This is a genomic window from Sulfurimonas lithotrophica (assembly GCF_009258225.1).
GTDB lineage: Bacteria > Campylobacterota > Campylobacteria > Campylobacterales > Sulfurimonadaceae > Sulfurimonas > Sulfurimonas lithotrophica.
Genome location: NZ_CP043617.1, coordinates 686,430 through 801,772 on the forward strand (window position 1 = coordinate 686,430; position 115,343 = coordinate 801,772).

Annotated in this window: 102 protein-coding genes and 1 tRNA gene (2 of these 103 cut by a window edge); 74 read left to right on the plus strand and 29 right to left on the minus strand. The window is 31.9% G+C overall.

The features are described from left to right. The 8 genes from FJR48_RS03570 to gyrA all read right to left on the minus strand — a co-directional run. On the minus strand, window positions 1–144 hold the 5' end (the start) of the coding sequence (locus tag FJR48_RS03570) for a radical SAM protein (protein WP_347402087.1). Its footprint begins 801 nt before the window's first position; only the first 144 of its 945 coding nucleotides appear in the window; the start codon lies at window positions 142–144; its stop codon lies beyond the left edge, outside the window. Further along, window positions 131–1,174, minus strand: coding sequence for a uroporphyrinogen decarboxylase (gene hemE / locus FJR48_RS03575; protein ID WP_152306789.1), 1,044 nt, complete (start codon window positions 1,172–1,174; stop codon window positions 131–133). Before hemE ends, FJR48_RS03570 begins: the two co-directional genes overlap by 14 nt. 102 nt (window positions 1,175–1,276) lie before the next feature. After that, a complete protein-coding gene (locus FJR48_RS03580) occupies window positions 1,277–1,792 on the minus strand; it encodes a YqhA family protein (protein ID WP_152306790.1) in 516 nt (171 codons plus the stop codon). Between the two features lies 1 nt (window position 1,793). Continuing rightward, the gene (locus tag FJR48_RS03585; RefSeq protein WP_152306791.1) at window positions 1,794–2,834 is read right to left on the minus strand and encodes an aspartate-semialdehyde dehydrogenase; all 1,041 of its coding nucleotides are present in this window, start codon (window positions 2,832–2,834) and stop codon (window positions 1,794–1,796) included. A gap of 17 nt (window positions 2,835–2,851) precedes the next feature. Further along, window positions 2,852–4,000 (minus strand): sigma-54-dependent transcriptional regulator, encoded by a 1,149-nt coding sequence (locus FJR48_RS03590; protein ID WP_152306792.1) that lies wholly within the window; start codon window positions 3,998–4,000, stop codon window positions 2,852–2,854. Window positions 4,001–4,019: 19 nt separating this feature from the next. Further along, window positions 4,020–4,433: a hypothetical protein gene (locus FJR48_RS03595; protein WP_188108615.1), complete on the minus strand. Its 414-nt coding sequence runs from the start codon at window positions 4,431–4,433 to the stop codon at window positions 4,020–4,022. Further along, window positions 4,382–4,900: an LPP20 family lipoprotein gene (locus tag FJR48_RS03600; RefSeq protein WP_152306793.1), complete on the minus strand. Its 519-nt coding sequence runs from the start codon at window positions 4,898–4,900 to the stop codon at window positions 4,382–4,384. Before FJR48_RS03600 ends, FJR48_RS03595 begins: the two co-directional genes overlap by 52 nt. A 49-nt stretch (window positions 4,901–4,949) precedes the next feature. Continuing rightward, window positions 4,950–7,436 carry a DNA gyrase subunit A gene (gene gyrA / locus FJR48_RS03605; protein ID WP_152306794.1) on the minus strand — a complete coding sequence of 829 codons (2,487 nt, stop codon included), beginning with the start codon at window positions 7,434–7,436 and terminating at the stop codon, window positions 4,950–4,952. 189 nt (window positions 7,437–7,625) lie between these two features. On the opposite strand from gyrA, the gene FJR48_RS03610 reads away from it, so the two are divergent. The 5 genes from FJR48_RS03610 (at window position 7,626) to FJR48_RS03630 (ending at window position 13,424) form a co-directional block, all read left to right on the plus strand. Then, complete coding sequence (locus FJR48_RS03610; protein WP_152306795.1) at window positions 7,626–8,930, plus strand: ammonium transporter; 1,305 nt, start codon at window positions 7,626–7,628, stop codon at window positions 8,928–8,930. Between the two features lie 94 nt (window positions 8,931–9,024). Next, window positions 9,025–9,363 carry a P-II family nitrogen regulator gene (locus tag FJR48_RS03615; RefSeq protein WP_152306796.1) on the plus strand — a complete coding sequence of 113 codons (339 nt, stop codon included), beginning with the start codon at window positions 9,025–9,027 and terminating at the stop codon, window positions 9,361–9,363. 142 nt (window positions 9,364–9,505) lie between these two features. Then, on the plus strand, window positions 9,506–10,684 hold the full coding sequence (locus FJR48_RS03620; RefSeq protein WP_152306797.1) for an ammonium transporter: 1,179 nt from the start codon (window positions 9,506–9,508) through the stop codon (window positions 10,682–10,684). 139 nt (window positions 10,685–10,823) lie between these two features. Further along, window positions 10,824–12,200, plus strand: a complete 1,377-nt coding sequence (gene thiC, locus FJR48_RS03625) for a phosphomethylpyrimidine synthase ThiC (protein WP_152306798.1) — start codon at window positions 10,824–10,826, stop codon at window positions 12,198–12,200. Between the two features lie 117 nt (window positions 12,201–12,317). Continuing rightward, entirely contained in the window at window positions 12,318–13,424 is a 1,107-nt protein-coding gene (locus FJR48_RS03630; protein ID WP_152306799.1) for an Mrp/NBP35 family ATP-binding protein, read from the plus strand. A 157-nt stretch (window positions 13,425–13,581) separates the two neighbouring features. On the opposite strand, the gene FJR48_RS03635 is transcribed toward FJR48_RS03630, so the two are convergent. From FJR48_RS03635 to FJR48_RS03645, 3 genes are all read right to left on the minus strand, one after another. Further along, on the minus strand, window positions 13,582–15,432 hold the full coding sequence (locus FJR48_RS03635) for a GGDEF domain-containing protein (protein WP_152306800.1): 1,851 nt from the start codon (window positions 15,430–15,432) through the stop codon (window positions 13,582–13,584). A gap of 90 nt (window positions 15,433–15,522) precedes the next feature. After that, a complete protein-coding gene (gene glmS, locus FJR48_RS03640) occupies window positions 15,523–17,337 on the minus strand; it encodes a glutamine--fructose-6-phosphate transaminase (isomerizing) (RefSeq protein ID WP_152306801.1) in 1,815 nt (604 codons plus the stop codon). Window positions 17,338–17,346: 9 nt separating this feature from the next. Further along, window positions 17,347–19,857, minus strand: coding sequence for a [protein-PII] uridylyltransferase family protein (locus tag FJR48_RS03645; RefSeq protein ID WP_430739321.1), 2,511 nt, complete (start codon window positions 19,855–19,857; stop codon window positions 17,347–17,349). Between the two features lie 95 nt (window positions 19,858–19,952). On the opposite strand from FJR48_RS03645, the gene FJR48_RS03650 reads away from it, so the two are divergent. From FJR48_RS03650 to FJR48_RS03830, 38 genes are all read left to right on the plus strand, one after another. Next, window positions 19,953–20,246: a putative quinol monooxygenase gene (locus FJR48_RS03650; RefSeq protein ID WP_152306803.1), complete on the plus strand. Its 294-nt coding sequence runs from the start codon at window positions 19,953–19,955 to the stop codon at window positions 20,244–20,246. A gap of 15 nt (window positions 20,247–20,261) precedes the next feature. Then, a complete protein-coding gene (gene mtnK / locus FJR48_RS03655) occupies window positions 20,262–21,494 on the plus strand; it encodes an S-methyl-5-thioribose kinase (protein WP_152306804.1) in 1,233 nt (410 codons plus the stop codon). Further along, entirely contained in the window at window positions 21,484–22,548 is a 1,065-nt protein-coding gene (gene mtnA, locus FJR48_RS03660) for an S-methyl-5-thioribose-1-phosphate isomerase (protein WP_152306805.1), read from the plus strand. Before mtnK ends, mtnA begins: the two co-directional genes overlap by 11 nt. Further along, window positions 22,549–24,510 carry a bifunctional aldolase/short-chain dehydrogenase gene (locus FJR48_RS03665; protein ID WP_152306806.1) on the plus strand — a complete coding sequence of 654 codons (1,962 nt, stop codon included), beginning with the start codon at window positions 22,549–22,551 and terminating at the stop codon, window positions 24,508–24,510. Next, the gene (gene lsrK / locus FJR48_RS03670; protein WP_152306807.1) at window positions 24,510–26,072 is read left to right on the plus strand and encodes an autoinducer-2 kinase; all 1,563 of its coding nucleotides are present in this window, start codon (window positions 24,510–24,512) and stop codon (window positions 26,070–26,072) included. The genes FJR48_RS03665 and lsrK overlap by 1 nt, the downstream gene beginning before the upstream one ends. Continuing rightward, entirely contained in the window at window positions 26,073–27,107 is a 1,035-nt protein-coding gene (mqnE, locus tag FJR48_RS03675; protein WP_152306808.1) for an aminofutalosine synthase MqnE, read from the plus strand. Between the two features lie 86 nt (window positions 27,108–27,193). After that, window positions 27,194–27,445, plus strand: coding sequence for a ComEA family DNA-binding protein (locus FJR48_RS03680; RefSeq protein WP_152306809.1), 252 nt, complete (start codon window positions 27,194–27,196; stop codon window positions 27,443–27,445). Between the two features lie 36 nt (window positions 27,446–27,481). Then, a complete protein-coding gene (locus FJR48_RS03685; protein ID WP_241856175.1) occupies window positions 27,482–28,276 on the plus strand; it encodes a glycosyltransferase family 2 protein in 795 nt (264 codons plus the stop codon). Further along, entirely contained in the window at window positions 28,263–30,431 is a 2,169-nt protein-coding gene (locus FJR48_RS03690) for an STT3 domain-containing protein (protein ID WP_152306811.1), read from the plus strand. The genes FJR48_RS03685 and FJR48_RS03690 overlap by 14 nt, the downstream gene beginning before the upstream one ends. Continuing rightward, on the plus strand, window positions 30,432–31,232 hold the full coding sequence (locus FJR48_RS03695; protein WP_152306812.1) for a DNA ligase: 801 nt from the start codon (window positions 30,432–30,434) through the stop codon (window positions 31,230–31,232). Beyond that, a complete protein-coding gene (locus FJR48_RS03700; RefSeq protein ID WP_152306813.1) occupies window positions 31,229–32,434 on the plus strand; it encodes a glucose-6-phosphate isomerase in 1,206 nt (401 codons plus the stop codon). The genes FJR48_RS03695 and FJR48_RS03700 overlap by 4 nt, the downstream gene beginning before the upstream one ends. 95 nt (window positions 32,435–32,529) lie before the next feature. Further along, window positions 32,530–33,360: a UTP--glucose-1-phosphate uridylyltransferase GalU gene (gene galU / locus FJR48_RS03705; protein WP_152306814.1), complete on the plus strand. Its 831-nt coding sequence runs from the start codon at window positions 32,530–32,532 to the stop codon at window positions 33,358–33,360. Next, window positions 33,353–34,615, plus strand: a complete 1,263-nt coding sequence (locus FJR48_RS03710) for a nucleotide sugar dehydrogenase (RefSeq protein WP_152306815.1) — start codon at window positions 33,353–33,355, stop codon at window positions 34,613–34,615. The genes galU and FJR48_RS03710 overlap by 8 nt, the downstream gene beginning before the upstream one ends. 2 nt (window positions 34,616–34,617) lie before the next feature. Next, window positions 34,618–35,586, plus strand: coding sequence for a Gfo/Idh/MocA family protein (locus tag FJR48_RS03715; protein WP_152306816.1), 969 nt, complete (start codon window positions 34,618–34,620; stop codon window positions 35,584–35,586). Then, on the plus strand, window positions 35,587–36,156 hold the full coding sequence (locus FJR48_RS03720) for an acyltransferase (protein WP_152306817.1): 570 nt from the start codon (window positions 35,587–35,589) through the stop codon (window positions 36,154–36,156). Next, window positions 36,153–37,244 carry a DegT/DnrJ/EryC1/StrS family aminotransferase gene (locus tag FJR48_RS03725; RefSeq protein WP_152306818.1) on the plus strand — a complete coding sequence of 364 codons (1,092 nt, stop codon included), beginning with the start codon at window positions 36,153–36,155 and terminating at the stop codon, window positions 37,242–37,244. Before FJR48_RS03720 ends, FJR48_RS03725 begins: the two co-directional genes overlap by 4 nt. Beyond that, window positions 37,241–38,152, plus strand: a complete 912-nt coding sequence (cysD, locus tag FJR48_RS03730) for a sulfate adenylyltransferase subunit CysD (protein ID WP_152306819.1) — start codon at window positions 37,241–37,243, stop codon at window positions 38,150–38,152. The genes FJR48_RS03725 and cysD overlap by 4 nt, the downstream gene beginning before the upstream one ends. Beyond that, window positions 38,152–39,615, plus strand: a complete 1,464-nt coding sequence (cysN, locus tag FJR48_RS03735) for a sulfate adenylyltransferase subunit CysN (protein ID WP_152306820.1) — start codon at window positions 38,152–38,154, stop codon at window positions 39,613–39,615. The genes cysD and cysN overlap by 1 nt, the downstream gene beginning before the upstream one ends. Next, window positions 39,615–40,340, plus strand: a complete 726-nt coding sequence (gene cysC, locus FJR48_RS03740) for an adenylyl-sulfate kinase (protein ID WP_152306821.1) — start codon at window positions 39,615–39,617, stop codon at window positions 40,338–40,340. Before cysN ends, cysC (FJR48_RS03740) begins: the two co-directional genes overlap by 1 nt. Next, complete coding sequence (gene cysC, locus FJR48_RS03745; protein ID WP_152306822.1) at window positions 40,330–40,935, plus strand: adenylyl-sulfate kinase; 606 nt, start codon at window positions 40,330–40,332, stop codon at window positions 40,933–40,935. Before cysC (FJR48_RS03740) ends, cysC (FJR48_RS03745) begins: the two co-directional genes overlap by 11 nt. Then, window positions 40,928–41,683 (plus strand): 3'(2'),5'-bisphosphate nucleotidase CysQ, encoded by a 756-nt coding sequence (gene cysQ / locus FJR48_RS03750; protein ID WP_152306823.1) that lies wholly within the window; start codon window positions 40,928–40,930, stop codon window positions 41,681–41,683. The genes cysC (FJR48_RS03745) and cysQ overlap by 8 nt, the downstream gene beginning before the upstream one ends. 35 nt (window positions 41,684–41,718) lie before the next feature. Beyond that, window positions 41,719–42,108 carry an SxtJ family membrane protein gene (locus FJR48_RS03755; protein WP_152306824.1) on the plus strand — a complete coding sequence of 130 codons (390 nt, stop codon included), beginning with the start codon at window positions 41,719–41,721 and terminating at the stop codon, window positions 42,106–42,108. 10 nt (window positions 42,109–42,118) lie between these two features. Then, window positions 42,119–42,268, plus strand: coding sequence for a DUF5989 family protein (locus tag FJR48_RS12160; RefSeq protein WP_188108616.1), 150 nt, complete (start codon window positions 42,119–42,121; stop codon window positions 42,266–42,268). 9 nt (window positions 42,269–42,277) lie between these two features. Then, entirely contained in the window at window positions 42,278–44,164 is a 1,887-nt protein-coding gene (locus FJR48_RS03760) for a carbamoyltransferase family protein (protein ID WP_152306825.1), read from the plus strand. A 1-nt stretch (window position 44,165) separates the two neighbouring features. Then, window positions 44,166–45,425, plus strand: a complete 1,260-nt coding sequence (locus FJR48_RS03765) for an SGNH/GDSL hydrolase family protein (protein ID WP_188108617.1) — start codon at window positions 44,166–44,168, stop codon at window positions 45,423–45,425. Window positions 45,426–45,530: 105 nt separating this feature from the next. After that, window positions 45,531–47,006 carry a B12-binding domain-containing radical SAM protein gene (locus FJR48_RS03770; protein ID WP_152306827.1) on the plus strand — a complete coding sequence of 492 codons (1,476 nt, stop codon included), beginning with the start codon at window positions 45,531–45,533 and terminating at the stop codon, window positions 47,004–47,006. 5 nt (window positions 47,007–47,011) lie between these two features. Beyond that, window positions 47,012–48,412 (plus strand): oligosaccharide flippase family protein, encoded by a 1,401-nt coding sequence (locus tag FJR48_RS03775; RefSeq protein WP_188108618.1) that lies wholly within the window; start codon window positions 47,012–47,014, stop codon window positions 48,410–48,412. Further along, complete coding sequence (locus FJR48_RS03780; protein WP_152306829.1) at window positions 48,412–49,632, plus strand: glycoside hydrolase family 76 protein; 1,221 nt, start codon at window positions 48,412–48,414, stop codon at window positions 49,630–49,632. Before FJR48_RS03775 ends, FJR48_RS03780 begins: the two co-directional genes overlap by 1 nt. Before the next feature lie 3 nt (window positions 49,633–49,635). Continuing rightward, window positions 49,636–50,574 (plus strand): sulfotransferase, encoded by a 939-nt coding sequence (locus FJR48_RS03785; RefSeq protein ID WP_152306830.1) that lies wholly within the window; start codon window positions 49,636–49,638, stop codon window positions 50,572–50,574. Beyond that, a complete protein-coding gene (locus FJR48_RS03790; protein WP_188108619.1) occupies window positions 50,564–51,520 on the plus strand; it encodes a GNAT family N-acetyltransferase in 957 nt (318 codons plus the stop codon). Before FJR48_RS03785 ends, FJR48_RS03790 begins: the two co-directional genes overlap by 11 nt. After that, window positions 51,517–52,830 (plus strand): polysaccharide deacetylase family protein, encoded by a 1,314-nt coding sequence (locus FJR48_RS03795; protein WP_152306832.1) that lies wholly within the window; start codon window positions 51,517–51,519, stop codon window positions 52,828–52,830. Before FJR48_RS03790 ends, FJR48_RS03795 begins: the two co-directional genes overlap by 4 nt. Continuing rightward, window positions 52,827–54,149 (plus strand): O-antigen ligase family protein, encoded by a 1,323-nt coding sequence (locus FJR48_RS03800; protein WP_152306833.1) that lies wholly within the window; start codon window positions 52,827–52,829, stop codon window positions 54,147–54,149. Before FJR48_RS03795 ends, FJR48_RS03800 begins: the two co-directional genes overlap by 4 nt. Window positions 54,150–54,266: 117 nt before the next feature. Further along, window positions 54,267–55,415: a glycosyltransferase gene (locus tag FJR48_RS03805; RefSeq protein WP_223176126.1), complete on the plus strand. Its 1,149-nt coding sequence runs from the start codon at window positions 54,267–54,269 to the stop codon at window positions 55,413–55,415. Next, entirely contained in the window at window positions 55,405–56,547 is a 1,143-nt protein-coding gene (locus tag FJR48_RS03810) for an N-acetyl sugar amidotransferase (RefSeq protein ID WP_152306835.1), read from the plus strand. The genes FJR48_RS03805 and FJR48_RS03810 overlap by 11 nt, the downstream gene beginning before the upstream one ends. Window positions 56,548–56,549: 2 nt before the next feature. Beyond that, window positions 56,550–57,155 (plus strand): imidazole glycerol phosphate synthase subunit HisH, encoded by a 606-nt coding sequence (gene hisH / locus FJR48_RS03815; RefSeq protein WP_152306836.1) that lies wholly within the window; start codon window positions 56,550–56,552, stop codon window positions 57,153–57,155. Further along, the gene (locus tag FJR48_RS03820; RefSeq protein ID WP_152306837.1) at window positions 57,155–57,919 is read left to right on the plus strand and encodes an AglZ/HisF2 family acetamidino modification protein; all 765 of its coding nucleotides are present in this window, start codon (window positions 57,155–57,157) and stop codon (window positions 57,917–57,919) included. The genes hisH and FJR48_RS03820 overlap by 1 nt, the downstream gene beginning before the upstream one ends. A 41-nt stretch (window positions 57,920–57,960) precedes the next feature. Next, window positions 57,961–59,796: an asparagine synthase (glutamine-hydrolyzing) gene (gene asnB, locus FJR48_RS03825; RefSeq protein WP_152306838.1), complete on the plus strand. Its 1,836-nt coding sequence runs from the start codon at window positions 57,961–57,963 to the stop codon at window positions 59,794–59,796. Window positions 59,797–59,826: 30 nt separating this feature from the next. Further along, complete coding sequence (locus tag FJR48_RS03830) at window positions 59,827–60,894, plus strand: hypothetical protein (RefSeq protein WP_152306839.1); 1,068 nt, start codon at window positions 59,827–59,829, stop codon at window positions 60,892–60,894. A 4-nt stretch (window positions 60,895–60,898) separates the two neighbouring features. Here the strand turns inward: FJR48_RS03830 and FJR48_RS03835 are convergent, their stop codons facing one another. After that, window positions 60,899–61,984, minus strand: a complete 1,086-nt coding sequence (locus tag FJR48_RS03835) for an acyltransferase family protein (protein ID WP_152306840.1) — start codon at window positions 61,982–61,984, stop codon at window positions 60,899–60,901. A gap of 159 nt (window positions 61,985–62,143) precedes the next feature. On the opposite strand from FJR48_RS03835, the gene FJR48_RS03840 reads away from it, so the two are divergent. From FJR48_RS03840 to FJR48_RS03880, 9 genes are all read left to right on the plus strand, one after another. Continuing rightward, the gene (locus tag FJR48_RS03840) at window positions 62,144–63,151 is read left to right on the plus strand and encodes a polysaccharide biosynthesis protein (RefSeq protein WP_277872382.1); all 1,008 of its coding nucleotides are present in this window, start codon (window positions 62,144–62,146) and stop codon (window positions 63,149–63,151) included. Then, window positions 63,148–64,251 (plus strand): polysaccharide biosynthesis C-terminal domain-containing protein, encoded by a 1,104-nt coding sequence (locus FJR48_RS03845; RefSeq protein WP_152306842.1) that lies wholly within the window; start codon window positions 63,148–63,150, stop codon window positions 64,249–64,251. Before FJR48_RS03840 ends, FJR48_RS03845 begins: the two co-directional genes overlap by 4 nt. Before the next feature lies 1 nt (window position 64,252). Next, entirely contained in the window at window positions 64,253–65,380 is a 1,128-nt protein-coding gene (gene wecB / locus FJR48_RS03850) for a non-hydrolyzing UDP-N-acetylglucosamine 2-epimerase (protein WP_241856114.1), read from the plus strand. Between the two features lie 70 nt (window positions 65,381–65,450). Further along, window positions 65,451–66,575: a glycosyltransferase family 4 protein gene (locus FJR48_RS03855; protein ID WP_152306843.1), complete on the plus strand. Its 1,125-nt coding sequence runs from the start codon at window positions 65,451–65,453 to the stop codon at window positions 66,573–66,575. Beyond that, window positions 66,572–67,429 (plus strand): sulfotransferase family protein, encoded by an 858-nt coding sequence (locus tag FJR48_RS03860; RefSeq protein WP_152306844.1) that lies wholly within the window; start codon window positions 66,572–66,574, stop codon window positions 67,427–67,429. Before FJR48_RS03855 ends, FJR48_RS03860 begins: the two co-directional genes overlap by 4 nt. Further along, entirely contained in the window at window positions 67,422–68,009 is a 588-nt protein-coding gene (locus FJR48_RS03865; RefSeq protein ID WP_152306845.1) for a sugar transferase, read from the plus strand. Before FJR48_RS03860 ends, FJR48_RS03865 begins: the two co-directional genes overlap by 8 nt. 4 nt (window positions 68,010–68,013) lie before the next feature. Beyond that, a complete protein-coding gene (gene pglE / locus FJR48_RS03870) occupies window positions 68,014–69,120 on the plus strand; it encodes a UDP-N-acetylbacillosamine transaminase (protein ID WP_152306846.1) in 1,107 nt (368 codons plus the stop codon). A 7-nt stretch (window positions 69,121–69,127) separates the two neighbouring features. Further along, window positions 69,128–70,858 (plus strand): polysaccharide biosynthesis protein, encoded by a 1,731-nt coding sequence (locus tag FJR48_RS03875; RefSeq protein ID WP_152308376.1) that lies wholly within the window; start codon window positions 69,128–69,130, stop codon window positions 70,856–70,858. 9 nt (window positions 70,859–70,867) lie between these two features. Next, complete coding sequence (locus tag FJR48_RS03880; RefSeq protein ID WP_152306847.1) at window positions 70,868–71,863, plus strand: Wzz/FepE/Etk N-terminal domain-containing protein; 996 nt, start codon at window positions 70,868–70,870, stop codon at window positions 71,861–71,863. A gap of 4 nt (window positions 71,864–71,867) precedes the next feature. Here the strand turns inward: FJR48_RS03880 and FJR48_RS03885 are convergent, their stop codons facing one another. The 12 genes from FJR48_RS03885 to FJR48_RS03940 all read right to left on the minus strand — a co-directional run bounded on the left by FJR48_RS03885 (window position 71,868) and on the right by FJR48_RS03940 (window position 83,824). Beyond that, window positions 71,868–73,046 (minus strand): glutathionylspermidine synthase family protein, encoded by a 1,179-nt coding sequence (locus FJR48_RS03885; protein ID WP_152306848.1) that lies wholly within the window; start codon window positions 73,044–73,046, stop codon window positions 71,868–71,870. 5 nt (window positions 73,047–73,051) lie between these two features. Further along, the gene (locus FJR48_RS03890) at window positions 73,052–73,618 is read right to left on the minus strand and encodes a Cj0371 family chemotaxis-regulating polar lipoprotein (protein WP_152306849.1); all 567 of its coding nucleotides are present in this window, start codon (window positions 73,616–73,618) and stop codon (window positions 73,052–73,054) included. After that, the gene (locus FJR48_RS03895; protein WP_152306850.1) at window positions 73,618–74,058 is read right to left on the minus strand and encodes a hypothetical protein; all 441 of its coding nucleotides are present in this window, start codon (window positions 74,056–74,058) and stop codon (window positions 73,618–73,620) included. The genes FJR48_RS03890 and FJR48_RS03895 overlap by 1 nt, the downstream gene beginning before the upstream one ends. Continuing rightward, complete coding sequence (locus FJR48_RS03900; RefSeq protein WP_152306851.1) at window positions 74,055–74,519, minus strand: hypothetical protein; 465 nt, start codon at window positions 74,517–74,519, stop codon at window positions 74,055–74,057. The genes FJR48_RS03895 and FJR48_RS03900 overlap by 4 nt, the downstream gene beginning before the upstream one ends. Next, window positions 74,480–77,734 carry a carbamoyl-phosphate synthase large subunit gene (gene carB, locus FJR48_RS03905; RefSeq protein WP_152306852.1) on the minus strand — a complete coding sequence of 1,085 codons (3,255 nt, stop codon included), beginning with the start codon at window positions 77,732–77,734 and terminating at the stop codon, window positions 74,480–74,482. The genes FJR48_RS03900 and carB overlap by 40 nt, the downstream gene beginning before the upstream one ends. A gap of 68 nt (window positions 77,735–77,802) precedes the next feature. After that, window positions 77,803–78,564 (minus strand): rod shape-determining protein MreC, encoded by a 762-nt coding sequence (gene mreC / locus FJR48_RS03910; protein ID WP_152306853.1) that lies wholly within the window; start codon window positions 78,562–78,564, stop codon window positions 77,803–77,805. Then, window positions 78,557–79,594, minus strand: a complete 1,038-nt coding sequence (locus FJR48_RS03915; RefSeq protein WP_152306854.1) for a rod shape-determining protein — start codon at window positions 79,592–79,594, stop codon at window positions 78,557–78,559. The genes mreC and FJR48_RS03915 overlap by 8 nt, the downstream gene beginning before the upstream one ends. Window positions 79,595–79,603: 9 nt before the next feature. After that, window positions 79,604–80,839 carry an ATP-dependent Clp protease ATP-binding subunit ClpX gene (gene clpX / locus FJR48_RS03920; protein ID WP_152306855.1) on the minus strand — a complete coding sequence of 412 codons (1,236 nt, stop codon included), beginning with the start codon at window positions 80,837–80,839 and terminating at the stop codon, window positions 79,604–79,606. After that, complete coding sequence (gene lpxA, locus FJR48_RS03925; protein WP_152306856.1) at window positions 80,836–81,624, minus strand: acyl-ACP--UDP-N-acetylglucosamine O-acyltransferase; 789 nt, start codon at window positions 81,622–81,624, stop codon at window positions 80,836–80,838. The genes clpX and lpxA overlap by 4 nt, the downstream gene beginning before the upstream one ends. Before the next feature lie 11 nt (window positions 81,625–81,635). Continuing rightward, window positions 81,636–82,082 carry a 3-hydroxyacyl-ACP dehydratase FabZ gene (fabZ, locus tag FJR48_RS03930; protein WP_152306857.1) on the minus strand — a complete coding sequence of 149 codons (447 nt, stop codon included), beginning with the start codon at window positions 82,080–82,082 and terminating at the stop codon, window positions 81,636–81,638. A gap of 59 nt (window positions 82,083–82,141) precedes the next feature. Then, a complete protein-coding gene (locus FJR48_RS03935) occupies window positions 82,142–83,236 on the minus strand; it encodes an epoxyqueuosine reductase QueH (RefSeq protein WP_152306858.1) in 1,095 nt (364 codons plus the stop codon). A gap of 84 nt (window positions 83,237–83,320) precedes the next feature. Next, window positions 83,321–83,824 carry a peptidylprolyl isomerase gene (locus tag FJR48_RS03940; RefSeq protein WP_152306859.1) on the minus strand — a complete coding sequence of 168 codons (504 nt, stop codon included), beginning with the start codon at window positions 83,822–83,824 and terminating at the stop codon, window positions 83,321–83,323. Between the two features lie 113 nt (window positions 83,825–83,937). Between FJR48_RS03940 and FJR48_RS03945 the strand changes: the two genes are divergently transcribed. From FJR48_RS03945 to FJR48_RS03995, 11 genes are all read left to right on the plus strand, one after another. Then, window positions 83,938–85,182: a sensor histidine kinase gene (locus FJR48_RS03945; RefSeq protein ID WP_241856116.1), complete on the plus strand. Its 1,245-nt coding sequence runs from the start codon at window positions 83,938–83,940 to the stop codon at window positions 85,180–85,182. Between the two features lies 1 nt (window position 85,183). Continuing rightward, window positions 85,184–85,840 (plus strand): response regulator transcription factor, encoded by a 657-nt coding sequence (locus tag FJR48_RS03950; RefSeq protein ID WP_152306860.1) that lies wholly within the window; start codon window positions 85,184–85,186, stop codon window positions 85,838–85,840. A gap of 87 nt (window positions 85,841–85,927) precedes the next feature. Beyond that, window positions 85,928–87,607, plus strand: coding sequence for a methyl-accepting chemotaxis protein (locus FJR48_RS03955; RefSeq protein WP_152306861.1), 1,680 nt, complete (start codon window positions 85,928–85,930; stop codon window positions 87,605–87,607). A gap of 167 nt (window positions 87,608–87,774) precedes the next feature. Next, the gene (locus tag FJR48_RS03960; RefSeq protein ID WP_152306862.1) at window positions 87,775–89,142 is read left to right on the plus strand and encodes an OprD family outer membrane porin; all 1,368 of its coding nucleotides are present in this window, start codon (window positions 87,775–87,777) and stop codon (window positions 89,140–89,142) included. Window positions 89,143–89,250: 108 nt separating this feature from the next. Beyond that, a complete protein-coding gene (locus tag FJR48_RS03965) occupies window positions 89,251–89,565 on the plus strand; it encodes a DUF485 domain-containing protein (RefSeq protein WP_152306863.1) in 315 nt (104 codons plus the stop codon). Between the two features lies 1 nt (window position 89,566). Beyond that, a complete protein-coding gene (locus tag FJR48_RS03970; RefSeq protein WP_152306864.1) occupies window positions 89,567–91,234 on the plus strand; it encodes a cation acetate symporter in 1,668 nt (555 codons plus the stop codon). A gap of 134 nt (window positions 91,235–91,368) precedes the next feature. After that, window positions 91,369–93,093, plus strand: a complete 1,725-nt coding sequence (locus tag FJR48_RS03975) for a putative nucleotidyltransferase substrate binding domain-containing protein (RefSeq protein WP_241856118.1) — start codon at window positions 91,369–91,371, stop codon at window positions 93,091–93,093. Then, window positions 93,093–93,722 (plus strand): 3'-5' exonuclease, encoded by a 630-nt coding sequence (locus FJR48_RS03980; RefSeq protein WP_152306866.1) that lies wholly within the window; start codon window positions 93,093–93,095, stop codon window positions 93,720–93,722. Before FJR48_RS03975 ends, FJR48_RS03980 begins: the two co-directional genes overlap by 1 nt. Further along, the gene (gene acs, locus FJR48_RS03985; RefSeq protein WP_152306867.1) at window positions 93,712–95,667 is read left to right on the plus strand and encodes an acetate--CoA ligase; all 1,956 of its coding nucleotides are present in this window, start codon (window positions 93,712–93,714) and stop codon (window positions 95,665–95,667) included. The genes FJR48_RS03980 and acs overlap by 11 nt, the downstream gene beginning before the upstream one ends. 68 nt (window positions 95,668–95,735) lie before the next feature. Next, window positions 95,736–96,419, plus strand: coding sequence for an orotidine-5'-phosphate decarboxylase (pyrF, locus tag FJR48_RS03990; RefSeq protein ID WP_152306868.1), 684 nt, complete (start codon window positions 95,736–95,738; stop codon window positions 96,417–96,419). 94 nt (window positions 96,420–96,513) lie between these two features. Next, window positions 96,514–96,603: transfer RNA gene (locus FJR48_RS03995), tRNA-Ser, on the plus strand. Between the two features lie 43 nt (window positions 96,604–96,646). Here the strand turns inward: FJR48_RS03995 and FJR48_RS04000 are convergent. The 5 genes from FJR48_RS04000 to FJR48_RS04020 form a co-directional block, all read right to left on the minus strand. Then, window positions 96,647–96,895, minus strand: a complete 249-nt coding sequence (locus FJR48_RS04000) for a hypothetical protein (RefSeq protein WP_152306869.1) — start codon at window positions 96,893–96,895, stop codon at window positions 96,647–96,649. Window positions 96,896–97,211: 316 nt separating this feature from the next. Next, window positions 97,212–97,499: a hypothetical protein gene (locus FJR48_RS04005; RefSeq protein ID WP_152306870.1), complete on the minus strand. Its 288-nt coding sequence runs from the start codon at window positions 97,497–97,499 to the stop codon at window positions 97,212–97,214. Then, window positions 97,500–98,282 carry a tetratricopeptide repeat protein gene (locus FJR48_RS04010; RefSeq protein WP_152306871.1) on the minus strand — a complete coding sequence of 261 codons (783 nt, stop codon included), beginning with the start codon at window positions 98,280–98,282 and terminating at the stop codon, window positions 97,500–97,502. A 48-nt stretch (window positions 98,283–98,330) separates the two neighbouring features. Then, window positions 98,331–99,119 carry a tetratricopeptide repeat protein gene (locus FJR48_RS04015; protein ID WP_152306872.1) on the minus strand — a complete coding sequence of 263 codons (789 nt, stop codon included), beginning with the start codon at window positions 99,117–99,119 and terminating at the stop codon, window positions 98,331–98,333. Window positions 99,120–99,122: 3 nt separating this feature from the next. Then, window positions 99,123–103,076, minus strand: coding sequence for a hypothetical protein (locus FJR48_RS04020; protein WP_152306873.1), 3,954 nt, complete (start codon window positions 103,074–103,076; stop codon window positions 99,123–99,125). 175 nt (window positions 103,077–103,251) lie between these two features. Between FJR48_RS04020 and tssA the strand changes: the two genes are divergently transcribed. The 11 genes in view from tssA to tssK are tightly spaced (at most 12 nt apart) and all read left to right on the plus strand, a layout consistent with a single transcriptional unit that may run on beyond the window. Next, window positions 103,252–104,703, plus strand: a complete 1,452-nt coding sequence (tssA, locus tag FJR48_RS04025) for a type VI secretion system protein TssA (protein WP_188108620.1) — start codon at window positions 103,252–103,254, stop codon at window positions 104,701–104,703. A gap of 11 nt (window positions 104,704–104,714) precedes the next feature. Beyond that, complete coding sequence (tssB, locus tag FJR48_RS04030; protein ID WP_152306875.1) at window positions 104,715–105,197, plus strand: type VI secretion system contractile sheath small subunit; 483 nt, start codon at window positions 104,715–104,717, stop codon at window positions 105,195–105,197. Window positions 105,198–105,206: 9 nt separating this feature from the next. Beyond that, the gene (tssC, locus tag FJR48_RS04035) at window positions 105,207–106,682 is read left to right on the plus strand and encodes a type VI secretion system contractile sheath large subunit (protein ID WP_152306876.1); all 1,476 of its coding nucleotides are present in this window, start codon (window positions 105,207–105,209) and stop codon (window positions 106,680–106,682) included. Then, entirely contained in the window at window positions 106,682–107,098 is a 417-nt protein-coding gene (gene tssE, locus FJR48_RS04040; protein WP_152306877.1) for a type VI secretion system baseplate subunit TssE, read from the plus strand. The genes tssC and tssE overlap by 1 nt, the downstream gene beginning before the upstream one ends. Then, window positions 107,088–108,863, plus strand: coding sequence for a type VI secretion system baseplate subunit TssF (gene tssF / locus FJR48_RS04045; RefSeq protein WP_152306878.1), 1,776 nt, complete (start codon window positions 107,088–107,090; stop codon window positions 108,861–108,863). The genes tssE and tssF overlap by 11 nt, the downstream gene beginning before the upstream one ends. Beyond that, complete coding sequence (gene tssG / locus FJR48_RS04050; protein ID WP_188108621.1) at window positions 108,864–109,859, plus strand: type VI secretion system baseplate subunit TssG; 996 nt, start codon at window positions 108,864–108,866, stop codon at window positions 109,857–109,859. A 2-nt stretch (window positions 109,860–109,861) separates the two neighbouring features. Further along, complete coding sequence (gene tssH / locus FJR48_RS04055) at window positions 109,862–112,423, plus strand: type VI secretion system ATPase TssH (RefSeq protein WP_152306879.1); 2,562 nt, start codon at window positions 109,862–109,864, stop codon at window positions 112,421–112,423. 2 nt (window positions 112,424–112,425) lie between these two features. Beyond that, window positions 112,426–112,563, plus strand: coding sequence for a hypothetical protein (locus FJR48_RS12165; RefSeq protein ID WP_188108622.1), 138 nt, complete (start codon window positions 112,426–112,428; stop codon window positions 112,561–112,563). A gap of 3 nt (window positions 112,564–112,566) precedes the next feature. Beyond that, on the plus strand, window positions 112,567–113,775 hold the full coding sequence (gene tagH / locus FJR48_RS04060; protein WP_152306880.1) for a type VI secretion system-associated FHA domain protein TagH: 1,209 nt from the start codon (window positions 112,567–112,569) through the stop codon (window positions 113,773–113,775). A 12-nt stretch (window positions 113,776–113,787) separates the two neighbouring features. Beyond that, window positions 113,788–114,225 (plus strand): type VI secretion system lipoprotein TssJ, encoded by a 438-nt coding sequence (gene tssJ / locus FJR48_RS04065; RefSeq protein ID WP_152306881.1) that lies wholly within the window; start codon window positions 113,788–113,790, stop codon window positions 114,223–114,225. A gap of 2 nt (window positions 114,226–114,227) precedes the next feature. Further along, window positions 114,228–115,343: the 5' portion of a type VI secretion system baseplate subunit TssK gene (gene tssK / locus FJR48_RS04070; protein ID WP_152306882.1), read on the plus strand. It continues 216 nt past the right edge of the window; only the first 1,116 of its 1,332 coding nucleotides appear in the window; its start codon is at window positions 114,228–114,230; the stop codon falls past the right edge of the window.

Here is a 115,343-nt window from a genome sequence, read left to right on the forward strand (position 1 = left end):
TGCATCTACTGTAGCCGCAGGAGCAAGTTCACAGTAAAGGCAGTCAAAATTACATTGTTTAAAAGCAGGGGAGAGATCGATGCCCAAACTCATACCGAAGCGGCGTGAGTTTATCGGACCGAAGATTATATTATTTTTTTGCACTGATTCTTTGACATTCGCTAACAAAGTGTTTTGCGTTCTCAACCGGTACGTCTGGAAGGATTCCGTGACCAAGGTTAAAAATATGACGTTTACCGCCCATAGTTTCTTGGATAACCTTTATACACTCAGTCGTAGCTTCTTTTGAGTAAAGACGACATGGCTCCATATTTCCTTGAAGTACATACTTATCACCAAGTTTTTCTTTTGCAAGTGCCATAGGAGTTGACCAGTCAACACCAAACACGTCGAAGTTTCCATACACTTTATCTAAAAATGCAGGGATGCCTTTAGGGAACATAATTACAGGGATATGTGGATATTTTTCTTTTAAATACTCGGCAATCTCTACCATATATTTCCAAGAAAATTCATCATATTTACCTGGTTCAATTGCCGCTGCCCAGCTATCAAAGATTTGAACTACATCAACACCGGCTTGAATCTGTTTTTCCATATAAAGCTTAACAACTTCAGTAACTTTAGCAAGAATATTGTGTAGAAGTTCAGGGTTTGAATACATCATTTTTTTACAAATATTGTAAGTTTTTGTACCTTGACCCTCTATCATGTATGTAGCGAGTGTCCAAGGTGCTCCCGTAAAACCGATTAATGCTTTTTCGTCACCTCTTTCATCTAGCTGTTTACGTAAAAGTTCAATTGTCTCATATACGTAGGTTAATTTACTTGCAGCCTCTTCACCGCCTATTAATCTATCTACGTCTTCTTGTGAAACCAATGGATCGGAAAACTTAGGACCTTCACCTTTTACAAATGATAAATCCATACCCATCTCATCAGGTATAACTAAAATATCAGAGAATAAAATAGCTGCATCTACACCTACAATATCTAAAGGCTGAATGGTAACTTCAGCCGCTTTCTCCGGGTCATGACAAAGGTTTAAAAAGTTTCCTGCAGCTGCACGAACTTCCATATATTCAGGTAGGTAACGACCTGCCTGTCTCATCATCCATACCGGTGTGTATGGAGTTTCTTTGCCTAAACAGGCATCTACGAATATTTTACTCAAATTCTTTTCCTTAAAATAATTTTTCTTTTTTTAAAAAAGAAATCTTTAGTGACCACAGCGGTCTAAGCGACGTAAAAGGAATTATTTCCTTTTACTTACTAATTAGTGCTTTTTCCCTACCTTACTTAAAAAATATAATCCAACCGCAACAGCCGTAATAGATAGTGCCAGATATAGCATATCTAAAGCAGTTGTAAACTCTGTATGTCCGACTTTTTGAAAAAATCCGACTACTAAAACCATAACGATAACTTTACTTATCTTGTCTTTTAACTGATCTAACGAATGTATAGCAAGAAGTTGATTCTCTTCTTCTCCATTTTCTTTTGCAGCATCTATATCTGAAATAAATAACTCATATAAACCAAAAGAGAATATTAACATAACTACACCAATTAGATATAAATCGACCGCACCTATTATGCCACCTACAACTTCTTCATGAAAATGTTCGGGATGTGCATGGTTAATGTACGTACTGATAACATAAGCAGCTGTTTGAAACACATCAAAACTAGCTACTACAAAAAGTACAACTGCACCTATCAGACCAAATATAACAGCTAAGATTATTATGAATCTAGAGTTCCATAAAGTATTTTCAAATAGCTTTTCCATTTTAGTTATTCTCCTCCATAGCAATCCATTTCAGAGCTATACGTACCGCATTTGTTGCAGCTCCTACACGAACTTGGTCTGCCGAGTTAAACATATGAAGCATATTTTTAGAATATATGTCTTTTCTTATTCTTCCGACATAAGTCGTGTCGGTATCAGTTGAGATTATTGGCATCGGATATACACCGTTTTCCAAATCATCCATAACCTCTACATTCTCAAACGCAGCTAAAGCAGCTCTTACGTCATCAAGGTTTACATCTATATTGTCTTCAAATGTTACGGTAATAGACTCTGTATGACTTCTTAAAACAGGTACACGAACACATGTAGCAGCTATAGCCATTTTCTTTTTCATAATCTTTTGAGTCTCGTTTACCATTTTCATCTCTTCTTTTGTAAAGCCGTTAGGTTGAGGAGTGTCTATATGCGGTATGACATTTAATGCAATCTGATGCATAAAAGCTTCTTTTTTACTCTCATCCAGTTTAAAAGCAAAGAAGTCTTGAAGTTGTTTTACAAGTTCTTCCATACCTGCTTTACCTGCACCGCTTACAGCTTGGTATGTACTTACATCCACACGTTTGATGCCATAAAGATTATCAAGTGGTTTTAGTGCTTGAACCATTTGGATAGTCGAACAGTTTGGATTTGCAATTATTCCTGTTTCACGCCATTTAGCTATATCTTCCGGATTAACTTCAGGTACAACTAAAGGGACATTCTCATTCATTCTAAAGTGTGAAGTATTATCTATTACAACGGCACCGCTCTCAACTGCGAATTTAGCAAATTTTTCAGAGATGCTTCCACCTGCGCTAAAAAAGGCTATATCAACGTCATGTTCAGAAAATACAGTCTCGGTAAGCTCATAAACTTTATGCTCACGACCGTTAAACTCTATAGTGCTTCCTGCAGAGTTAGCACTAGCCAGCGGAAGAAGCTCCCCAATAGGAAAATCTATTTGTTCTAATACACGAAATAATTCTTCTCCGACAGCACCGGTGGCACCTACCACTGCTACATTATATTTTTTACTCATTTTTATTCCTTAAATTTTTAAAGTCCGCGAACTTCAAGGTGCAAGCTTTCTGCATCTATCGTATCATCGTCACTTAAAATAGTTGCACGTTCAACCACCGATATTAACTCACGTATGTTTCCCGGCCAAGAATATGCCAAAAGCTGTTCTTTTGCCTTCTCACTAAAAGATTTTTGTTCAAACCCGTACTTTTTACAGTTTTGCTCCAAGGTAGCTTCTGCAATCTGCATGATTTCATCTTTACGTTCTTTTAGAGGAGGTATATTTAAAGGGATTGTATTAAGTCTATAATACAAATCCTCTCTGAATTCTCCATCTTTTATTTTATCGTTTAAGTTTGCATTTGTTGCAGATACTATACGTACATCAATCTTTATAGGTTTTGATGAACCTAAACGGCGGACCTCTTTTTCCTGCAGTGCACGAAGAAGTTTAGCCTGAACACCAAAAGGCATCTCACCTATTTCATCTAAAAAGAGCGTACCACCGTTTGCAATTTCAAACTGTCCGGCTTTTGCCTCACTTGCATCCGTAAAAGCACCTTTTTCAAATCCAAATAGTTCGCTTTCTATCAGATTGTCCGGTATTGCAGCCATATTTATAGCTACAAAAGGTTTTTTAGCCCTTTGCGAGTTGTTATGTATATATGAGGCAAAGACCTCTTTTCCTACACCGCTTTGACCTAAGAGTAATATACTCGCATCCGTTTTACATGCTTTGTTTGCAATATTCAGCGCACCTTCAAGTGATTTTGACGTACCTAAAAAACCGGAATCGGATTTTTTCTTATTAGATTTATTAGCACTTTTTTTTACTTTTTGAATTTTATCTTCACGCTTTATTGCATCAACTAAAGTATCTATTTCAAAAGGTTTAAGTAAAAAGTCTTTTACTCCTAAGTGTATAGACTCTATTGCACGGCTTAGCGTTGCATTTCCCGTCATTATAATTACTTCGTATTTACCGTTTAACTCTTTTATAAACTCTATGCCGTCCATACGAGGCATATTAATATCCGTAATTATTAAATCAAATGAATCGTCAAGTTTTTTAAGTGCATCAACAGCGCTTTTAAATGTTATAACTTCGAATTCTTTAAAATCTTCAAAAGAGATTTCAAGAGATTTTCTCATATTAATATCATCTTCAACTATTGCAATTTTCACTAAAAGAAGCCTTATCCTATTATTTTAAAGGGGCTATTTTAGCAAAATTATCATTAAAATCGACTTTGAAGCATTTTGTTTTAAGTGTAAGTACCGTAGTAGAGGTATTTTGATAGTTATAATTTTTTTGTGAATGTTTTACGTTTAAACCTAGTTTATGTAGATAGTTTATAAATTCCGATGAGTTCTCAGAAAGTATTTCTCTTAAGTTTTTTGATTTATCTACTTCAAGTATTAATGGTAGATATGCATCACCGTTACACCTTTGCATAGCAGGCGATACTTGAAGCGATTCGTTATACATAACGGCATCTTTTACTACATATCTGTATGATATATAATACTCCTCAGCATTAAGCTGGGAGATTATAAAAAAAAAGATTATTGTGCAAAGTCTGAATGAAAAAGAGTTATCTCCATCTCTACTTCGCATAAGCCCTCTTTAAATACAGTTTCTACAACATTTGCATTTCTTACCATAGCATGAACGGCTGTACGTACAGTTGAACGTTTAACCATCATATTTTTGATAATGTCTTGACCGTCAACTCTAACACCTTTTACTTTTTCAGCTATAAGTCTGTATGCATCCGCAATAGCTGCACGTTTTGCAAGTGCATAAGCTTGAGCAGGCGATTGAGTATTCATAGGTGCTACACCTTGACCGACTACGCTAATTATAAGAGGCACGGACTCTTCTAATATCGGCTCATCACTCTCCTGTGCATTGCTCATAGTTTTCTTTTCTACTTCTACTACGTTTTGCTCTTCAACGGCAACTACAGTACCCATACTCTGTTTTTGTGGTTGTACATTTTGTACTTTTGTCTCTTGAGCAGTTTCAACTCCATACAGTGAAGAAATACTAAAAAGCATTGCAAAAATTAGAGAATATTTCATGTTTAATCCCTTAATGTTAATTATTCTATATGCATTGCAGGAGCAACAACTATTCCAACTCTTCTGCCGAAGGTGGAATTACTAATTCATCTTCATCTTCATCCGGTTTTTTTGGACATCTTGAAATACTTGCTACGTCATCACCTTTTACTATATATACACCTGAAGTATTACGACTTGATTTTGAGATTGTTTGCATATCTACACGAATCATTTTACCTGCTTTTGTAAGAGCCATCATGTCCATAGTCTCATCAACCATCAAACATCCAATTACGTACTTACCTGTTTTTGGCGTCATTTTCATAGCTATTACACCGCTTCCGCCACGATTTGTTAAGCGATACTCTCCGGCATCGGTACGCTTACCGATACCTTTTTCGGATACGACTAGAATTTCCTGTTCATCATCACGGATGATATTGGCATCCACGACTTTATCACCTTTATGTTTAAATTTGATACCGCGAACACCGCGTGTATTTCTACCCTGATCACGTGTTTTTTCAATTTCAAATTTAATACATTGGGACATTTTAGTCATTATAAACAGATACTGAATCTCTGGACCCGCTATCTTAGCCGTGATTAACGTATCGTCTTCATCAAGGTTAATCGCTTTTACACCGTTACTTCTAATGTTGCTGAACTCACTTAGGTTTGTACGTTTTACAACACCTGCTTCTGTAAAAAATACTAAAGATTTTTCTTCAGAGAAGTCGATTGTAGGTATTATGGATTGTATTTTTTCATCTGCCATTAAATTGATTAGGTTAACTACAGCTTTACCTTTTGCCGTACGGCTGCCCTCAGGTATGCGGTAAACTTTTAACCAGTGAAGTTGACCGCGATCGGTTACAAAAAGAAGGGTATCATGTGTATTACACGTGAAAAAACTCTCAATAAAGTCATCTTCGTACGTAGTTACGGCTGTTTTACCTTTTCCCCCACGACGTTGTTTCTCATAAGATGTAAGAGGTACACGTTTAATATATCCGCGGTGAGTAATAGTAACTACCATTGGCTCATTAGGAATTAAGTCTTCTATATCTATATCATCATAATCATCTTCAATCTCTGTTCTTCTATTACTTGAACCGTAAGTATCAAGAACCTCGTCAAACTCTTCATTTATAATTCCCTGTAGTACTTCTTCGCTTTTTAGAATAGACTCTAGGTATTCAATAAGTTTAATAAGCTCATTTAATTCATTTTCAATTTTCTCAATTTCTAAACCTGTTAAACGTCCAAGTCTCATAGCTACGATGCTGGCAGCTTGAATTTCCGAGAAGTCAAATTCGCTTACAAGGTTCTCTTTTGCCGCGTCTTCAGTTTTAGATGCACGGATAACGCGAATAACATCATCAATAATGTCGATTGCTTTTCTAAGACCTTCTAAGATGTGTGCACGAGCTTTTGCTTTTTCCAAATCAAAAATTGTACGGCGGATAATAATAGTTTTACGGTGATTTATAAAGTGTTTTAGAATATCTATTATTCCAAAGATGCGAGGTTCTTGATTTAAAATAGATAACATGATGATACCGAAAGTGGTCTGCATCTGAGTCTGTTTAAACATATTGTTTAGAACGATTTCACTCATTGCATCTTTTTTAAGTTCAATTACAACTCTAATTCCTTCACGGTCAGATTCGTCACGAATTTCAGATACGCCTTCGATTAATTTGTCTTTTACCAGATTTGCAATATTTTCTATTAGACGAGATTTATTTACTTGGTAAGGAAGCTCATCTATAACGATAATTTCTTTTTTACCTTTTTGTTCTATATGAGTTTTCGCACGAACTTTTATACGTCCACGACCTGTCTCATATGCATCCATAATACCTTTTTTCCCATAGATGATACCACCTGTCGGAAAATCAGGTGCAGGTATATGTTCCATAACTTCAGGAACCGTGATACTAGGGTTTGCCAAAAGTGCTTTTAAAGCATTTAAAACTTCTTTTGGATTGTGAGGAGGTATATTTGTAGCCATACCGACTGCGATACCTGATGAACCGTTTATAAGAAGGTTAGGTACACGAGTAGGCATAACTTCAGGTTCTTTTGTAGTAGCGTCGTAGTTATCAATCATATCTACGGTATTTTTTTCTAAATCTTTTAGAAGTTCTCCTGCATATTTTGTCATACGTGCTTCGGTGTAACGCATTGCTGCAGCATTATCACCGTCAATTGATCCAAAGTTTCCTTGACCGTCAACAAGCTCCATTCTCATAGAGAAATCTTGTGCCATACGTACAAGTGCGTCATAAACAGCCGTATCACCATGCGGGTGATATTGACCGATAACATCACCGACTATACGTGCGGATTTTTTATATTTTGCGCCGTGTGAAAGATTTAGTTTATCCATTGCATAAAGGATTCTTCTGTGAACGGGTTTTAATCCATCTCTTACATCAGGTAAGGCACGCCCTACAATTACACTCATTGAATAATCAAGATAACTGTTTTGAAGAGTCTCTTCTATATTTATAGATTCTATATCATCGTTTTTTAGCAAGTCGCTCATTTATACACCTAAATAAAAAATATTTTCATGTATTCTATCTTATACTCCCTTAAGTTAATTGTAAATGAAAAATAATTTATTTATAAATATTATAAAAAATTAACTGATGAAAAAATAGGCAATATTGTGGATAAATAGTAAAAAGAATAATGTACAATTTTCTCAGTTAAAAAATATATAGGAGATAAGATGAAGAGATGGTTAAAGATAGCGGTGCTGCTGTTACCGAGTTTGGCATTAGCTGAGGAAGCACCGACACTAGATAGCGGTGATACGGCATGGATGATGATGAGTGCGGCATTAGTATTATTAATGACACCGGCAGGTTTAGCACTGTTTTATGCAGGTATGACAAGAAGTAAGAACGTACTAAATACATATGCGATGGTATTAGGTGCATTTGCAGTAGCATTTATAGCATGGATAGCAGCCGGATATTCAATGGCATTTGGAGATGGAGGAAGCCTGCAGTCATATATAGGCGGATTTGGTAATATGTTCCTAAGCGGTATTAACTGGAACGACTTAAGCGGAACGTATCCAACATATGTATTTGTAGTATTCCAAGGTACATTTGCAGCAATCACGGTAGCAATCGCTTCTGGTTCAGTAATTGAACGTATTAAGTTCTCAACTTGGTTAGTATTTGTTGCAATCTGGACAATCGTAGTATATGCTCCAATCACTCACATGGTATGGGGTGGTGATGGTGCACTACTATTTGATGCAGGTGCATTAGACTTTGCAGGTGGTACGGTTGTACACATGAACGGTGGTTTAGCAGGTTTAGTATTAGCATACTTAGTAGGTAAACGTAACGGTTATCCAAAAACAGCAATGAAACCAATGTCTGTAATGTTAACAGCTCTTGGTGCAGCACTGTTATGGTTTGGTTGGTACGGATTCAACGGTGGATCTGCATTTGGTGCAAACGCAATCGCTGGTTTAGCTTACCTTACAACAACTCTTGCAACGGCAGTAGCAGCTATCACTTGGATAGTAATAGAGTGGTTAGTATTTAAAAAACCTACACTACTAGGTGCAGCTTCAGGTGTAGTAGCAGGTCTGGTAGCAATTACTCCGGCAGCAGGGTTTGTAGATGTAACAGGAGCAATCATAGTCGGTTCAGTAGGTTCAATAGTAGCATTTTACGGTGTAGCTGTACTTAAAAAGAAACTTGGATACGATGATTCACTAGATGCATTCGGTATTCACTTTCTAGCAGGTCTATGGGGTGCATTGGCAACCGGACTACTAGCACTAAAAGATAATGACTTACTATGGGATGGACCACTAAAAGCAAGTGGAGACAGAATGGGTCAATTCCTAGTTCAATTAGAATCGGTAGTAGTAGTCGGTATCTTTACATTAGTAGGTACAGTAGTAGTTTACTATATAGCTTCAGCATTAACAGGCGGTGCTAGAGTAGATGAAGAGACAGAACAAGTTGGTCTTGATGAAGCTACGCATGGTGAAAAAGTTATAAATTTATAGTTGATTTAAACACTAAAAGTGGTTACAATTTGAAAATTAAAAATTAAAGAGGGTTTAAGTCCCTCTTAAAATATTATTTATGGAGTTTAAAATAATGAAAAGAATAGAAGCGGTTATTAAACCATTTAAATTAGAAGATGTAAAGGATGCACTGGCTGAGATCGGTGTTACGGGTATGACTGTAAGTGAAGTAAAAGGTTACGGACGCCAGAAAGGTCACAGTGAGTTATATCGCGGGGCTGAGTATGTAGTAGATTTTTTACCGAAGATCAAGATGGAGATGATAGTAGAGGATAAAGATGTAGATCAGGTTACATCAACAATCGTTGAAGCTGCTCGTACAGGTAAAATCGGTGATGGTAAGATATTTGTTAGTGATGTAGATAAAATTATCCGTATCCGTACAGGTGAGACTGATAACGAAGCTATATAATGTGAAAAGTCTGTTTTTACAGGCTTTTTAAATCGCTTATTCCTTAGAAAAACTTTTTTGATTAAAATTTAATCAGTTTACAAATATAAAATAATTCCTTTTTAGATAAAATGCCTTGTTTTTATACAAAAAAGGAATTTATATGCTTGAATCTGATTTCAAATATATCATAGATACATTTTTTTCTTTGTTTTCTATGACTCTTATTATACTTATGGTACCCGGTTTTGCAATGCTTGAAGCTGGACTTGTTCGTGCAAAAAATGTTACGGCGGTACTAACAATCAATACATTGATTTATGCTATAGCATCTATAGCTTTTTTACTAATCGGTTACGATATAGCATTTGGAACATGGGAAAATGATTCTATGAGTAAATGGGCTGCATTTTTATTTCAAATGGCATTTGTTGGAAAAACTATAAATATAATGAGCGGTGGGGTTAGTGAGCGTGTTCGTATTATACCCGTAGCTATTTTTGCATTAATAATGGGTGGTGCAATTTACCCGTTTATTGTTAATATATCTTGGGGTGCAGACATATTCGCAGGAACAATATTTGATATAGATATGTATGATCTAGCAGGTTCAACCGTTATTCACTCGACAGGTGGATGGGCACTTTTAGCGACACTTATAATTATGGGTTCAAGGAAAGGAAGATACGGTAAAGACGGGAGTGTTCGTGTTATTCCTGCTTCTAATATACCACTTGTATTTTTAGGTGCATTTTTATTATGGATAGGCTGGTTTGGATTTAATGGCGGTAGTGTAGGTTCAATATCTTCTATTGAAAATGCAGATGCCGTTGCAAAAACTATTATGAACACAAATACGGCAGGACTTGCAGGTGCGATAATTGCAACATTAGTTATGTATGCAAGATATAAACTCTTTGATATTACCATGATTTTAAACGGTGCATTAGGTGGACTTGTTGCAGTAACTGCAGGACCTGATTTATATGATGCTTACACACCTATACTAATCGGTGCTGTGGGTGGTGCACTTGTTATTCTAGCAGTTCCTTTATTTGATAAATTTAAATTAGACGACCCTGTAGGAGCACTATCCGTTCACTTGGTTAACGGTATATGGGGGACACTGGCAGTTGGTATTTTTGTTAGTGATGTATCCTTTATGTCGCAACTAAAAGGTGTTTTAATAGTCGGTGCTATAGTGTTTCCAGTATCTTTAACAGTAGTTTATGTTATCAATAAACTTATAGCATTTACCGCAGATGCAGACGAACAGCTTCAGGGTATGGATCTTGTAGAATGTGGAGTAGAATCATATCCTGAATTTAGAAAAACTATATAACATTAACTTTAATGTGTATCTATAGGTTATGAAATGCTTATAGATATACTTAATTCTTCAACAAACTAAGAGACTTTATTTTAGATTAACTTTATTTGATTATATTTCCAATAACTATAAATAATTTTAGGGAGACCTTATGAGAACATCATGGGTAAAAAAGCGTGAAAACGATGAGTGTAAAACTCAGATGTATTACGCAAAACAAGGCATCATAACCGAGGAGATGGAGTATGTTGCAAAAATTGAAGATTTAGAGCCCGAACTTGTTAGAAGTGAGATAGCAAGAGGGCGTTTGATAATTCCTGCAAACGTTAATCATACAAACTTGGAACCGATGGCAATCGGTTTGGCATCTAAATGTAAAATAAATGCAAATATCGGTTCTTCTGCGATAGCAAGTGACGTACAAGGTGAGATTGAAAAAGTTCAGGTATCACAACATTATAAAGCCGATACGGCTATGGACTTATCTACAGGTGGAGATTTAGACGAGATTCGCTCAGCTGTAATTGAAAACTCTAAAATCCCGATAGGTACTGTACCAATTTATCAAATACTACACGATGTCGGAAACAAGATTGAAGACTTATCTATAGATGTAATGTTAGAGGTGTTAGAGCGTCAAGCAAAACAAGGTGTATCTTACTTTACGATTCATGCAGGTTTTTTACTTGAGACTATGCCAAAAGTAGCTAAACGTAAAATGGGAATCGTATCTCGCGGCGGTTCTTTGATGGCTGCTTGGATGATGCACTATCATAGAGAAAATCCTTTTTATACGGCATTTGATGATATTTTAGATATTTGTGCAAAATACGATGTATCGCTTTCTCTTGGAGATTCACTGCGTCCAGGTTGTTTGGCAGATGCAAGTGATGATGCACAGCTTGGTGAGCTTAAAGTGTTAGGTGACTTAACGCTTCGTGCTTGGGAGAAAAATGTTCAGGTTATGATTGAAGGTCCTGGACATGTACCTTTAAACCAGATTGAGCGCAATATGAAGATTCAACGTGAATATTGTCATGAAGCTCCATTTTATATTTTAGGACCTCTAGTTACCGATATAGCGGCAGGATATGATCATATATCTTCTGCAATCGGTGCAGCCGTAGGTGGATGGCACGGAGCTAGTATGCTTTGTTACGTTACGCCAAAAGAACACCTTGGTCTTCCAAATGCAGATGATGTTCGCGAAGGTATTATTGCATATAAAATAGCTGCTCATGCTGCTGATATCGCACGTGGTCGTAAGGGTGCTAGAGATATCGATGATGAGATGAGTGATGCACGTTATTCATTTGACTGGGAAAAACAGTTTGAATTAGCCCTTGATAGTGAACGTGCTCGTGAATACCATGATGAAACATTACCTCAAGATGTATTTAAAGAAGCAGAATTTTGTTCTATGTGTGGACCGAAGTTTTGTTCATACAAGATTACTCAGGAGATAATGGATAATCCTGATGCTATAGCAAAAATAGCTGAAGATGCTAAGTTGGCTGAAGCCAACTAGTTTCTTTTTGGAGAGTTTTTTCTAAAATATTTAGAAATTGATTTTAAACAAGACAAAAATTGTCTTATTTATGTTAAACTCTCAAAATTAATGAAATTAAATTATAAGGACTAGTTAATGACTGAACAAATTGTTAATGAAGCATTGTCAAAAGTTACATATCCCGGTTTTACCAAAGATATAGTAACTTTTGGTTTTGTTAAAGATATTCAAATATCAGGAAATGATGTAAGTATAACTATTGATATTACTTCATCGGCTCCCGAAGTGGCACAACAGATTACTGATGAAGCACAGGCAGAATTAAAACGTGCAGGTGCTACAAGTGCTACAATTAATATTAAAGCACCTCAGATGCCAAAAGAAAGTTCATCTAAGGGTAAAAATATTGCCCCTCAAGTTAAAAACTTCTTAATGGTAAGTTCAGGTAAAGGTGGTGTCGGAAAATCTACAACATCTGTAAATATTGCTATAAGTCTTGCAAAACAAGGTAAAAAAGTAGGTCTTTTAGATGCAGATATCTATGGTCCAAATATCCCTCGTATGATGGGTATTGCCGATATAAAACCTGAAGTTAACGGAAATAAAGTCTTACCTATAAACGCTTATGGAATTGAAGTTATGTCTATGGGTTCACTTATGGAAGAGGGACAATCACTAATCTGGCGTGGTGCTATGATTATGAAAGCTATTGAACAGTTTTTACGTGATATCTTATGGAGTGAATTAGATGTATTGGTTATCGATATGCCTCCTGGGACTGGTGATGCACAATTAACACTTGCTCAGAGCGTACCTGTAACAGCAGGACTTACTGTAAGTACACCTCAAAGTGTATCATTAGATGACTCACGTCGTTCATTAGATATGTTTAAAAAACTTAACATCCCTATAGCCGGTGTTATAGAAAACATGAGTGGATTTATCGCTCCTGATACAGGTGTAGAATATGATATTTTCGGTAAAGGTACGACTCAGCCGTTAGCAGAAGAGTTTGATACTGAGATAATTGCAGAGATTCCTATCGAGCCAAGTATTCGAACAGGTGGAGATGAAGGTAAACCTATATCTTACGTAGCACCGACTAGTGAGAGTGCAAAACGTTATGCAGCTGCAGCTGAATCTATTTGGGCTACTATTGAGAAAATCAATGCCGAGGGCGGGGTTGATAATCAGGCGGTACAGCCGACGACGCCTCCAGGTGTTAGTGCTTGTTCAATGTAGTAAAACTACAATCAACTTAAATCAAAGTATCGGCGCATTTTCAGCGTCGTTACGCTTGTCATGTACTGTTAGTACACTTCCTCGCTAAACTTCTCGATACTACACCAATCTTTTGATTTTTATAGACTATACTTTAATATATTGAAAAGTTTTTATTTTAATACTCGTCTTTATCAAACATATGATCTTCAAACTCTACTATTTTATTTCTACCAGTATTTTTTGCTTGGTATAAAGCCGTATCGGCATATTTAATACACTTCCAAATAGAATCGCCGTCTTTAGGAAATTTTGATATACCGATTGATATTGTTTTATGTAACGACTCTCCGTTGCCGACGTCAAAACGCAGTTTTCCAAAATCTTTATGAATATTGCTAGCTACTCTTAGAGCACCTTCATCCGTTGAATTATGCAGCATAACTAAAAACTCTTCCCCGCCGTAACGTATAGCCAAGTCAGCTTCACGTATATTATTTCTAAGCACGTTTGCTAAATCTACAATAACCTTATCCCCTATATCATGTCCATATGTGTCATTTACCATTTTGAAAAAATCAACATCAAGCATCATAACGTGATAAGTCTCTTCTGAGCGTTGGATTTGGCTCATAATCTTATCTATAAAGTTCTCTAAAAACCTTCTGTTATAAAGATTTGTCATACCGTCTCTCAATGATGTATCATGAAGTTTATCCATAAGTATGTTACTTTCAATAACAGGTTTTGCAGCTTCTAAATAGTTTGATATACTTGGCATATAAGATGTAAGTCTTGCAATTTCATTAGGGTCATAAGTAGTCATTGAAATAAGCAAAGATGCTTCATCGTTAATTTGAAACGGGTGACATAAATAATGTATGTTATTCGAACAACATGCATAACACAAATCATTAAAATCGGTTGAGATAACATCGGAGTTTGTTCTGCAAGCACGACATTTTTGTGAATCAGCATCTATATGTTTAGTATTACATATATCTTTTAAGTCATCATGGGTGGCATAAATAAGTTTTCTTGTAGAGTGTTTTGTGTCAATTTCATAAAATGAAAATCTTTCTATATTAAACTTACTTTTTAAAACTTCTATAATTCTTTTATAAATTATGTTTTTGTTTTCGTCAAGTTCAATAGTCTTTTTAAATTTATAAATATCGGATAGTTCATTAATAACTTGTTTGGCTTCGAAAAGAGGATCGTTACAAGAAGCTGCACGCTCAGTCACGAAGGTTGCAAGATTTACTCTTATTTCACCGAATGCTTCTTGCATCTTCATAAACAGAGTGTTTAGCTGTTCAACCGCTTTTCCTGCCTCACCTTTTATTTTTGTCGTAAAAGTATGTGTAAAATCACCGCTGTAAGCTTTTTGTATGCCTTCTTGTAAGTCTTCAAAAAGCTTCATATAAGGTGTTACATAATAGTTTATCAGCAGTAAAACTACTACTATAAATATAAGATTTATACCAAGAATTTTAAGTATTGTGATAAAACCGGTATTTCTCATATCTGTAATGTCAAATTCCATACTGATAACACCTAACGTATCACCTCTTTTAACGTCATGACATTTTAAACAGTTTGCATTTCCTGTGGTAATAGCCTTATATGGCATTGTAACTCTCAAATTTATTTTGTTTGTAGTTTCTTCGATTTTTTTTATGCTTTTTCCTGTTTTTAATACCTCTTTATCAATTGCATCTCTGGCAGTTTCAGAGTTAAATCCTTCACCGTATTGTTTAATTATATGATTACTTCTGGCAAGCCATAAGGACTTGATATTGTCGTTTTTAGAAATTTGTTCTAAAAAATACTCACGTTTATCCATTATTCCGTTAACCATATGTGCCGTTAAACCGTCTTCTACGGTTTTGGCAGCCATTTCAGCTTTCTCAAGGGCTGATTTGACACTATATTCTCTGAAATTAAGTGATACGTTTATTATTGTGGCTACGGCTAAGCCAAGAAGCATAAGAGTTACTATAAATAGGAGTTTGAGTTTTGTTCGCATTAATCATCACTTACATTAGAATTTAATAAATTTTAATTATAATATCTTAAGATTAATTAAGACTAATTTAAACTCAAAAAAAATCTTTTTTTATTCTACCGTTACACTTTTTGCAAGATTTCTTGGCATATCGACATCATTTCCTAATCGTATAGAAACTTCTAGCGATAAAAGTTGTACGACAATCATCATTTCAAAAAATTCCAACATATAGTCTTTGCATTGATTGATTTGTATAAAATCATCTGCTTTGTCAAACTCTAAAGCAGAAATAGCACATATAGTGGAGTCTCTTGCACTTAACTCCTCTACGTTGCTTTTAGACTTTTCGTATAAGAGATGTTGTGGTAACAGTGCTATCGTAAAAAGCTCGGGGTCTGCCAGTGCTATAGGACCGTGTTTCATCTCACCGCTTGGATAGCCTTCTGCGTGAAGATAGGATATCTCTTTTAGTTTTAGTGCACCTTCTAATGCCAGAGGATAAAAAATATCACGACCTATAAAGAAAAATCCGTGTCCATGTAGATAACGCTTAGATAAGCGTTTTATTCTCTCATGCATCTCATCTGTTACTTTAACGCTTAAAGGTATCTCTCTTAAAAGGTTTATTTGATGTTTTAACTCTTGCGTATTCATAGAATTTTTTAATTTAGCTACATAAAGACTTAGCATCCAAAAAACAGTAACTTGCGTGGCAAATGCTTTTGTAGATGCTACTCCTTTTTCTATTCCTGCACGGGTAAGTATAGAGGCATTGGCTTCACGAACCATAGACGAGTTATCTACATTACATATCACAAGCGTTTTTAAACCTGCTTTTTTTGCCATCTTAAGAGTCTCTAGAGTGTCTGCGGTTTCACCGCTTTGAGAAATTACTACAAAAAGAGTATCTTTATTCATTATAGGCTGACGATATCTAAACTCGCTTGCAATTTCAACCGAGCATCTGACTTTTGAGTAACGTTCAAACATATATGAGGCTGAGAGTGCTGAATGATACGACGTACCGCATGCACAAAGTTTTATTTCATTTATGCCATCAAATAGCTTAGTATCCAATTCTTCAAATATAATTTCATCATCACTTAAACGACCAAGCAGAGTATCTGAAATAACATCACTTTGCTCATAAATCTCTTTTTCCATAAAAAATCGATACCCGTCTTTTTGGGCTGAGAGTTTATCTACTTTAAGAGGGATAAAATTAACTTGCCTTTCCTTACCCTGTGCATCAAATATTTTAATTTCATTTTTTGTTACATATCCGTAATCACCGTCTTCAAAGTAGTTTACCTCTTTTGCATGACCTATTAGGGGTGAATCCGATGATGCAAAAAACTTTTCATTTTCATCATTGATTCCAACTAGCATCGGCGAGCCGTGTTTTGCAAAGAAAATAGTATCGGGCAGGGATTTTGTAACTATTAAAGTAGCATAAGCACCTTCAAGTTCGCTAATAGTTTTGGAAAATGCTTTAAATTCATCAGCCTCGGTTTTTAGATTTTTCTCAAACTGATGAATAATTACTTCCGTATCTGTTTGACTTAAAAACTTAATACCGTTACCAATTAGGTCTTCTTTTAATTTTGCATAATTCTCGATTATACCGTTATGAACTACGTATGAACTCTCGCCAAGGTGAGGGTGTGCATTTAACTCAGTCGGTTTTCCGTGTGTAGCCCAGCGTGTATGTCCTATTCCAACGGCAAATTTATCGGTTATAAAATCTTTTGTTTTTTCTTCTAGGTTTTTTAACTTTCCAACAGCTTTATAGTTTGAAAACTCGCCTTCTTGAAGCACTGCTATTCCTGCAGAGTCATAACCGCGATATTCTAACTCTTTTAAACCCTCAAGTAGAATTTCTTTAGTGTTTTTCTCACCTAAATAACCGACTATTCCACACATATATTCACCTTATTTTATTAGTAATTCATAAATTTTTTCGACATTATTACATATATTGTTTTGTTTACTTATTAAAAAGCTGTCACGTACTTTATGTTTTGTCGAATGTATTTTAGCCGTAACAATATTAATGCCAAGTTGTTCAAAACTATCCATAAGGTGTGCAAGCAGTCCAATTTGATTTTTTGTATTTACATTTAGCTCGGCATGTGTTTTTGAATGTTCACAATCTATGGTAATCTCATCTTTTTTTATAACTATATTTCTATGCTCGACCACTCTGTCCATATCAAATGCTGCTTTTATGATGTTTTGAACCTCTGTAAGCTCATCTCCGTCCACATTTTTTTTAAACTCTATTTTGAAGTATTTTATATCGTCAAATAGTGTAAATATCTCCATACTACCTACATCTAGGTGACTAAGAGTAGAGAGTAAAAAACCTATGTTAAGCGGTACACGTCTAAATATTTCAATAGTTAAAGAGTTTTCGTTGTTTACTACAAATTGATACTCTTTTGTATCTTTTGCTTTCATAACTATCTGGATAATATCTAAGGGCGTATGTTTAAAGAAAAAAAGATTGCTCTCTACACCAAGAGTTTTTTTCTGAAGTATTTTTGGTATATTTTTAAACTCTTCTAAGTTTTTTACTTTTTTTTCAATTATCAAACGTTTTTTAGCATCTGTAATACGGTCGTTATTTTGAGAAACTTCCAAAGCACTGATATATAAATCGTGCAGAAGCTTGGCATTAAATGAATTGTATATATCGCCTCCGACGCCGTTAACATCTGCATATGTAACTATATAAAGTAGTTTTAGGTTTTTCTCATCTACTATATTTGACATAAATTTGTAAAGTATTTTTTCATTATGTATATTTTGTTTAAAAGATACATTACTCATTAGTATATGATGTTTAACTAAAAGTATAGCCCGCTCTTTAATCTCTTGGCTTAAACCTATTTTGTCGATAAACGGTGCTATAAGTTTTGCACCGACTTCACTATGGTCTTGTTTTCTGCCTTTTCCGGTATCGTGAAAAAGTACGACAATTTTTACTAGAAGCTTTTCATCTGCATCCAACTCGTCAAAAAGTTGTTTTACAAACGGTTCTTTTATGTTTTCAAGTGCTTCGATACACTTTATGGAATGTATATCGACGGGATAATGATGGTATCCGTCAAACTGCGGCAGATGCATAACTTTTTTAAAGTTTGGAAACAAATGTTGTAATATACCTGCATCGTAAAAAAGTTTTAAAAAGCTGTATATATGCTGTTTTTGCAATAGTTGTTTTATAAGTTTATATGTTTTTTGTCTGAGAGGGTAAGATATGTTTACATATGTGAACTGTTTTAAAAAACCTGCATCAAAATGGTAAAATTTGTCTTCTAGATTTACAAGGATAGTTAAAAGCTCATCTATAGACAGGTTTGCAAGATTATAAGATGCATAAAGTCTGTCTTCTAAAAGATATATACCTTTTTGCAGTCGGTTGTGTTTAAAACGTTTTATAAGCGATTTATCTTCAATATATTTTCTAACCATTTTTTTAGCAAATATCTGCGTAAAGTTACTTATACGCCACTGGGCTTCAAGTACTTTAGATACCATTTTTTGCTCATTTTTAAAGCCTAGCATCCTGCTTGCTTGGGGCATATGCTGGAGTATTAATCTGTCCTCTTGTTTGCCTGTTATCAGATGCAATGCACTTCTAACACGAAACAGAAGTTCTAATGCTATACGGTATTCTCTGTATTCTTCTTCGGAAAATACATCACCGCTTAAATCTTTAAGTGAAGATATCCCGTATATAGTTTGAGCAATCCAAAAAATAAGATGCGAATCTCTTAATCCTCCTACACTCTCTTTTATGTTTGGCTCCATTGTTGTCGGATATTTTTTTCTTCTAATCTGGGCTTCTTCTATTTTTTCTAAAATAAAATCTTTTTGCTTGTCTAAACGTATTTTAGTTAACTCCCGTCCCGTAGCATGCCAAGTAAAATTAGAACCGGTAATAAATCTTGCTTCCATTAATGATGTGCGTATAGTGATATCTTCCTTGCTAGAACTGAATAAATCATTTACCTCGTGTACACGATGACCAAGCTTTAAACCTGCATCTAATGCCAAATAAAATAGTTTTTCAATGATTAGCTTGGAGTTATACCCTTCAATATCCTGATACACTATAAGGAGGTCTATATCGCTATGTACACAAAGCTGTTCGCGACCGTAAGAGCCAAGTGCTACTATAGCTATGGGTATAGAGTTTCGCATTGGAAGATAGTTTCCAAACATACGACGCAAAATCGTTTGATACATAAGAGTTATTATAGAATCTAATTTTTTTGTATGTTTTACTAAAAAATCTTTACCTTGATTTGATTCAAAAAGCTCCGGCAGGGAAGTTTTATATTCTTTTATATATTCTTTAAAAAGTTTTGAGAGTTCAAAATCACTTCCGTTTTGCTCTATAACATCTTCAATTTGCAGTTTTATGTCCACAGGCATTATCCTAAATATTTTTTATATTATATTACAGTTAATTTAATTAGATATAATCTCAAAGATTAAATATTAAACAATTTAGAAAGGTGTATAACCCTATGGAAATTACAAAAAGAGTGACGTTTATAGCAAAAGATGACGAAAAAAGCATAGCAAAGATGAAAGAACTTTTAAGTGCAATGGTTAAACCCAGTCAAGCTGAAGACGGCTGTATTTTTTATGAAATATTTCAGTATGAAAATAACCCTCGTAAATTTATGGCGTATGAAAGCTGGCGTGATGAAGCTGCACTTGATGGACACAAAGCATCTGCACACTATGCAGTTTACAAATCTTCATATGAGCCTTATTGTGAAAAAAAATATACCGATGAATTAGAAGTACTCGGCTGATTTTAAAGGTTTGGTATGGAATATAGAGAGTTAGACGTAAGCAGTATAATAGAGTATCTTTTAAGTGTTGATGAAGTTGCTAGCTACTTTGGCGGTGATGATTTAAAAGCAGATGAGATAGGTGACGGCAATTTAAACTATGTCTATCTTGTAAGTTCTGTATCTGATTCAAACAAAGCTCTTATAGTAAAACAGGCTGTTCCATATCTAAGATGTGTAGGTGAAGAGTTTGCCCTAGGGCGTGAGCGTATGACTTATGAGATAAGGGCACTATCCAAGTTTAAAGAGATAGCTCCAGATTTTGTGCCGGATATTTACCATGTAAGCGAAGATATGTCTATTGTAGTTATGCAGTATTTAGAAAACCATATCATCTTAAGAGGCGGACTTACAGATGCTAAAAAATATCCAAATTTTTCTGAACATGTTTCCAGTTATTTGGCAGATACACTTTTTAAAACTTCCTCTTTGTATCTGAACTCTACATTAAAGCGTAAACTCATTGATGAGTTTAATTCAAACACGGAACTTTGCAAACTTACTGAAGATTTTGTGTTTACATTTGCATATATGCAAAACGAGACAAACGATGCAGATAATGTAAAAGACAATCCACTTGCACAAAAGCTTTTTTCGGATATGGAGTTTAAAGAGAAGGTTTTAGACTTAAAATACAAGTTTATGACTTCTACGGATGCTCTAATCCACGGTGATCTTCATACGGGTTCTATTATGTTGAATGAGAATGAGACTTTTGTGATTGATCCTGAGTTTGCATATGTTGGTCCTTTTGGATTTGATATAGGCGCACTTTTGGCAAACCTTGCAAACAACTATGTACATCATACAATAGTTACTAAAGATGAGGAATTTAAAGAGTATCTTCTTGAGACGATTAAAGAGATAATCGAGCTTTTTGAGAGTAAGTTTTTAAAACTGTGGGAGGTTCAAAAAAACTCGGCACTTTTGATAGATGGTTATATAGATGATAAAACGGCTCAAAAATACAGAGAAAAATTTGTAAAAAGAATTCTACAGGAATCAATAGGTTTTGCAGGTTGTAAGATGGCAAGACGGGTATTTGGAGTTGCAGGGGTTGCGGAGATAAGAGGCATTGAAGATAAACAAAAACGCCATGATGCAGAGGCTTTGGTTTTAAAAATAGCAAGAGAGTTTGTAATGAAATATGAAAAAATAGACTCTGCAGAACAAGTATTAGAAATTATAAAGGTAAATAGTGCAGGGTAAATACAGAGCTTTAAGGCTAAATGAAAATGGTTTTTTGGAAGTTATAGATCAAACAAAACTTCCGTTTGTTACAGAGAGTAAAGTTTTAAAAACTACAAATGAAGTAGTTGAAGCAATCAAAGACATGACTGTTCGCGGTGCAGGTGTTATAGGAAGTGTTGCGGCTTTTGGCATCTATACTGCGTGCATGGAAGTAAATAGTTATGATGAGTTAAAAGAGAAGGCTCTTCTGATAAGGGAGTCACGCCCTACGGCTGTAAACCTTATGTGGGCTGTTGATAAGATGATGGAGCTTTTAAAGGACTCTACAGATTTAGTAGCAGATGCAAAAAAGTATGCAATAGAATTAAATGACGAAGAGGCATCAGAGAGTCAGAATATTGCAAAATACGGTGCTGACATAATTGAAGAAATATTAAAAAAGAAAAACAAAACAAGTATAAATATTCTGACTCATTGTAATGCCGGCTGGCTCGCGGTTATAGATGAAGGGACTGCTTTGGCACCTATATATGAGGCTGCAAAACGCGGGATAGACGTGCATGTCTGGGTAGATGAGACAAGACCTAGGAATCAAGGAGCATCTCTTACTGCTTGGGAGCTTACTCAAAGTAAAATTAAGCATACTATCATAGCAGACAACACCGGTGGACATTTGATGCAACACGGTATGGTAGATATGGTAATTACGGGAGCTGACCGTGTAAGTGCAAATGGTGACGTTGCAAATAAGATAGGGACATATCTAAAAGCACTCGCGGCATTCGATAATGATGTCCCTTTTTATGTAGCTATCCCGGCATCTACATTTGACTTTGAGATTAGAGATGGTGTAAAAGAGATACCAATTGAGTTAAGAAGCGAAGATGAGGTCAAATATATGCGCGGTGTGGATAGCAATGGAGAGGTGAGAGAAGTTCTTATAACTCCAAAAGATTCACCTGCAATTAACTACGGTTTTGATGTAACACCTGCAAGACTTATCAGTGGACTTATAACAGACAAAGGTGTATGCAAAGCAAATTATGAAGAGATTAAAAAGAGGTTTAATTAGATGAAAAGTTTATGGAGTGATGCCGAGGCAAAAGAGTTTAAAACAGATTTAGATTTACGTGTATATACATCAAGGTTACTTGGGCGTGACAGCTCTTTAGTTTTGCATGGAGGTGGAAATACATCTGTAAAATCGACTGCTACAAATCTTTTTGGTGAGAGTGAAGATATCCTTTACGTAAAAGGGAGCGGTTGGGATTTGGCTACCATAGAAGCAGAGGGATTTGCTCCGGTTAAGATGGAGATGCTGCTTAAGATGGCTGAGTTAAAAGAGTTGAATGATACGGATATGGTTAAGTACCAGCGTTTGGCTATGACAAATCCATCAGCTCCAAACCCTTCGGTTGAGGCTATTTTACATGCCGTTATTCCTTATAAATTTGTAGACCATACACACACGGATGCAGTTGTGACTATCACAAATACAGAGGGCGGAGAAGAGAAAATAAAAGAGCTTTACGGTGATAAAGTTCTGATTATCCCATATATTATGCCGGGTTTTGTTCTTGCGAAGTTAATTTATGACATGACAAGGGATGTAAACTGGGATGAATTAGAGGGAATGGTTCTAATGAATCACGGTCTTTTCACGTTTAACGATGACGCTAAAAAATCTTACGAGAAGACTATAGAATTAGTTGACAAGGCAGAAAAATATTTGGCATCTAAAGGTGCTGATTTAGAGATTAAAAATGAGAGCTTGGATATTGATTTAATAGAACTTGCATCTATTAGAAAAGAGGTCTCAAAACTAAAAGGTCATGCGACAATCTCAATACTAAATGATTCAAACCTGGCTTCTTACTTCTCAAAGCAAGATATTGTGAAAATTGCAACTCAGGGTCCTCTTACACCTGATCATGTTATCAGAACAAAAAGAATTCCTGCTATTGTTGGTGAAGATTTTGAAACTGATTTGGCTTCTTACGTGCAAGAATATACACAATATTTTGAAGATAATAAGACTGACGAGACACTTTTAAATCCTGCACCGAATTTTGCAATTCTTAAAGATAATGGAGTGTTGTCTTTTGGTAAAAATGCCAAAGAGGCAAATATTATCAAAGATATAAACGAACATACTTTTGAAGCTATTTTAAAAGCTGAGAAACTCGGCGGATATAAAGCCCTGAGTGCGGCAAAGATTTTTGAAGTTGAGTATTGGGAATTAGAGCAGGCTAAACTCAAAAAAAGTGGAATTTCTCCTGAGTTTAGCGGTAAAGTGGCACTTGTTACAGGCGGTGCTAGCGGTATCGGAAAAGCGATTGCAAAGATGTTAAACTCAAGAGGTGCGGCAGTTGTCGTTTTAGACATAAACCCTGATGTCGAGAATGTATTTAACAAGCCAGACGCAAAAGGCGTTTGCTGTGATTTGACTTCAAATGATGATATTAAAAAAGCTGTAGAGATTGCGGTTAAAAACTTCGGCGGAATCGATATAGTTGTTAGTAATGCAGGTATATTTACACCGAGTGAGAACTTAGATTCTCTTAGTGATGAGAACTGGGAGAAAAGTATGAATATAAATCTTACTTCCCATCAAAAGCTCATACGTGCGACGGCTCCATATTTAAAACTCGGAATCGATGCATCTATCGTGATGGTAGCATCTAAGAATTTTCCTGCACCTGGTAAAGGTGCGGCTGCTTATTCGGTTGCAAAAGCCGGACAAACTCAGCTTGCACGCATTGCGGCACTTGAACTTGGTGGTTACGGAGTAAGGGTAAATACACTGCATCCACATGCAGTGTTTGATACCGCGATCTGGACGGATGAGGTTTTGGCAAATCGTGCAAAGGCATACGGTATGAGTGTAGAAGAGTATAAGACAAATAACGTATTAAAAACAGAGATAAAATCAGATGATGTTGCAGAACTCGTTTGTGCAATGGCATCAAAACCTTTTGCTAAAACTACAGGTTCTCAAGTAGCGATTGACGGTGGAAGCGACAGGATAATCTAATGTCTTATTTGATGGCTATAGATGCGGGAACAGGGAGCATAAGAAGTGTTATATTTGATTTAAAAGGCAATCAAATATCTGTATCTCAAAAAGAGTGGGTACATCTTGAAGAAGAGGGTGTTCCTCATTCTATGAGCTTTGATTTTGAGACAAACTGGACTCTTGTATGCGATGTTATAAAAGACTCGATTTTAAAAGCCGAAATTGATGCAGATGAGATTTTAGCCCTTAGTGCTACATCTATGCGTGAAGGTATTGTCCTATATGATGATGAGGGTAATGAACTTTGGGGTGTTGCTAATGTTGATGCAAGGGCTTCCAAAGAAGTAAGGTATCTAAAAGAGCTGGAAGAAAATATTGAAGAAGAGTTTTACGCCTTAAGCGGTCAGACCTTTGCACTTGGTGCACTTCCAAGAATTCTTTGGCTTAAAAACAACAGACCTGAAGTTTATGAAAAAGTAGCGTCTATATCTATGATCGGAGACTGGGTACTGGCATCTCTTAGCGGTGAGATAGCAAGTGATCCAAGTAACGGTGGAACTACGGGTATATTTAATCTTAAAAAACGTGACTGGCAAAGTGATATGGCTAAGAGAGTCGGTTTAAAAGATGATATATTTCCGCCTTGTTATGAAGTAGGGACCATCATTGGAAATGTCGGAGATATTGTGGCTGAACAAACAGGACTCTCTATTAGTACAAAAGTGGTCACGGGCGGTGGTGATGTCCAGCTTGGAGCTGCAGGGCTTGGTGTTGTAGAGGAAAATCAGGTAGCAATACTTGGGGGTAGTTTTTGGCAGCAGGTAGTAAATATAAAAAATGATGTAACTCCGCCAAAAGATATGGGCATACGTATTAACCCGCATGTAGTAGCAGGGCTTAATCAAGCTGAGGGAATTACCTTTTTCTCAGGACTTGTTATGAGATGGTTTCGTGATGCCTTTTGTGAATTAGAAAAACTTGAAGCTAAAGATTTAGGTTTGGATGCATATGAAGTTCTTGAGAAAAAAGCTACTAATATTCCCGCAGGTTCATACGGGATACTGCCGACTTTTTCAGATGCCATGAAATACGGAAAATGGTACCATGCAAGTCCGAGTTTTTTAAACTTGGGACTTGACGAGAGTAAATATAACCGTGCGTCTATATTTAAATCTCTTCAGGAAAATGCCTGCATCGTAAGTGCAATAAATTTACAGAACATACAAAAGTTCTCAAATGTAGAATTTGATACGGTAGTTTTTGCAGGCGGAGCAAGTAAGGGAGAACTTTGGTGTCAGACTTTAGCCGATGTTTTAGGAAAAAAAGTTAAAATTCCAAAAGTTAGAGAAGCTACGGCACTCGGAGCTGCTATGAGTGCCGGTGTCGGAGCAGGAATATATGACTCTTTGGTAGCCGCGGCACAACAGTTGGTCGTATGGGAAAAAGAGTATGAACCGAATATGGATAATAACAAAATATATAATGATATAAAAGAAAAATGGCAAATTGCATACGAGGCACAACTAAAACTCGTAGATGAAAATATAACAACTTCAATGTGGAAGGCACCGGGATTATAAATGAGTAGAATAAATTTTGAAGAGGCTCTAAGCCTGTATGATAAAGACCTATTTGAGTTAGGTGAGATGGCGGATAAAATCCGTAAAGAAAAGCACGGTAAAAAGACGTATTTTAATATAAACCGTCATATTAATCCTACAAACGTTTGTGCTGATATTTGTAAGTTTTGTGCATACTCTGCAAATAGAAAAAATCCAAACCCTTATACTATGACTCATGATGAGATTTTAAATATTGTGTCTGATATTGATAAACGCGGTGCTAAAGAGGTACATATCGTATCAGCGCATAACCCCGATACCGGACTTGATTGGTATCTTAGTATATTTAAAAAAATAAAAGAATCTTTCCCTCATATACATGTAAAAGCTTTGACGGCTGCAGAGGTTGACTTTTTGGCAAGACATTATAATAAAACTTATGATGAGATACTTGATTTGATGGTTGAGTACGGAGTTGATTCGATGCCGGGTGGCGGTGCCGAGATATTTGATGAAAAGGTACGTGATTATATCTGTAAAGGTAAGGTTACAAGTGAGCAATGGTTGGAGATTCATGAGAAATGGCATAAACGCGGAAAAATGAGTAACGTTACTATGCTTTTTGGTCATGTAGAAAAACGTGAACATAGAATTGATCATATGATGCGAATACGTGAACTTCAAGACAAAACAGGCGGGTTTAATGCTTTTATTCCTCTTGTATATCAGACGGAGAATAATTACCTAAATGTAAAAGAGCCTATAACTGCAAATGAGATTTTAAAGACCATGGCGGTCTCACGTATCGTTTTAGATAATGTTCCAAACCTAAAGGCTTACTGGGTGACTTCAACAGTTAATTTAGCTTTAGTAGCTCAAGAGTTTGGTGCCAATGATTTGGACGGTACAATCGAAAAAGAATCTATCAATTCTGCAGCCGGTGCAAAAAGTGCAAATGGAGTAGATTTGGAAGAATTTGTAGGACTTATTAAAAACTCAGGTTTTGTACCTGTTGAGCGTGACAGTGTATATAATGAAATAAAGGAATGGTAAAAAATAATAAAATATGTTACTGTTAATTATTTGTTAGTGAATATAAGTGTATTATACTGTTTGATTTTATTATTAAAGGTTGATATATGAAAATTTTACTTTCATTAGTAATGTTGGTAGGTGCACTTTTTGCCAGTATAGATATAAATAATGCCGATGCAAAATCTTTGGCAAATTTAAAAGGTGTCGGAGCTAAAAAAGCTGAAGCTATAGTAGCATATAGAAATACAAACGGTTGTTTTTCTAAGCTAGAAGATTTAGCAAATGTAAAAGGCATCGGTTCTAAAACTATAGAAAAAAATAAAGCAGATTTAGTTTTAGGCGAGTGTAAAAAATAATTTCACAAGGGGATAGTTATCGATATTTCAGTTATTATCCCCACATACAACAGATATGAGCTTTTAAAAAGAGCTCTTAAGTCAGTGTTTTCCCAAAAACTTCTCCCTATTGAGGTTATTGTTATAGATGACGGGTCTAATGACAATACCTCAAAAATTCAAAATGACTTTCCACAAATAAAATATTTATATCAGCACAATAGAGGTGTTTCAAGTGCCAGAAATACAGGAATAAAAAAAGCTTCTTGTGAGTGGATAGCCTTTTTAGACTCAGATGATGAATGGCATCCTCAAAAACTACAAAAACAAGTGGAATTTCATAAAAATAATCCAAATATTTTGATGAGTTATACCGATGAATTGTGGATAAGAGACTCTAAAGAGCTAAAGGTGCCTAAAAAATTTCAAAAGCATGGTGGAGAGATTTTTGAGAAGTGTTTATCTCATTGTATTATAGCTCCTTCATCTGCTTTAGTTCATAAGAGTATGTTTGAGAGTATCGGTATATTTGATGAGAACTTGGAAGTTTGTGAAGATTATGATTTATGGCTTAGAGTTGCGTCTAAAGAAAAAATAGGTTTGGTAAATGAAAAACTGATTGTAAAATATGCAGGACATGAAAATCAGCTTAGTTTTAAACACTGGGGTATGGACAGATTTAGGGTTATTGCGTTAGAGAAGTTGTTAAATAGTGAGTTTAAAACTCAAGTGATTGAGCAACTTATAAAAAAGTATAACTTGCTGTTAAAAGGTGCTATTAAATATGATAGAATAGCAGACAAACAAATATATGAAAAAAGATTAAAAGAATTAGAAAATGAACTTAACTAAAGAAACCAAACTAACACTACTTTATATATCTATAGCTTTTTTATTCTCAGTGGGGATGAGAATGATTTGGATTTATCAGTTTAGCGGATATGAACCGTTTTTCTTTAACGATCAGTTTATGATAAATACAAATGACGGATATTATTTTGCAGAGGGTGCAAGAGATCTTATATCAGGTACATCTACAAATCATGTTGCTGAGAAGTTTTACGATAGATTTCATCAGTTAAATGATTTATCTCCTGTAAATAGTGCAGTTTCACAATTAACTGCTTTTTTTACTACTATATTACCATTTAGTTTTGAGAGCATTATTTTATATATTCCGGTATTTTTAAGCTCACTTATAGTTATACCGATTATTTTAATTGCCAAAAATCTTAAAAATTTAGAGATGGGATTTATTGGCGCACTTTTGGCATCTATAGCTTGGAGTTATTATAACCGTACTATGGTAGGGTATTATGATACAGACATGTTAAATATTGTATTGCCCACAGTATTGCTTTGGTCTATTATTTGGGCTATACAAACATATGAAAATAAATATCTTCTAATCACTGCATTAGATATTTTAGTGTATCGTTGGTGGTATCCGCAAAGCTATGCATTAGAGTTTGCATTTTTTGGACTTATCCTTTTTTATACACTTGTTTGGGATAGAAAAAATATATACAATTATAAACTATTGGCACTTATGATGTTTGCAATGTTAAATATAGATGGTTTTATAAGACTGCCAATAGTGATTTTTATGTATTATATTTTTAAAGATGAAAAATTTAATAAGTATGTTCTTTATATTTTAGGTTTATCTATAATAGCTTTTTTCATAACTGGAGGATTTAATCCTATATGGGATAGACTTCAACCTTATGTTTTTGGAAATAATGTAGATAAATTGAATGCTGGATTAGGACTTCATTTTTATGCAGTTTTGCAAACTGTTCGTGAAGCAGGTAAAATACCTTTTGAAACCTTTGCAAATCGTATTAGCGGGCATACAGTTACATTTATATTGTCATTTATAGGTTATGTATGGCTTGCATATAAACATAGAATAATGTTATTGGCTCTTCCAATGTTGGGACTTGGTTTTTTAGCATATGTAGGAGGACTTAGATTTACCGTTTACGCAGTACCTGTTTTGGCTCTAGGGATAGCATTCTTAATTACAGAAGGGTTGAGATATATAACCGATAAAAAAAGTGTACGCATATTATCTTACGTAATAATTGCTTCTGCGATTTTAATACCTAATATTAAACATATAGAATCTTATAGAGTTCCTACTGTTTTTAAAAAAGAGGAAGTAAAAGTTTTAGATAAACTAAAAACTATTGCAAGCAGAGAAGACTATGTAGTTACTTGGTGGGATTATGGATATCCTATAAGATATTATTCTGATGTTAAGACACTTGTAGATGGGGGAAAACATAGTGGTAGTGTAAATTTTCCTGTCAGTTTCATATTAACAAAACCACAAGATATATCATCAAAGATGGCAAGATTAGATGTTGAATATACTGAAAAGACTTTTAAATTCAAAAAAGAAAATTTAGAAGCTATAAAGGCTAAAAAGATAAAAGTATTTTCAAATATTGAACAAATGACAAAAGATTATGGATTTGACAATACAAATGATTTTTTATTCTCATTGGAGACCGATATAAAACTTCCTAAAAAAACTAGAGATATATATTTATATCTTCCATATAGAATGATGGATATATATCCTACCGTAAAAGTGTTTTCAAATTTGGATTTAATGAGTGGACAAAAATATAAACATCCGTTTTTTTATGTAACAAGAAATTTTAAAAAACAAAACGGTTTAATATATCTTGGAAATAATATTATTTTAAACTTAAAAGATTCTACTTTACAAATAGGGGATAATAAACAGCATATAAGAAGGTTTACTGCTACGGAATACGATAATAAACAAAAATTAAAAGTTCAAGAGAAACTTATAAATTTTGCATCTGATATAAGTGTAATATATATGAAAAACTATAATACTTTTTTAGTTATGGATGAACCTACGTATAACTCAACTTATATACAGCTTATGGTACTTGAAAAATATGATAAAAAGCTTTTTGAGGAAGTTATATTTACACCTCTAGTAAAGGTATATAAATTAAAAATTTAGATGAAGATACTATTAATACTTTTACTTTGTACATATATATGGTCAGATAAACCGAATCTTTTTTTACTTAATACTTATACTGATGATAAAAATATAAGTGGTTGGTATATGAGCGAAAAACTTGACGGTGTTAGAGCATACTGGGATGGTGAAAAATTAATATCAAGAGGCGGAAAAGTTTTTAATCCCCCTACTTTTTTTATAAAGAATTTTCCAAAACATAAGCTTGATGGTGAGCTGTGGAGCAAACGCAATGATTTTGAAAATATTAGCTCAATTGTAAAAACTAAAAAGTCAAATGAAAAATGGAAAGAGCTGACATACAATATATTTGAAGTCCCTAGTGCAAGAGGGAGTTTACTTCAGCGACTTTCAAACGTAAAAGAGACAAAATATTTAAAATTAATAAAGCAGATAAAAGTAAAAAATAAAGAGCATCTGAAAGAGTTTTTAAGCACTATAGAGAAACAGGGTGGAGAGGGTGTAGTTGTACGTGATGGAAGTTTGCCTTACTATACAGGTAGAGATAATAACTCTTTAAAAGTAAAAAGCTATCAAGATGCTGAGTGTAAAGTAGTTTCTTTTAATAATGGAAACGGTAAATATAAAAATAAACTAGGTTCATTAAACTGCAAGTTAAAGAGTGATAAAATCATAAAAATTGGATCTGGATTTAGTGATAAACAAAGAAAAAATCCTCCAAAGATTGGAAGTATAATAACTTTTAAGTATTACGGACTAACATCAAAAGGAAATCCAAAGTTTCCTGTATTTTTAAGACAAAGAGATAAGACTAAATGAACTACACAAATAATTATAATCCTACTATTTCAGATGCTGAGCTGTTTGAGAGTATTAAAAAAGAGCGTGAATATATAGGGTATTACAACTTAGTGCATCAAGATACATCAATTTTTAAAGAATATGCAAAGACCGTAAAACAAAAAGATATAGTAGTTATCGGTATTGGAGGAAGTACTCTAGGAACTTATGCAATTTACAAGTTTTTAAAACACTCTAAAACATTAGATAAAAAACTTCACTTTTTAGAGAGTACCGATCCTATTGAATTGAAGTCTAAAATAGATGCAATAGATATGAAAAATGCTTTGTTTATTGTTATTTCGAAAAGTGGTACGACGGTGGAGACAATATCGATATGGAAATATATAAACTCATTGATTAAATGCGATAAGTCAAATACGGTTGTGATAACTGAAAATGACTCAAAACTAAACGCTTATGCACAGACACACCAGATGCAGACATTTGAAATACCAAAAGATGTAGGTGGACGTTTTTCAGTTTTTTCTGCAGTCGGTTTACTTCCGTTAGCCGTAGTTGGATTGAATATAGATGTACTGATTGGCGGTGCTAAAGAGATTTATGAAGGTTTTTTTAGTGAAAATTCGTCATATGAAAGAATTTTAAAAAAAGCCAGATTCTTTGCAGAGTATAAAAACAGTTTTAATATAAATGTAGTTTTTTCTTACTCTTCCAGACTTGAAGGATTTAATAAATGGTATATTCAGTTATGGGGTGAGAGTTTAGGTAAGATAGATATAAATACAACTAAACAAGGTTTAACCCCGGTTGGAATTATAGGTCCGATAGACCAACACTCTTTTTTACAACTTATAGTAGAAGGTAAAAGAGATAAAACCGTAACGGTCGTTAAAGTAGATAATTTTGAAAACGATATGAAAATACCTGATGTAAAATTGGAAGGTTTAGAAGAACTTGCTTATCTGGAAAAGCTAGACTTTTCATATCTTATCAATGAACAAGCAGATGCAACTATACAAGCTATAAATGAGTTAGAAGATATCCCTTGCGATGTCATAACTTTGGAAACTGTTGATGAAAAAAATATAGCTGCTCTTATGTATGAATATGAACTTTTAACTTCTGTCGTAGCTAAATTCCTTCATATAAATGCTTATGACCAACCGGGTGTTGAAGCTGGAAAGATTATATTAAAAAATAAATTGAAGATAAAATAATAAAAATCAATAATTAATAAATATTTATAATTAAGCAGTAAGAAATTAATAAAAAGATATAATTTTCTACCTAAAAAAAGGACTATAAAAGTTTGATGATTAGAAAATGTTTGTTTCCTGCAGCGGGTTACGGTACACGCTTTTTACCTGCTACTAAAGCTACGCCAAAAGAGATGCTGCCCGTACTAACAAAACCACTTATTCAGTATGGTGTCGAAGAAGCACTTGAAGCAGGATTAGATACTATGGCCATTGTCACAGGTCGTGGTAAACGTGCAATAGAGGATCATTTTGACATAAGTTATGAACTAGAACATCAAATAAAAGGAACCTCAAAAGAACATTATCTGACAGAGATAAGGGATGTTATAACTAAATGTACATTTTCATACACACGTCAAGTAGAGATGAAAGGTCTGGGACACGCAATTTTAACCGGTGAAACACTAATCGGTAAAGAGAGTTTTGCGGTAATACTTGCAGATGATTTATGTGATAACGACTCTGAAGCAGGTGGTGTATTGTCTCAGATGATAAAAGTATACAATAAGTATAAATGCTCAATAGTAGCTATAGAAGAAGTTCACAAAAAAGATACAAATAAATATGGTGTTATAGACGGTGAAGAGATAGAAAACGGAGTTTTTAGAGTGTCAGATATGGTTGAAAAACCTGATCCAGAAAATGCACCTACAAACATGGCTATAATAGGCAGATATATACTAACTCAAGATATCTTTGATATATTAAAAGACACTAAACCTGGGAAAAGTGGGGAAGTGCAAATAACAGATGCACTTTTAGAACAAGCAAAACAAGGAAATGTTGTGGCATGTAAATTTAAGGGTAAGAGATTTGATTGTGGCAGCATAGATGGTTTTGTAGAAGCTACAAATTATTTTTATAATAGGGAATATAATGAATAAAATATGTGTAATAGGTTTGGGGTATGTTGGATTGCCATTAGCTCATGCATTTAGTGAAAAGTATGAAGTTGTAGGATTTGATATCGCACAGTGGCGTATAGATGAACTAAACAGTGGTTATGATAGAACTTTAGAACTCTCAAACGACCAAGTCAAGGAATCCTTAGATAATGGTATGAAGTTTTCTTTAAATATTAATGATATAAAAGATTGTAATATTTATATAATAACAGTACCTACACCTATTGATGAAAATAAAAGGCCTCTATTAACACCACTTATAAAAGCAAGTGAAACAGTTGGAAAAGTTCTTAAAAAAAATGATATCGTAATTTACGAATCAACAGTATATCCAGGTGCAACAGAAGAAGAATGTGTACCAGTTTTAGAAAGTGTTTCTGGACTTAAATTTAATGAAGATTTCTTTTGTGGTTATTCTCCAGAGCGAATTAATCCAGGTGATAAAGAACATACCGTAACAAAAATATTAAAAGTAACATCTGGAAGTACACCTGAAATCGGTAAAAAAGTGAATGAACTATATCAAAGTGTGATTACTGCTGGAACCCACCTTGCTCCAACAATGAAAGTTGCTGAAGCGGCAAAAGTTATTGAGAACACACAAAGAGATGTAAATATTGCTTTCGTTAATGAACTTGCATTGATTTTTAATAAATTAAATATAGATACAAATGATGTTCTTGAAGCTGCAGGAACAAAATGGAACTTTTTGAAATTTAAACCTGGTTTAGTCGGCGGACACTGTATAGGTGTTGATCCATATTATTTGGCACACAAAGCACAAGAAGTAGGATACAATCCGGAAATAATTTTAGCAGGACGTAGACTAAATGATAACATGGGGATTTATGTTGCCAATCAAGTTATAAAACTTATGATAAAAAATGGTTATAAAGTTGATGGTGCCAAAGTACTGGTTTTAGGAATTACTTTTAAAGAAAATTGTCCAGATATAAGAAATTCAAGAGTTATAGATATTATTAATGAACTTAAAGAATTTGGATGTGAGATTGATGTGTATGATCCATGGGCAGATAAACAAGAAGTTGAAAATGAATATGGAATTAAACTTATAGAATCATTAGATAAAAAAACATATGGAACAACGGTTGTAGCAGTTTCACATGATGAATTCAAAACCATTGATTTAGATAGTACAAAGAATGGTTCAGAAGCTATAGTATATGATTTAAAATCAATATATGATTATGATAAAGTAAACGGGAGATTATAATAATGCCAAATAGTAAAAATTTTGCACTCATAGGAGCTAGTGGATATATAGCTCCTAGACATATGAAAGCTATAAAAGAAACAGGGAATAATCTTGTAGCAGCACTTGATCCATATGATGGCATAGGGATTATGGATAGTAACTTTCCTCAGGCTAATTTTTTTACAGAATTTGAAAGATTTGATAGGTTTGTAGATAAATGGCATAGGAATGGAAATAAAAAGATAGAGTATATTGGTATAACTTCACCAAATTATTTGCATGATTCACATATACGTTTTGCACTTAAAAGTGGAGCAGATGCTATTTGTGAAAAACCACTTGTATTGAATCCTCACAATATTGATCAATTAAAAGTAATAGAGAATGAAACCGGTAAAAAAGTTTATAATATTTTACAACTTCGTTTACATCCTTCAATAATTGCACTTAAAGAAAAAGTTTCCAAAGAATTAAAAGAAAATCCAAATAAAATATATGATATTGATTTAACATATCTTACTTCTCGTGGTAAATGGTATTTTGTATCATGGAAAGGTAATGAAGATAAAAGTGGTGGTATAGCTTCAAATATTGGTGTTCACTTTTATGATATGTTATGTTGGATATTTGGCGATGTAGAAGAAAATATAGTTCATCTAAAAACACCGGATGCAAATGCAGGTAGCTTTAAACTAAAAAATGCAAATGTAAGGTGGTTTTTAAGTGTAAACTACGACTATATTCCAGAAGAAGTAAAACAAAGAGGACTTACAACTTTCCGCTCAATTACGGTTGATGGTAATGAAATAGAGTTTAGCGGAGGCTTTACGGACTTACATACTAGAAGTTATGAAGAGATTTTAGCCGGTAATGGTTTTGGTTTGGATGAAGCATATGGTTCTATCAGTACAGTAGCTACTATCAGAAATTCTGAAGCTATAGGTATGAAAGGCGATTATCATCCATTTGTTAAGAAGGTGCTTGTATAAATGTCTGAATTTTTTTCACATGAATCATCTTTTGTAGATGATAATGTAAGTATAGGAAAAGGTACTAAAATTTGGCATTTTTCACATGTTTTATCAGGAACAACTATAGGTAAAAACTGCTCATTTGGACAAAACTGTGTAGTGGGGCCTAAAGTTAATATTGGAAACGGTGTAAAAGTTCAAAACAATATTTCTATTTATGAGGGTGTAGAAGTTGAAGATGATGTATTTCTTGGACCATCTATGGTATTTACCAATGTTATAAATCCAAGAGCATTTATTGTAAGACGAGATGAATTTAAAAAAACACTTTTAAAATGTGGTTGCTCTGTAGGAGCAAATGCTACTATTGTATGTGGTACAACAATAGGAGAATATGCACTTATAGGAAGTGGAGCAGTCGTAAATAAAGATGTGAAACCATATGCACTTATGGTAGGTGTGCCTGCAAAACAGATAGGCTGGGTAGGAATATCCGGAAATACCTTAGAATTTGATAATAATCAAGCTGAAGACGAATATGCTACATATAAACTTGTTAATGATAATCTAGAGGTTATAAAAAAATGAAGATAGACTTCGCAAACTTACAATATCAACACGAATTATATAATAATGAAATTGAAGAGGCTATATTAAATGTAGCAAGAAATTGTAACTTCATTATGGGTAGTGAAGTACAAGAACTAGAAAAAAGCTTAGAAGATTTTACAGGTGCTAAATATGCTATTTCTTGTAGTAGCGGAACTGATGCGTTGATATTAGCTATGATGGCACTAGATATAAAACCTGGCGATGAGATCATAACTACACCTTTTACATTTATAGCTACTGCTGAGACTATTGCACTTTTGGGTGCGACTCCAGTATTTGTAGATATAGATGAAAAAACATACAATATTGACACATCTAAAATAGAAGAAAAGATCACGCCAAAAACCAAAGCAATCATCCCTGTAAGTCTTTACGGACAACCAGCAGATATGGAAGCTATACAAACAATAGCTGATAATCATAACTTGAAAATTATTATAGATGGTGCTCAAAGTTTTGGAAGTACATTTAACGGTAAAACTGATAGTAATTTAGGTGATATTTCTACTACATCTTTTTTCCCGGCTAAACCTTTAGGATGTTACGGTGATGGTGGTGCAGTTTTTACTAACGATGAAAAACTAGCTACTAAAATGAAACAACTTCGTGTTCATGGACAAAATGAACGATACTACCATAAATATATTGGTATAGGTGGAAGACTTGACACTATCCAAGCTGCAGTTTTAAATGTAAAGTTAAAATACTATAAAAAAGATTTATCTTTAAGACAAGAAGTCGCTGTTAAATATACTAAATCTTTAGAAAAGAAAAATGATATAGTCCTTCCATATGTAGATGATAAAGCAACATCAGCGTGGGCACAATATTCTGTTAGAGTAAAAAACCGTGATTCTCTTCAAACTAAGTTAAAAGAAGTAGGAATTCCAACTGCTGTTCATTATCCAATGCCTTTACATCTTCAAGAGTGCTTTGAATATTTAGGGTATAAAAAAGGTGATTTTCCTATATCCGAAGTTGTATCAAATGAAATAATGAGTCTACCTATGAATCCATATATTTCTAATGAAGATATTAGCTATATTTCAAAGGAACTAATATGATAGATAAAAAAAAACTAACACATTTAAAACAGCTTGAAGCAGAATCTATTCATATAATGCGTGAAGTTATAGCTGAGTTTCAAAATCCTGCTATGCTTTACAGTGTAGGTAAGGATAGTTCTGTAATGCTACATTTATTACAAAAAGCATTCTATCCTGCACCACCACCGTTACCGCTTGTACATGTTGATACAAAATGGAAATTTAAAGAGATGATAGAATTTCGTGATCGTAGAGCAAAAGAGGTTGGAATGGAACTGATAGTTTATTCAAATCCTAAAGGTGAAGAGATGGATATATCACCTTTTAAACATGGCTCAGCTCTTCATACTGATGTAATGAAAACTGAAGGACTAAAGCAGATGCTTGATATTCAAAAGTTTGATGCTGTTTTTGGCGGGGCAAGGCGTGATGAGGAAAAGTCTCGTGCAAAAGAGCGTATATACTCATTTCGTGATGAAAATCATAGATGGGATCCAAAAAACCAAAGACCAGAACTTTGGAATATTTATAATGGCAGACATACTAAAGGTGAGTCTATTCGTGTATTTCCTTTAAGTAACTGGACAGAGTTAGATATATGGCAATATATATATTTGGAGTCTATCCCTATTCCTGATTTGTATTTTTCAAAAAAACGTCCTGTAGTTGAATATATGGGCACTAAAATCCTTGTTGATGATGAACGTATGCCAAAAGAATTGGCAGATACTGCAAAGATGGAAGATGTAAGATTCCGTACTCTTGGTTGTTATCCATTAACAGGTGCAGTAAACTCTGAAGCTTCAACATTACCTGAAATTATTCAAGAAATGTTAGTATGTACGACAAGTGAGCGTCAAGGTCGTTTGATAGACAGTGATGGTGATGCTTCTATGGAGAAGAAAAAACAAGAGGGGTATTTTTAATGGCTCATCAGTCAGACTTAATAGCAACAGATATTGAAAAATATCTACATGAACATGAAAATAAAGAGATATTACGTTTTATAACTTGTGGAAGTGTAGATGATGGGAAAAGTACTTTAATCGGTAGGCTTCTTTACGATTCTAAAATGATATTTGAAGATCAACTAAGTGCAATAGAGAAAGATTCAAAAAAGAGTGGTACAACAGGTGATAAAATAGACTTGGCACTTTTAGTCGATGGGCTGGCTTCTGAGAGAGAACAAGGTATTACGATAGATGTAGCATACAGGTTTTTCTCAACCGATAAAAGAAAATTTATAATAGCGGATACTCCGGGGCATGAACAATACACTAGAAATATGGCAACAGGTGCTTCTATGGCAGATGTTGCAATCATACTTATAGATGCAAGACAAGGTGTTCTTACTCAAACAAAACGTCACTCATATATATCTTCTCTTTTGGGTATTAAAAATATTATTGTAGCTATAAACAAAATGGACTTAGTTGATTTCTCACAAGAGAGATTTGAAGAGATTAAGTCTGATTACGAAAAAGTCATACCAAATCTACCACATCATCAGGATATAGGATTTACATATATTCCTATATCTGCATTAGACGGTGATAATATTGTCAGTATATCTGAAAAATCATCTTGGTATGATGGGAAACCATTGATGGAACTTTTAGATACTATAGAAGTTAATAAAAAAGAAAGTAAACATTTTAGACTTCCGGTTCAATATGTTAATCGTCCACATCTTAATTTTAGAGGTTTTTGTGGAACAATTGCTAGTGGTGAAATAAGTGTAGGTGATAAGATAACAGTACTACCTTCAAGAAAAACTTCCAAAGTAAAATCTATAGTATCTAATGATGTTAAAGAACTCAGACCAAAAACTAAAGATGAGGAAGTTGAATCTATTGACAGAGCATTCGCGCCTATGGCAACAACTCTTACTCTTGAGGATGAGATAGATATAAGCCGTGGTGATATGATAGTGAAAACTTCAGATATTCCAGATGTATCTAATAAGTTTAGTGTTATGTTAGTTTGGATGAGTGAAAAACCTATGTTATTAAACTCAAATTATATTATAAAAAGAGCTACCTCTGTTATAAATGGATCGTTTAAATCAGTAGAGTATAAAAAAGATATAAACACATTCGATGAATTAGGTTCAGCTACTTTAGAATTAAATGATATAGCAAAATGTACATTGTCATTAGATAGAAAAATAGCAGTAGATCCATATAATGAAAATCGCTATACGGGAAGTTTTATAATTATAGACAGGTACACAAACAATACGGTCGGTGCCGGTATGATAAACTCATCAATCATAAATGATTCTATGGATGATGAAGTATCTCAAAAAGAATATACTGAAGCTGAGAAAGAGTTAAATGCTTACATTAGAAAAAACTTCCCGGAATGGGAATGTAAGGCAATATTTTAATGTATAAGGATACAAATAAACGCTCAATTGCCAAAGGGGTAAGTTGGCGTTTTTTTGCTACAACAACTACTATTATTATTGTATATGTGTTTTTTGGACGACTTGATTTAGCTATTGCTGCAGGTTTACTTGAGACAGTAGCTAAGATTGGTCTTTACTGGGCACATGAAAGAGCTTGGTTTAAAATAAAATGGGGTCGTAAAAAGATTGAACCATTCAACATTTGGTTTACTGGACTTCCACTTTCTGGAAAAACAACAATAGCTGATGCTGTTTATAAAGAGTTAGAAAAGTTAGATATTCCAATAGAGAGAATAGATTCAAAAGATATTAGAGATATTGCTCCAAATATAGGGTTTAGTAGAGAAGACAGAAATAGGCATATGCACCGTATTGGTCATCTTATAAAAACACTTCAGAATAATTCTGTTTCAACAGTTGCATCATTTGTAAGTCCATATCGAGAATCTCGTAAAGCTATCCGCGATATGGTTAAAAATAATGTTGTGGTATATGTTAAAGCAGATATTGAAACTTGTAAAGTACGTGATTATAAAGGTGTTTACAAAAAAGCAATTAGTGGTGAACTGAAAAACTTTTCAGGTGTAAACGATGTTTATGAAGAACCACAACATGCTGAAATAATAATAAATACGGACAATACAAGTGTAGAAGAAGCTACGATAATTATTGTTAAATATATAAAGAAGAACTATGTCAAGTAATGAAAATATAGTATGGCATAATCACCATGTAAGTAAAGAAGAACGAAGTCAGTTGAAAATACAAAAGCCTTGTATACTTTGGTTTACAGGACTTAGTGGAAGTGGAAAATCAACTGTTGCAAATGCAGTAGAAACTAAACTTTTAGAATTAGGAAAGCATACTTATTTACTAGATGGTGATAATATCCGCATGGGATTAAATCGTGGTCTAACTTTTTCAGATAAAGACAGAGTGGAAAATATTCGTCGTATTGGAGAGGTGGCAAAACTATTTGTAGATAGTGGTATAATAGTTTTGAGTGCTTTTATATCACCATTTTTAGATGATAGACAACAGGTTAGAAATCTTGTTCAAGACGGGGAATTTATAGAAATATTTGTAGATACTCCACTGGATATTTGTGAAAAGCGTGATCCAAAAGGACTTTACAAAAAAGCTAGAAACGGTGTGATTCGAAATTTTACAGGTATAAGCTCACCCTACGAAGCTCCAGAAAATGCTGAAATACATTTAATCAATGATAATATAAGTATAGAAGAGGCTGCTTCTAAAGTAGTTGACTACTTAAAAGAAAAAGGTTATTTAGATGCTTAACACAATAAACATAGATGAAATTAAAAAAATAGCTTTAGAGGCAGGTGAAGCTATTATGAAAATATATAATAAAGACTTTTCTGTAGAATATAAAGATGATAAATCACCACTAACTGAGGCAGATTTAAAATCAAATGACATAATATGTACCAAACTACAAGAACTTTACCCTAATATTCCTATTATGTCTGAAGAGAATAAGCAAGTAGAATATGAACTTAGAAAAAACTGGGAATATTACTGGTGCATCGATCCAATAGATGGAACTAAAGAGTTTATTAAAAAGAATGATGAGTTTACTGTTAATATAGCACTTATAGAAAAGAGTATTCCTGTTTTAGGTGTAGTATATGCTCCTGCAATTAATGAGATGTATAGCGCAAAGAAGAATCAAGGTGCTTTTAAAAATGGAGAAAAACTTCCTTTATACATAAATAAAACTCCAGAAGAAAAATTAAGTGTCGTTGCTTCAAAGTCACATCTTTCAGTTGAAACTCAAGAATTTATATACTCGTTAGAAACGAATAAAATAGAACAAGTTTCAAAGGGGAGTTCTCTTAAATTATGTATGGTGGCTGAAGGGATAGCAGATATTTATCCAAGACTTGCTCCAACAATGGAGTGGGATACAGCAGCTGCTGATGCCATAGTTAGAGAGAGTGGAAAAATGACTTATCAGTTTAATAATAAGATACCTGTAACTTATAATAAAGAAAATTTATTAAATCCTTGGTTTATAGTACAATAACAGATAGTTTTGAAAAATTATATAAATGGAACAACATGTCAAATAAAATAAAACTAAAAGATATAAAGATATTTTCTATAATTTGGATAATTATATTTAGTTCAATATTTTTTTATCAATTTGTAAAATATAATGAAGTTATAAGAACAATACTAATTACTATAATATTATTAACTTTAGTATTGCTTTTTAAACCAACGGTATTAGTAAAACCATACCTTATATGGATTAAAGTTGGTGAATTTATAGGTAATATAATATCAAAAGTAATAATGACAGTTTTATATTTTGGATTATTTACACCTGTTTCTATAATACTTAAAGTACTCGGTAAAGATTTATTAAGAAAAAAAATGAATAATGATGAATCTACATATTGGATACAAAGAGAAACTCAACCACAATCAATGAAAAATCAATTTTAGGAATAATTAAATGTCAATGTTAAAAGAACTATGGGCTTTTATGAAGGTAAGAAAAAAGTTTTGGTTAGCACCAATAATTGTGATTATGCTTGGTCTGGGTGCTTTAATCGTATTATCTCAGGGTAGTGCAGTTGCTCCTTTTATATATACTTTATTTTAGGAAGTATTTATGTATATACTAGGGATATCATCTTATTATCATGATAGCGGTGTAGCACTAATAAAAGATGAAAATATTATTGCAGCTGTCCATGAAGAACGGTTTACAAGGATAAAACAAGATGATTCTTTTCCAAAAGAGTCAATTAAGTATTGTTTAAAAGAAGCAGGAATCAACTTAGAAGATATAGATTATATAGCTTTTTATGATAAACCCTTTATAAAATTTGAAAGGTTACTTGAAACATATTTAACAGAAGCTCCAAGAGGTTTTCAATCATTTTTAATGTCTATGCCTGTATGGTTGAAAGATAAGCTGTTTTTAAAAGAAACATTAGCTCGAGAGTTTAAAGTTTTATTTGAGGAATTAAATCCAGATTGTACTGAAAAGCAATCAAAAGAGTTTAAGTCAAAAGTAATAGAAAAATTTATGTTTGGAGAACATCATCAAAGTCATGCAGCAAGTGCTTTTTATCCTAGTTCTTATGAAGATGCTGCAATTTTAACTATCGATGGAGTTGGAGAGTGGGCTACAACTTCATTAGCATATGGTAATGAAAATAAAATAGAGTTTCTAAAAGAGATTCATTTCCCACATTCATTAGGCCTTTTATACTCAGCATTTACTTATTACACTGGATTTAAAGTAAATAGTGGTGAATATAAAGTAATGGGATTGGCTCCTTATGGAGAACCAAAGTATTCTAAGCTTATTAAAGAGAATATACTTGATATTAAAGATGATGGTTCTTTTAAGCTTAATATGAGCTATTTTAATTACACAACTGGTTTAACAATGACTAGTGAAAAATTTCATAAGTTATTTGGTGCACCTCCAAGAGAAAGGGAAGGGGAACTGTCTCAAAGAGAGATGGATTTGGCAGCTTCAATTCAAGATGTTACAGAAGAGATAATGATAAAACTTGCTCGTCATGCGAAAGAAGTTACAGGAAGTAAAAATCTATGTTTGGCTGGTGGAGTAGCACTAAACTGTGTTGGAAACGGAAAAATATTAAAAGAAGGTATTTTTGATAATATTTGGATTCAACCTGCTGCAGGTGATGCAGGTGGAGCACTTGGCGGTGCATATTCTGTTTATTATCAAGAGTTAGATAATAAAAGAACTATTAATACAGAGGATATAGATAAAATGCAAGGTTCATATTTAGGACCTAAATTTTCAAATACTGAAATTAAAGTATATTTAGATAGCGTAAATGCTAAATATGAGCTAATTGAAGATGAAAATAAACTACTTGATATTGTTTCAAATGAACTTGTTAATGAGAAAGTAATTGGATGGCATTATGATAGAATGGAATATGGGCCAAGGTCATTAGGACATAGAAGTATAATAGGTGATGCAAGAAGTAAAAAAATGCAAGAGACAATGAATCTGAAAATTAAGTATAGAGAGAGTTTTAGACCTTTTGCTCCATCTGTTTTAAGAGAAAAAGTAAATGAATGGTATGAATTAGATACAGATAGTCCATATATGCTCTTAGTTGCACCTGTTAAAAAAGAGAAATGTTTTGAAATGACAGAAGAACAAAAAAAACTTTTTGGTATTGAAAAATTAAATGTTCCAAGAAGTGAAATACCTGCAGTTACACATATAGATTACAGTGCAAGAATTCAAACTGTACATAAAGAAACAAACCCTAGATATCATAAACTTATTTCTAAGTTCGAACAAAAAACAGCTTGTGCAACAATAGTAAACACATCGTTTAATGTTAGAGGTGAACCAATAGTATGTACACCGGAAGATAGTTATAGATGTTTTATGAGAACAGAAATGGACATTCTCGTTATTGATGATTTTATCCTATATAAAAATGCTCAACCGAAATTTGAAGATAAAGGAAACTGGCAAGATGAATTTGAATTGGATTAATATGTTCAAAATGCAATATTTTAAAATTATTTTTTATAATCTGTTAATATTTTTCATTCTCTATATTGCTGTTGCATACTATTTTTATAATAAATTAGATCAAAATGTAAAAGTTGTAAATAGAACTTATAACAGTAATAATATTCGAGCTTCATACCCTACATATAGTAATTTAGATAAACAAACTGCTATAAAGATATTTGATGAATATGCAGCTCCAAAATCAAGTTACGAACCGTTTATAGCATACAGACGTCAAATGTATAACGGAACAGTAGTCAATATTGATAACAATGGATTTAGAAAATCTACTAATCATAGTTTAAATGATTCTACTTGGTTTTTTGGTGGGTCTACTATGTGGGGAACGGGAGCAACAGATGAGACAACCATTCCCTCATTTTTTGCTAAATATACAGGCGAAAAAGTACTGAACCTTGGAGAAAGTGGATATACATCTTTTCAAGAATTTATTAATTTGCAGTTAATGTTATTAAGGGGGTATAAGCCAAAAAGGGTCTTTTTTTATGATGGTCAAAATGATGGATATAGATATTGTCAAAAAAACGAACCAGTACCTTCTCATGCTTATTACTCTAGATATCTACAAATGATAAATAGTTATCCAAGAATGAAAAAACAGTTAAATAATATGTCACAAAATAAAAATAGAATGCTTCAAGAAACTTCTTTTTTTAAATATGTAGATATTAAAATGAATGGACTTTTTTCAAAAATTGCCAGCTTTATGTATTCACCGTTTTCTTATTTTTTTAAAAATCAAAATCCTTCAAGAGCATACAAAAGCTTATCATTTAATTCAGATAAATCTTTTAAAGATTTTTCAAAAGAAAATGATTATTTAATATGTAGTAAAGAAGAGAATGCAAGACGAGCTGCTAAAGTAACAGTTTTTTCATGGTTAAATGCATATAAGCTTTTAAAAGATGAAGGAATACACGTAGGATTTATATTACAACCAACAGCAGTATATAATCCAAGTAGATATGAATTAGATTATATAATAAATGAAACAAAGCAAAGAATAGTAGACGAAGCTGATAACTATACAGTTTACTATGATGTCCTTAGAGATGAGTGGAATAAACAGTGTAGTGCTTATGGAATATGTGATTCTTTAATAGACTTAAGTGGTGCTTTTTTTGATAATGAAAATCCGATATTTGTAGACGCATGTCACGTCGCACCTATTGGTAATGAAATAGTTGCAAAAAAACTTATTAAATATATAAAAGAATGAGTCTAAAATTTAATTTAGTAAAGCTGTTTCCTGCTAACAAGTCAGGATTATTTATAACTAAGAATAATATGCTAGAATTCACGTTTTAAGAGAAGGATTATTTAAATGAAAATATGTATGATTATACCACCTAAATATGGGGATCAATATGTTAGAAGAGAGGCTAAAGATGCTAGTTATTCTATTGATCCGTTTATGCCATATACTCAACCTCTTCACTATGCACTTATACAAAGAGAATTAAATGATATTGAAATAAATATAATAGACGCACAACTAGATCATTTAAGCAATAAAGAAGTATTAGATAAACTTGATAGTATTAATCCAGATATAGTTATAACATATTTATCTTGGACATGTATCCCCCATGATAGAGTTTTAGCTGAAAGTAAGTATCCTACAATTGCAATTATTTTACAACAAAGAATAGACCAACTAGAAGCTTGTGAAATATATAAACTAAAAAGTAAGTATATATTGTATAAAGAGTTGGAAGCACCACTTATTGAAGCGTTAAAAGAGTTTCAGGAAAAAGGTGATATAGAAACAGCTAATGGTGTAATTGTAAATAGTAATGGTACATATAAATTGTTGGCTCCACCAAAAGCATATCATTTAAGTGATCTTCCTAAACCAGATTTTGAAGCATTTCGATTTTCTGACTATATAAAACTAAGAGAAGATATATCACCTGATATGAGAGCTAGAACAGCACACTTAAGTACTATGAAAAATTGTCCTTTTGGTTGTTCTTTTTGTGGAAGTTCAAATGATGGAAGTAAGGTTGAATATCAAACAGCTGAGCAGGTAGTAGATCAATTAAAATATTTACATGACACTTATAATATAAATGTTTTTATTTTATCTTGTAATGTATTTACGACTAATAAAAAGAGAGCTAGAAAAATAGCCCAAGGTATTATTGAATCTGGAATGAAAATAAAATACAGTATAAATGACCGTGTTGGAAACTGGGATAAAGATTTAGCAGACTTATTGGCAAAATCAGGATGTTATGAAGTAAGATGTGGTGTTGAAGCAGTTGATCCAAAGGTTCAAAAAGTTCTTAATAAACCTTGGGATGTGGAGAAGTTAAAAGAACAATTCAAGATTATTCATGATGCTGGAATTAGGGTTAGTACATGTTTTACAACAGGTGTACCTGGTGAAACAAAACAATCTTTAGATATGAATGCAAAATTTATTAGTGATATAGATGCCGATGGTTTTACAACAAGTCCTCTTTTTATTATGCCTGCTTCACCTTTATATTATAAGTTAAAATCAGAGAAGAAACTTTTAACAATGGACTGGCATAAATACCATGAACTTAAAGAACTTGTATATGTTAATGAAACTTACGACAATATGGAGGAGATACTTTCTGCAGAAAGATATATGAAAAGAAAAGTATATCTATATAATATGCAAAGGTTTGATAGAGGAATTAACTATGTTTTTAAAAATGTAGCTAAATATCTTGCGACATTTGATTCTCTTAAAAAAATTGTTATGTCCATAATCCCAAAACGTACAATAGGAGTTTTAAAAAATAAACTATATTATAAGCAGAGATAGAGGAATTGAATCAGTATATATATAATTTTGCAAATAGATTAGTTAACAGTTTTAGCTCTATTGTATTTGTCATAATTTTAGGTAATACTCTTTCTCAAGAAGAGGTTGGAATATACTCTCTCGTATTATTGGCATCTGCTTATGCAATCTCTCTTTTAACATTGAAAATAAATCCTAGTATCATTCAGAGACTGAATGATACTAAAAACAAAAACTTATTAAACCAATATTTTACTGCAGGATTAATAAGTACACTTGCTTTTTCTGTTTTAATTGTATCTATTTATTATACGTTCTCTAACATGATTATGGATGGTTTTAATTTAGAAAATAAAAATTTTATATATCTTGCTTCATTTCTTGCTTTTACACTAACTATAAGAGGATATGTAGATCATATTTTAATGTCTTTATTACAAAACAAGTATCTTTTTTTTATATCTTCAATAGCTTTTGTAGTTAATATTATCTCTTATTTTATACTAGCCAATATTTACAGTTCCAGTATTGAAGTTGCTATTTATTCTATTTATATAGCAAATATATTATATGTTGTTATGGGAATATTCAAAATATTTCAGTATTACAAATTTTTAATAGATAAAAATATTTTATTATGTATTAAATCTATTATGACATTCTCTTTCATAGTATATTTTGTATCATTAGCAGATTTTATGAATAGCAATATAGCACTTTTAATAATTAATCAGCATTTAGGCAAAGAAGATGTGGCAGTTTATAATTATGCCATTAAGATTGCAATGTTGTTCCTAATAATTGGGGCAAGTATTTCAAATGTTAATTATCCTAAAATGACAAAACTATTCAGTGAAAATAAAATTGATGAAATATCAAACCTTTTAACTGTTACATTGAAAATGAACTTTTATTTTATTTTAATATGTTCAATTATTTTTTTAAGTATATCAAATGAAATAATAGCTTTGATTTTGCCTCCTGAATATCAGAGTATGGTTGAATTGTTGTTTATTATATTGCCTGGAATAGTTCTTTTTTCTGGTTTTATGGCTATTAAGTCGTTGTTTAATGCACTTAATATGCCATCAGTCGGATTACTGATAGTATGGGGCTCATTGATACTAAATGTTATTTTTTCTCTAATACTAGTTCCAAAGTACGGACTATATGGTGGTGCAGTGAGTACAATAATTTCTTTTTTATTCAATCCATTGTGTATTATTTTTCTAATAAGAATCAAGACAGATTTTGTTATTGATTTTAGTTTTTTATATTTTATATTTCCATTCTATTTAATAAGTGTTTATTTAGTTTACCAGTTTCAGAGTGAAATAGGTATAAAGCTCGTTATAAGTATGGTTTTTATATTATTTGCCTCTCTTATAACAAACCCTATAAAAATATATAGAAGGTATAAAAAATAATGGATAAGGCAAGGATATATAGTTTACTTAAGTCAAATTTTAATTATGTTACTCAAAATGGTTATGAAGGGTATGACCCAAAAATATTTGATTATATGCCATTCTCATCCAAAACATCTTTTAAACCAACATTTAAGAATAAAGTTCTAAGAAGACTTGAAATTGAAATTTTTAGAAGAAAGTTTCCAAATTTATTAATTCCGTACTTAAATTTATGTAACATTAATGCTAAAACAACAATTCCATATGGGTTGGGTGTTTTTATGCAGTGTTATGCTCAAATGTATCGTGTAGAGAAAAACATTGAATTTTTGAATGAAGCAAAAAAAGTTGCTTCTATCGCTTCTGATATGTTAATACCAGTCAAAGGAGGATTAGGTATACCTAATCCTTCAAATGGTAAAGAAGTTAAATACGGTGATGGCATATTTAATGATTCAACTGCATTTTTACCTGGTGGAAGTGAAGTTTTTTTTGGCTTTTATAATTTATATAATATAACGAATGACAAGTCGTATTTCCAATTTTGTCAACAAATTGCAGATGGGTTTATTAATGCATTCACACTTAAACATGTTAGCGAAGAAAAATGGGTGTTTGATTATTCAAATAAGGGTGACAATTCACATGTATTAAATGCTAATGCACTAGGAATGTCATGTTTGGCATTGATGTATAAAGAAACAAAAGATGAAAAATATAAAAACATAGTGGAAAAGTTGTATAATTATTTAGAACCATATATGCATTATGAAAATATTCCTTATGCAGGAATAGAAGATAAGAAAAGTAATAAATCTTGGTTTGGTTGTGATGCATATCACACTGGCTTTACACTGAGAGGAATGTATGAAACTGCTGATATCTTGAACTATGACAAAACTCATATTATAAAACAGATAAAACAAATGATTATGGATTTTGTTATTGATGATAAGATAATAGTTTATAAAGGAATAGGACAAAAAGGTTTACATCAAGATATTCATGCTTTATCTGAATACATACGAATTTTTTCTACATTTTATGATTTTTTTGATGAATCAGAAAAAAATCTGTATAAAGACTTGGTAATGAAAAATATAAATGATTTTATATTACCTGATGAAAGTTCCTACTATTATACTGTTAATAGAAATAAGAAGTTCTATTTATATATGCCAAGATGGAGTCACGGACCGATGATGAATGCACTTAGCTTACTATATGACAAAATTTAAACTATGAAAAAATATATTAACTTTATTTTATTTAAAATTTTAAACTTTATCTCTCCAATAATAAGAATATGGGAATCAATATTAATAAAAAAATATAGTGTTTTGCCACTCAAGCATGAACCTGTATTTATAGTTGGTGCACCAAGAACTGGTAGTACAATTTTGTATCAAGTCTTGACGAATGAACTAGATAGTATCTATATTAATAATTTGACTTGTAAATTTTTTAGAAATTCTTTTTTTGGAATGTGGTTAAGTTCTAAGTTCTATAGATATAAAGCCCACAATACTTTTAATTCAAAATATGGAGATACTAATGGTCTAAACTCACCAAGTGAATGTGGACAATTTTGGTACAGATGGCTTCCAAAAGATATTTATTTTTTAAAAGCATCAGATATAAAAGATGAAATAAGAAATGAAATTAGAGATGAAGTTACTGCAATAATAAACTATCATGATAAACCATTAATAATAAAAAATTTAGGTATGGGTCAAAGACTGGACCTATTAAAGGATGTTTTTCCAAATGCAAAAATAATATATATTGATAGGAACCCAATACTTACAGCACAGTCTATTTTAAAGGCAAGATTAAAACAAGACTATCCTGAAAACAAGATATGGAGTATAAAACCAAAAAATTATCTTATATTAGAATCTTATTCTTTACATAGTCAAATAATAGGACAAATATATTATCTACAAAAGCAGATTTTAGAAGATTTAGGTAAGTTTTCTAATACATTTCAGTTAAATTATTCGGATCTAAATGATAAAATAAAATTAATCAGTTGTAAAAAATTTATTACAAGTAAGAATAGAGATAATTATGAAGATTCAGTTATAAACAATAAAGAAAAATTAACATTAAATTTAAATGAAATAAATATATTAGAATCAGAGATAAAAAAATATGATTGGACAAACTATGATAAATAAAGAACTTTATAAAAAATTTTGTGATAGTGAACCAATACCTATATTTAGCCAATATTGGTGGTTAGATAGTGTATGCGGCAGTGATGGTTGGGATGTGCTTTTAGTAGTTAAAGGTAATGATATATGGGCTTCTATGCCTTACTATAAAACTAAGAGAGGTTTTTTTGATATTATAACTATGCCTACACTAACCCAAAATATGGGAATATATGTTAAATATCCTCAAAATCAAAAAAGTCATAAAAAAATATCTTGGGAAAATGAAATGACGAAAAAGTTATTTGATAAGTTACCAAAGTTTGACAGCTATTTATGTAACTTTCATTATAATGTTTCTAATTGGATGGAATTATATTGGAATAATTTTAACTGTACAACACATTACACATATGTAATCAATGACTTAGATAATTTAGATGAAGTTTACAATAATTTTGACAAAAGCTATAGAAATAAGATTGCCAATGCAAAAAAGAAAGTAGAAGTAAAAACAGGGATGAATATATCCGACTTTTTTGATATAAATAAGATGACTTTTGAAAGGCAAAATATTGACATACCATATAGCTTAAATTTTTTAGAAAAACATGATTATGCATTAGCTAAAAATAATGCAAGAGAAATTTTTTATGCAGTTGATGAATTAAATAATATTCATTCTGCACTATATCTTACATGGGATAAAAAATCATCATATGTACATATGGTTGGTGAAGACCCTGAATTAAGGAATAGTGCAGCTGGACTACTGTTGATTTGGGAAGCTATAAAATACACAAAAGAAGTATTGGGTTTAAATATATTTGACTTTGAAGGAAGTATGCTTAAAAACGTAGAACAAGTAAGGAGAAAATTTGGTGCTACACAGACACAATATTTTTCAATAAGTAAGGTAAACTCTAAAACAATAAAATTTAAAAACTTTTTTAAAGATATCGTAAAATGATTAAAATAACAATTCCTGATGATAATTTTGCTGAAAGAAAATATATATTAGATATTATTTTTAATGAGTTCTTGGGATTAAGTTATGACCTCAAAATAGATAAGTTATGCAAATTTTGGGAAATAGAAATCGAGAATGGTTTTAAACTGATTTTTGAAGATCATTTTTTTAAAAAATATCCAAAAAACTTAGAATATTTAAAATTTGAGAATATACAGCAAAAACCAAGTTTTGTAAACAATAAGTTTATTAACAAAGACAATATACCTGTTATATATGGAAATGATAAGTTAGAAGTTACAAATAAGGAAATTATTTCCGGAATTGATATATTTGCATCATCTTTTTTTATGTTAAGCAGATGGGAAGAATATGTTAATAAGACAAGGGATGAACATAACAGATTTTCAGCATATGATAGCCTGGCTTATAAAAATGATTTTTTGGAAAGAGCAATTGTAGATGAGTATGTCGATATGCTAAAAAATATGTTATTAGAACTTGGATTAACAAGCGAAATAATTACATCTAAAAATGAACTTTTCTTAACTCATGATGTAGATGAGATTTATAAATGGCAAAACTGGAAACATGTATTAAAAGTTTTTTTAGGAGATATACTTAAAAGAAAAAATATTTTTCTGTCTTTAGAAAGAATAGCAGAATATTACCTAGTAAAACGTGGAAAAATAAAAGACCCTTTTTACACATTCGATTGGTTAATGGACCAAAGTGAAATTAAAGGATTAAAAAGTAGGTTTTACTTTATGAGTGGTGGAAATTCTAAGTTTGATAATAGGTATTCGATTAATGAGCAGAAATCTTTAGGATTGATAGAGAACATTAAAAAAAGAGACCATATCATTGGAATTCATCCATCTTATAATGCTTATAATAATTTAGAACAATTAAAAAAAGAAATAGATTTATTACATAAAGCCACAAATAAGCAAGTTGAAGAAGGTAGAGAACATTATTTAAGATTTGAAGTCCCTACAACATGGCAAATATGGGAAGATGCCGGTTTGAAACTAGATAGTACTTGCGGATATGCGGACCATATAGGTTTTCGTTGTGGAACTGGAAAGGAATTCAGTGTATTCAATATTATTACAAGAGAAAAACTAAGTCTAAAAGAAAGACCGTTAATTGTTATGGATGGAAGCTTGTTTTCATACCAAAAAATTAACTACGCAGATGCATATGAAAAAATAAAAGAAATGAGCTCTGCTAGTTCTTATACTGTTCTGTGGCATAACTCATATACTGAGCATTTTAAATTTTACAAAAAACATTTGAGTGAAATATGATAATAAATAGAAGTAAATTTGACATTCTGTTTTCATTTGTCTTTTTATTTTCATTTGTATACTATTTATTTTTAAATATTAGTCAACCTGATAAAGGTTCAGTAGCCCTTACAACTTTAGTATTTACATTTGCAATAGGAATAATATTTTTAATTTATAGAATAATATCTTCTAAAAAAATATCCATTAAGTATAGTGGACTAATAATAGGGTTATGGTTTACGTATTTTTTATTAAAGATTATATATGATTTAGGTGTAAACCATATACATGATCAAATGACTAGTACTAGTGGTGGTGTTTTATTGTTTTATTTGTTGGGTGTAGTATTTGCTACAATATTAGATACAATTTTAAAATATAAATATAGGAAAAGAAATTCACTACTTACATATTTATACATTTTATTATATATATTAATTGGAATTTTTATTGTAAGTATCTCATTAAAATTTTCCGAAATATCTGTTGTTTCCTATAGTGGTACATTAAACTACATTCCTGAATATGAAGGTCTATATCAAAGGCCGGCAGATTTTTTAGCAATATCTTTTGTTATATTATCCTTACTTTTAATAATCATTTTAGAGGATAAAAAAAAATCATTCGTTCTTTTTAATATATTTATATATATTTTTTTAATAATCTTGGGGATATATTCCTTACAGTTACTAAATTCAAACAAAATCGTTCCCTTGTTACTGATTCAATTGTTATTAATGATAATAGTATTTAATAGAAACATTTTTAATAATTTAAATATTTTATTAACAAAGAGAAGACATGTAAAGATAAAAATATTATTATTTAATAAAACAATAATAAAGAAAACTTTAAAATATTTTACTGTCAGTATAGTATTAATTGCTATGTTTTTAATACTAAGTAGCTTGGCTGATTATGATTTGTTAAAATTCAGAGTTTTTTCAATAATGGATTCAGAACAAGGTGGTTCATTAATAAATCGTTTTAAAACCTATAAATTTTTTTATGACCAGTTTAATTATTCACCTATTTTTGGAACTTTGGAGATAAAAGATATTATAGGTGGAAAAAATACACACTCTTTTGTTTTGGAAATACTTGTTAATACAGGAGTTATAGGTTTTTTATTAATCTTTTCTTATATGGGTTCTATAGTAATAGAACAAATTAATAAAAAATATGAACAGAAAGATATTTTAGTGTTAAAAAAAGATTTTTTTAGCTTTATATATTTATGGGTTGTTTTTGTCTTGGCATGTTTCTCTGTTGGTATAAATTGGCCACCAATATGGTTTATGTTTGGATTGGTATCTCCACCTTTTAAGCTCAAATGACAAGTGTTTTATATAAAGCATATATTAAAACATAATCGGATATAATCTATGTATGTTATATGAGATATGAGAAATATATTATATCAAGCATCGATACTTTTAAGGAATAATAGGAAAGTGGTATTAAACAATTTACATATATCGATGACTGATTTCAAAAATGAAAGTCGTGTTTTAAAAGAAACAAACTCTATGCTTAAACATGGCATCGTAAATAAAATTTTTATAGCTTCACTACATGAAAGTGGACTAGAAGAGGAAGTAGTTTACGATGAAAAATTGATCTTAAATAGATTCAAACTCTCCACTAGAAAATTTAGCAAAAATATTTTTTTTCAGGCAATTAAATATATTGAATTTTTACTAAGAATAATTTTTTTTTATAAGAATAAAAATATTAATATTATAAATATACATTCTGTTTCTTTATTACCTATTGGAGTTTTGTTTAAGTATATTTATGGTGCTAAACTTGTTTATGATACTCATGAGCTTGAAACAGAAGTTACTGGCAGTAGAGGAATAAGAAAAAAACTATCAAAAACTATGGAGAGATTCTTAATCAAGAAATCTGACTTGATGTTTGTTGTTAGTGAAAGTATATCTGACTGGTATTTGAAGGAATATAATATCAGAAAACCTGAAGTCGTACTTAATGTTCCCAAATTGTTTAAACAAGAAAGTACTAACCATTTTAGACAGAAATTTAATATAGATGAAGATTCAGTAATTGTTTTATATCAAGGTGCCTTGATGGAAGGTAGAGGAATTGAGCTTCTTTTAGAGTCTTTTATTTTTAGAAAAGACGATAATATAGTGATAGTATTTATGGGTTATGGACCATTAGAAGAAAAAGTTAAAAGTGCAAGTAGTGAAAATAATAATATATTTTTTCATACGGCTGTCCCTCCAGAAGTAGTTTTAGAGTATACAGCTTCAGCAGATTTTGGAATATCGTTTATTGAGAATACTTGTTTATCTTATTATTATTGCTTACCCAATAAACTCTTTGAATATGCTATGGTCGGTTTACCGGTAATTGTGTCTAAAATGAAAGAAATGGAAGATATAGTCAAGAAATACAATATGGGTATTGTTGTTGATGAAAGTAATGCAAAAGCGATTAATAATGCCATAGATAATATATTAAAAACAAATTTAACTCAGATGAAAGAAAATGCGAGAAAGTGTGCTGAAGAAAACTCTTGGGAGAAGCAGGAAGTTAAAATGATAAATGAATATAAGAGGATATTATATGGAAAGTAAAAATTATCAAATATGTACTAAATGTGTGATGGACACTACTGATCCTAAAATTACTTTTGATGAAAATGGTGTATGTAGTCACTGTCAAGAATTTGAAGAAGTAACATCAAAGAAGTGGTTTCCAAATGAAATAGGTTTAAAAAAACTTGAATCAATATATAAAGAGATAAAGAAAGAAGGTCTTAATAAAGAATATGATTGTATTTTAGGATTAAGTGGAGGTATAGATAGCTCATACTTGGCATTAAAACTATATGAAGCTGGTATCCGTCCATTGGTAGTCCATGTGGATGCTGGATGGAATAGTGAGTTGGCTGTAGGAAATATAGAAAAAATAATAAATTATTGTGGTTGGCATCTTCATACTATTGTAATAAATTGGGAAGAGATGAAAGACTTACATCTGGCATATTTAAAATCTGGTGTATCTAATCAGGACGTACCTCAAGATCATGTTTTCTTTGCTTCTTTATATAGTTTTGCTGTGAAAAATAACGTTAGACATGTTATGAGTGGAGGAAATATTGCCACTGAGTGTATCTTCCCGAAAGCATGGGAACAAGGTGCTATGGATTCAATTAATTTAAAAGCTATACATAAAAAATTTGGGAAAAGAAAACTTAAAAGTTATAAGACAGTTAGTTTTTTTGAATACTATTTTTATTATCCTTTTATAAAAAAAATGAGTGTTGTAAAACCACTTAATTATATGCCGTATATTAAAGATGAAGCTCTTGAAGAGCTGAAGTCTAAAATTGGATATGTAGATTATGGTAGGAAGCATGGAGAATCTATCTTTACAAAATTTTTTCAGAATTATTATCAGCCAACAAAGTTTGGATACGATAAAAGAAAACCTCATCTATCAAGCATGATAGTTACAGGACAAATTACGAGAAGTAGTGCATTAGAAGAACTTTCAAAGCCACTGTATGATGAAAATGAACTAAATAATGATATAGAATATTTTTGTAAAAAACTAGGTATTAGTAATGATGAGTTTAATGAGCTTATGAAAGTTCCTAACAGAGATTATAGAGATTATAAAAGTAATCAATTCATATATAAAATTATGAAAAAAGCTCAAGAATTTATTTTAAAAATAACTGGAAAAGAAGTTTCAAGGTATTAAGTATGATTGCAATTTTGGATTTTGGTATGGGTAATATACAATCTATTCGTAATATGTTTAAAAAAGCAGGTATTGAGTCGATAATTACTTCTAATATTGATGAAATAAAAGCAGCTGATAAATATTTGTTACCCGGTGTTGGCTCGTTTGATTACGGAATGATTAATTTAAAGAAGTCATCTTTCTTTAAAACTCTTAAAGAAGAAGTTTTAGAGAACAAAAAACCTATTTTAGGTATTTGTTTGGGAATGCAATTATTGACTAATTCAAGTGAAGAAGGAGTTGAAAAAGGGCTTGGTTGGATAGATGCAAAAACTATTAAATTTAATCTAGAAGATAAGAGTTTGGCAGTTCCCCATATGGGTTGGAACAAAGTAAACCCAGTTAATCAAAATAGTATTTTTAAAAATTTAGAAGAAAATAGATTTTATTTTGTACATTCATATCATGTTGTTTGCAATAATGAAGAAAATATTTTAGGAACATCTTTTTATGGAAACGAGTTTACATGTAGTATTAATAAAGAAAACATTTATGGAGTGCAATTTCATCCTGAAAAAAGTCATAAGTTTGGCATGCAACTTCTTAAAAACTTTGGGGAAATGTAATGTTACAAAAACGAGTAATACCATGTTTGCTTTTACACGATGGTGGGCTATATAAAACAGAAAAATTTAAAAAACCAAGATATATAGGTGACCCAATCAATGCCATAAAGATTTTTAACGAAAAAGAAGTAGACGAGTTAATGTTTTTAGATATTGATGCAAGTGTTAATAACAGTGAGCCGAATTACCAAATGATACAGGATATAGCTAGTGAATGTTTTATGCCTCTTTGTTATGGTGGAGGGGTTAAAAATGTTGAGCAAATGAAAAAAATATACTCACTAGGGGTTGAAAAAATATCTTTAAGTTCACATGCTATTGAGAATTTAGATTTTATAAAGACAGCAGCAAATATTTTTGGTAATCAATCTGTAATAGTTACTATAGATGTAAAAAAAGATTTTTGGGGAAAGAAAAAAATCTTTACACATAATGGCAAAAAAAATACAAAACTTGAACCTATAGATTTTATAAAAAAAGTTGAATCTATGGGTGCAGGTGAAATAGTAGTCAACTCTGTTGATCATGATGGCATAATGGAAGGTTATGATATAGAATTACTAAAAACTATTAAAAATGAAATAAAAGTACCTATAATTGCACTAGGTGGTGCAGGAAAGTTAACTCATATTAAGGATGTGTTTGAAAAAGCAAATGTAGATGCAGTTGCATGTGGTAGTATGTTCGTATATCAGGGTCATTTAAAAGGTATTTTGATTAATTATCCTCCATATCAACAAATTCAAGAATTACTAAAGAAATAGATTTCATTTAAGTATTTAACAAATAGCTAGTAAGGGAAAAAATGTGTGGTATTAGTGGAATAATAAATAAAAACAATGAAACTATAGATATAAAAAATATTAAAAAAATAAATGATTTAATAAAACATAGAGGTCCTGATGACGAAGGGTTTTATTTAGAAAAAAATTTCGCGTTTGGCCACAGAAGATTATCTATTCTTGACCTCAGTAGCGATGGTCATCAACCTATGCATTACCAAAATAAGTACGTTATAACTTACAATGGCGAAATATATAATTATCTTGAAATAAAAGAAGAACTTTTAGCATTTGGTTATGAATTTAATTCACATACTGATACTGAAATTATATTGGCTAGTTATGATAAATGGGGAGAAAAATGCGTTGATAAATTTAACGGTATGTGGGCTTTTGCTCTATATGATAAAGAAAAAAATAAAATCTTTTGCAGTCGCGACCGCTTTGGTATAAAACCATTTTACTACACTGAGATAGATGGAAAATTTGTATTTGGTTCAGAGATAAAGCAGCTATTAGATTTTTATGAAAATAAAGTTGTAAATCAAAATATACTTATTGACTATCTTGTCACCGGCATGATAGAACACAATAATGAAACATTCTTTAAGAATATTTATAAACTGGAACAATCACACAACCTAGTTTACAATCTTGAGAATAATCAGTATAAAAGTTATAGATACTATGATATTTACTTTGACAAAGAGGCAAGTAATTTAAACTGTACAGATTCAGTACTAAAGTATAAAGATCAATTTTTAAGGTCTATATCATTTAGATTAAGATCAGATGTTAAAGTTGGAACTTGTTTAAGTGGTGGTCTTGATAGTTCAAGTGTAGCAGCATGTGCAGCAAATATATATAATAGAAATACAGTTAATAAATTTACCGCTATTCATGCTAAATCTATTGAAAAATCTAGTGACGAATCTTATTATGCTAAGAGAGTTGCAGAGCACTCAAATTTAGATTTAAATATTATAGAACCAGAAGTAGATGATTTTAAAAAAATTATCGATGAAGTTATTTATACACAAGAAGAGCCATTTGGAGGTCCTTCCATATTTATGCAATATTTTGTTATGAAAAAAGCAAAAGAATTGAATTGTAAGGTAATGTTAGATGGACAAGGTGGTGATGAAACACTTCTCGGTTATGAAAAATATTATCCTGCCGCATATTTAGATATATTAAAAAAAGATGGACTTTTTAAAGCAATTAAGATGATTAGATACTCAAATAAAAACAACTTTAAAATGTCATTTAAATGGATTTTGAAATATACAATCGGTGGTCTTCTTGGAAGGTTAAGAAAATTCGAGTATAAAAGAAAAACAAGCTTTATAAAAAAGAAATATTTGAAGGAGTTTAGTTTTATTGACAAATTGTCAAAAAGTTTTTTACAAATAAATGAATTACAAAGATATGAAATTTATCATACAAACCTGCCTGTATTATTAAGGTATGAAGATAAAAACTCAATGCGTCATTCTATCGAAACAAGACTTCCTTTTATTGATTATAAAACTTTAGAAACAGCTTTTAGTACAAATATGGAATATAAAATTAATGATGGATGGACTAAATATCTTCTTAGAAAAGTTGTGGATGATATTTTACCTGAAGATGTTGTTTGGAGAAAGAATAAATTAGGTTTTGCAGCACCCGAAAAAACTTGGTTAGAAAGTATAGATGCAGATATGAAAGAAAAAATCTTTTCTTCTAATATTATAAAAACTGTGAGTAATTTAAATAAACTGTCAATAAACTACAATAAACTGTCTTACAGAATAAAATGGCGTCTTTATAATATAGCTGTTTGGGAAAATATTTATGATGTTAAAATTAAAACATAATCTTAGTATTAAGTTAATATAGGTTTTCAAATGAATAAAGTTATATATATATTTACAAAAACAAACTGGAGTGAACCTCCAAGAATTCGGCATCAAGTTACAAATATGCTAATAAAAAGAGGTTATGAAGTTTATTTTTTTCAAAAACCAACAATTAGAATAAAAAACTTGAAAGAAAGGAAAGAAAACTTAGTACTATTAAGTACTTTTGAGTTAATACATCATCAATTGCGTTTCATTTCCCCTCTTATATGGTTAAACAAACTACTAGTTAAATGGAATATAAAAAATATATCAAAAGATGAACCAAAGCCGGATGTGATAATAAACTTTAATTATGATTATTACTTTTTAAAGGAGTTGTATCCAAACGTAAAAATAGTAAATATAATAAATGATGATTTTATAGAAATGGCAAAGCCATGGATGAAAAAACTAGCAAAAGAACAATTACACAAAACTTGTCTAAATGGTGATGAAACACTTACAGTATCATATCCTCTTGAAAAACAATTACTTAAGTTTACAGACAATGTTCATTTGTTCTTTCCATGGGCTGGTCAAAGATATCAGAATCATGGAGCAGAAAAAGTCAAGGATACTGTACTCTGGTGGGGGTATATAAGACATAACATTGATTGGGATACGATAGAATATCTTTTAAAGAAAGGTGTAAAGATTCGTATGGTTGGACCTATAATGAAAGCTAAAAATATAGATCAGTATATTGAACAACTACAGAAATACGATAATTTTGAATTACAAGCTAGTACAAGTTTAGATAAATTGAATTTTGATGATATATGCTGTTCTTTATTGAGTTACCGTAAAGATGTTGAAATTAAAAAAGGAATAACAATTAGTAATAGGGGATTTAACTTGCTTTCTAATGGTATACCTCTGGTCTATGTTAATTTGCCTGAGCTTATAGAAGCACCAGTACAAGTTATAACTAAGTGTGATAGTAAAGAGGATTATTTAAATGCAGTTAAATACTTTCAAAATAATTGGAATGAAGCCCAACCATATATAAAAGACTTTTTGGAAGGGCACTATGAAGAAGATAGATACGAAAAGTTAAAGAGTTTCATTAATTAATAAATTATTTTATTTTATGTATTGATTCTTTTTTACTTTTTAAAATAGGTTTTTCTATTATTAGCCATGAAAGAATTCCTGACAGTATTGTAAGAAAAATAACCATAAATACAAATGATATTTCATTTGTATATCCATAAAAAACAAATAAGTTAACAAAAAGCATATGGTATATATAAACTCCATATGAGATGTCATTTTTATTTAATAACTTATCGCTTAAATTATAAAATGAGTAAGCTATAGTGAACACTAGTATACTTAATAATATAAAATTAAAAGGGTTGATTGTGTTACCTGTTGAAAACCCCAGAATGTGTTTTGAAAAATATGTTACAATAATGTATAATGGTAAAAGATATATTGCTTTATTAGTAAAGTATGTTTGGAGTTTGGAGAAATTTTTTTGGAAAAACACACCAGTTAAAAACATATAAAACCATGGTAAAAATGACACACCTATTAATTTTAAAATAAAAATATTTTCATATACACTTCTATAATGATGATAAACTATGTTAATAATCATAAATAATAATATTAGTATTATCAACAGAGTATTTGAATTTAATAATCTGCCAAATATTGAAAAAAGAAAGTACAATATTGGAGTAAGTACATAAAATTGTAGTTCAACTGAAATTGTCCATAAGCTGCCATTTAATACACCAACACCGAAATCACGCATAAATTCTGGATTGTAAAATTGAACTATCGAACTTTGCCCTGCAAACCATATTAAAAATTCATTCCAAGTAAACGTTATAGTGTTAAAGTAACCTGTCATATATACAAAGCTTATACCCACTATATTACATATAAGTAAGGCAGGAAAAATTCTAAATGTTCTATTTTTAGTATATTCTTTTAAATTTGATGAATGCTCAAATGATTTACTTATAAGGTATCCACTAACAAAGAAAAAAATTGGTACTCCGGGAAATAAATCAAGTACGAAAACTATTATATTAAATAAAGTAGAAGAATTATCGATGTCCAGATGTGTTTTAGTATGTATAAATGCAACTTGTAAAGCAGCAAAAAATCGAATTAAATCAAAATTATTTATTTTAAAATTAGGTTTTGGCATTTAAAAATTACTCTTTCAAGTTTAAAGTTTTACGTCGAAACGTATTATATTCATTTAAGCTTAAAAACTAAACTTTCAGCACATCATTAAAAAAATAAGATATAATCTGAATCATTATGATTGTAACGGGGTATATGAATGTTTAAAAATAAAATTTTATTGATTACTGGAGGAACAGGTTCTTTTGGTAATGCTGTTCTAAGAAGATTTTTAAATACAGATATAAAAGAGATTAGAATTTTTTCTAGAGATGAAAAAAAACAAGATGATATGCGTAAGCAGTATAATAATGAAAAATTAAAATTTTATCTTGGTGATGTTAGAGATGTAAACTCTATCGTAGATGCAATGAGAGGTGTAGATTATGTTTTTCATGCAGCAGCATTAAAGCAGGTACCTTCTTGTGAATTTTATCCTATGCAAGCAGTTGAGACAAATATAGTTGGTACTGAAAATGTTTTAAATGTAGCTATTAATGCAAATGTTAAAAAAGTAATAGTTCTAAGTACAGATAAAGCAGTTTACCCTATAAATGCTATGGGAGTAAGTAAAGCTATGATGGAAAGAGTGGCTGTAGCAAAATCGCGTAATATTGATGATAATCAGACAATGATTGCATGTACGAGATATGGTAATGTTATGGCAAGTCGTGGCTCAGTGATTCCCTTATTCTTAGGTCAAATAAAAGATGGCAAACCTTTAACAATAACAGATCCTAATATGACAAGATTTATGATGAGTTTAGATGACGCTGTAGAACTTGTTTTATTTGCATTTGAAAATGGAAAAACCGGTGATATTTTTGTTCAAAAAGCACCAGCGGCTACAGTTGGAGTTCTTGCAGATACTTTAAAAAACATGGTAGGTAAGCCGGAACATAAAGTAAATGTTATCGGAACTAGACATAGTGAAAAACTTTATGAAACACTTTTAACAAGAGAAGAGATGGTGCATGCTATTGATATGGATGAGTATTATAGAATTCCTGCTGATACGAGAGATTTAAATTATGATAAGTTTTTTAATGATGGAGAAGAAATAATAACACAAGCTCATGAATATCATTCACATAATACTACACAGTTAAATGAAGAAAAATTAATAGAGATGCTACTTAATTTACGTGAAATTCAATCTGAATTAAAAGAGTTTGGAATTATTAAATGAAAATTTTAATAACAGGTTCTAATGGTTTCATAGCTAAAAATTTAATAACTCACTTAGAAAGAGATGAATCTCATAAGCTTTATCTCTTTTCAAAAGAAGATTCAGAATCTATTTTAGAAGCTTATATAAAAGAGGTTGATTTTATCTTTCATTTAGCTGGTGTAAATAGACCAAAAAACATAGAGGAATTTTATACTGGTAACAGCAGTTTAACTAAAAGTATTATAGATACATTAAAAAAAGAAAATAAGAACACTCCAATTTTAATTACATCTTCAACGCAAGCTTTACTTGATAATGATTATGGCAAAAGTAAATTGGAAGCGGAAAATATTCTTAAAGAATATAGCCAAAATACCGGTGCAAATATATTTATATACAGGCTACCAAATGTATTTGGAAAGTGGTCAAAACCAAATTATAATAGTGTTGTATCTACATGGTGTTATAACATTTCAAATAATTTGGATATTCAAATCAATGATAGTAGTACAGAGTTGGACCTTGTTTATGTTGATGATGTTGTAAGTGCTTTTATAGGAAATTTAACTAATAAAAGTAAAGAACAATATTTTAGTGTAGATACAGTTTATAAAAAGTCTTTGGGTGAAATAAAAGACTTATTGTATTCCTTTAAATCTAATAGAGAGAATTTATTGATTCCAAATGTTGGTTCAGAATTTGAAAGAGCCTTATATGCTACCTATTTGAGTTATTTGTCCACTGATGATTTTTCTTATGAATTAAAAGGTTATGAAGATGAAAGGGGAACTTTTTATGAAATATTAAAAACCTTAGACAGTGGGCAGTTTTCTTTATCAACGACTGCACCAGGTGTGACAAGAGGAAATCATTATCATCATACAAAAAATGAAAAATTTTTAGTTGTAAAAGGTGAAGCTGTATTGGAATATAAACATATAGTTTCAGGTGAAAAAATTTCATATAAAGTCAGTGATAAAAAAATGGAAGTAATAGAGATGATTCCCGGATATACGCATAATATTACAAATAGTGGAAAAGAAGAAATGATATTATTATTATGGGCTAATGAAGTTTTTGATAGAGATAATCCAGATACATATTTTTTAGAGGTATAAAATGATAAAAAAACTAAAAGTTATGACAATAGTCGGCACAAGACCAGAAATTATAAGGCTATCATCAGTCATAAAAAAACTGGAAGAATCAGAGGCTATTGAACACATACTCGTTCATACAGGTCAAAACTATGATTATGAGCTAAATGAAGTTTTTTTTAATGATTTTAATTTACGAAAACCAGATTACTTTTTAAATGCTGCGACTGGTGCTCCAACTGAGACCATAGGTAAAATATTTATTGCAATAGAACCTGTACTAGAGAAAGAAAATCCTGAAGCAGTTTTGATTCTTGGAGATACAAATAGTTGTCTTTGTGCGATACCTGCAAAAAAAAGAAAAATACCAATTTTCCATATGGAAGCAGGAAATAGATGTTTTGATCAAAGAGTACCGGAAGAGACAAACAGAAAGATTGTGGACCATACGGCTGATATTAATCTCACCTATAGCGATATTGCAAGAGAATATCTTTTAAAGGAAGGGTTACCAGCCGATAGAATTATAAAAACAGGTTCTCCAATGTTTGAAGTTATATCAAGTAAAATTAATGATATTGATTCATCTAATATTTTAAGTGAACTACAATTGAAACAAAATGAGTACTTTGTAGTATCCGCACATAGAGAAGAGAATATTAGTTCTGATAAAAACTTTATAGATTTAGTGAACACTTTAAATACAATAGCTGATATATACAAATTACCAATAATAGTTTCTACACATCCGCGCACTAGAAATAAAATAAATGAATTAAATATTGAATTTAATCAACTAGTTTCATTAATGAAACCATTAGGATTTAATGATTATGTGAAACTTCAAAAAGAAGCAAAAGCTGTTTTAAGTGATAGTGGTACGATAAGTGAAGAATCTTCTATATTAAAATTTCCAGCATTAAACATAAGAGAAGCTCATGAAAGACCCGAAGCTATGGAAGAAGCAAGTGTTATGATGGTAGGTCTTGAGCAGGAAAGAATTCTTCAAGGTTTGGAAATATTAAAAACTCAACGACCAGATAATCTTAGACTTGTTAAAGATTACAGTATACCTAACGTATCAGAGAAAGTTTTAAGAATAATATTGTCATATACTGACTATGTAAATAAAACAATCTGGAAAAAGTAAATTGAAGATTTTATTGATTCATAGATTTTATTATCCGGACTCCCCACCGTATGCAAAGATACTAGATGATATGCGTAATCTTTTTTTAGATAAAGGTAATGAAGTTAACGTATTGTCTTCAGTACCTTCATATAAGAAAGTTGATTATAAAAAAACGGATAAGTTAATTACGAAAATAAATGATAGTTCTGTAATTTATAGAATTCCTGTATTAAGAATAAATAATGAATCAATTAATAAGTTGTTTAACTTTATTTGGTTTCCTGTAGCTGTGTTTTTTTTCTTATTATTTTCTAAAAAATATGATATCGTTACTGTATCAAGTAACCCACCTGTTATACTCGCTTTTTTTGTAGCATGTGCTACTAAAATTAGAAAAAATAAATTAGTATATCATTGTATGGATATTCATCCAGAAATAGGAAAGATTAGTGGAGAATTTAAAAATAAATATATTTTTAATATTTTTAGATGGATGGATAACTTTACATGTAAAACAGCGTCTAATATAGTTGTTTTATCCACTGATATGAAGGAATCTCTAAGTAGTAGAGATTTGAATATAGATAGTAAGATAGATATAATCAATAACTATGACTTGTCGGACGGTGAAAAAAGTAAAGATAGGTATTTCCCAGAAGATGATAAAAAAAGAATTGTATTTACCGGAAATATTGGTAGGTTTCAAAAACTAGAAAAGTTTATAGAAGCTATAAAAAAACATGATTGTCTAGATAATGTTGAGTTGTTGTTTGTAGGTGAGGGAAAGTATTTAAATAAGTTAAAAGAGTTGTCTTTTGGACTTGAGTGTGTTAAGTTTATTCCCCACCAACAAATAAATATAGCAAGAAAAATTATAGAAGAATCTAGTATGGGGATAGTAAGTCTTGAGAATGAAGTTATTAAATACGCATTTCCTAGTAAAACAATGACCTATTTATCTGAGGGTACACCTGTCCTGGTATGTATGGAGGAAGAGTCGGAATTGTCAAAATTTATATTAAATAACAAATTGGGAAGTGTATTGAATATAAATAATATAGAGGAAATATATCAACTGTTTATATCTATACGTGATGAAAATATTTCTTACGATAGAAAGCATATAAAGAATATTTTTGAAAATAATTTTTCGAAACGTATTTATGAAGATAAATTTTTAAAACTTTTTAGTAATTTGCTGGAGAATAAATGAACTATCAATCAATAATTATAATAGGTGCACCTAGATCTGGTACTAATATGTTACGAGATATATTATGTGAATTTAATGGTGTTGGAACTTGGCCTTGTGATGAAATAAATTATATATGGAGACATGGTAATATGTCGTTGGAAACAGATCAGTTTGACAAATCTATGGTGACTCCAAAAATAAAAAAATATATTAATAAAAAATTTGATCAACTTGCCAAAAAAAATAATTTAGATTTTGTAATAGAAAAGACATGTGCAAATTCTTTAAGAGTGCCATTTGTGGATCATATAGTGTCAAATGCAAAATATATATTTATTTATAGAGATGGTATAGATGCAGCGGGATCGGCTAAAAAAAGATGGACTGCAGAACTTGATATACCATATATATTAAAAAAAGTAAGATATGTGCCTTTATCGGATTTACCGTATTATGGTATTAGATACTTTTGGCATAGGATATATAAATTGTTTTCTAAAGAAAAAAGATTGGCATTATGGGGTCCTCAATTCAATGGTTTAGATGAAGCTCTAAAAAAATATTCTCTTGAAGAAGTTGGTGCATTACAATGGAAAAAATGTGTTGATTTAAGTGAAGAAGCTTTTGGAAATATTTCAGAAGATAGGTTGGTCAGAGTTAAATATGAAGAGTTTGTAACAAATCCACAAGTAGAATTGAAAAAAATTTTGGAAAAATTTAAAATAGACTATACTGATAAAGAAATTGAGGAATATACTAAAAGTGTATCGAATAAAAGTTTAGGTAAAGGAAGAAAAGCTTTTAATCAAGATCAAACCGAAAATATTACAGAACTAATAAAAGACTCTTTAGAAAGATATGGATATGAATAATATAATCAAGCGAATATTTGATTTTGTTGTATCTTTCATTGGATTACTATTTACTTGGTGGATCATATTAATTGCATGGATTATTGCTACAATTGAGACTAAGTCCAATGGTTTTTTTATTCAAAACAGAGTTGGAAGATATGGTAAACTATTTAAAGTAATTAAAATTAAAACTATGAAAAAAGTTAGTGGGATGGATACTACAATTACTTCATCTGATGATGTACGCATTACAAAAAGTGGAAAATTTTTTAGAAATACAAAAATAGACGAGTTGCCACAGCTTTGGAATGTATTGGTCGGGGATATGAGCTTCGTTGGACCAAGACCTGATGTCCCTGGATATGCAGATAATCTTCAAGGAGATGATAGAATTTTACTTACTATACGACCAGGTATAACCGGACCTGCTAGTTTAAAGTATAAAAATGAGGAAGAAATATTAGCAAATCAAGAAGACCCAATTAATTATAATGACAATGTTATATGGCCGGATAAGGTAAAAATAAATATAGAATATATAAAAAACTGGTCATTAAAAAAGGATATTGTGTATATTATAAAAACTGTTACAGGATGAAAAATTGAATAAAAGAATTTTTTTAAGTGCACCTCATATGGGGGGAAACGAACTAAAGTATATAGAAAAAGTTTTTGAAAGTAACTACATAGCTCCACTTGGAGAGTATGTAAATAAGTTCGAAGAAAGTATAAGAAGTTATACAGGTGTTGATAATGCTCTTGCTGTTACAAGTGGTACAGCAGCTATTCATTTAGCACTTAGAATTTTAGGTGTAGGAAAAAATGATGATGTATTGGCATCTACTTTCACGTTTATAGGTTCTGTAAATGCTATTATTTATCAAGGTGCAAATCCAGTATTTATTGATAGTGACAAAGAGTCTTGGAATATGTCTCCAAAGCTACTAAATAAGTATTTGTTAGAGTGTGAAAAAAAACCGAAAGCTTTGATTGTGACACATCTTTACGGTATGAGTGCAGATATTGAAAAAATAGCAGATATCTGTAAACTACATGGTGTATATTTAATAGAAGATGCAGCCGAGAGCTTAGGTGCAACTTTTAACGGAAATCATACAGGGACTTTTGGAGACTTTGGTATATATAGTTTTAATGGAAACAAGATACTCACAACTTCAGGTGGCGGAATGCTTGTAAGTTCTAATGAAAATTGGATAAAAAAAGCCATGTTCTATTCTACTCAAGCAAAAGAATCGTTCATACACTATGAACATGAAGAGTATGGATATAACTATCGTATGAGTAATGTACTTGCAGCTATTGGTGTAGGACAAATGGAAGTTGTTGAGGATAGAGTTAGTAAAAAAAGAGAGATTTTTGAATGGTATAAAGAGTCTTTATCTGATGTTAAAGAGATAGAGTTTATGCCAGAACTTGATAATAGTAGAGGAAATAGATGGCTTACGGCTATGACTTTTGAAATTACAGACTACAATAAAATTATGAAAACTTTAGAAGATATAAATGTAGAGTCCAGACCTCTTTGGAAACCTATGCATATGCAACCGCTTTTTAAAAATGCTAAAAAATATGTTGATGGTACGAGTGAAAACCTGTATAATCATGGTTTATGTGTAGCAAGTAGTACTACAATGACAAAAGATGATGTTAAAATGATTTGCGATAAAATAAAAGAAAATTTGGACTAATATATTGTTGAATATTGATAAAAGAATATTAAATTTTTTAGTAATTATTGTTTTAACATTTATAACTTTTTGGTGGACTTTTTTTATATTTCATTTGCCGTTTGACTACAAAGTAGTTGTAGTAGTATTAGTTCTTCGCATGATTTCATCTACACTTATTTTTAAAGATTTTTCACTTTCATGGTCTAAAGCAACGCAAAAAACTTTTATTATAAAAAGTGTTGTATATATAGTTCCATTTTTGTTTTATATGCCTTATTATCATGGAGAGGTTAGATTTGCATTTTTGGCAAGCGAGCTTTTTTTATATCTTTTTAGTATTAACTTTATGATGTATTTGTATTATTATTACATAAATAGAAGCAGAGTAGAAAAAACTAAAAATGTAGTTATATTTGGAGCAGGAAAAGCCGGATTAAAGTTAGAAGAAGAGTTTAGAAATTCTGAGTATAAAGTAAAGTATTTTATAGATGATGATGAAGTTATACAAGGCAGAAGTATAGATGCTATACATATTCTTTCTTTGGAATCTTTTAAAAATAGAGTTAAAAATAAACGATATGACTTACTTGTAATAGCAATTCCAAGTGCATCTAACGAGCAGGTTAAAAATGCTTATAATAATTTACATAAGTATTTTAAAGAGGTGCAGGTTCTTCCTTCGCTTGAACATATACTTAGAGATAAAAACTTTTCAACGCAGTTAAAAGATATATCAGTAGAAGATTTACTTGCTCGACATCCAAAAGATTTAGATAAAGAAAAAATATCTGAATTTATAAAAAATAAAACTATATTAGTTACCGGTGCAGGTGGAAGTATAGGAAGTGAGATATGCAGGCAATGTCAAAAATTTGGAGCTAAAAAACTTATACTGCTAGATCATAGTGAATATAATCTCTATGCCATTGAGCAGGAGTTAAATAACTCAAACGTTATCCCTGTGATGCAGTCTGTAGTAGATGCAGATGCACTAGATATTACCTTTAAGACTCATAATCCTGACATTGTGATTCATGCTGCAGCTTATAAACATGTCCCGTTGGTTGAGCATAATATAAAAGAGGGTATTGTAAATAATATTATAGGTACAAAAAATACTATAGATGCAGCCATAAAACACAAAGTTGATAAATTTGTACTTATTTCTACAGATAAGGCAGTTCGACCTACAAATGTGATGGGCACTACAAAACGTATATGCGAACTTTATGCACAGAACTCTAACGGAAACGGCACCGATATAGTGGCTGTGAGATTTGGAAATGTACTTGGATCAAGTGGGAGTGTAATACCAAAGTTTAAAAAGCAGATAGCAGAAGGTAAAAATATAACAGTAACCCATCCTGATATTACACGATACTTTATGCTTATACCTGAAGCTTGTGAACTTGTTCTTCAAGCAGGAGCTATAGGAAGTGGTGGTGAGATATTTATACTTGATATGGGTGAGCCTATAAAAATAGCAGCTTTAGCTAAAAAAATGATAGAATTAAGCGGACGTGATGATATAGATATAGAGTTTACAGGTTTGCGTCCCGGTGAAAAGCTTTATGAAGAATTATTAATAGATGATACAGATTGTAAAACAGACTACGAATCTATTACTGTCGCAAAACCGACTTCTTATGATAAAGTCAAGTTAAATGAAGATATAATCGAACTTTTAAAAACAGACGATAAACTCTCAAAACTAAAAGAGATAGTCCCCGAGTTTAAGCACAACAATAATTTATAAAGAGGCAGTATGCAAGAGAATCAAGTAAATCAAAATATATATCAAGAAGATGAGATAGATTTAAAAGAATTAGTAAGAACTTTATGGGTTAAAAAAACTTTTATAATAATATTTACGACAATAATAACTTTATTAGCTATTACATATGCTTTCTTCGCTCCAAAAGTTTATGAAGCAAAAGTAATATTTAAAATAGGTGAATATAAACAGATTGTTAATAATGATGATAAAAATACAAATACTGTAACTGTTACTATTGCCAATGCTTCTGAGTTAACACAAGAATTAGAAATTTTATATATAGATTTATATAAAAATGTTAAAGATAGAGAAGCAAAAATAGATAAAGTAGGTTTATTGAAGAGGCAAAAAAATCTTTTTGAAGTTGTAGCATTAGGTAATTCTAATAATTCAGTAACGAAAGAGTTGAAAAAGATTCTAAAATATGTACAAGAAAAACACATAAAAATTTTGAATGATATTAAAAATATAAGAGAATCACAAATTGAACAATTATATAGTCGATTAATAATTTTAAAAACAAAAACACTACCTACTTTAAAGGATAGAATAGATAGATATAATGCAAATATTCAAATATATGAACAAAATTTTAAAGATGTGCAGAATAATATTAAGAAAATAAAAAACAAAAACCCTACACTTGCTACAATCCAAATAAATGAGCAAAAATATCTTGCTGATATGCTTATTACACTACATGATTCTTTAGAAGAATTGGAAGCTAAAAAAGATAATATTGAATTAATTGAAATAGCAAAGATTGAAGAAGAATTAAATACTTTAAAGTCACTAATGGAACCACATAATTATAAAAATACTGATGTTATCGGTGATATAATGACTAATGATTCCCCTGTAAAACCAAAGAAAAAGTTGATAGTTATAGTTGCTTTTGTAACAGGATTTATACTTTCAATATTTTTGGTATTTTTTATGGAGTTTATAAGAGGTTTTAGAGAAGAAAAAGCAGAGCAGGTTTAAAAACCTACTCTATAATATGTCCCACAAACTTAGACATATTGTCTAATATCTCTCCACCTTTACGAAAGCTAAGTCCACAGGCTTCATAAGCGAAGAATACTCCTGCTTGGTATTTTTGTGCATTTTCATCTTTTGGAAAATCTACATATTCTTGATAAATCTTTTTATAGTTATCATATTCTCCATCAGTATGAGCAAGAACATTCCCATTCTCATCTACTATTTTGGTATTTGCACCCTCACGCCCAAAAACTGTTTTTTCAACATATTTCACACCTTCTAATGGCTTATCTGATGTTTTAAGTAGATAAGGTGAGTTTGGAAATAAATCATAAAGAATTTTTAACATACCTTTTGATTGAAATAGCAGGGTATATGCAGGATTTAAAATGATGGCTTTTTGATTTTGCATAATAGTATTTAATGTTGTGGCAAGTTCAGGCTCATCATGTGCTATATCTTCCCAAGGATACAGTTTAAACCAGTATTCGTATTCTACACCGTCTGCATCGTAGATGCCGCTTTCATCAAATTTTACATTTTGCAAAAACTCGTAAGCGGTATTAAATCCTGCATCTGTAGCTATCTGCTGAAGAAGTCTAGTCGTTGCTTCCTCTTCATCATTACCTTCAATAGATGAAAATAAAATCTTCCATCCGTCATAATGTTCATTAAACGTAGATGTATCGTCAAAAAGTGTAATAAGACGTTTAAAGTTCTCTTGGATTGCTTCATAAACATTATTAAATTGTTTATTTTCATCCATGTTATTTTGTTTTAGCAATGCCCATTGTAGTAGGGCAGTCTCAAAAAGAGCAGTCGGAGTGTCGGCGTTAAACTCTATAAGTTTAATTGGCTTGCCGTCTATTCCGCCTGCTAAATCAAAACGAGAGTATATATGCCAGTGAACATCGTTTTCCCAGCTTTTTTTAATCATATCAACTAGATTAAACGGAATTCCCAACTCGAAGAACAAATCATTCTCTATTACATATTCGGCAGCTTCAACATACATATCGTATATCTCATTTGCTGCACTGTAGTAAGACTCAGCTTCATCTTGTGAAATTACGACAAGTTCATCATTTACGTATTTACTTCCGTCTTTATCCGTATGCCATGTGAAGCCAATCTCTTCAAGTGTTTTATCTTTAAGAGGATTTAATTTTTGTAGTTTAACCATTTAATTTATCCGCTATAACTTCTGCTTCCATAAGTTGAAGATTTGTTGTTTCCAAAGAAACTTTTTTTGCTTGAACTGCTTTTTGAAGATTTAGCAGTAGCCGAACGGCTGTATGCACTTTTATTTACTGCGGATGAACGGTTTGCAAAGTTTTTATTATTCATCAGTGCATTACCTATCATATTTCCAAGCAGACTTCCCGCAGCAACGGCTAAAATAGTCCCTGCTAAGCCCATACCGGCATCTGCACTGCCGCTTTGAATTGTCTCGCTTGAACCGTTTTGAACTTTTGCATACTCTTGTTCAGCCAGTGCTTTCATTTCAGCTTCACTCATAAAACGCTCAGTTACATTTCCGTTTGCATCGCGCTCACGTATAATAGCACGAGATTCACCTTGAGTTGGCATCTCCTCTATAACTTTATATTTTCCGTTTGCTTGTTGTTCTATAACTAAAAATTTGTTTTGAGCTTGTTGTTCTTGCTGTTGTGAACATCCGCTTAGTATGCTCATCATCGCTATTCCGGCACTTCCTAATGCAACTCCGCCTGCTATACTGGATATATGTCTCATTATCTTAAATCCTTTTTCTTTAACAAAATCATTTTTTGGAGTTCATAATCGTAAAATGTTATATTTTTACGTCCGTCATAGTAAACATCTCCGTAAAAATTAAAACGACTGTCTTTGTAGCTAATGCCTTTTTTCATAAACATAGCCTCCCCTAAAGATTTACCTAGAGGTTCAAAAAGTGGAAGTATAGCTAAAATAGTTAAACTAATAATTGTAAAGATTGTAAGCTTTTTATTCTCTATAAATATAATAATAAAGCCGAATATTCCGCTAAATAAAAAGAAAAAAGCAAAGTTTTGATTATCTGCAAATAAAATGTTGAAGTATATCTCTATCTCATTTGCATCGATATAATGTAGCTTTATCCCTAAAAAAAGAAAAAAATCAACTATAAATGTGACAAGCATTCCGGTAAGCAGTGCCATAAAAACTTTACTCATCTCAAGCTCCTGATTTTGTAGTCATTTATTTTTAAAAGTTTAGATGATGACAATTCATGTAAACCGTATTTATCTTCTATGATTATATCAGTTTTATGTTCACAAAAATCTCTGTTAAAATTTTTGCCTATTTCATTTGCACTTGTAGAATAATGCCAGTTTAAATCTCTTAATATTTGAGAGTTTTTATAAGAACTATCTACTCTAAAGGCTTTGTTCTTTATTATAAATGTTGTTTTTTTTGCACGTCTTACAAGTTTTTTTTTACTTTTGGGAACTCTTGATTTTATTAATGATAAAGAGTTATATACTTTTATAAAAGGTTTTGACTCCGGACGTGATTTTATATTTGAGAGTTTAGAATTATTTTGTGAGATAAAACCGACGGTAGTGTCGGTTTGAGTTAAAAGAACTAATGATTTTATATTAAGAAATCTTGTATTGCTTTTGCATCTGACCATGAATCATCTTTCATCTCATCAAGTGCAAGCAATAAAGCACGAGCGGCACTTAAAGTAGTAAAGTAAGGAATTGAACGCTTAAGTACCTCTTGACGTATAACTACGGCATCTTTTTTAGCAGTATTGTTATCCGAAGTATTTATAGCCATTGCTATCTCGTCGTTTTTCATAGAGTCTTCTATATTTGGGCGACCTTCTGATATTTTTAATATACGTTCACACTCAACACCCTTAGAAGCTAGATGCTCTTGTGTACCTTTAGTAGCTACCAGTTTAAATCCGTGATTTACTAAACCTTGTGCAATTTCGGTTGCATTTTCTTTGTCTGCATCTACAAAGCTTAGAAAACATGTACCTGCTGTTGGGATTTTATTTCCTGCACTTATTTGAGATTTTGCAAAACTTATTCCAAAGTTTTTACTTACACCCATAACCTCACCGGTTGATTTCATCTCAGGGCTAAGAGTCAAATCGGCTCCTATTAGTTTATGGAAAGGAAAAACTGCTTCTTTTACGGATATATGACCTTTAAGCTCAGGTTTTAGTACACCGTTATCTTCTTTTACTATATTATATTTATCGTAAAAATCTAGTGAACTTCTAAGAGTTTCTCCCATCATTACACGAGTTGCAACTTTTGCAAGCGGCATACCTGTAGCTTTGGATACAAACGGAACAGTACGGCTAGCTCTTGGATTTACTTCTATCAGATAAATTTCACCTTCATAAATAGCATACTGAACATTCATAAGACCGCGTACACCGAGACCTAAAGCTATAACTTTGGTTTGAGCTTCAACTTTTTTAATCATCTCATCGCTTAAATTTACAGGAGGCAGTGAACAAGCCGAATCACCCGAATGGATGCCCGCTTCTTCAATATGTTGCATAACTGAACCTATATATACTTCATTGCCGTCAGATATACAATCAACATCAAGTTCAATCGCCTGATCTAAAAACTTGTCAATTAAAACCGGAGCTTCGTTTGAAACTGAAATAGCAAGTTCCATATATTCGTTTAACTCATCTTCAGAATATACTATTTTCATACCGCGACCGCCTAGTACGAAAGAGGGACGAACAAGTACGGGATATCCTATTCTAGATGCTATTGCAGGAGCTTGCTCTTTTGCAGATGCAAGACCGTTAGCGGGTTGTTTTAAACCATGTTTGTTTACAAAATCGCTAAACTGTTCTCTATCTTCTGCTAAATCAATGACGGCAGAAGGCGTACCAGATATATTTGCACCTATTTTAGTTAGGCTATCAGCTAGTTTAAGAGGAGTTTGTCCACCAAAGTGAACTATGATTCCATCGGGTTTTTCTTGTTCAATTACTTCACGTACGTGTTCAAAATCAATAGGCTCAAAATAAAGCACGTCTGAAGTGTCATAATCCGTTGATACCGTTTCAGGGTTACAGTTGTACATAATGGTTTCTATATCCATTTCTTTTAGTGCAAATGCAGCATGAACACAACAGTAGTCAAATTCTATACCTTGACCGATTCTATTTGGACCACCACCTATAATAAGGACTTTTTTCTTATTGCTTTGTCTTTTAGGTGCAGGTATTTTAGTTATATTTGTAGTTGAGTAAAGATATGGTGTAAGTGCTTCAAACTCTGCAGCACAAGTATCGACTTCGTTGTATTCCATTGTTATAGCCATATCTTTTCTAGCTTTATTTACATCATCTTCACTGCATTTTACATTTGAATTTTGGCTTACAAGTTGAGCTAAACGTTTGTCTGAAAAACCGTCGGCTTTTAAAAGACGCATTTGGTTCTCATCTGTAAGGATATCTTTTGTTACATTATTTTCTGCATCTATGAGTTCTTGTAGTTGGTAAAGAAACCAAGGGTCAATTGCACACGTATCAAACATTTCTTCAATGCTCATACCGCGTCTAAAACCTTCAGCTACATAAAGTGCACGGTCAGCATTTGGACGGCGAATTTCACGCTTTATCTCTTGTATATCTGCATCTATCGGGTCAAAACCGCAAAGTCCTGTTTCAAGTGAACATAATGCTTTTTGTATTGACTCTTTAAAAGTACGACCAATTGCCATAGCTTCACCTACGGACTTCATACTTGTTCCAAGTGTGCTTATAGCTTCAGGAAATTTCTCAAATGTAAAACGAGGTACTTTTGTAACAACGTAGTCAATTACAGGCTCAAACGATGCAGGTGTACCCGTAATATCGTTTGTGATTTCATCTAAAGTAAATCCAACAGCCAGAAGTGTTGCAACTTTTGCAATAGGATAACCTGTAGCTTTAGATGCGAGTGCAGATGAACGAGATACACGAGGGTTCATTTCAATAACAATCATACGACCGTCTTTTGGGTTGATTGAGAACTGAACGTTAGACCCGCCCGTATCTACACCGATTTCACGCAAAATTGCAAAAGAAGCATCACGCATTCTTTGGTACTCTTTATCCGTAAGAGTAAGTGCAGGTGCTACAGTTATAGAATCTCCGGTATGAACACCCATAGGGTCAAAGTTTTCAATCGAACATACGATTATACAGTTATCGGCATGGTCACGGATAACTTCCATCTCGTACTCTTTCCAACCAAGCATCGACTCCATAATCTCTATTTCGTTTACCGGACTAGCTTCAATACCTGCAGCTGCCAGTTTTTCAAACTCTTCCATATTGTATGCTACACCGCTTCCCCCGCCGGCTAGGGTAAAAGAAGCTCTGGATATTACAGGAAAACCGATTTCACGTGCTACTTCCATAGCTTCTTCAACCGAGTATGCATTAGCACTTTTTGGTAAGTCCATTCCGATTTTTACCATAGCCTCGTTAAAAGCCGAACGATCTTCACCTTTATGGATGGCTTCAGGAGATGCACCTAAAAATTCTACACCTTCGAGCATCCCTTTCTCATACATCGAAGTTGCAACGTTTAGTGCTGTTTGACCACCCATAGTAGGTAGGATGGCATCTACGTTTTCTTCTTTAATAATTTTAGCAACAACATCTTCTTTTATAGGCTCAATATAAGTACGGTCGGCAAATTCAGGATCAGTCATAATAGTAGCAGGATTTGAATTTATAAGAACTACTCGATAACCCAACTCTTTTAGAGTTTTAACGGCTTGAGTACCTGAGTAGTCAAATTCACAAGCTTGACCGATAACAATCGGACCGGAGCCAATAAGTAAAATAGTATTTATGTCGGTGCGTTTTGGCATCAAAAAACCTTATAATTTTTTTTGGATTATAGCCAAAGAGCACTTAAAAAATGATTACTCAATAATATTTATTTAACGGATTTTATAAGGTGGAAGTAACTTGGCTCGCTTGAATCGTAATATGGTTCAACAACAGCACTTTGATAACCCTGACTTTTTGTGACGGACAGTACTGTTCCGACTTTTAAACCTTTAAAAAAAATATCATCGAGTCCGGAGGTAGTTACAAGGTCACCTTTTTTTATTTTAAACCAAGAGGGAATATACTCAACCATAATATTTTTTTCATCGTTTCCGTTTGCAACACCGGGAGCTTTTTTATCTCCAACATATACTGCATATGTACATTTTCTGTCTCTATTTAATATAGCAAGAGGTTTGTCTCCGTTTGATACGACAATCCCTGCTACTAACTCTTTATACGTCAGGCCGTATATTTTAGAAGAATTAAAATCATCCATCTCTATCCACAATCTGTTTAAATCACCAAATCTTTTATACGAAATAGCACGGACAAGTTCAACTTTTGGATTAGTTTTTAATGTTGTTTTATTTACTGAAAACAGATCATTTACTTCAGAAGCGAGCTGTTGCATAACCAAGTGATTGTTTTCATATTTTTCAAGTTTTTCTTTTAGTTCTTCTATCTGTTTGGTTTGAAAAAAATGCTTGTCGATATTTTCAGAGGCATATTCTACAGTATCGTGATATGTTGATTTTACATAGTTCAGAGCTGAAATAAACGGTCCTTGAATTATATTTGTATAATACATAGCACCTACAAAGAGTGCTATGAATATTAAAAAAAAGCTAAGTAGCTCTTTATTCATTCTCAAAAAGCTCTTGTAGTAAGTCTATCTCTTCTAGTGCACGACCTGTTCCGCGTGCTACGGCTAAAAGTGGTTCATCTGCAACAAATACAGGTATTTTTACAATATCTGATAAGAATTTGTCAAGTTGACGAATTAATGCTCCACCACCTGTTAAAATAATACCGTGATTAACGATATCTCCTGCTAAATCAGGCGGCATTTGCTCCAATACGTCACGAAGTGCTTCACCAATCTCACGAAGCGGTTCACGCATAGCTTCACGAGCATCTTCACTTGTTAATTCAACAGAACTTAAAAGACCTTCAACTTGGTCACGCCCGTTTGTAACCATAGCAAGTTCGGTCTCAAGTGCTACGGCAGTTCCAATGTTGATTTTAATATCTTCTGCTACACGCTCACCTATAAGTAAGTTGTATTTTTTACGAATGTAGTTAACGATAGCCTGATCGATTTTATCACCTGCTACACGGATAGACTTTGACAGTACCAGTCCACCAAGAGATACGACACCTATTTCTGTAGTACCGCCACCTATATCGACAACCAAGTTACCTTGCGGATTACGAATCTCAACACCGGCACCGATTGCAGCAGCCATCGGTTCTTCGATAAGAAAAACTTCACGTGCACCTGCACTTAGTGCCGATTCACGAACGGCTTTACGCTCAACCTGAGTTAAACCGTAAGGCACACAAATAATGATACGAGGAGATACTAAAGCTGAACGCCCGTGTGCTTTTTCAATAAACTTACGAATCATTTTTTCCGTCATATCAAAATCAGCTATGACGCCGTCACGCATTGGACGGATAGCTTTGATATTACCAGGAGTTTTCCCGACCATCTCTTTGGCTTCTTTACCGACTGCCAATACACGTTGTTGTCCATATTTTTCTGTTTTTACGGCTACAACTGAAGGTTCGTTAATAATAATACCGCGCCCTTTAGCAATTACAATCGTATTTGCAGTACCCAAATCTATCGATAAGTCATTTGAAAAAAGTCCTACTAGTTTGTTAAATACCATCTTTATCCCTTACGCTGTTTTTTGTTTTTTAATATATACAGGCTCTGCCTCATTTTCAATAACATCTTTAGTTATTAAAACCTCATATCCGCTATATTCAGGAAGTTCATACATAATATCGATCATATTTTCTTCCAAGATTGCACGAAGACCACGTGCACCGGTTTTACGTTTGATTGACTTTGCAGCTATCGCTCTTAAAGCATCCTCTTCAAAGTTCAATTCAACATTATCTATGGAGAAAAGTTTTTTGTATTGTTTTACAAGAGAATTTTTAGGTTCTGTTAAAATGCGTACCATATCATCTTCACTTATTTCGTTAAGCGAAGCTATGATAGGCAAACGTCCGACCAATTCCGGAATTACACCGTAACTTACCAAGTCATCAGGCTCAACCATCGCATATGTAGTCTGCTGTTCATCTTTACTTTTTTTCTCTTGACCAAAACCTAGCACGTTCTTGCCTTGTTTTTTCTTTAGTATTTCATCAAGACCGTCAAACGCACCACCACAGATAAATAAAATATTTGTAGTGTTAATTGTGGTAAACTCTTGATTAGGGTGTTTTCTTCCCCCTTTTGGCGGAATATTTACATCTGCACCCTCTATAATTTTAAGAAGAGCCTGTTGAACACCTTCACCGCTAACGTCACGGGTAATGGAGCGGTTTTCACTCATGCGTGATATTTTATCTACTTCATCGATAAAAACTATACCTTTTTGAGCTTTTTCAACATCACCTTCAGCTGCTTGAATAAGTTTTGTCAAGATATTTTCAACATCTTCACCCACATAACCGGCTTCTGTCAAGCTTGTAGCATCCGCAATGGCGATAGGAACATTTAACACTCTTGCGATTGTTTGAGCCATAAGTGTCTTACCGCTACCGGTAGGGCCTATTAGCAGTACATTTGATTTTGCTATTTCCGTGTCGTCGTCATCTTTTACGTCATTTTTAAAGATACGTTTGTAGTGATTATATACGGCTACACTTATAAGTTTACGTGCACGCTCTTGACCTATTACATAATCGCCTAAAAAATTATCCAACTCTTTAGGTGTCATAAGTTTATCGACTGCATCTATCAACTCAGAAGATTCAACGGCACTTCCTTGTTCGTCACCAAACATCACTTTGTAAGCTGAAATTACACAGTTTTTACATATATATACGCCGTTTCCAGAAATTATAGGATTTTGTTCGTTTTCACTTGCACCGCAAAAGCTACATTTTCTCTCTATCATTTGGTTTTCCTTTCATAAGGTATACCTCTTTTTGTCTCTATGGCAAATTCACATATATTTTTGACAAAACTGTTTTTAGAATCTTTTAAGATTTCAGCAGCACTGTCTTTTAACGGCTGACCGCTTTCAAAAAGTTTTCTATAAGCTGATTTTATCTCATTTATATCATCGCGTTCCAAATGGCGTCTAAGACCGTTAAGGTTAAGTCCTCTAAGAGTTGCACGGTTACCCTCGGCCATACAATACGGAGGTACGTCTTGTGTCAGTGCACTTGCTCCGCCAATCATTGCATAGTCACCTATGTGTACAAACTGATGCACTGCTACTCCGCCTCCGCCTATAACTACATGGTCTCCTATCTCGACATGTCCGGCTAATGCAGCAGAATTTGCCAATATACAGTTGTTTCCTACTATAACATCATGTCCAAGATGAACATAACCCATAAAAAGATTATTGTTCCCGATTACGGTTTTACTGCCACCGCCTTCGGTTCCAGGGTTAAAAAGCGTAAATTCACGAATTGTATTATTGTCTCCGATAATAAGTTCAACTTCTTCACCCCTAAATTTTAAATCTTGAGGGATTGAGCCTATAACCGCATGAGAAAATATTCTATTGTTTTTGCCGATGGTAGTTTTACCGTATATACAAGCACCTTGTGCAATAGTAGTACCGTCTCCGATAGTCGATTCACTTGAGATAAAACAAAATGCTCCAATCTCTACATTTTCACCTATTACAGCCCCATCTTCTATGATTGCTTGCGGTGATATTTTACTCATATTTAAAACCTTTACTTATCTACGATCATAGCTTTTAAATCAGCTTCTGAAACAAGTTTGTCATCAACAAAAGCTTCACCTCTTAACATCCAAATAGCAGCTTTTTGTTTTACAATTGAAATTCTGTATTCTAATCTGTCTCCGGGTTTAACTGGGGTTCTAAATTTTGCATTATCGATGCTCATAAAATATACTACTTTTTTTGCAGCTTCTTCCTCTGTCATCTCCATACTTTGAAATGCCAAAATTCCTCCGGCTTGAGCCATACCTTCTAGTATCATAACACCGGGATATATAGGGTGTCCGGGAAAGTGACCTTGAAATACGGGTTCACTTATACTTATGTTCTTATAGCCTACCAAGTTTTTATTTATATTTACTTCAGTGATTCTATCAACAAGTAAAAAGGGGTAACGATGGGGAATAATTTTTTGAATTTGAGTTACATCCATAACCATATAAAACAGCCTTATATAATAATTTTGGATATTTTAGCTAAAAAAAGTTTACAGTTAGATTATAAGGTTATCAGTTTTTCTTTAACATCATCATATATTTTTGCATCCAATTCATATGTAATCTTTGCATCAGGTATAGTATCGACTATAATTACGGGGCTGAGGTCTAATAAATAGTTGTTTTCATTCTTTAAAATTAAATTTCTGATTTTTAGTTCATTTTCAAAATTTTCTTGTCCGTAAATTAGTTCAAAAACGTTTTTATACTCAGTTGAAGCTATTGCATTATAATAATCTAATGTAATAATTTTTATCTCATCTTTATTTAAATAATAGACTTTGTCGTGTTCAAATTCTATGCGTCCTTGTGCTTTTTTTCTATTCAGTAAAGAGTAAGAAAGTGTATAAGAAGGTATTATTTCACGTTTGCCTTTTATAAGTCTTGATGAAAATTGACGATAGTTTAAAAACTTTTGTTTTAGAATTTTATATTTAACACCTTTATCTTCTAGTTCTATCCTCTTTTTATAAAACTCTAATCTTTCCTCGATAGAAGCAGGAAGAATTGCCCCTGAAACAGGTGAAAACATCTCATCCATAAGTCTATTTTGTTGTTCACGTTGTATAGTTAAACCATAGATGCATCCACAGTAGTCTTGACGATATAGTTGTTCTTCTTTAGTAACACGTGATTGGTCTTGTGTGCCGCCACCGGAGCGATAGTCAACTGCTATAAATTTTACGCCGTGCTTTTTCTCAAATAATTCTCCTGAGCGTTTTAGTTGCTCTTGAGATTTTAAAGGGCTTACAAGAAGTGTTGTTGTGAAAGTTGTCTCGCCAAGTTCTAGTGCTTTATTTGCCGATGTTTCAAAGCGTTTATCAAAACATACTTCGCATCTGGCACCTTTTTCAGGCTCTTTCTCTAGCCCTTTGACTGCATCCATCCAAGATTCATAATCGTATTCACCCTCTATTACTTCGATGCCAAGTTTTTTGCATGAACGTTGTACATCTAAAAGTCTGAGTTGATATTCTGAATATGGATGTATATTTGGGTCGTAGAAAAAGCCTGTAAGCTTCTCCTGCGGGTAGTCCTTTTGTAGCTTTTCTAAAAAGAAGTGGGAATCTACGCTACAACATATGTGGACCAGCATATTGTCTTCTTATAAAGCAGCAAAGCTACTTTATAATTCCTCTCACTGAAGCTACACCTATCGGCGAGAGGTTATTATTAAACATTATCTATTTTCTACTACGCTTATAGAGTTTATAGCATCTTGCATCTCTATAGAGTCAAGAACTGCAAAACTATCTGCATCGTCTTCTTCGATAAGACCAAAAACAGTATGGACACCGTCTAAGTGAGGAGTTGGAACGAAAGTGATGAAAAATTGGCTTCCACCTGTATTTGGACCTGCGTGTGCCATTGAAAGTGCACCACGTCTATGAATAGTAGTGTTTTTCTCAGTTTCACAAGGGATAGCCCAGTCCGGTCCTCCTGTTCCTGTACCGTGAGGGCATCCGCCTTGAGCCATAAAGCCCGGTATTACACGGTGGAAGTTAAGGTTATCGTAAAAACCGGTATTAGCTAAATGTGCAAAGTTTGCAACCGTATTTGGAGTCTCCTCAGGAAGCAGTTTAATCCAGATAATACCTTTTGCAGTATCTATCTTCGCGTATTGAAATTTATTGATCTCTTCTTGAGATAAGTCGTATGTTTTAAGTTCTGTTCTTCCAAACATTATAAATCCTTATTTGGCATTTTTTTAATATTTGGAATTATAGTGAAATTTTTTAAACACAATTTTAGTAAACTTACATTTGAAAAGAAAATAGATAAAAGGATTGTGTAATCATGTTCATAAGTAAGATAGATAATTATTTTATGAAGAAAAAAAATAGTATTACTATAAAACAAGCTGATTTTTTTACAATATTTATCGTATTTATTTTTACTGTTATATTTGCGTTTTTACTTATTGAAGAAAATTATTTTGATTACGAAAGAACACTTTTAAAAGAGTTGTCTATATCCGGAGAAAATCTTAACGAAGAACAGATGCAAAAATATCACGAAACAAAAAAAGAACTAAAAAGAATATTTATAAAAAATACAATTGCAATTGCTACACTCGCTTTTATACTTTTTACTATAGTTCTTGGTCTTTATAAAATACTTAACTATCTATTGCAGAGAGATTTACAAGTTTTTTTAAAATTTTTTAAAGAGACCGCGCATAAAGATTATGTCTTAAATCCGCATACTATATTTTTTAAAGATTTTAAAATAATGGTCGGTTATGCAAATAATATGGTGGATACGATAAGTGAGCAAAAAAGAATATTAAAAGATTTAAATCAAAACCTTGAAGACAGGGTTAAGAAAAAAACAATTAATCTACAAGAAACAAATAAAAAACTACTACAAGAAAAAGAGTTTTCAGAAGAGATACTAGATGCACAAAAAAAGTTTCTTCGTTATACGGTACATGAAACAAATACCCCTCTTAGTGTCATTCTTACTTCAATAGAACTCTACACTATGAAACATCCAAAGGATAAGCATCTATCAAAAATAGAAGCGGCTGTTAAAAATATATTTAGCATCTATGATGATTTAAGTTACTTGGTAAAAAAAGACCAAGTTGAATATCCGAAATCTATGATTAATTTTGGAGACTATATAAGTTATAGAATAGATTTTTTTAAAGATGTAGCTACCATGTCTAAAGTTAGTTTTGATTATAATGTGCCTGAAGAAAATTTACATATATATTTTAACAAGACAAAATTACAACGTATTGTAGATAATACGATTACAAATGCGATTAAATATACATTGGCAGGTGAAATTATAGATGTAAATTTAAAACAGTTTGGTTCAAACATAGAGTTTTCTATGTCTAGTAAATCAAAAGCTATTAAAGAAATCGATAAAGTGTTTGAAGCATACTATAGAGAAGAAAAAAACCGCGAAGGTTTTGGACTTGGACTTCAAATGGTACGAAATATTTGTGATGAAGAGGGTGTCGAGATTAAAGTTAGTTCGGATGAGAATAAAACATCTTTTACATATGTATTTAAAATGATAGGCGAATAATATGAAAATATTACTACTTGAAGATGAATTGATGCTTAATGAATCCATATGCGAGTTTTTAGAAGCTCAAGGGCATAAAGTTCAAACTTTTGTCGATGGTCTTGAAGCTCTTGAAGCTATTAAAGAAAATGCATACGATTTACTGATTTTAGATATAAACGTGCCGGGAATGGACGGGCTGAGTTTTTTAGAAAAGATACATGAGTTAAAAATCCACTCTCCCGCTATCTATATAAGTGCATTGGTAGATATTGAAGATATTTCCCGTGCGTATGATTTGGGTTGCTATGATTACTTGAAAAAACCTTTTCATTTAAAAGAGTTGGCTTTAAGGATAGACAGGGTAAAAATATCAAACGATACTCCACGCGTGCATCTTAGGCTATCAAAAAATTATTCGTATGACCAAGAACACTCAACACTTCTTTTTAACAATGAACCGCAAACCCTTACGAAAAGACAATCTCAAATAATTGATCTTTTAGCAAGAAACCGTGGAATGGTCGTTGATTTTGAGCAGTTTACCAATTATATCTGGACAGATTCATTTGTTGATAATGCGACAATACGTGCCGAGATTAATAGACTTAAAAAAACTTTAAAAGAAGATGTTATTTTAAATATAAGGGGGATGGGATATATGATAGAAAAACCATAGTTAAATTTTGTTTTTGTTTTAAAATATGGTATGCTTTTAAAAGAAGTATAAAATTTATTTATATAAATAACTCAAAGGGGTGTTATCATGAAAGTAAAAATATCTACAAAAATAATTCACATTATACTTGCAACTATACTTATCTTATCGGTTGCAAATTTGTTTCAAGCAGTCTCAAATATTAACTCTATTACTGAACAACGTATTAAAGAGTATAGGGTACAAGCTTATAAAGAGGAATCTGATAAGCTTAAAGGATATGTTGATATAGTTGTAAAAGGTATTGAAGGTCTATCTTCTCATACAGATGAAGAAAAAGCAAAAGATGAAGCTTTAAAGATAGTTCAAAATATACGTTTTGGAGAAGGTGGTTATTTTTGGATAAACGATACTTCCCCAAAAATGATTATGCATCCTATAAAACCTCAGTTAAACGGTAGCGACCTCTCAAACGTAAAAGACCCAAACGGTGTCAGGTTGTTTGTAGAAATGGCAAAAGTAGCAACGACAAAAGGAAGCGGTATTGTTAAATATCATTGGTCAAAGCCCGGTTCGGATGAACCGCAACCAAAAATATCATATGTAGCCATATTTAAACAGTGGGGTTGGATAATCGGAACAGGACAGTATATAGATAACATTGAGAAAAAAGTTAAGGTTATCGAAGATGAAGCAGCTGATTTAATTGCCAAGACCGTTATGAAAACACTTATTACTTCTATAGTATTAGCAATTATCATAGCTTTAATCGTTTCATTTATAGCAAGAAAACTGATTGTTTCACCTATTCACAATATATTAAACGTAACGACTGATTTGGCTCACGGCGACGGTGACTTAACCCAAAGAGTAAATATTGACAGTAAAGATGAACTTCAAGATGTCGCACAAAACGTAAATGAATTTATAGAAAAAGTTCAAATGAGTGTTGACAATGCAAAACAGACAAGTATAGAAAATGCATCTATATCTAAAGAGTTGTCCGTAACAGCTTCAACTGTCGGGGAAAATGTAGAAAAGTCGGTTGATATAGTCTCACAAACTACAAAAAAAGCTTCAGAAATTCAAAAAGAGATAGTAATTTCGGTAGATGATGCAAAAAATTCAAAAGTTGAAATGATTGAAGCAAATAATAGTTTATCAGAAGCAAGAGACGAGATTGTTAGTTTAACTACAAAAGTACAACATTCAGCTCAAGCAGAAGTTGAATTAGCCGAATCTGTAGAGACTTTATCTCGTGATACCGAGCAGGTTAAGGCTATTTTAGAGGTTATATCCGATATTGCAGATCAAACCAATCTGCTTGCATTAAATGCAGCTATAGAAGCAGCACGTGCGGGTGAACACGGACGCGGATTTGCCGTAGTCGCCGATGAGGTTAGAAAACTTGCCGAGCGAACTCAAAAATCTCTTACTGAAATTAACACTACTATAAGTATCATAGTTCAATCAACGGTAACTGCAAGCGAGCAGATGAATTCTAACTCAGAGGCTATGAATGAATTAGCTTCCGCAGCCGCATTAGTAGAAGAAAAAATAAATTTTACTACAGAAATTGTAAACAATGCCACACAGGCAAGCGATAAAACAGTAGTCGATTTTGAAAATACAAGTGAATATCTTCAAGAGATTATACAAGGTATAAATGAGATAAACGATATATCTATATCTAATTCAAGAAGTGTCGAAGAGATATCTATCGCTACCGAGCATCTAAATAAAATGACAGAGACTCTTACCGAAAAACTTGAACATTTTAAAACTTGATTTTATAAGTGAGTAGTTGTGTAGCATATCAAATATAGATATGTTACATATATTCACATATAATTAAAGTTATTTAAGAGAATTCTAATTATAGCAATAATGCTATGTTCATGCTATTTTCCAATTTTACTATTAGAATGTTAATTATTTCTAACAAAAGGAATGGGATGAAAAGAATAGTATTAAGTGCAATGACATTAGGACTTCTAAGTTCTGTTAATGTTCAGGCGGCTGAAGATTTATCTACAATGTTCAGTGAAGGTAAGGCTAGTGGTCAAATTCGTGCTTTTAGTATCTCAAGAAGTGTAGAAGATACTAGAATTTCAAAACAAGACTATACAAGAGATGCAAATGCAATCGGCGGTCATTTAAAATTTGAAACTGCAGACTTTAAGGGTTTAAGTTTCGGTACTGCTTTTTACACTACAAACGGTTTGTTTAACGATAGTGATAAAACTAATTATAATAAAGTAGATCCAACTCTACTTGGTCCTGACAATGAAGCGTATTCAATTTTGGGCGAGGCCTACGTACAGTATAAAATAGGAAATACCGTATTTAAAATGGGTCGCCAAAAATTAAATACTCCACTTGCGGGTAGCGATGATGCTCGTATGCTTCCAAACTTATTTGAAGCGTATTTAATGATAAACTCAGATATTCCAAATACGACTTTAATTGCAGGTCATGTTACAAAGTTTGCTCAAGGTACTTTCGGACGTGCTTATAACGGTGGTATTTTGGCAACTACAGCAGGGTACTCGGCTGTTGACTCTAGAGATAAAGTCGGTGATTTTGAAAATATGGGTGGATATGCAGTAGGTAAAAACACGGACGGCGTATCCGTAGTAGCTGCTTCATATAAAAACGGTGCGATTAAAGCTCAGGTTTGGGACTACTACGCACACGATATCTTAAATGCTATTTATGCCGATGCATCTGTATCATGGACTTGTTTATTAAGCGATGCGGTAAAACCTTTTGCTGCGGTTCAAGTAATTAATGAAAACGGTGTTGGAGATAAATTAGTTAAAAACATTGCAGGTAACGGTGATATTGATTCACTTTATTATGCGGCTAAGTTTGGTGCAAATGTTGGAAATTTCACTGCATATGTAGCTTACTCTGAACAAAGCGATACTAATAATCCAAATGAGATAGTTAATAGTGCTACTATAACTCCATGGGGTGGTATGCCTGCATTTACTCAAGGTATGGTTACTCGTCATATGTTTTTAGCAGGAACAAAAGCTACGAAACTTGCAGCTTCTTACAACTTTAAAGATTTAGGTCTTAAAGCAGTTGGATATTATGCAACTTTTGATATGGATAACAACAACGGTTATACCGAAGATGATGCTTCTGAAATAGGTTTTGATTTTATTTATAATATGAAAGCCGTAAAAGGTTTACAACTTCGTTTACGCGGTAACTTTGCAGATGATTTTTATGCTAAAAAGACTGATGCAAATCCAACTTTAAACGGTGCTGTTTCTTGGAGTGAATATAGATTTATAGCTAACTATAATTTCTAATTTTAAAAGCGACTGCTCGCTTGGGCTTCACGCCGAGAGAAACTAAGCGTTAGCGTAACCAAAAGAATTACTTCTTTTGGTGTATTAAATAAATAAAAGGAAAATTTTATGGAAAAAGAACTTGTTGAAAAAATCAAAGCAAATCCTGATTACCAAAAGCTAGTTCAAACTAGAAACGGTTTTGCTGTTAAGTTAACAATCGCAATGTTAGTAGTGTATTTTGCATTTATTTTAACTATTGCATTTGATCCTGCTGTACTTGGTGCTCCTCTAGGTGCTGATACCGTTACGACTATCGGTATCCCTATAGGTATAGCTATTATTGTTTTTGCATTTATACTAACTGGTATATATACAAAAAGAGCAAACTCTGAGTTTGATGATTTAGCTAACGCTGTAAAAAAATCGGTTGGAGAGGACTAATATGTTTAATAGAATATTTTTATTTTTAATTTTAGGTGCCGTAGCTGTAATGGCAGGTGGTGCGATAGAGGGTGAAATAGCAAAGCAAGAACTTAACTTATCTGCTATTATCATGTTTTTATTATTTGTCGGTGGTACTTTAGGTATCACTTATTGGGCTGCAAAGCGTACAAAATCTGCAAAAGATTTCTATACGGCAGGTGGTGGAATCACAGGTTTCCAAAACGGTATGGCAATTGCGGGTGATTATATGTCTGCTGCGTCATTCCTAGGTATTTCCGGTCTTGTATATCTAAAAGGTTACGATGGTCTTATCTACTCAATCGGTTTCTTGGTTGGTTGGCCAATTATCCTTTTCTTAATTGCAGAGCCTTTAAGAAACTTAGGTAAATATACTTTTGCCGACGTTGCATCTTATAGACTTCGTCAAACACCTATCCGTACGTTAGCGGCATCTGGTTCTATCGCAACTGTTATCCTTTATCTAATTGCTCAAATGGTTGGTTCGGGTAAATTAATCCAGTTACTATTTGGTTTAGAGTATGAAATTGCAGTAATATTAGTCGGTGTACTTATGGTACTTTATGTAACGTTTGGTGGTATGCTTGCTACTACATGGGTACAGATTATTAAGGCGTTTTTACTACTTTCAGGTGCTACTTTCATGGCTGTAGCTGTTATGGCGCACTATGACTTTAACTTCGGATCGTTGTTTGCAAAAGCTGTTGAAATGAAAGGTGTTGAAGTAATGAGTCCTGGTGGATTGGTATCTGATCCTGTATCGGCTATTTCACTTGCAGTAGCACTAATGTTCGGTACAGCCGGTTTACCACATATCTTAATGAGATTTTTTACGGTTGCAGATGCAAAAGAAGCTCGTAAATCAGTTTTTTATGCAACAGGTTTTATAGGTTATTTTTATATCCTTACTTTTATAATCGGTTTTGGTGCTATCGTTATGGTATTTACAAATCCTGAATATTTAGACGTAGCTAAACAAGCTGTAAGCGGTGGTTCTCCGATTCTTGGTGGAAACAATATGGCAGCGATTCACTTATCACACGCTGTTGGTGGTGACTTCTTCTTAGGTTTCATCTCTGCGGTTGCTTTTGCTACTATTTTAGCGGTTGTTTCAGGTCTTACACTTGCAGGTGCATCTGCAATTTCGCATGACCTTTACGCATCAGTGTTTAAAAAAGGTGAAGTTGATTCAATGAAAGAGATGCAAGTATCTAAAATGGCAACAATCGGACTTGGTATCGTAGCTATTATTATGGGTATTGCATTTGAGAAACAAAACATTGCATTCGTTGTTGGTTTAGCATTTGCTATTGCGGCATCAGCTAACTTCCCTGTACTTATGTTAAGTATGTATTGGAAAAAATTAACTACTCGCGGTGCGGTAATTGGTGGATCTATGGGTCTTGCTACTGCAGTACTTTTAGTTATACTTGGTCCGATTGTTTGGGTACAAATTTTAGGAAATGCAGAAGCAATTTTCCCATATAAATATCCTGCATTGTTCTCGGTAACTGTTTCATTTGTTGCAATCTGGTTCTTCTCTATTACAGATAATTCTCAAAATGCAAAAGATGAGCAAGAGGCTTTTGAAGCTCAGTATGTAAGAGCTCAAACCGGTATCGGTGCCGAAGGTGCATCTGAACACTAGTTTATAGATGGGTATATCCCATCTATCATTTTTTTAACTATTGGAGAACTTTTGTGAGTCTACTCGACCAAAGAAAACTTATTAAATCTATACACCCCTTTGACCTCTTAGGAGAAAAGGATCTAGATAATCTCATGGGCAAAATTGATATAGCCTACTATACAAAAGACACACTTCTAATCTCTAAAAACCTCCCCTCTATTGCATTTTACATAATTATTAAAGGTTCCGTTACGGAATATATCGATGATGAAATTCATAATGTATATTCATCAGGTGACAGCTTTGATGCGGATGCTTTGATATATGAAAAAACTGAAGGCAAGTTTTTAGTCGAAGAGGATTTAATATGTTATGAGATTAAAAAAGAAGACTTTTTAGACCTTATGCAGGATAAACGTGTACAAGGTTATTTCTTACAAGATTTCGTATCTCGTCATCAAAACCTAAAATATCACGATACTCAAAGTGAACTCACACCTTTTTTAATGGCAAGAGTAAGGGATATTTACCTTCATGAAGCTTGTATGGTAAATGAAGACAGCTCCATTTTAGATTCTTTAAAAATGCAAAGTAAGCTTAAAGCAAAAGTTATCATTGTTAAAAAAGATGACAACTATGAAATAGTAACCGATACGGATTTGAAAGAGAAAGTTCTTTTATCGGGTTTAGATGTAAATGAAAATATATCTAAAATATCTACTTCGGGGATAATCTCAATAGACGTAAATGATTTTTTATTTAATGCACTTTTAATTATGACTCATAACGAAATTAAAAGACTTGTAGTAACCGATGAAGATAAAATTATCGGAGTTTTGGAACAACTTGATTTGTTGTCGTACTTTGCAAATCATTCACATCTTATTGCCGTTCAGATAGATAAAGCCCAAAGCGTAGAAGACTTAAAAGATATCCAAGAAGATTTAAACAACGTAATTAGAATTTTAAAAACTAAAGGCGTAAAAACGAGATATATAACAAAACTCGTATCTAGTCTAAATATAAAAATCTATAAAAAACTCTTTTCTATGGTTATGCCAGAAGAACTAAAAGATGAATGTTGTTTAGTCGTACTCGGAAGTGAGGGTAGAGGCGAGCAGATAATCAAAACCGACCAAGATAATGCACTTATAATCAAAGACGGACTTGATGTAGAGTTGTTTAAAGAACCGATGTTAAAGTTAAATTCTTATCTGCTTGATTTAGGTTTTCCCGTGTGTCCGGGAAATGTAATGGTTTCAAATGAGTTTTGGAGAAGGGATGTAAGTGGATACAAAACACTTATAAAAACTTTGGCAAATTCTATGGATGAGTCAAAACTTCAAACATTAAGTATTATACTTGATGCAAAAGCTGCTGCCGGTAACGAAGCATTGTTAGAAGATGTAATGAATTACTTACACACAAATTTTCACTCCCGTGACGATGTTTTAGCCCATATGGCAAAAGCTGTTTTAAGTTTTGAAACGCCGCTTTCTTTGTTTAGCTCATTTGTAACCGAAAAAACACATAATAATAAATTAGATATTAAAAAAGGGGGAATATTTGCTTTAGTTCACGGTATTAGAACACTCTCGCTTCAATATGAGGTAAGTGTTACAAATACGGTTGAACGTATAAAAGAGTTGAATAATAAAGGTGTAATAGATAAAAATTTTGCTACGGAGTTAATAGAGAGTTTTGATACGCTTATAGCGATAAGACTAGATGCACAAAGTAACGATAGAGATGAAAACTATGTCAATCCCGTAAATCTAGAAAAAAATCAAAGAGATCTGTTAAAAGATAGTTTTAAAATAGTAAATAAATTCAAAAAATTTACGAGTTTTCATTTTCACTTAAATATGGTTGTGTAATGTTTGATAACTTTTTTCGTGAACTTTCTAAAAAAAGAGATTTTAAACGTCTAAAAGATAAAAAATATGAGTTTCTTTTTGAAGAAGACAATAGCGGAGAATATGTTGTTTTTGATACTGAAACTACAGGACTTAATCCTAAAAAGGATGATATCCTCTCAATCGGTGCCGTAAAGATTAAAGACAATAAAATTCTTACATCCCAAACTTTTGAGATGTTTGTACAAAACTATTGTGATATAAGCAGTGAAAGCAAGAAAATTCACGGGATAAGAGAGGTTGATTTGATAAATGCCCAAACAACTCTTGAAGTTATCCCTAAATTTTTAGAGTTTATAGGTTCTCGTCCCTTAGTCGGGTATTACTTGGAGTTTGATGTAGCTATGATCAATAAGTATGTAAAACCCATGCTTGGAATTAAACTTCCCAATAAACAGATAGAGGTTTCAGAAATCTATTATAATCAAAAAATAGAGTTCATTCCTCAAGGAAATATTGATTTGAAGTTTGATACAATACTACAAAATTGTGGCATCCCGAATATGGGTGCCCATAATGCTGTTAACGATGCAATAATGACAGCGATGATATATTTAAAATTAATAAAAGGAAATAATAATGTCAGATAAAAAACCGGTTTTTAAACCAAATAAAGAGTTTGCAAAAAATGCAGCAATTAAGAATATGTGTGAATACCATGAACTTCAAGATAAAGCTATGGAAGATTATGAAGGTTTTTGGGGAGATGCGGCAAAAGAAAAAATAGACTGGATTGAACCTTTTACTAATGTTTTAGATGAGAGTAACGCTCCTTTTGTAAAATGGTTTGACGGCGGTAAATTAAATGTTGCACAGCAATGTATTGACAGACATTTAGAGACTCGTAAAAACAAAGCAGCTATCATTTTTGAAGGTGATAAAGGTGATGTTCAAACTATTACATATTTAGACCTATATAAAAATGTAAACAGATTTGCAAATCTTTTAAAAGAAGACTTTGGTGTAAAAAAAGGTGATAGAGTTGTAATCTATATGCCTATGATTCCTGAAGCTGCATACGCTATGCTTGCTTGTGCGAGAATAGGTGCTATCCACTCTATCGTATTTGGTGGATTCTCTGCTGAAGCTCTACGTGATAGAATCGATGATGCAGAAGCTAAAGTAGTTATCACTGCAGATGGTGCATTCAGAAAAGAAAAACCTTATATGCTAAAACCTGTTGTAGATGCTGCACTTGAAGGTAAGACGCCTGTTGAGAAAGTTTTAGTAGTTGAGCGTAACCATGAAGATGTTGAATGGGTAGCGGGTCGTGATTATTCTTACAATGAACTTATCAAAGACAAATCTGCTGTTTGTGAAGCTGAAGTTATGGATGCTGAAGATCCGTTATTTTTACTTTATACATCAGGTTCAACCGGTAAACCAAAAGGTGTTCAACACAACTCTGCAGGATATATCCTTTGGGCTCAAATGACTATGGAATGGGTATTTGACGTAAAAGAGAACGATACATACTGGTGTACTGCCGATGTGGGTTGGATTACAGGTCATACTTACATTGTTTATGGTCCACTTGCAATGGGTGCTACTACTGTTATGTTTGAGGGTGTTATTACATTCCCTGATGCCGGTCGTCCTTGGGCAATGGTTGAAAACCACAGAATCAACCAGTTTTATACAGCTCCTACAGCCATTCGTGTACTACATAAAATGGGTGAACAAGAGCCTGCTAAATACGATATGAGTTCTCTAAAAGTTCTTGGAACTGTTGGTGAGCCAATCGATCCACCGGCATGGAAATGGTACTATGAAGAAGTAGGTTCTTCTAAGTGTGCTATCGTTGATACATACTGGCAAACAGAAACAGGTGGACACATCGTATCTCCGCTTCCTGGTGCTACACCTATTAAACCTGCGTGTGCTACTCTTCCGTTACCTGGTATCATGGCTGAGATTTTAGACCCTACTACAGGTGAGAAAGCAGAAGTCGGTGAGACTGGTTATATGTGTGTAACTCGTCCTTGGCCTTCACAAATCCGTGGTGTATGGGGTGATGAAGAGAGATATGTGAAATCATACTTCGGTGATGTTAAAAAAGACGGAAAAGCTGTATATTTTACAGGTGACGGTGCTGTTTATGATGAAGACGGTTACATCACTATTACAGGTCGTACTGATGATGTTATCAACGTATCTGGTCACCGTATGGGTACGGCTGAAGTTGAAGCTGCAATCAAGAAACATCCTAACGTTGCAGAAGTTGCAGTTGTCGGTAAACCACACCCACTAAAAGGTGAAGGAATCTTCGCATATATCGTTCTTAAAGCTGATGATGGTGTAGCGGATGAAGTTGAAGAAGTTAAAGCTATCAACAACATTATCAAAAAAGAGATTGGTAATATCGCTTTATGTGACGATATGATTTTTGCACCGGGTCTTCCTAAAACTAGAAGCGGTAAAATTATGCGTCGTATCTTACGTTCAATCGCTAAAGGTGAGGCTATAACTCAAGATATTTCAACTCTTGAAGATCCTTCAGTAGTTGGAAAAATAGAAGAAATGGTAAAAGGTTAATCCCTTTTACTGGCTTACTAAGCTACTTAGTGCTATAATTTCATAATTTAAACTACATAAGGTTTTGTATGGAATTATGCGTAGCACTTGACTTACCTACTAAAGAAGAAAATTTAGATTTAATCCACAAAATTAAAGAACACAATGTCTGGCTAAAAGTTGGACTTCGCACTTATATACGTGACGGCGAAGAGTTTTTAAAAGCCATCAAACAAATCAACCCTGATTTTAAAATATTTTTAGATTTAAAACTATATGACATACCAAATACTATGGCAGATGCTGCCGAGTCCATAATGGGTCTAGGTGTAGATATGTTTAATGTACATGCATCTGCAGGAAAACGTGCTATGACAACTGTAATGAAGCGTCTGGAGAAGTATGATAATAGACCTATAGTTTTGGCTGTAACTGCACTTACTTCATTTTCCGAAGATGAGTTTAAAGAAGTATATGAAAGTTCTATAGCATCCAAAGCTGACCAATTTGCAAAAGATGCAAGCGAAAGCGGACTTGACGGTGTAGTATGCTCGGCTTTTGAGAGTGAGTCTATCAAAAATATAACCTCAGATGCTTTTATGACTTTAACTCCGGGTATTCGCCCTTTTGGTGAAGATGCAGGAGATCAAAAACGTGTAGCCGACGTGGCATATGCCAAGGGTGCAAAAGTTGACTTTATAGTGGTCGGACGCCCAATATATCAAGCAAAGAACCCATCAGAGGTAGTATTAAAAATTTTAGAACAACTTTAATAAAGCTATAAAAAATATTTCTGCATATTTGCAGAAATATGGAAATTTTAAGCTGTATATTATGATATACTTACTATAATTTCCATCTTCAAACGGATAGGTGGGTGAGCGGCTGAAACCACATCCCTGCTAAGGATGCGTATGGGTAACTGTACCGAGGGTTCGAATCCCTCCCTGTCCACCACTTGAAGATTAACTTCCCACAACAAAAACTTTCATAAATATTTTTAGAATTCAGTAAACTCTTCGTATTCTTCATAAGCGATAGTTGTATCATTTGATTCAAACATCTCTTCATATGTAAGATGGATATCTTTCTCATAATCTTCAAAATGATTTATATAATGACAAAAATTAAAATCTTCCACTTCTACTATTTGACTCTCATACATCTTAGACTCCTTATGTCTTGCTGTTTTGCAAGCTGTATATATATCTTGTTGCATAAGCTGTACCATAGAAATATTTTTTAGCATATATATTCCATATAAGCCTATATATAGTGATTTAAAGAGTTTATATGTATTTACATTTTTGTTTTTTTGAAAATTATTGCAGGAAAAAGTACTACAATTTTGTAAGCAAGATATCTAAAGATACAAAATTGTAAATAAGTTATTTTTCAAGTATTTTAGTTTTAAAAAAGCCGTTCAAAAGCTTGTAAAATATACTAAATTTCATTTTCTCAGTGAACAAAACTACATGAAAGAATTGGAATATAATGGATTACAAGAACATATTTATAAAGATATACCTAATTTATGTGAGCATATGTAGGAGACAACTCGGATTTTATTCTTTGGTATCTTTAACAGCTATGATTTTAAAAGTGAATAAAATAAAGATTCCAATAAAAATACCAATTATTAAAAATGCTACATAAACATCTTTACTTATTATTTCTAAACTATGTAATATCATTAAAAATATAAAAATACCTATAGCTAAAGGTGCTGTTTTATCTGAGTCTGATATAAATCTTAAAGATGTTTGACAATTAGGACATGTCATAGGTTCAATAGGTTGAAACTTCTTTGCATCTAAAAGTTCATATTTGCATTCTGGACAATATACCTTCATTTATATTCCACCTTTGTATTTTAGTTTTTCCGGGATTATTTTAGATTTTAGTTGTGCTTCGTAGCCTTTTTTAATAGTTTCGTCTGATAGTTTCCATTTTTCTTTTAGATATCCAACAATTCTTTTTTTTGTATATCTTTTACCAATAAGTGCAGTAAAATATTCAGCCGCTTTTATATCATCCTTAAGGTTGTAGTGATATAAGCGTCCGAGGTTTTTTATGGCACTTAAATCTTCCATTTTAATAGCTTTTTCATACCAAACTATAGCTTTATCATATTTTTTTAAATCTTTATATAAGTATGCAAGGTTATATGCAGCTAATGGATGATTATTTTTATAAGCTTTTTCATACCACTTTATAGCAAGCTTTGGATTGTTAAATTTAGCTTTATAAAGTAGTGCTAAATTAAATAATCCATTTGGATTATTTGGTTTTAAGTTTAACAACTCTTTGTACCAAAATTCAGCTTTTTTAGGTTCATCTAAATTGTCATCGTAAAGCATAGCTAAATTCATTATAGTTCTAGTATCTTTAGGCTCAATGTTAATAGCCTGCTTATACCAAAGTTCAGCTTTTTTGTAGTCTTTTAGTTTTATATCATATAAAAGACCTATATTAAAAGCAGCTGCACTGTCTGTATCTGAGTTGTTCCACCATTGGATGGCACGGGCATCTAAACTATTAAGTCTAGGGTCAAAGTCTGGTTTGTTAAATATTTCTGCAAATAAACTTGTACTAAGTACTAAAGTTATTAAAAGTAGTTTTAAAAAATATTTCATATATTAACTCGCTTTTCTATTATTTTTTTGAATTGGAGTTCAGACAAACTAGATTCCACCTTTATACTTTAACTTCTCTGGGATTATTTTAGATTTTAGTTGTGCTTCGTAACCTTTTTTAATAGTTTCGTCTGATAGTTTCCATTTTTGTTTAAAAAAATTTAAGACTTTATTTTTTGGATATCTATTATCAATAAGTGCTATAAAATATTCTGCTGCTTTTATGTCATCTTTGAGTATATGGTGATATAATCTTGCTATATTCTTTAGCCCTTTTAAACTTTTTTCACTAATTGCTTTTTCATACCACTTTATAGCTTTACTGTGATTTTTTAAATCTTCATATAAATATGCAAGATTGTATGCAGAGTCTTTTGCCTTTGTTTTAAACTTATATGCTTTTTTATAATATTTTATAGCTAGGTTTGGATTATTTAATTTATCATCATATAGAAGTGCTAAATTAAATAATCCATTTGGATTATTATTTTCTAACTCTATTCTTTTTTTATACCAATATTCAGCTTCTTTAAGTTTGTTTAAGTAACTATGATATATAAAACCTAAATTATTAACAGCTTTAATATTTTTATCTATACTCCAAGCTTTTTTATACCAAAATTCAGCAGTTTTATACTCTTTGAGAACTTGATCATAGTAAACACCTAAGTTATATGCAGAATCACTATCTGTATCTGAGTTTTCATACCAAAGTTTTCCATTTAGTTTAAGATTAAGTCTTTTGTCATAAGGTGGCTTTTTAAACTCATTGGCATGAAGTACTGGTATGGTTAAAACTGTTAAAGTCACTAAAAAAAGTTTTAAAAGATATTTCATATATTAACTCGCTTCTCTATTGTTTTGTTTAGATAAAGATCTTTCTTTTTCTCTTCTTGCATATACTATGTTATCTAACATATTTCTCTCTTTAGTCTCTAATGGTACAAGTTTTAACCTATCTATACTAAAGTTCATATTGTTTTTAAAAGCATAACTCTCTGGATCATATTCATCTTGTGTAAAAGAAGAGAGATCATAAGTTATTTTATACTTTAGTGCTATATCTCTATTTACTACAAACAGATATATATCTTTTTTACTAAGCATCTTAGCTTCATCTAAAGTAAAATCATTTGAAAGTACTACTTTCCCATCAACAAGTTTTTTTCTTGCTATAGTGTCATATGTAAAGTCATTTGGCATAGAAGGAACTTCCCCAAGAGTTGTTAGTTCACTCTCATATATAGTAGTGTAGTCACTATCTATCTTTAGCATAACTTGGATGTTGTTTTGCAACATCTCTTTTGGTATTTTTACCTTTGTTTGCAGAACTTGCTCTCTGCCGTTATATGTTTTTTCCTCTTTGCTATTTACAGTGTCAACTTTGTAAGACAACACTACCGACTTAAGAGTTGTTAACTCATACTGCAAAGCATTGTTAAAAAGGTCTTCATACTTATCGTAGTTATCTCCCATAAATGTTTGTAACTCGTCTAAAGAAGAAAAACCTTTTACTAAATCTTTTTCTTTTATATTTACAGCTTCAGTAAAAAGTTGTGCTTGATATGGTGTGTCGTTTATGTATCTGTATATTGCATATCCAAGTGGAGATATAAAAGGTGCAAGCATATTGTCATCGTCATTTTTATGAAACAATATCGACTTCATAATGTAACTCTCTACAGGTGTATCTGTAAACAGATCTTTAAAGTACATCTCCCAAGCTACCTCTACGGCTAGTATACCAAGTGCGGCTATCCATCCTATTCCAGGTACGAAAGCAAGGTAAACAGGAGCTACTAGAAGTGCTATGACAGTTACGTTTTTAGCAACTATGGCTACAGCACCATCCAAGTCATCATCTTCAAGTTGTGTCAGATCATACACTGCACTTATGGCTACGGCAAGTACACCTAACTTGCTCATAAGTTTCCACGAACCTATACGTTCAAGCTCATTTTTTGAGAGTAGTTGTTGGAGTGATTTTACTACGTCTTCTTTTTTCTTTGGCATCATGTTTGAAAAGGTTTCAATCGTTGTAAAAGTATCTGACATAAGGGGGATTATATCTTTGTACTTTAACTCTTTGTAGTTTATGACACCTATGGCTACATTTACACCAGCTACAAAGACACTTAAACTTTGGATGCTTGAAGCTATGGTTTTATACTCTTTAGTAGTTGTAAAACTAGATTGTTCATATTGATTTGTTTTACTTTCTCTACTATCACTTATTTCAGTGTCATCAATTTTCCCATATTCGTCAGTTACTTTCATAGCCTTTGAAGCATAAGATTCTATCTTTGTTAGTGCGCCGTAAAAGTCTGCTATGGTTTTTTTAGCTTCTTCTGAGGTGTCGAAGTCGTCTGAGAGAAGGTTACTTAAGTCAAACTCTTTTATCTCACTTTGGTCTGGTTTGTACTTCTCTAAAAGTGCTTTTACATTTGCCTCTCTCTGGCTAAAGCCTTGAGAGTTTTTGTCTGCTTTTACCATAGAGTGCGTTATATGTGAGTTTAGTGTTTTTAAAAAGTGCGTGTATATAGGAAGTGAAAATATTTTTGACTCTATCTCTTCGTCCGTAAAGGTGTTTTTCAACTCTACAAAGTTTTCTAAAAGCTCTACTAAGTGTTTAGTTTTGTCGTTAAATGGCGAGTTTATGTTTGCTTCTGCATCAAGAAGACTTCTTGTACTGCTAAATGTATAAAAAAGCCCCATCATTGTGTTTAAAGATTCAACTTTATGCTTTTGCGAGTCAAACTCTTTAAACTCACTATACATTTTAAAAACTTTTGCAAAAGCTTCATCTTCTACGGATTTTACTGCTTTTGTGAGTATATCTTTAGGGTTGGTCTTATCTTTGTAAAACTCGCTAAACTCTTTTTGTATATACAAGTTACTAAAAAGTGATTTTGGTGCTTTTATAGCTCCAAAATCAAAAGAAGATTCTTTGTTTATAGTGTCTATAGATTCAAACTGATCTAAAAGTTTGTTTTCTTTTGAACATATCTTGGCGTATGAGTGCTTTTGGTCGTGTATTAGGTTTTGTATATCTTTTATATTGTCATCGCCTATGGAAGGAAGTGGTTTTGCATTTTTTAGAGTTACGTAAAACTCTTTTGCAGTCTCGTAAAGCCCGCTTGTTTTTGCTTCTTCTTTGTACTCTTTTGAAAAGAACAAAGAAAATACCAAAAGCGCCAACATATCAGGTGCATTTTTTTGGTAATTTTTGTATTTGTCTTCATCATGCTTATCTAGTACTAGGTAACCATAGTTTACATCTCTTACTTTTTTTATACCCTGAGCATATCTTCTGTAAACATATTCGTTTTGTTTTTTTACGCTCTCAAAAGAAACTAATCCTACATATTTAGAACTCATACCGTTGTTAGTAACTATGAACTCACCTTCATCATAAAGGTGTTTTTCTCTATGTCCTCTGTTGTTTGCTACCCCATCAAGTATGTTTTTAAAAAAAGATTTGTTTATGTACTTGACTTGGTTTATATAGTTTTCTGCCGTATCAAAAGCAGGATCGATGATTTCGTTTAGTGGAGTTACATCATTTTGGGCTTTTATGATTTTTTTAGAAAATACACCGTTACAAACTTCATCTGCAAGTTTACGGTAAAGTTTTTTTAGTTTTTTTATAGTATCGTTATAAGTTTTTTGTTCATCTTTATCTACATAAAAGTAATCAACTTGTTGGCTAACAGCATAAATATAAGAATTTTTTTGCTTTAATTCTTTAAGTTTTGTATCGTTTATACTAAAGGCAGTTTTGTAATGCCATTCGTAAATATTTAGTAAATCTTCTGCTTCACCAACAGAGTCTTTCATAGTTAAAACTACGTCTAAGGGATAAGGTTTGTCTTTTGGTTCGTATTTTTTTTGAAGTTTAAAAATATCTTCACTTATCTCATTTGTGTCTATTGATGAAGAATCTTTTAAAAAGAAACTGTTTTCTTTTTTGTTTGTATCTGTTGGGTCATACTCTAATGCTTCCAGTTTTGAGAGTGCATTTTCCCTTTTAGTTTTATCTTTACTAAGTTGAATATTTGAATAATAAACTTTTATACTTTCACCATCATATAAAGGTATATATGGTCTTTGAATGTTGCTTTTATCTTTATAGTTTATATCTTTAAAAGTTTCTGCATATAATGAACCTCTGCTTATAACCCTATATTCATCTATAGAACTATCTGCAAGTACTATATAAACAAACGCAAGAGTAAATGGTACAGTTTTATCGCGTATAATAGGGTTAGTATCCATAGAACCGTAAAAAGTTTTCGAATCTATAAAAGAACGAGATGGACGTAATGGTTTATATACTTTTTTTAAATAACTATTTTTTGATTCTCTAAGTAAATAAAGCTTATACTCTTCTTTTTCCTCTTTTTCTTTTGCTTCTTGTTCTTCTTGTTCTGTGGCTTCTATACCTTCTACTGAGTTGTTAGCGCTAGCTTGCGTAGATGTGGCAGAGTTAGAGTTCGCACGTGAATCTATGACTAAAGAAGCGCCCATATCCGTCATACATCCGGAAACATCTAAAGCGTAAGTTCCGCTTGCACCCACTACATTTGATTCTGTCATAGCATCAGAAGTAGAAGCTACAGAAGTACAAGGAGTATAAGGTACAGGACACCCACTGATAGGGGCACCCAGTATATCTGTGCAAAAATTTGGCTTTAAACCACCTATTGTACGTATAGAATCACTCGAAGGATGATCTACTACTCCTCCATGAGCACATTTGATTACACAAGATTCAGTTAAAACTTTTCTTCCCATATATAAACCTTTATGTTCATAATTATAAATAACATTAAAAAATATTTATAGTATTGTATAAAAAATGAGTAAATATATGAAAAAAAATTAAAATTTAGCAAATATAAGATAATTTTAAACAATAATTAACTAAATTAACGAAATAAAAAAAATTATTAATTATGCAAGGAATATATTGGATAGCGTTTTAGTTGATATATCACAAAACAATTCTGTTGGTGAAGATCTGAAATATGATGATATTTATGTAAAAATTGAACAAGAGATAGATAAAGACTATAGTCTGAATGATGAAAGTACTGATTGGAAATTAGTACATGATAGTTGTTATGAGTTTTTAAAAAGTAGTTCAAAGGATTTGAAAATCGCCGTTTGGTGGGTTTTTGCTAGTTGGCAAGAGGACACTTGGGATGGATTGCACAGTTCACTTATCGTTTTAAATAAATTTATAGAAAAGTATCATCAAGACTTTTTTCCAAAATCTAAAAAAGCTAGACAAAATGCATTGATTTGGCTTGATACAGTATTGACAAATGAAATAGTAGAACATAAGCAGCATATAAATAAGTTAAAACACAATACTGAAATAGTTGAAATTTTAAGTACAACTCAAGATATAACAAAGGAGTTATTAGAAGTTGATGATTTTTACTTCACTAAAGTTATACGGTATTTAAAAACAACAGTTTCTAAAATAGAAAAAGTAGAAACTGTTGTTAAGCATCCTGAGAATAAAAGTACGCAACATAATATAACTTCTATATCTTCTGAGGAAGATGCTAAAAAGGTTTTTCAAAATTTTAAAAAAATGGCATCTATGTTAAGCGAATATTACAGAGAGAAAAATAGTTTTGATTTAAAAGCACTTAGAATTACAAGACTTCTTTCTTGGATTGGTATTGATGAATTACCTGTAGAAAAAAACGGTCTTACTTTTATAAACCCACCATCTGAAATGACAATGATGAAATTGAATGAACTCTTAGAAAACAATCAAAAAGAGGAAGCATTTAAATTTTTACAAAGTACTTTAGAACGTTCACCATATTGGTTAGATGGGCATTATCGCTCATATGAAATACTAGAAGAGTTCAATAAAACACAAGAAGCTAAAGAGGTAAAAAATGAACTTATATCTTTTGTCAGTACACACAAAGGAATAGATAAGCTAAGTTTTAAAGACGGAAAACCTTTTTTGAGCACTTCCTTGGTTACTCAACAAAGTGACACGTTAAATATGGAAAAAATTGTTAATACCAGTGAAGAAAACTTTTCCAAAAAAGTACAAAATATTATTCAAAACCATCATATGAAGGAGGCAATAGAATTACTTCAGAACGAATATGAAAAACTGTTGAGTTTTGAAGAAAATTTTAAGATGAGACTTGAAATTGTTAAAGACAATAGTATTAAAAAACATTCAAATGTTTTAACGGCTTTTTTAGAAGGTCTTGAAACAGATGTTAAAAAATATCATCTTGAAGAGTGGAATCCTGAACTTGCTTTAGAGGTAAATATGTTACTTGTAAAGCATTTTGATGGTTTAAAAGATAAAAAAGAAAAGGTAGATAGAGCTTATGAAAGCATATCTAAACTCAATATTTCACAAATGTTAAATTTAAAATAAGGAAATAAACAATGAAACAATCTGAGTCACCAAAAGAAAGAATTAATGTCACGTATAAACCTGCGACAGGGGATGCGACAGAAGAGATAGAAATACCATATAAGATTACCGTGTTAGGAAATTACAATCCAAATGCCGAAAAGTTACCTATCGAAGATAGAAAAGCAATCAAGATAGACAAAAATAATTTTAATGATGTTTTAAAAGAGCAGAACTTATCTGTTTCTTTTGAAGTGCCTAGTAAATTAACGGATGATGAAGATGCTTCTTTAAATATTGATTTAAATATCAATAGTATGAAAGACTTTTCACCGGAAAGTATCGTAGAAAATGTAGATGAACTAAAGGTTTTAATGGATTTAAGAAAATCATTAGTAGCATTAAAAGGTCCTCTAGGAAATGTTCCTGCATTTAGAAATGCAATAGAAAACGCTATCTCTGATAAAGAAGAAAGAGATAAATTAATGAGCGAACTAAATTTAAAATCTGAATAAGGATAGTATATGTCAGCAGTAGAAGCAACAGTAAGTAACGAAGTATTAAATAGCGATAGTTTATTAGATAGCATTATTGCACAAACAAGTATTACACAAGAAGATGATACTTATTCTGTAGTTAAATCAGGTGTAGGTGCATTGATAGAAGAACTTATTCAATCTGATAATCCGGATGAAAAAGTTAATAAAGCAGTTATAGATAAGATGATTGCTGAAATAGATGCAAAAATTTCTGCACAAATGGATGAAATATTACATCATGAAAAGTTTCAGGAATTAGAATCTAAGTGGAGAGGTTTATATTTTTTAGTTGAGAAAACAGATTTTAGAGAAAATATTTTAATGGAAATGATTAATGTTACCAAAGAAGATTTAATCGAAGATTTTGAAGACTGCTTAGATATAACACAAACAGGTTTATATAAACATGTATATACTTCAGGATACGGTCAGTTTGGAGGTGAGCCTGTTGGAACAATGGTAGCTGATTTTGAACTTTCACCTTCAAATGTAGATATGAAATTTTTAACAAAAATGGCTTCAATATCAGCTATGTCACATGCTCCGCTTATTACAGCAGCTGGACCAAAATTCTTTGGATTAGATTCATTTGAAGGTTTACCAAACCTGAAAGATTTAGAAGATGTAATGAACTCACCACAGTTTGCTGCATGGAAAGGTTTTAGAAAAAATGAAGATTCTAGATATGTAGGTATGACTCTTCCTAGATTTTTATTAAGAGCACCTTATCATCCTGAAGATAATCCAATATCGAAGTTTGTATATCAAGAAGATGTTTCTTCATCACATGAAGATTATCTCTGGGGAAGCACAGTATATACACTCGCTAGTAAACTTACAGATTCATTCGCAAACTATAGATGGTGTACAAATATTATAGGTCCAATGAGTGGAGGAGAAGTAAGAGACTTACCTGTTCATACATTTGAATCTATGGGTGATGTTGAAATGAAAATTCCAACAGAAGTACTTGTGTCTGATAGAAGAGAGTATGAACTTGCACAAGAAGGATTTATCCCCTTAGTTATGAGAAAAGGTAGTAACTCAGCAGCGTTTTTCGCTGCTAATTCTGCACAAGAACCAAAAATATTTGCAGATACTCCAGAAGGAAACGAAGCAGAATTGAACTATAAACTAGGGACTCAGTTGCCATATCTTTTTGCTGTAACAAGAATGGCACATTATATTAAGGTTCTTCAACGTGAACATATAGGTTCTTGGAGAGAAAGAGAAGATTTAGAACGTGAGTTAAATAAGTGGGCAAAACAGTATGTGGCAAATCAAGAAAACCCTAGTGCTGAGATTAGGAGTAAAAGGCCATTTAAAAAGATACAAATAGATGTTGAAGATATTGCTAAAGATCCAGGTTGGTATAAAGTTAAAATAGCTTTACGTCCTCATTTTAAATATATGGGTGCTAATTTCGAGTTGTCTTTAGTTGGTAAATTGGATAAAGACTAATGTTTAAAGGGAGTTTATTCGAGCGTTTAACACCTGAACAACATATAGATGTTCAAGGGGAAGGTGAAGATATATTGTATAAATCTATCGCTTTGAATATTTCTCGAATACTCTCCACAAATGCAGGAAGTGCAGAAATAGCATTAGACTATGGCAGACCTGATTTAGATAATATGAACTTAACGGTAAATGAATCAATTAATGCTATAGAGCAAAATTCAAGACTTACTATTATGAAATATGAGCCTAGGCTTTGTAATGTTAATGTAAGTATGGATAAAAAGAATTTACAACGTAATGAGATGAGTATATATATTGAAGGATTTGTAAATATAAATAAAGAGTTGAAAAAAATAAGTTTTCGGGCAAATCTCTTTAAAAATGGCGGAGTTAAAGTATATAAGTATGGAATTTAATGATTATTATAGGCAAGAGTTGACTGCCCTAAGAGTCGAGGGAACAGAGTTTTCAAAGAGAAACCCCGGATTATCTACATTTTTATCAAGAGAAGGACAGGATCCTGATGTAGAAAGACTTTTAGAGGGATTTGCTTTTTTAACAGGTCGATTAAGACAACAAATAGATAAAGAACTGCCTGAGGTCGCACATACGCTTGTACAACTATTATGGCCAAATTATGTACGTTCTATACCTTCTTATACTATCATTCAATATAAAGCTCTTGAAGATAGATGTGAAACTATTTTAGTGGAAAAAGACACAAAAATTTTAAGTAAAAAAGTTGCTAACGGAGTTCAATGTCCATTTAAGACTTCCTATGATACAGAAGTTATGGCATTAAAAATAAATGACTTAAACTATTATGTTCATGGTGAAAAAAGTTCTATAGAACTTGACCTGAATATGACTGCAGCAGGTTCTTTAGATGACTTAAATTTAAGCAAACTTCGTTTTTATATTGGTGGTTCTAAATTTGTTGCTAAAGACTTATATATGTTTCTTACTCGTTTTCTTGAATCTGTTGAAATTGAAGTTTATAGTTCTGATGAAAAAAATAGTAAAAAAGTTTCATTAGATATTTCGTCTTTAGTACCTGTTGGGTTCCAAACAAATGAAAGGTTAGGTTCTTATCCATTAAACGTTTTTGATGGATATACTCTTTTACAAGAATATTTTTGTTATCCGAATAAATTTTTATTTGTAGATTTTTTGAACTTAAATAAAATAAATGCTTTAGAGAAAGAGTATTTAAGAAAATCAAGATCTTTTACTATTCATTTTCATTTTTCAAAAAGATTACAAAGTAATGAATCTCCAACTAAAGATAATTTTTCTTTATATTGTACACCGGCAATTAATTTATTTCAGACTGAATCAGTTCCTATTAGAAAAAATGAAACACAAGAAGAATATTTAGTAGTACCATCTGATATATCAAGAGAACATAGTGAAGTATATTCTATAGATAGTGTTAGAGGATGGATACAAGCGAAAAATAGATATGATGATTATCAACTTTTTGAATCTTTTGAACATAATGATGACTCGCAATATTATTCTACTAGAGTTAAGTTATCTATAGATGGTGAAAGAACAAATACGTATTTAAGATTTGCTTCTAATAATGGTGCAGAAGAAAACATTGAGAATTCTGATAGCACTGTTTCTGTTCAAATAACATGTACAAATAGTAATACTCCACATGATAATATTTTGATTGGTGATATAAATTTACCTGATCCACTATCTAAAACTGAAAAATTAAAATTTAAAAATATTACAATTCCTTCATCATCATATCCCCCACCGCTAAATGGGGATTTTTTATGGAAAGTCATTTCAAATATGTCATTAAATTATTTATCATTAGAGAATATTCAAGCATTAAGAAAAATTATAGAAACGTATGATTTTATAGGTCAAAATGATATTAAACAAAGAGAAAAAACATCTGTAATGTTACAGGGATTAAAATCTATAGACTATAAAACTATTGAGATGATGGATAAAGGTTTTCCGTTAAGAGGTATAGAAGTTTCTATTGTTATAGATCCTAAGAAGTTTGAATGTTTAGGAGATGCTTACATCCTTTGTTCTATTTTAAATGAGTTCTTAACTTTGTATGGAAATATAAATTCATTTCATCAACTGAACGTAGATATTATAGGTGAAGATGTCTTTAAATGGCAACCAAAGATGGGAACAGAGGTTGTAGGCTAAATGATAAATATATCAGATATAAATCATAAACTTGCTTCTAAAACGAACAAATATTCTTTACCTCAAGCAATGAGGGTTGTTTTTTACTATTTAAAAAAGATATATTCAATATCAGATTACGATATATTAAATAAAAAAATACGTTTTCAAGGTAATTATTCACTCGCTTTTCAAAAAGGTGAAGTACATGAAATAGAATTTTTTGAAGATGAAATCTCTGGAAAAAGAGTAGTTTTAACAGTGAATTTTTTAAGCTTATTTGGTAGTTCTTCACCGTTACCTAGTCATTACAGCGAACTTGTGTTAAGAAGCTTTGAAGGAGATAGAGTTTTATATGATTTTTTAAATATTTTTAATAATAATATACAACGTTTTATATACCCTATATGGGAAAAACAGAGGTATTATATAAAGTATAAAAAAGATTTAAATGATGGTTTTTCAAAGTACTTACTTGCAATGTTGGGACTTTATGCAAATTTTGGTCAAAAACAGAATAGATTAAATTTTAGAAAAATTATGCCATATATTGGTGTATTAAGCATGCGTCAAAAATCAGCAGGAACAATAACTTCGATTTTAAGACATTACTTAGGATTTAATGAAATAGAAATTATTCAATCTATGAAAATGAGTTCTGAAATTCCATCTTGGCAATATTCTAAATTAGGTAAAGAAAATATACAGCTAGGTGTAAATTTATCAATCGGTGAATTTCTTATTAATAAAACTTCAAAATTTAGAATCTTATTAAAAAATGTAACTGTTTACGATATGTTCAAGTACAGTGTTCATGGAAACAAAATGGGAGAGTTGAATGATTTAATATCTTTTGCTTTTAATGAGCCTTTAGATTACGATGTATGTATGGAAATAGAAGAAAAAGAAAAAATAAAATGTGTTTTGAATAAAACAGATAAAAGATATATAGGAATTAATTGTTGGATTGGTGAACCACAAGGAAAAGAACAAATTGTTATCGCACAAAAAGGTTAAAAATGAAATTTGAAATACGTGAATTAATAAATGCTTTAGATGAAAAAACAAAATTGCATTTGCAAAATGCAGCAACTAGATGTATGGAAAGATCTGGCAATGAGATATTAATTGAAGATTTGTTATTTGTAATGTGTGAAGATGAAACTTCACTTTTTAATGCAGTTATGTCACATTATAAAATAGATGTAGATAATATGATAGAGGTACTTCAACATAGTGTTAAAGTTGATACTACTGAGAGTAGTAGTCCCGTTTTTTCAAAGCAAATTATTAGTTTGCTTGAAAATGCATTTTTTATAGCAAAAATGCAGCTAAATGTTATGGAAATATCTGATGCAGCGATATTAATTTCATTATTTGAAAATGGCATGAAGTATATGAATACTGGATACTTTCAGTTATTACAAAATATACCACTTGAAGAGTTAAAACAATTAATTGAAGGGTTAAACGAAGAAGCTGTAAAGAGCGTAAAATTAGAAAAAAATCTAAATACAAAAAAACATAAATCTTCTGCTGAACTTGAAAAATATACAACAAATTTAACAAAGCTTGCAAAAAGTGGTGAAATTGATCCTGTACTTTGCAGAGATGATGAGATTAAACAAGCTATAGATATTTTGCTAAGAAGAAGAAAAAATAACCCAATTATGGTTGGTGAAGCAGGTGTTGGTAAAACAGCAGTAGTTGAAGGCTTGGCCCTTAAAATAATAAATCAAGAAGTTCCAACTCAGTTGTATGATGCACAAATATTATCGTTAGACTTGGGCTCATTACAAGCTGGTGCCGGAGTAAAAGGTGAATTTGAAAGACGTCTTCAAGCGGTTATAAATGAAATTCAGCACTCAAGTGATTTTATTATCTTATTTATAGATGAAGCACATACTTTAATTGGAGCAGGTGGAAATGAAGGAAGCGGTGATGCTGCCAACTTATTAAAACCAGCATTAGCACGTGGTCAGTTAAGAACGATAGCAGCTACAACTTGGTTGGAATACAGAAAGTATTTTGAAAAAGACCCTGCATTATCAAGAAGGTTTCAAAAGATAGATTTACTTGAACCAACTGTTGATCAATCGGTGACAATATTAAGAGGATTAGCAAAAAAATATGAAGAAGTTCATGAAGTATATATTGAAGATGAAGCTCTTCAAGTTGCTGCTTCATTATCAGCTAGGTATATAACAGGAAGACAGCTTCCTGATAAAGCAATAGATGTGTTAGATACTGCTTGTGCAAATGTAAAAATAAGCCAAACAAATACTCCTTTTATAGTTCAAAAAATGTATACGGACATAGAAGAACTTAAAAGAAAACAAGAATTTTTTGTTAGGGACAATAATAGAGGTATTAAAGACTATCGTACACAAATATTTACAATAGAAGAACAGTTAAAAGACCTAGAAAAAGAAGTAGAAATCATTATAAAATCATGGAAACAGCAGAGAAGTGCTATGGATGAATTAAAACAGGCAATAGCAAATGATGAGACTGAAAAAATTAAGCAATTGCATAAAAAAATCGATAAACTACATGAAAAAAACAGATATATACATAAGCACGTAACAAAAGAACAAATAGCTGAAGTGATATCGTCGTGGACGGGCATACCTCTTGGTAATATGGTTAACAAACAGATTGAAAAAGTTATGGATTTAGCTAAGTTTATGAAACAAAGAATTATAGGACAAGATGAAGCAATAGACTATATAAACCAATTTTTACAAATATCAATGGCTGGATTAAAAAAAGAAAATGCACCAGCAGGTGTTTTTTTGCTAGTTGGTCCAAGTGGTGTTGGTAAAACTGAAACAGCACTAAGTATTGCTGATTTGGTATTTGGAGGAGAAAGATTTATTACTACAATAAATATGACTGAATTTCAAGAGAAACATACGGTTTCTAGATTGATAGGATCTCCACCTGGATATGTTGGATATGGCGACGGAGGTCAATTAACGGACCCAGTTAGAATAAAACCATACTCAGTGGTTCTTTTAGATGAAATCGAAAAAGCACATCCTGACGTTTTAAATCTTTTTTATCAGATGTTTGATAAAGGAGTTTTAAACGACGGTGAAGGTAGAACGATTGATTTTAAAAATACAATTATTGTTATGACTTCTAATCTTGCAACATTTGAAATAACAGAGTTATGTACACAAAATCAACATATACAAATGGATGAAATAAAAGACTATATTACGCCAATTTTATCAAATTATTTACAGCCGGCTTTGTTGGGAAGAATGAATGTAATTCCATATTTTAATCTAAAAGATGATGCTTTAAAAGACATAACTAAACTAAAATTAAATTTTATTAATACTCAATTAGAAAAAAAAGATATTAATTTTAAATATGATGAATCTCTTTTGAATTATATAGTTGAATTGTCAAATGCTAGAGATACAGGTGCTAGAAATATTGAGTTGATAATAAACTCTAAAATTATGCCTGAACTATCAAAAGTACTATTAAGTGCAGCTATTGAAAAAAAAGAACTAAAAGAATTGTATTTAGGCATAGATGAAAATAGAAAAATTATGATAAGGAGTTAATGATGATAAAAAAAACTATCGCTATTGCAGTATATTTGGGTGTTTTTAGTGTATTTCTAACAGGTTGTAGTTCTTTTCAAGAAAAGTATAAACCTTTGTATCAAGTAAAACCAACTGTAGAAAAAATTGAGGAAGACTAAAACATGAAATTAGTATTAGATATTATAAAAAGTAACCAAGATAGTCAGGCAAATAGAAGCTTGCATCTAAATAAAGAAGATGCATTAGTAGGTAGATCTAACGAATGTGATTGGCAATTAATAGATCCAAATAATTACATATCAAACAAACATTTATATATTGAGTATAAAGATAATTTATATTTTATAAGAGATGAAAGTACAAATGGAACTTATTTAAAATTTCCATATAAGAAGTTACCAAAAGGAAATAATATAACAATTAATTCTACAGATATTTATATTTTAGGTGATTATGAAATTCAAGCAAGGTTTGTGGAAGATGACTTTTCTGAAGATATCATATCTCATATTAATACTATTGATAGTAATAATAAAGAACGAGAAAATATAGATATTATCCCAGATAATGATTTTATAGATGAACCGTTTGACAGTTTAGAAACTAATGAAGTTGATATTATGAATATAGTTTCAAATACAAAAAAAGATGTAGATGAAGTTGAAGTTGAACGTGATATATCTAGCGAGATAGATGAACATTATATAAATATACCTGATGCATTAAATGAAAAAGATGAAAAACTATCTAAAATAACTGATGCATCTTTACAAAGAAGTATTGCGGTTTTAGAAAAAAAACTTGGTATTGAGATATGTTCGATTGAAAATAAAGATAGGGAAGCACTATTCGAAGAGATCGGAGATATTGTGTTGAACAGCCTAATTGGTTTAAAACACTCTTTATATGTAAAAGAAAAAATAAAAGAGGATATGAATGTACTAAAAGTTGATGAGAAAGAAATTGAATCTAATCCGATACTTTTGGGAGATTCAGCTTCAAAACTTTTACGTGATAAACAATTGGCAGGTATGTTGGGGTTTTCAAAAATATCTGATGCAGTTTTACAATCATTTGATGAAATAGATAGACATAATATAGCTTTACATGCGAGTACTAAAAACTTAATGAATGTAACAATAAGAAAATTTTCTCCAGAAGGTTTAGAATATTATTTTGAAAGAACGAATGCTTTAAAAGGTATCTTCAAACCTAGAACATTCAAATTATGGAGTGCTTATCATAATATGTTTAAGCAATTTGATAAAGATCCTGATACTGGTATAAAGTTAATTAGAAAAGAGTTTGAAAAAGAATATAAATCTAATGCATATGGTGTGTCTCTAGCAACACAACAGCGTGTTAAATAAAGGAATTTAAAAATGAAAATATTAATTACTGTTTTTATAATATTTTTTATGAGTGGATGTATAAGTAGACCAACTCATATTGACCTGGAAATAGAATCTGCAAAGGAAATTAATGTTAATGAAAACAACGTATCTTCACCACTTATGTTAGTTTTTTATGAATTATCCTCAGCGGATAGATTTGTAAAATTTACTTATTGGGACCTTGTAGATAATGAGGGAGAAAAACTTAAGGAAGATATTATTTCACAGACTAAGCATCCAATTCTTCCAAATGAATTCCAAACATATAGAATTGTTTTTTCTGAGAAAGCTAAGTATTTGGGAATTATTGCAAAATATAGGGAGATTATTGAGCCAAATTGGCGTTACATAATAAATCTAGAGAAAGATTCATCAAATGATGCAGAGTTAAAAGTAGAAAAATATTCAATATTGGAAGATGATTAATTATGGAAAGAAGAGTTGTATGGAAAGAGGGGTTGTTTATTCGCCCTCAACACTTTCAACAAAATGATAGATATTATGCTTATGAGTTAATGAGCAGAACAATTAATGTTGGAAGTAATCAATGGGGTTTTTTTGAACTGGATATTGATAAGCGTTTATTAGGAATAGGAAAAATTGTATTGAATTATGCCAGTGGTATTTTGCCTGATGGAACATTATTTAATATCTCTGATAAAGAAGAAAGTCTTGCTTTAGATATTGGAGAAGATGACTTCGGAAAAGGAATCTATTTAGCTATACCAATTGTAGTACATAATAGTGATGAAGTTCATTTTGAAGATCAGGATAATATTTTAACGCGTTATAGTGCAGATACGGTATTAAATATTTCAAACACTAATGCAGGTGAGAATTCTAATGCAGATTTAGTGTTGGCCAAACATGATTTTAAATTACTATTAGAAGATGATGTAAATGATGGATATATAGCTATAAAGCTTACAAATATTATTTCTGTAAGTACAGGTGGAAACGTTGCTATTGATGATAACTATATTCCAACATTTTTACATCTTAATAAGTCAAAAGATCTTTTGTCAATAATAAATGAGCTTGTTCGTATGTTAACCTACAGAGTTGAAAGATTGTCTAATAAAATAAGTCATTCGGTATTACAAGCATCTGAGTTAGGGAACTATTTAATGCTGAAATTACTTAATAGAACATTGAGTAGGTTTCATTTCTTTTTAACGCAAGACAACATTCATCCTCAAGACATATTTTTGGAGTTGACTTCGTTGGCAGGAGAGCTAGCTGTTTTTATGAAAAAGGATAAAAGACTAACTGAAAATTTTACTTATAAGCATGAAGATATGGGAACTAGTTTTAATAATATTATTGATGAGTTAAAAGATATGCTGAGTATGGTACTAGAACAAAATTCTGTTTCACTATCTATTGAAGAGAGAAAATATGGTATTCATGTAGCACAATTAAAAGATAAAAAAATGTTAAAAAATTCAGAATTTATTTTTGCAGTTAGTGCAGATACATCTACCGAGAAAATTAAAGATACGTTAATCGCGAATTTAAAAATGGGTACTATAGAAACAATAAGA

Coding starts and splice junctions, on each gene's coding strand:
- FJR48_RS04010 (WP_152306871.1), bottom strand. CDS start 98,282: ATGAAATATTTTTTAAAACTACTTTTAATAACTTTAGTACTTAGTACA.
- FJR48_RS03715 (WP_152306816.1), top strand. CDS start 34,618: ATGCCAAATAGTAAAAATTTTGCACTCATAGGAGCTAGTGGATATATA.
- FJR48_RS03620 (WP_152306797.1), top strand. CDS start 9,506: ATGCTTGAATCTGATTTCAAATATATCATAGATACATTTTTTTCTTTG.
- FJR48_RS04015 (WP_152306872.1), bottom strand. CDS start 99,119: ATGAAATATCTTTTAAAACTTTTTTTAGTGACTTTAACAGTTTTAACC.
- tssF (WP_152306878.1), top strand. CDS start 107,088: ATGGAATTTAATGATTATTATAGGCAAGAGTTGACTGCCCTAAGAGTC.
- FJR48_RS03680 (WP_152306809.1), top strand. CDS start 27,194: ATGAAAATTTTACTTTCATTAGTAATGTTGGTAGGTGCACTTTTTGCC.
- FJR48_RS03585 (WP_152306791.1), bottom strand. CDS start 2,834: ATGAGTAAAAAATATAATGTAGCAGTGGTAGGTGCCACCGGTGCTGTC.
- carB (WP_152306852.1), bottom strand. CDS start 77,734: ATGCCAAAACGCACCGACATAAATACTATTTTACTTATTGGCTCCGGT.
- FJR48_RS03615 (WP_152306796.1), top strand. CDS start 9,025: ATGAAAAGAATAGAAGCGGTTATTAAACCATTTAAATTAGAAGATGTA.
- glmS (WP_152306801.1), bottom strand. CDS start 17,337: ATGTGTGGAATAGTCGGTTATTTAGGTGAGAAAAACACTAAAGAAATT.
- cysC (WP_152306822.1), top strand. CDS start 40,330: ATGTCAAGTAATGAAAATATAGTATGGCATAATCACCATGTAAGTAAA.
- FJR48_RS03915 (WP_152306854.1), bottom strand. CDS start 79,594: ATGGTATTTAACAAACTAGTAGGACTTTTTTCAAATGACTTATCGATA.
- FJR48_RS03830 (WP_152306839.1), top strand. CDS start 59,827: ATGAATAAAGTTATATATATATTTACAAAAACAAACTGGAGTGAACCT.
- FJR48_RS03595 (WP_188108615.1), bottom strand. CDS start 4,433: ATGCGAAGTAGAGATGGAGATAACTCTTTTTCATTCAGACTTTGCACA.
- FJR48_RS03785 (WP_152306830.1), top strand. CDS start 49,636: ATGAAAAAATATATTAACTTTATTTTATTTAAAATTTTAAACTTTATC.
- tssH (WP_152306879.1), top strand. CDS start 109,862: ATGAAATTTGAAATACGTGAATTAATAAATGCTTTAGATGAAAAAACA.
- FJR48_RS03965 (WP_152306863.1), top strand. CDS start 89,251: ATGGAAAAAGAACTTGTTGAAAAAATCAAAGCAAATCCTGATTACCAA.
- FJR48_RS03710 (WP_152306815.1), top strand. CDS start 33,353: ATGAATAAAATATGTGTAATAGGTTTGGGGTATGTTGGATTGCCATTA.
- cysC (WP_152306821.1), top strand. CDS start 39,615: ATGTATAAGGATACAAATAAACGCTCAATTGCCAAAGGGGTAAGTTGG.
- FJR48_RS03980 (WP_152306866.1), top strand. CDS start 93,093: ATGTTTGATAACTTTTTTCGTGAACTTTCTAAAAAAAGAGATTTTAAA.
- FJR48_RS03900 (WP_152306851.1), bottom strand. CDS start 74,519: ATGGTCAGATGCAAAAGCAATACAAGATTTCTTAATATAAAATCATTA.
- gyrA (WP_152306794.1), bottom strand. CDS start 7,436: ATGAGCGACTTGCTAAAAAACGATGATATAGAATCTATAAATATAGAA.
- FJR48_RS03665 (WP_152306806.1), top strand. CDS start 22,549: ATGAAAAGTTTATGGAGTGATGCCGAGGCAAAAGAGTTTAAAACAGAT.
- FJR48_RS03955 (WP_152306861.1), top strand. CDS start 85,928: ATGAAAGTAAAAATATCTACAAAAATAATTCACATTATACTTGCAACT.
- FJR48_RS03790 (WP_188108619.1), top strand. CDS start 50,564: ATGATAAATAAAGAACTTTATAAAAAATTTTGTGATAGTGAACCAATA.
- asnB (WP_152306838.1), top strand. CDS start 57,961: ATGTGTGGTATTAGTGGAATAATAAATAAAAACAATGAAACTATAGAT.
- pyrF (WP_152306868.1), top strand. CDS start 95,736: ATGGAATTATGCGTAGCACTTGACTTACCTACTAAAGAAGAAAATTTA.
- FJR48_RS03755 (WP_152306824.1), top strand. CDS start 41,719: ATGTCAAATAAAATAAAACTAAAAGATATAAAGATATTTTCTATAATT.
- FJR48_RS03700 (WP_152306813.1), top strand. CDS start 31,229: ATGAACTACACAAATAATTATAATCCTACTATTTCAGATGCTGAGCTG.
- thiC (WP_152306798.1), top strand. CDS start 10,824: ATGAGAACATCATGGGTAAAAAAGCGTGAAAACGATGAGTGTAAAACT.
- FJR48_RS03610 (WP_152306795.1), top strand. CDS start 7,626: ATGAAGAGATGGTTAAAGATAGCGGTGCTGCTGTTACCGAGTTTGGCA.
- FJR48_RS03960 (WP_152306862.1), top strand. CDS start 87,775: ATGAAAAGAATAGTATTAAGTGCAATGACATTAGGACTTCTAAGTTCT.
- FJR48_RS03765 (WP_188108617.1), top strand. CDS start 44,166: ATGTTCAAAATGCAATATTTTAAAATTATTTTTTATAATCTGTTAATA.
- tssC (WP_152306876.1), top strand. CDS start 105,207: ATGTCAGCAGTAGAAGCAACAGTAAGTAACGAAGTATTAAATAGCGAT.
- FJR48_RS03645 (WP_430739321.1), bottom strand. CDS start 19,857: ATGCCTGTGGACATAAAACTGCAAATTGAAGATGTTATAGAGCAAAAC.
- cysN (WP_152306820.1), top strand. CDS start 38,152: ATGGCTCATCAGTCAGACTTAATAGCAACAGATATTGAAAAATATCTA.
- FJR48_RS03895 (WP_152306850.1), bottom strand. CDS start 74,058: ATGAGTAAAGTTTTTATGGCACTGCTTACCGGAATGCTTGTCACATTT.
- FJR48_RS03780 (WP_152306829.1), top strand. CDS start 48,412: ATGGATAAGGCAAGGATATATAGTTTACTTAAGTCAAATTTTAATTAT.
- FJR48_RS03810 (WP_152306835.1), top strand. CDS start 55,405: ATGGAAAGTAAAAATTATCAAATATGTACTAAATGTGTGATGGACACT.
- FJR48_RS03845 (WP_152306842.1), top strand. CDS start 63,148: ATGAAAATTTTAATAACAGGTTCTAATGGTTTCATAGCTAAAAATTTA.
- FJR48_RS03600 (WP_152306793.1), bottom strand. CDS start 4,900: ATGAAATATTCTCTAATTTTTGCAATGCTTTTTAGTATTTCTTCACTG.
- FJR48_RS03865 (WP_152306845.1), top strand. CDS start 67,422: ATGAATAATATAATCAAGCGAATATTTGATTTTGTTGTATCTTTCATT.
- FJR48_RS03935 (WP_152306858.1), bottom strand. CDS start 83,236: ATGCTGGTCCACATATGTTGTAGCGTAGATTCCCACTTCTTTTTAGAA.
- FJR48_RS12160 (WP_188108616.1), top strand. CDS start 42,119: ATGTCAATGTTAAAAGAACTATGGGCTTTTATGAAGGTAAGAAAAAAG.
- FJR48_RS03720 (WP_152306817.1), top strand. CDS start 35,587: ATGTCTGAATTTTTTTCACATGAATCATCTTTTGTAGATGATAATGTA.
- FJR48_RS03970 (WP_152306864.1), top strand. CDS start 89,567: ATGTTTAATAGAATATTTTTATTTTTAATTTTAGGTGCCGTAGCTGTA.
- fabZ (WP_152306857.1), bottom strand. CDS start 82,082: ATGGTTATGGATGTAACTCAAATTCAAAAAATTATTCCCCATCGTTAC.
- tssB (WP_152306875.1), top strand. CDS start 104,715: ATGAAACAATCTGAGTCACCAAAAGAAAGAATTAATGTCACGTATAAA.
- FJR48_RS03880 (WP_152306847.1), top strand. CDS start 70,868: ATGCAAGAGAATCAAGTAAATCAAAATATATATCAAGAAGATGAGATA.
- FJR48_RS03690 (WP_152306811.1), top strand. CDS start 28,263: ATGAACTTAACTAAAGAAACCAAACTAACACTACTTTATATATCTATA.
- acs (WP_152306867.1), top strand. CDS start 93,712: ATGTCAGATAAAAAACCGGTTTTTAAACCAAATAAAGAGTTTGCAAAA.
- FJR48_RS03760 (WP_152306825.1), top strand. CDS start 42,278: ATGTATATACTAGGGATATCATCTTATTATCATGATAGCGGTGTAGCA.
- mreC (WP_152306853.1), bottom strand. CDS start 78,564: ATGAATAAAGAGCTACTTAGCTTTTTTTTAATATTCATAGCACTCTTT.
- FJR48_RS03885 (WP_152306848.1), bottom strand. CDS start 73,046: ATGGTTAAACTACAAAAATTAAATCCTCTTAAAGATAAAACACTTGAA.
- tssJ (WP_152306881.1), top strand. CDS start 113,788: ATGAAAATATTAATTACTGTTTTTATAATATTTTTTATGAGTGGATGT.
- FJR48_RS03630 (WP_152306799.1), top strand. CDS start 12,318: ATGACTGAACAAATTGTTAATGAAGCATTGTCAAAAGTTACATATCCC.
- FJR48_RS03725 (WP_152306818.1), top strand. CDS start 36,153: ATGAAGATAGACTTCGCAAACTTACAATATCAACACGAATTATATAAT.
- FJR48_RS03795 (WP_152306832.1), top strand. CDS start 51,517: ATGATTAAAATAACAATTCCTGATGATAATTTTGCTGAAAGAAAATAT.
- wecB (WP_241856114.1), top strand. CDS start 64,253: ATGATAAAAAAACTAAAAGTTATGACAATAGTCGGCACAAGACCAGAA.
- FJR48_RS03890 (WP_152306849.1), bottom strand. CDS start 73,618: ATGAGACATATATCCAGTATAGCAGGCGGAGTTGCATTAGGAAGTGCC.
- tagH (WP_152306880.1), top strand. CDS start 112,567: ATGAAATTAGTATTAGATATTATAAAAAGTAACCAAGATAGTCAGGCA.
- FJR48_RS03800 (WP_152306833.1), top strand. CDS start 52,827: ATGATAATAAATAGAAGTAAATTTGACATTCTGTTTTCATTTGTCTTT.
- cysD (WP_152306819.1), top strand. CDS start 37,241: ATGATAGATAAAAAAAAACTAACACATTTAAAACAGCTTGAAGCAGAA.
- FJR48_RS03770 (WP_152306827.1), top strand. CDS start 45,531: ATGAAAATATGTATGATTATACCACCTAAATATGGGGATCAATATGTT.
- FJR48_RS03855 (WP_152306843.1), top strand. CDS start 65,451: ATGCGTAATCTTTTTTTAGATAAAGGTAATGAAGTTAACGTATTGTCT.
- FJR48_RS03580 (WP_152306790.1), bottom strand. CDS start 1,792: ATGGAAAAGCTATTTGAAAATACTTTATGGAACTCTAGATTCATAATA.
- cysQ (WP_152306823.1), top strand. CDS start 40,928: ATGCTTAACACAATAAACATAGATGAAATTAAAAAAATAGCTTTAGAG.
- FJR48_RS03820 (WP_152306837.1), top strand. CDS start 57,155: ATGTTACAAAAACGAGTAATACCATGTTTGCTTTTACACGATGGTGGG.
- lsrK (WP_152306807.1), top strand. CDS start 24,510: ATGTCTTATTTGATGGCTATAGATGCGGGAACAGGGAGCATAAGAAGT.
- FJR48_RS03695 (WP_152306812.1), top strand. CDS start 30,432: ATGAAGATACTATTAATACTTTTACTTTGTACATATATATGGTCAGAT.
- FJR48_RS04020 (WP_152306873.1), bottom strand. CDS start 103,076: ATGGGAAGAAAAGTTTTAACTGAATCTTGTGTAATCAAATGTGCTCAT.
- mqnE (WP_152306808.1), top strand. CDS start 26,073: ATGAGTAGAATAAATTTTGAAGAGGCTCTAAGCCTGTATGATAAAGAC.
- FJR48_RS03650 (WP_152306803.1), top strand. CDS start 19,953: ATGGAAATTACAAAAAGAGTGACGTTTATAGCAAAAGATGACGAAAAA.
- galU (WP_152306814.1), top strand. CDS start 32,530: ATGATTAGAAAATGTTTGTTTCCTGCAGCGGGTTACGGTACACGCTTT.
- FJR48_RS04000 (WP_152306869.1), bottom strand. CDS start 96,895: ATGCTAAAAAATATTTCTATGGTACAGCTTATGCAACAAGATATATAT.
- FJR48_RS04005 (WP_152306870.1), bottom strand. CDS start 97,499: ATGAAGGTATATTGTCCAGAATGCAAATATGAACTTTTAGATGCAAAG.
- tssG (WP_188108621.1), top strand. CDS start 108,864: ATGATAAATATATCAGATATAAATCATAAACTTGCTTCTAAAACGAAC.
- mtnK (WP_152306804.1), top strand. CDS start 20,262: ATGGAATATAGAGAGTTAGACGTAAGCAGTATAATAGAGTATCTTTTA.
- FJR48_RS12165 (WP_188108622.1), top strand. CDS start 112,426: ATGATAAAAAAAACTATCGCTATTGCAGTATATTTGGGTGTTTTTAGT.
- FJR48_RS03975 (WP_241856118.1), top strand. CDS start 91,369: ATGGGCAAAATTGATATAGCCTACTATACAAAAGACACACTTCTAATC.
- FJR48_RS03860 (WP_152306844.1), top strand. CDS start 66,572: ATGAACTATCAATCAATAATTATAATAGGTGCACCTAGATCTGGTACT.
- FJR48_RS03635 (WP_152306800.1), bottom strand. CDS start 15,432: ATGCGAACAAAACTCAAACTCCTATTTATAGTAACTCTTATGCTTCTT.
- FJR48_RS03945 (WP_241856116.1), top strand. CDS start 83,938: ATGTTCATAAGTAAGATAGATAATTATTTTATGAAGAAAAAAAATAGT.
- FJR48_RS03940 (WP_152306859.1), bottom strand. CDS start 83,824: ATGTTTGGAAGAACAGAACTTAAAACATACGACTTATCTCAAGAAGAG.
- tssE (WP_152306877.1), top strand. CDS start 106,682: ATGTTTAAAGGGAGTTTATTCGAGCGTTTAACACCTGAACAACATATA.
- clpX (WP_152306855.1), bottom strand. CDS start 80,839: ATGATAGAGAGAAAATGTAGCTTTTGCGGTGCAAGTGAAAACGAACAA.
- FJR48_RS03950 (WP_152306860.1), top strand. CDS start 85,184: ATGAAAATATTACTACTTGAAGATGAATTGATGCTTAATGAATCCATA.
- lpxA (WP_152306856.1), bottom strand. CDS start 81,624: ATGAGTAAAATATCACCGCAAGCAATCATAGAAGATGGGGCTGTAATA.
- FJR48_RS03835 (WP_152306840.1), bottom strand. CDS start 61,984: ATGCCAAAACCTAATTTTAAAATAAATAATTTTGATTTAATTCGATTT.
- hisH (WP_152306836.1), top strand. CDS start 56,550: ATGATTGCAATTTTGGATTTTGGTATGGGTAATATACAATCTATTCGT.